The sequence below is a fragment of the Pantoea sp. X-Soil-OKNW-556 genome, assembly GCF_059730695.1.
Genome location: NZ_AP035994.1, coordinates 114133 through 229475, shown reverse-complemented (window position 1 = coordinate 229475; position 115343 = coordinate 114133). Strand labels below are relative to the sequence as shown.

Here is a 115343-nt window from a genome sequence, read left to right as displayed (position 1 = left end):
GGGGCGGTCAGGCGTGTCCAGCTCAGATCTTCACGCGCTGTCTTCAGCGCGGCCTCACTGCTCTCACGGCGGGAGACGGCGGTTTGCCAGTCTGAGCGGGCGGTATCAAGCTGGACACGGGCAATGGCACCGGAGGGCATCAACGCGGTCATGCGTTTCAGGTTAAGCGTTGCCAGACGCTCAGCGGCAACAGCGCTGTTAAAGTCGGCGCGAGCACTGTCGAGCTGGTTCTGCGTGGTATCACCCTCCAGCGTACCCAGTAGTTGCCCGCTGGTCACACTTGTCCCCACATCCACCACTCGTGTCAACAGACGGCCATCAAGACGGAATCCCAGCATCACTTCATCGTGCGGGCGGATTTCACCGGTCTGACAGAAGATGCTGGTGCGTGATGGCGGTGGTGCTGTGATGGTTCGAACCGGTCGTGGCGGTGCTGCCGCTTGCGTGTCAGGCTTGCCGCCACAAGCGGTAAGCAGCAGAGCGACTGGCAGCGCCAGTATGCAATATCCCAGCAGGGTCAGCCGGTAGGGAGTAAAGAGATGGCGTAATACCTGCCGCGCGCAGTCGGGCAGGTCAGAAAAGTTTTCCGTCATGGCAGTGTTCCTGAACAAGGTTACGGCCATTCAACCGCAACAGTGTCAGGATTTACCCCCGCGTTCTGTCAGGAACCTGTCAAGACGGAAAATTTAGGCGCGGATATTTCCAACCGGTAGCGTGATGGTGATCATCAGCCCCTGGTCTTTGCCCGGAGAGGCGTGAATGCTGCCACCGTGCGCTGAGCAGATACCGCGGGCAATGGATAATCCCAGTCCGCTGCCACCGGAATGGCGCGCCCGTGATGATTCTGCACGGGTGAAGCGCTCAAACATCACCGGCAGAAAATCAGCGGGCACGCCGGGACCGCGATCGCAGAAAACCAGTTCACATCCGGCTGGGGTTTGCCGGGCCAGGGCGGTTAACTCGCCCCCCTCTGCTGCATAGCGCAGGGCATTTTCCATCACAATGGTCACCACCTGTCCGAGACGGACCGGGTCAGCTTCGCAGCAGCAGGAAGCGTCAGAGGTGATACTGAACTGCATGCCCGCCTCCTGGGCCTGGGGTGCCAGCCATGCTGCTCGCTCGCGCAGCAATACGGTGAGATCCGTTACCGATTTATTCAGGCTGAGCTGACCGGCATCAGCCAGCGACAGCAGGTGCAGTTCATCTGTCAGTCGATTGAGGAGTTGCAGCTGTTTCATTACCATCGCCAACTGCCGGGGTTCAGGGGTGAACACGCCATCCATCATGCCCTGCAGACGACCGATGGCCGCCGTCAGTGGCGAACGCAATTCATGCGCCATCGCCACATGGGATGCCCGTAGTTCACGATCGTAGCGCGCCAGTTGCTGCATCATGGTATTAAAGTCCTGGGTAAAGCGGCCCATCTCCAGCGGGGCATTATCTACCTGCGCAGCCTGCGCACTGAAATTCCCCTCTGACACCGCGCTGGCGGCAGCCGCCAGGTGACTGAACTGCGCCGCAAGTGGCCGCGCGGAGCGTAACCCCAGCACCACAATAAATGGGATGATGACCACCACCAGGATAGCCACCGTCAGCCAGTCGGCTGAGGCGATAGAGGGGTCGGAGTAGCTGATACCCCACCATGCATCGACAATCTGATGAAAGCGAACGGGATCGGAGGCCGGATGCGCGCGCAGCAGCGCAAATTCGTCGCGCAGGGCCTGCGGCATCTGGTGCTGTATCCACAGGCTTTCAACGGCAAAACGCAGCCACATGCACAGCGCGATGACCACCACGGAACCGACCGCCAGCGCCAGAATCCGTACGCAAATCCAGCGCCACAGCGTCTGCTGCTGTAGCGTCTTCATGGCTGACGGAACCGATAGCCGATACCGCGCACGTTAACCAGCACGTCAGAAATACCGGCAGCTTCCAGCTTTTTGCGCAGGTTATAGACGTGGGTATCGACGGCCCGCTCCAGGGCATCACTTTCTGGCAGACAGCGTTCAAGCAGGGTCTGGCGTGAGAAGGGGCGCACGGGTGCTCCCATTAATGTGGTCAGCAGACTGAACTCGGTGGGCGTCAGTTCGAGGGTGGCGAGACCGCCCTCGTCATGACGGACACTGGCCGTCATCATGGCGGTGTCCACCTCCAGACCCTGCCAGCGCAGTGACTGCACTTCAGGTTCTCGCGTGACACGGCGCAGCACGGCCTGTACGCGTGCCACCACTTCACCGGGATTATAGGGTTTGACCACATAATCATCGGCACCGTAACGCAGGGCACCGATCTTATCCGGCATATCACCCATCGCCGTCACCATGATAATCGGCGTGTTATCTTTGCGCCGTATCGCTGCCAGTACCTCAGTACCATTCATTCCTGGCAGCATCACATCCAGCAGAATAAGGTCCGGGCGCAGACGTTGACTCATCTCCAGGCCAGCCGGACCGCTGTCTGCCACAAAGACGTCATAGTTTTCCCGCCGTAAATACGCGTCCAGCACATCGGCAGCGTCCGCATCATCTTCGATAATCAGTATTCGTTTTCCGGACATTCAGACACCTTGACCGTTTCTTCATAAATCCCTGACAGTTTACTGATACTGCCTCCGTATATTCACCTGGCATACACGGCCACCGCGACAACGGCACGTTAATGATACAGGTGCGGAGCAGTCTCAATGATATCCAGAAAACTAAAGTTGTATATGGTCTGTTTTACCCTCACAGCTGCCGCTTCGGGGGCCAGTGCGTCACCGTCGAGCCTGACGGTGGGGGTGGTGGGCCAGAGCCTTCCCCGCTATAGCGGATCTGACCAACGCCGCTGGCAGGTGGTGCCGTTGGTGCAGGTGCGGGATGGCGCATTGTTCTTCGATTCACAGAAAGGTCTGGGCTATGACTTGCAAAGTGACAGCGGGTTTTACCTGGAACATACGCTGGGCTATAACCTTGGACGGTCAGAGCAGAATTCGAACTGGCGCGATGGCAGCGACAAACTGAAAGGTATGGGAAATATTAACGCGTCGGTCAACACGGCCATCGCGGTTGGCTGGACAATAACCCCCTGGCTGACGTTGGAGAGCAAAGCGACCCTGCCGCTGAGCGACAGTCAGGGAGCGAATTACCAGACCTCCGCCACGCTGATCCCGCTTCAGACCAACACGGATACGGTGGCACTGAGTACGGCGGCATTGTTCGGCGACAGTCGCTATATGAATACCTTCTATGGTGTCAGCGCCAGGCAAAGCCGCCGCACAGGCTACACGCAATATCATGCGCCCGGTGGTTTTTATGGTACTGACATCAGCCTGACATGGAGTCACCAGTTCACCTCAAGTTGGGGCGCGCTGGTGAGTGCCGACTACATCTGGTTGGATAAGCACACAGAAGATAGCCCGATTGTGTTCCGGCATAATGAAGCGTCGGCACTTCTCGGGGTGCTCTACACTTTTTGAGCATCTTACCTTCAAGGGACAGGGCAGTTTTTCGGATGCGGCTAACAGAGCGATTTCCGCATAAATATACGACTCGTCCCCTCGGGTAAACAGTCGATTCGGCCGAACTCTTCCCAGCCATGCTTTTTATAAAAATCCGGTGCCTGGAAATTGATGGTGTAGAGAAAACCAGCAACGCAGCCCCTTTTCCGTCCCTCGTTTTCAAATCGCTGTAGAAGCTCAGTGCCGAGTCCTTTTTTACGTAACGATGATGGCAGATAGAACAGGTCGATAAACAACAACCCCAGAGAGGTACGTCCCTGCATGCCGCCCAGCACTTCCCCGTTGGTGGGGTTTTTGATCACCACAGCCAGCGGTTTGCGATCGCTAATACCGGTCATCAGGTCGTTAAATGCATTTAGCCCGGTTTCGATAGGCAGTAGCTGCTCATCCGTCATATTGTCAGAAACTTCCATAACCAGGTTTTCTACGACATTGTTCATGCGATGCATCCCTTATGCGGCGGTACGACGATGGTCAGTATTCTACCCTGACCTGGATTCTGGCAGGAGATGTGTCCGGCTGAATCTTTCAACCCGTTGATTATTCATTAGGATTGAGCGCGCTATCCTGTGATCCCATTTTTTATCAAATTTTCAGTGGACTAAATTTACATGCGTAAGCTTTCGATGCTGGTTGTCACGTTGGGCCTATTGTTGTCCGTCACTTCCCAGGCGCGGGCAGAAGGCTGCCTGAAAGGCGCTGCTGCCGGGGCAGCGGTAGGGCACCTTAAGCATCACGCCATTATCGGCGCTGCGGTTGGCTGTGTGGTGGGCCATCATTTGGCGAGTAAGAAGCAGGCAAACGCGGCAGAAAAACATTGATTTATCAGTCAGAGGGGCCAAAAGCCCCCCTCTGACTGAAGGCGAAACCCCTCAGATTTGCTGCTGATTAAGGTCCTGTGCCAGCTCGTGAGAAAGCGTCCAGTGTTCTTCAATGGACACGCGTGAACGTTTACGCTGCGTCACTGGCAATGTCGGTTCGGTCCACAAGAAAGGGAAAAAACTATACACCTCGTTTCCACTGAGTGAGGAGATCTCCTCCCGCCACCCATGCCACCGTACCGTCTGATAAAACGTATCCAGATCGCCGTTGAATGCCCACGCCAGAAAGCCAGAATAACCAACGCCCAGGCTTTCCCATATGAGGGAATCAGGTGCAAAGTAGTATATCCCCCCCTGATCGTCGCCCAACCCGCCGCCATTGAGGGCGAAAAAACCACCCGATACATCATCAGCGATTAACAGGGCCTGTAAAGCATGGCGTTGGGAGAGTATCCGTGTCCAGACAGCAGGGTTACGGGGTAATTCTGGATGACCAGACCCCAGGATACGCAACCAGCCCCCATCAATTAACATGCCACCGGTTTCGTAAACGACAGCGCCCAGCGGTGAACGTGTTGTTACCTGGAGATCAATTAAAGCCTGCGCGGCGAGGTTGTTATCCTTAACCAGAACATCGACATGGTTGGTGGCATTAGTTAGCCATTGTTGTACGCTGTCCCAGCCTGGTTCCTGGCGATTAATTAATTCATCCAGTCCTTTCATAAATACTCCCGTAACGTTTTTAATCCCTGCTTACTCTGTTTCTACCACGATTCTACGGTACGAGGTGAGCGAAGGTGTTCCGCTATCGGTCACGGCCAGAATTACGTGCTCCGTACCCGGATTACGGATTGTTATCTCCGCCTGATTCCCGCTCTCTTTCGTTACCTGCAAAACTGGTGGAGCACTCAGATAGTCTTCACCACGCACACCCAGTACTTGTTTGATGTCGATCTGCTGGGAAATGGCCGAGGTCGCTTCAGGATAGGCGAACCATTGGTAGCTGAGTTTATCGCCGTCAGGATCTTGCGTTCCTTTGGCATCCAGGCGCAGGGTTTCGCCCACTTTGGCCTTGATAAACAGCGGTTGCTGGCCTGATGAACCATTTACCACCACCTGCGGATTATGGTTACTGTGCTGGAAGTCCTTGATGGTCCAGTCCATGCGTGCCGCAAAATCGTGCTGGAAGGCTGCACGCCAGCGCCAGATGGTGGCCTGATTGGAGGTGTATTGTTGACCATCGGCCCCGGTCACCGTATCCGCGCCATTCGGGTTGCCGGGGAAAAAGTCACCGCCACTGGTCCAGATCGGATGCGGTTCGTTTTGCGGCGTACGCACGATGTAACGCCCACCCCAGCCGCCCCAGCCAGGGTTCATTTCGCTGGCAAGTCCGTTACGGATCAATCCGAGAAATGCGGGGGTATCCCCTTCCATGATAAAGGCGTATTGCAGATAACCTTTGCCCATCGGTCCTTTGCTGCGGATGTTCTTGTCCAGCCAGGATTGCGACACGGTGGTGAAATCTGCGCCTGGGGCATTGCGGTAATAACGGTCGCCGCTAATTCCGGTCCAGGTCGCGCGCGCATAATCCTCACCTTTTTGACTGGAAGGATCAACGATGTAAGTGATCTGCGGGTAATGGACGCGAATCCAGTGCCCGGCATCATCCTGATCCGAGATGGAATAGACGATCAGGTTTTTCGTCAGCGCCGTTACCTTATCTGCCGGATGGCTGGCTGACAGGTCGGTCAATGCCTGTGCCAGCGTGTTAGCGCCGCCCCACAGATTGATATACAGCGGGCGTTTACTGTCCGTCGAGCGTTCAATGGCTTTGACCAGCAATGCCGAACCCGCAGTCGACTTCCCGGCACCGACATCGGCCATGCCGTAAGCGGCTTGTCCGGCGGCGATCAAGGCTTTCAGCGTAGCCGCACTCGGGTAATCCGGTTTATGTTTCAGCAGGTTAGGTTGCACCTCGGCATAATGTCCCACCACCAGTTCCATCATCTCCGGGCTGACTTTACTGCGTTGCCAGGTCGAAGTAGTGGCGACCAAACCTTCAATATTCATTTCATTGCTGTACAGCAGAAAACGCGTGAGTGACATCTGATCATCGGGTTCGTTACCGATATCGGATAATACAAATACCCGTGGCTTCGCCTGGAATGGCACCGTTTTTGCGGCAATATCCTGAACCGTTTCTGCCGCAAGGGCGCTGAGCGGGGCGATTAACGCCGCTGTTAGGGGGAGTAAAGACAGGGTGGGGTACTTATTATGAGGTTTCATCGTTTTCCTGTTGGTTGGCCAGTAAAGATTGAACCAACTTAGTTAACCAAGGAAACAAAGTAAAAAAATCGCTGCCAAAATGTCGTTCAGATCACAAAAAAATCAATCAATCAGCGGGGTTATGGCATCTGAACTCAACCGGACCAGGCCTTTCATGCTGTAAAAGCGCTGCGTTTTGATGTAGCGAAGTTGCAGGGTGTTGATATGCGGGCTGGGGTGGCTGGTCAGGCGCGCGACAATATGCGGGATAAAGTCGGCAGGCACGTCATCAAAGAACTCACCGGTCAGAATAACCTGCTTAATGTTGTGTACCGGGGCCGTGCAGTGAATGGCAAAAAGCAGCGCGTCGATGCTGGCAGCAATCTGCTGGTCATCCGGATCGCCGTCGAGGGCAAAGGCTTTTTCCAGCCCACCCGGATAAGGAAGATGCACAATCTCAGGATAGAAACCGTTAGCGCCAAACACCGGTTTACCGTCGATATAGTAGCCAAAGCCGAGGCTACTAAATCCGGGCATCAACGCAATCCACGATCCGGTAAGCCTCTCGGTTTTTGCCAGCATATAGCTGGAGCACCAGGCAATATTTACCACCGCGACACTCAACGCCGTCGCCAGCATCAGTTGCGCTTTAAGTGGGATATCACGTTCAACAAACGCCGGGCACCATTTGACCACACCGGTATCCTGCTCAATGCCGCCCTGGAGGGCAATCCCGATATGCTTCAGACGCGCAGCATCAATCCCAGCGGTTTGGCATAAGCGTGTCGCCAGATCCTGAACGTGGCTGATAAACCGCGCCAGCGTGACCGGCGCGTCAAACGTGATACCTGCTGCGGCCAGACTCAGTTCCCCGGTGTGGTAATCATTGATTGTCGCTTCCACCGTCAGCTCCCGCACCATAATATTGAGGCTGAAGTATTGACGTTTGCGCACTGCCAGCAGTGTTCTGGGCCGTCCACCGCCCGAACTCAATTGTTCCGTCTGCTCAATGACCCCTTCTGCCAGCAAGGCATTGGTGAGTTTGGTGATGTAGGGACGTGTGACTTCAAGCTGCTCTGCCAGCGAAATACGCGATTCGGGAGCGCTGTGCAACATGTTCAGCAGTTCATGCCTGAAGTTCATAAGTTCCTCTACAAATCCAGCGAGGTCGCCGCATCCGTTAACAACGCTGCGAAAACGTTAACGATATCGCAATTCAGCGCTAAAACATTACTTTTTCGCTGGATTCGTTACCTGATACATTTGCCACAGACACGTCGGGGGGCGGCCTGTTACGCTTCGGTTGCCTACCTTCAGCTTGTTGACTAAGGTGATTACTAGCATCGCTACCCAGCTGGATGCCGTTCACCAACAAGGCATCAGGGGGGCTGATGTGTATGCCAACGCGAGGCAAAAACATGCAAGACGCCACCCCAACTCCCGCCACAGACCCTGATTTTCAAAACGATGTTGTCCGAAACCTGATTTGCCGCCAGGCGCGCTATCCGGATATCGCCACGCCGCAGGACTGGTATATGGCGCTGGCTTTCACCGTCAAAGATCGCATGCTGGAAAGCTGGGCAGCGTCGACCAAAACCTATGCGGAACATCATGTGAAGGTTGCCTGTTATTTGTCGGCAGAGTTTCTCATCGGGCCACAGCTTGGCTGTAACCTGTTGAGTCTCGGCCTTGAAGATGAGGCACGAGCAGCGATGCGTGCGCTCGGACAAGATCTTGATGCGTTGCTGGCGCTGGAGGAAGAGCCGGGGTTGGGTAACGGCGGTTTGGGTCGGCTGGCGGCGTGTTATCTTGATTCGCTGGCGACGCTGGAGATTCCGGCCATCGGCTACGGTATTCGCTACGAGTTTGGCATTTTCGATCAGGATATCGTCGATGGCTGGCAGGTTGAGCGTACTGACAAATGGCTGAAAATGGGCACGCCGTGGGAAATTGTTCGGCCGGACGTTAGCTTTTACGTTTGCTTTGGCGGGTACACGCAAATGCAAACCGATGCCCAGGATCGGTTGCGTGTGCAATGGATACCGGCCCGTCAGGTAAAAGGCGTGGCATACGATGTGCCGATCCAGGGATATCGCGTCAATACCTGCAATCTGTTGCGGCTATGGAAGAGTGAAGCGGTCGAATCTTTTGATTTTGAGGACTTCAACGCCGGTGATTATTATCAGGCGGTGGAGGAGAAAGTCGTTTCGGAAACCCTGTCAAAAGTACTTTATCCCAATGACGAACCGGATGTGGGTAAACGGCTACGCCTTGCCCAGCAATACTTTTTTGTTTCCTGCTCGTTGCAGGACATGCTGCGGCTGATAGATATCAGCCATACACCCGTTGCTCATTTTGCTGAGCGTTTAGCTGTGCAGTTGAACGATACGCATCCCTCAATCGCCGTGGCTGAACTGATGCGCCTGCTGGTGGATGAACGCCAGATGGCATGGGATGACGCCTGGTCAATCACCCTGAATACCTTCGCCTATACCAATCACACCTTACTGCCCGAGGCGCTGGAGACCTGGGGCTTGCCGTTAATGCAAAATCTGCTGCCCCGGCTGCTGGAAATCATCTATGAAATCAACCGACGCTTTCTGGAAGAGGTGCGTAACGCTTTTCCTGGTGATGAGGCGCGTGTCGCACGGATGTCATTGATCGATGAACAGGGCGAGAAAAAAGTGCGGATGGCCCATCTGGCCTCGGTGGGCAGCCATGCTGTTAACGGCGTGGCTGCGCTGCATTCTGAACTGCTCCGGCAAACGGTGCTACGTGATTTTGCCGACATGTATCCGAAGCGATTTCTTAATGTCACCAATGGGGTGACGCCACGGCGTTTTCTGATGCTGAGTAATCCCGGTCTGGCGAGTTTGCTTGATGAAACCCTGGGTGCTGGCTGGCGCAGTGACCTGACTCGGCTTGAAGCGCTGAGTGACTATGCTGATGACGTCGCCTTTCAGCAGGACTGGCGCGCCATTCGCCTCAACAACAAGGCGGCGCTGGCTGGACGTATCAGCCAATTAGTCGGCGTCAGGATTGCGCCTGAGATGATGTTCGATATTCAGGTGAAACGTATTCATGAATACAAGCGCCAACACCTTAATGCGCTGTATATGATCTGTCTGTATCGTCGTTTAGTTCGCCATCCTGACCAGCAAGCAGCTCCGCGCTGTTTTATCTTCGGCGGGAAAGCGGCACCAGGTTATTGGATGGCAAAATTGATGATTCGCCTGATTACCGGTATTGCCGAAGTCGTCAATCGTGACCCGGTGATAGGAGGACGGATGAAGGTGGTGTTTTATCCGGACTTTAATGTTAAGAACGGCCATTTAATCTATCCGGCAGCAGATCTGTCCGAGCAGATTTCAACCGCAGGCAAAGAAGCCTCAGGAACCGGCAACATGAAGTTCATGATGAATGGCGCGTTGACTATCGGCACGCTGGATGGTGCTAATGTGGAAATTCGGCAGCAGGTGGGTGGGGATAATTTTTTCGTTTTTGGTATGACCGCACAACAGGTGGAGGCGCTGAAACGCACCGGGTATCGTCCTGGGGATTATGTCCAGGTCAATGATGAGCTGCGTGATGCGATCGATCAGATCGCCGCAGGGCGATTCTCACGCGGGGACAAAGCGTTGTTCGCCCCTCTGCTCGATAATTTGCTTAATTATGACCCATTTTTGGTACTGGCTGACTATGCCGACTATGCAGCCTGTCAGGAGCGTGTCAGTGAGGCATGGCAGGATCAGCGCCAATGGACGCAAATGTCAATACTCAACTGTGCCCGTTCCGGTATCTTTTCTTCAGACCGCGCCATCGGCGAATATTGTCAGCATATCTGGCAAACGCAAAAACCGGCACCCCGTTTGTAACACCAGGCAAGATAAATCGCCGGGCAGGCCGTGCTAATTCTCAGACTTTACTCCTTTTTTCAATCGTACACGTATTGTATACTTTCCAGTAAATGTCTTAATGGTGAGTAGCAAGTGACCTCAGTAAAACAAGCCTCAGCAGAGAAGTTAGGTGAACTGGCCTATCAGACACTGCGCCGTATGATCCTGGAGAAAACCCTGCGTAGTGGTGGGGCGGTGGTTGAAGGACGACTGGTTGAAGAACTCAATATTTCCCGTACGCCATTGCGTGAAGCGTTGTTGCGGCTCGAAGGTGAGGGATTGCTGGTCAGGTCGAGCGCCCGTTCGTATTCCGTGCGCTTTATCAGCGCCCAGGAATATTTTCAGATCATGAAAGTGCGTGAGCTGCTGGAAACCGAAGCCATTGCGTTGTCCATCAACAAGATAGAACCTGATGTGATTAATCAGCTTGCCGACCAGGTGCAGTCTCTCGCGGCAGGTCAGCCTGAACAAGCCTACTGGGATGTTGACGATACCGTGCACACGCTGTTCGCGCAGCACTCGGGTAATGCGGTGCTGGCGCGGATGATTGAACAGGCGCGCACCCAGAGTCGAATGTTCGAGTTGATCACGCCGTTCAACCGCATCGAAGAAGATCGTGAAGAACATCTGGCGATTCTCAATGCGTGGAAAAGTGGCGATGCCGCGGCGGCCAGCCAGGCGGTGAGAACGCATATCAGAAACCTGTCAGCCTTTGTGTTGAAACGGATCACCGAAGGCAATTAATCGCCGCAAGGGTATGCGTCAACCGCATACCCTTCAGCCACTCACTTAATGACGCCGGGACAGCAGGGGCATCCCTCAACATGCAACGGGTTGCGCACCTCCGCGCCCGGTTTGCTGCGCAGCAACACCGGTTGAAAACTGACCTTCCGTTCGGCGTTTTTCTGGCAGATCGGGCAGGGCGCGGGTTCATCGCGCGCCGCCACAGAACGGCGCAACTCAAATGCGCCGCAGTCTGAACAGAGATAATCATAGTAAGGCATTGCGCTCTCCTACCATTTACCCACTTCACCACGCGGGATAAAGCGTCCCTGGCCGGTTTTGCCTACCCATTGGTCATCACTCACCAGCAGCTCGCCGCGCAGCAGCACTTTCTTCACTTTGCCCTGCACCTGATGCCCTTCAAACAGCGTGAAATCCACATCGCTGTGTTGTGTTGCAGCGCTGATGGTGTGTTTTTCGTTGGGATCAAAGATGACGATATCGGCATCGCTACCCACCGCGATGGTGCCCTTTTGCGGGAACAGACCGAACAGCTTGGCCGGGGCGGTGGACATCAGCTCGACAAAGCGGTTAAGCGAAATACGGCCACTGCGCACGCCGCCGTCATACACCACCGTCATACGGGTTTCGACGCCGGGCACGCCGTTAGGAATTTTGGAGAAATCGTTGGCACCCAGCGGTTTCTGATTAATTTTTCCTAAATGGCCTTCCTTCATGCAGTACGGGCAATGGTCGGTAGAAATCAGTTGCAGGTCATCGGTTTTCAGCGCCGTCCACAGCGCGTTTTGCGCTTCTTTCGAACGCAGCGGCGGGCTCATCACGAAGCGTGCGCCATCAAAGCTGTCGGATTCGTCGCTGTCAGCGTAAGACGACTCATCAAAGAACAGATAATGCGGGCAGGTTTCGGCGAATACCGGGATGCCGAGGTCGCGCGCTTCCACCACATGTTTCAACGCTTCTTTTGCCGAAAGATGGACAAAGTAGACCGGCGCCTCCGCCAGTTCCGCCAGCTTAATACCGCGATGGGTCGCTTCCCCTTCCAGCAGTGCGGGGCGTGTCAGGGCATGATGGCGTGGCGAGGTGTGGCCCTGTGCCAGCGCTTCCTGAATCAGCAATTCGACGATGGTGCCGTTTTCTGCGTGCAGTGCCACCATGCCGCCATGCTGGCCGACCATGCGCATCGCCTGGAAAATGGCCGCATCATCGGACATCACCGTGCCGGGATACGCCATAAACATCTTGAAGCTGGAAACGCCTTCATGACGGATGGCGTAGCGCATATCCTCCAGTACCTGCTTATCCACCTCGGTAATGATGACGTGAAAGCCATAATCGATGCTGGCGACATTATCCGCTTTGGATTGCGCGCGCTCGATGGCCTGCAACGGGCTGGTGCCGTGATTCTGCAAGGCAAAATCGATAATGGTGGTGGTGCCACCATAGGCTGCCGAACGGGTGCCCGATTTAAAGTTATCGGCGGTCACCGACGGGCCAAAGGTGTTTTCCATATGGGTATGGCAATCAACCCCACCGGGGAACAGCAGCATGCCACTGGCTTCAATCACCTGGCAGTTAGCGCCAGGTTGCAGATTCAGTCCGATACTGACGATTTTTTCATTCTCGATCAGAATGTCGGCGTGATAATCGTCCACCGCCGTGATAATCCGCCCACCGCGAATCAGGGTACTGGTCATGTTAGTCTCCGCTTGTACTTAGGGGGTAGCCGTAAAGGATTGTGCAAAGGTCAGCGCTGTCGCTAACCGCTGGCGCTGCGCGTCATCGACGGCAGGCACTGGCGGGCGCGGCATGGCGTGAGGAAGATGCCCGGCAAGATGCAGACAGGCTTTTAAGCGCGCATTGGCATGGGTGCCCGGCCAGGTGCCGTAGATCTCCTTCGCCAGTGGATAAATAAATTGATGCAGGCGCTGCGCTTCAGCGAGGTTTTGCTGCTGCATCGCGTCGTACAGCGCCACCACCAATTCGGGCACCACCGCCGCCAGACTCACCAGGCTGCCATCGGTGCCAAGGGCAAAGCAGGTCAGCAGATGCTCGTCACCGGAGGCCATCACCGCCACATGCGGTGCAACTTCACGGACCAATCGCAGGTTCGCCTCATAGGTGGCGGTTTCCCAGCTCCCTTCCTTCACCGCGACCACGTTGGGCAGGCAGACCAGTTGCTGAAGCAACGCCGGGGGATACGCCATACCACCGCTGTTCACGCCGGACTGATACAACATCATCGGTAACGCGGCGTTGGCATTGGCGATACGGTGGTGATTCAGCACCGTTTTCTCGTCGGTGGAGAGCGTCCAGGAGTAGGGTGGGAACAGCAGAATGGCATCAGCACCGGCGGCTTTCGCATCGTCAGCCTGCGCCTGTGCATCAAAACTGTCCTCGGCGTTAAGACCGGCTACCAGCAGCGTTTCCGGCGGGCACACCTGGCGCGCCAGGGTTACCACGCGACGTTTTTCCTCACGCGAGAGCGCGAAGTTCTCACCGGCATGGCCGTTGATGAGCAACCCGCGAATCCCTGGCACCTGCGAAACCTGGCGCAAATGCGCAATCAGGCTCGCTTCGTCGATGTATCTGCCACTTTCGTCCATCGGACAAACAGTCGCCGCATACACACCCTGGTAATGGTGTAACTCTTTCATTTTATTATTGGCCTCTGGATAAGGATGCGACTGCCTGGTCATCAGTGGGCAGCAGTCGTGATGGATCAAAAAGCGGCATTTCGGGTTGCTGGCCCAGGATCTGCTGCGCCAGCAGCTTGCCCATATACGGCCCGCTGGTATAACCGGAGTGGACGCAGCCAATCACGAAGAGATCCGGGTGTTGTGCCAGTGGCCCAATCATCGGCATCGCGTCGGCGGTTTCCGACTCCAGACCCAGCCAGATGCGTGCAACACGGGCAGACGCCAGTGCCGGAACGGCATGCTGACCCAGCCGCAGGTTGCCGATCAGGTTTTCGGGGATGGTTTCCCGACCGCCCAGCTCACGCGACCCGATGCCCTGCCAGCCGCCGCCGATCACCACGGTGCCGTTGGCAAACTGCTTCATGGATAACAAACCATTGGCGATGCTGAGTACGGAACGCATCACGGTTGGCATTCTTTCGGTGACGATCAACTGGTTAATCAATGTCTTAACCGGGATATGGATGCCGATCATCGCCAGCATCGGCTCCAGCCAGACACCGCCCGCCAGCACCAGACGGCTGGCCTCGATGGACTGGCTACGGTCCTCGGTTGAGACGCGATAACCGGCGTTTTGCCGCTCGATATGGCCGACGGAAAATTGTTCGATGATGGTTACACCGGCTTCACGCAGCGCGGCATAGAAGGCACGGCCTGTCAGGTAGGCGCTGGCAAAGCCATCGATCTCACAGAATGCCGCCGCTTTGATGGAGCCGTTGATGCCCGGATCAACCTTCATCGCCGCCTGCGGTGAAATCACCGAAATATCGGCACCATACTCACGCCGGGCTGCCGCGCGCTCTTCCAGCATCATTACTTCGACATCGGTAAAAGCGAGAGACAAACCGGGTGCATGGGTTGCCAGCACCCCCTGGCCGAGCCAGGTTTCCGGCCGCATCCACATCTCCCACGCTTTCATGGCGTAGGGCACCAGCGCGGCGCGGGTCATATGCAGCGTGAGTGTCCCGGCATTGACGCCGGAGGCACTGCGACAGAGGGCATTGCGTTCCACCACCACCACACGCATCCCGGCTTTCGCCAGAAACAGCGCGGTGGAGCAGCCCATCACGCCGCCGCCAACGATGCACACATCAAAGCGTGTTGAAGTCACAGTGGGGCCGCCTTAGGAATCGGGATATCCGCATAGTCGTAGTCGCCGGTCATATCGCTGATGGTGAGCGGGCGCAGCGGAGTGCGGGGTGAGAAAATCCCCACAGTTTCGCGCGACACCCCCAGTTTGGTTGCCAGCAGTTCGGCGGCGATATCGCCGCAGGTGCGTCCCTGGCAGGGACCCATACCGCAGCGCGTCCAGGCCTTCAGTTGGTTAACATCATGCGCGCCGGCTTCGCAGGCTTGTTCGATCTCGGCGCGCGTGACGTCTTCGCAACGACACACAACGGTGTGCGGCGGGATACTGTCAACATGGCCTTCACGCAGCGCCATCATCGCGGCCATCTTCTGCCCGAAGCGGGCGGCGTGCTGCCAGGCTTTGCTGAGGTTTTCAGCTTCCGGTTCTGGCACGGTTTTGCCCTGAATGATGGCGACACAAGCCAGTCCGACGCGTTTGCCTTGTTCCATTGCCGCAGCGGCACCACGAATACCGGCACCGTCACCGGCAACAAACAACCGTTCACGGCTGGTCTGGCCGTTTTCATCGGTTTCGGCAATCCAGCCGCCGGCCTCGCGGGAGTATTGATGTCTGGCATGGAGCAGACGCGTGATGTCGGAGGAGGGGGTCAGACCGTGGCCGACGGCAACACAATCCACCAGAATTTTTTTCGTTTTACCGGCGACAGGTCGTGCTGCTGCGTCACAGGGTGCGATTTCAGCCAGCAACTGGTCGCCCTGCGTACTGACCTTCACCAGCGTATGACGTGAATACAGCGGGGTTCTGGCGCGCAGAATCGGCAGACCATACGTCAGGCTTTGCTTGAAAATCGCCGGACGACTGAGCAGCGCCGAAGCGGTGCCAAGCCATTCGCCGCGTGAAGCAATGTCAACAATCGCCTTCACGTCACCGCCTGCTTTCAGGGTATTTCCCGCCACCGCCACCAACAGGGGGCCACATCCCGCCACCAGGGTGGTTTTCCCCGGCAGGGTACGCTGCGATTTCAGCAAAATAGTGGCGGCAGCCAGCCCGATCACACCCGGTAAAGTCCAGCCTTCAAACGGGACCACGCGCTCGGTGGTGCCGGTTGCCACCAGCAGCACCGTGGTGGTGCAGGCGATTGAACCGTCCGGCCCAAGGGCATCGACACGATAGTCGCCGGTCACCGCCCACACGACATGCCCCAAAAAGAGGCGCACCTTGCTCCGCGATAAGGCATCGCGCAAGGTTTCTCCGGCCCTGAATTCAGCGCCATCCATTTTTGCATCGGGCATGATCGGCGCGCGATACACCTGTCCACCGGCCGCCGCGTTTTCGTCGAACAACGCAACCCGCAGTCCTTTCGCTGAAGCCATCAGTGCCGCTGAAACCCCTGCCGGACCGGCACCCAGGACGATCAGATCATAATGATTCATAAGGATCGCTATCCGAAACAGAGTGAACAACCAGATCGGCCCTGGCCTCAGTTTTGCAAGCTAATACCCGCTTACCCTCCACCATGACCAGGCACTCCTGACACGAACCCATCAGGCAAAACATGCCGCGGGGCTGATGTTGATGGGGACTGAAGCGTAACGTTTTGACGCCGCTGGAAAAAAGTGCGGCGGCAATGCTTTGGCCCGGTAATGCCATATATCCCTGATTGTCAAAAACGAAACGGACGTTTTTCCCTGAAGTGTGCTGCATAACGTCTCCCTTTTTGGTCGACAACTGCTCATTGAGACTTGACAAGATGGAAGGCATGGTATCGTATACCAATCGTATATGTAAAGCATACGAAGTTTATATCGTTGGTCATTTGCCAACACCAGGGTAAGCAATCAGACGACACCGGGAGTTAAATAATGAGTAAAATTAGTATGTTAGGAAAGCTGGTTATCGCAGGCTGTATCGCCAGTTCGCTGTTGGGTGCCGCAACGGCCAACGCCAGATCGCTGGATGAGATCATGAAATCGAAAACGCTGATCGTCGGTGTGAACCCGAATCTTCCACCGCTCGGGGTGTATGACGATAAAAATCAGATCTCTGGTTTTGATGCGACAGTGGCGAAGAAAATTGCCGATTCTATGGGCGTGAAACTGGAGCTGGTGGCGGTGGGTTCGAATGACCGCGTGCCGTTTATCATGTCGGACAAAATTGATGCGGTGATGGGCGGAATGACCCGTAACGACGATCGCATGAAGGTGGTGGATTTCACCGATCCGGTTAACACCGAAGTGCTGGGCATCCTCACCACTGATAAAAAACCGTACAAAAAATGGCAGGACCTGAATGACCCGTCAGTAAAACTGGTGCAGGTGCGCGGCACCACGCCAATCAAATATATTCAGGACAACATTCCCAAAGCTCAGCTGTTGATCCTCGATAACTACCCGGATGCGGTGCGCGCCATTGCGCAGGGCCGCGCTGATGCGCTGATCGACGTGCTCGATTTCATGCTGGATTACACCAAAAAATATCCTACCAAGTGGCATGTGGTGGATGACCCGATCGAAGTGGATTACGACTGTATCGCCGTCAGCAAAGGCAACACCGCGCTGCGTGAGAAGTTAAATACCGAGATCGCCGCGCTGCATAAATCAGGCTTTATCGGCAGCAGCTGGAAGAAATGGTTTGGTCACGCCATGTTGCATGACCCAACTGCCTCGCCGACGAAATACTGAGTTTCGTTCTGATTTAATCGGGCGCCCGCAGTTTGGGGCGCTCTTTAGCGATTGAGCGTTGTTCTGATGAACCTGAATTTTTTCCCCATTCTTGATCAACTGCCTTACCTGTTAGGCGGCGCCTGGATCAGCCTGCAACTGGCGGTGCTGGCGTTCGCCTTCGGTATGGTGATTGCGATGATCTGTACCAGCATCCTGCGCTATGGCCCTAAACTGGCCGGTAAGTTTATTAACGCCTATGTGGTTTTTGCCACCAACACGCCGCAACTGGTGCAGATCTACTTTCTGTTTTTTGCTCTGCCGGAAGTGGGTATTTTGCTGTCGCCGTTCACCGCAGTGCTGATCGGTGCCACCTTCAATGCCGGGGCTTATTTATGTGAAATCCAGCGAGCGGGCTTTGATTCGGTCCGTCGCATGGAAATTGAAGCGGCAGAAGTGCTCGGCTTCTCCCGTGTGCAGATTATCCGTTACGTCATCCTGCCGCATGTCATCAAGGTGATGTTCCGACCGCTCTCCAACCAGTTCATTGTGATGACGCTGGGGACGTCAATGGCCTCGATGTTTGGTGTCGAAGAACTTACTGGCCGTACCTATAACCTCAGCTCACAAACCTATTTGTCAGTGGAATCTTTCTCCGTCGCTGCCGTGATTTATATCGTGATCACCATTGTCGCCACCTTTGCCCTGGCGATTATGGGGCGGTTTCTTTTCCGTGCCAGAACAGGGGTATTTTGATGAGCTACTTCGACTGGTCGGAAATTACCGGGTTGTTCTCGTACTACAATCTGTTGTTGTTATTGCAGGGGTTAGGCATCACGCTGGCACTGTCGGCGTTTGGCTGCCTGATTGGTTTTCTGGCGGGCTTTGTACTGGCGGTGACCATCAATACCAAAGCGGCGATCCTGTCACCGCTGCGTGGCGTGGTCCATGTGTATTTCTTTATTTTCCGGCGCATCCCGTTCCTGGTGACGTTATTTCTGGTGTTTTTTATCAGCCAGTATTCCGGCCTGCGCTTCTCCACCTTTACCGTGGCGCTGATCAGCGTGTGTATTATCGCTGCCGCCTATCTTGGCGAGATCATCCGCAGTGGGCTGGAATCGGTACACCATAACCAGTGGGAAGCGGCGGTGACGCTGAACTTTTCCTATTTGCAGACGCTGCGCTACGTGATCATTCCGCAGTCCCTGACGGTGGTGATTCCGCCAACCTTTAGCTTCTTCGTTATGTATATCAAAGACACGACGCTGGCTTCGCAGATTGGCGTGATGGAACTGACCTCCGCCAGCAAAATCCTGTCGGATAAAGGCTACTCGGCCACGCTGGTCTATGCCGTCGTCCTTATGCTGTATTTCATTGTGTCTTATCCGTTATCGCGTCTCGGTAAGCGTCTGGAGAGAAAAATTGCCACAGCTCGACATCATTAATTTAAAAGCCGCCTATAACGACCAACCGGTACTGGAGAACGTCACTTTATCGGTGGAGAAAGGCGATATCGTCAGCCTGATCGGGCCGTCCGGCTCCGGCAAAAGTACCCTGTTGCGAGTGCTGATGGGTTTACTGCTGCCGAAAGAGGGACAGGTTCTGCTGGAAAATAACGCGGTGGATTACGCCAATAAAGGCGAGTTGCGCCAGCTGCGTGAATCTATCGCCATCGTATTTCAGCAGTACAACCTGTTCCAGAATATGACGGTACTGGAAAACGTGATGATTACGCCCACCAAAATTAAAGGCTGGCCAAAGCAGCAGGTGGAGCAGGACGCGCGCCGTTTACTGGAACGGGTCGGGTTGTCACATCGTATCAATGCGTATCCGGACCAACTCTCCGGCGGTCAACAACAGCGCGTTGCCATTGCCCGCGCGCTGGCGCTGAAGCCCACCATCCTGTTGCTGGATGAGGTGACGGCGGCGCTCGACCCCGAGATGGTGAACGAAGTGCTGGATACCATTCGCGAACTGGCCTCAGAAGGGATCACGATGTTTATCGTTTCCCATGAGATGAGTTTTGTTCGTGAGGTGTCATCAAAGGTGGTGTTTATGGCCGATGGTCAGGTGGTGGAAACCGGCTCGCCACAGCAGGTGTTCGACGCGCCCACTCACGAACGCACGCGGCAGTTTGTCAGCAAAATTTTACGTCACTAAGGAAGATGTTTTGAACAAGCCTGTTTTTAGCCAGCTCAATCCCCCGCAACGCCTGTTAATGGGGCCTGGCCCGATCAATGCCGACCCACGCGTGTTGCGCGCCATGTCAGCACCCCTTATCGGACAATACGATCCAGCAATGACGGCGTATATGAACGAAGTGATGATGCTGTACCGCTCGGTATTCCGCACCAGCAACGACTGGACGTTGCTGGTGGATGGCACATCGCGTGCCGGCATTGAAGCGATTCTGGTTTCAGCCATCCGGCCTGGGGATAAAGTGCTGGTGCCGGTGTTTGGTCGTTTTGGTCATTTATTATGTGAAATCGCCCGTCGTTGCCAGGCGGAAGTTCACACCATCGAAACCCCGTGGGGCACGGTGTTTACCCCCGATCAAATCGAAGAGGCGATCAAACGGGTGCGGCCGACCATGCTGTTAACCGTACACGGTGATACCTCCACCACCATGCGTCAGCCGCTGGAAGAGTTAGGCGCAATTTGTCGGCGATATGGTGTGCTGTTTTATACCGATGCCACCGCGACTCTCGGTGGCAATCCGCTCGAAACCGATGCATGGGGTTTGGATGCGGTTTCAGCCGGAATGCAAAAGTGTCTGGGCGGTTCAGCCGGTACCTCGCCCATTACCCTGAGTGAACAGATGGCAGACTCGATCACCCGTCGACGTCATGTGGAAGAGGGGATCCGCGATAACCGTCATCAGGACGGTGACGAACCCATTATCTCGTCCAACTATTTTGATTTGGCGATGATCATGGATTACTGGGGCAGCGAACGCCTGAACCACCACACTGAGGCGACCTCGGCGCTGTATGGTGCCCGTGAGTGCGCACGATTGATTGTGCAGGAAGGTGTGGACGCCGGTATCGCCAGACACCAACTGCATGGCGCTGCATTGCGTGCCGGGGTTGAAGCGATGGGGCTGGAGGTGTTCGGCGACCCACGGCATAAGATGAATAACGTGCTGGGCATTAACATTCCTGACGGGCTGCATGATCAGCAAATCCGTGAATGCATGCTTAACGATTTTGGTATCGAAATCGGCACCTCTTTTGGCCCGTTAAAAGGCAAGATGTGGCGTATCGGCACTATGGGCTACAACGCGCGCAAAGACTGCGTGTTGCAAACCCTGGCGGCGCTGGAAGCCACGCTTAATCGTTATGGTTTTAAAACGGTGCAAGGGGCAGGGATGGAAGCCGCGTGGAATAGCTACGCTAACTGATCATAGCGGCGCACTTTATTGCGCATCTTTTTCAGCGCGATAAATCGCGCCGCTACAGATGCGGTGCGTTCTGGCGTTCAGCAAAATTCGTAAGCATAGCTGGCGGGTATCGTCTATCTTTACCCGTTGTTACTTAAGCTGTTTACTGATGAGGTCTCTATGCCGGGTTCTGCTTTACCATCCTCACTGAGCATCTTATGAGAAAAGTGCTCAACGCTTTTCTTCCGTTATATGTCACGACATTGCTGATGTTGCTCGGTTCTGGTTTGCTCACGACCTATGTGTCATTGCGCCTGGCGCATGAGCAAGTGAACGGCACGCTGATTGGCGCTATCACCGCGGCTAACTATGTCGGGCTGGTGATTGGCGGCAAAGTCGGACACAACCTGATTGCCCGCGTCGGGCACATCCGCAGCTATGTCGCCTGCGCCGGAATCGTGACCGCCTCCGTGCTGGGTCACGGGTTGACGGACATGATCCCGATATGGGTATTTTTACGCCTGATCATCGGTTTGTGCATGATGTGCCAATATATGGTGCTGGAGAGTTGGCTGAACGATCAGGCGGAATCCTCCCAGCGCGGCACGATTTTTGGTTTGTACATGGTGGCGACCTATCTGGGTCTGAGTGGCGGCCAGGTGATCCTCGCGATGCAGGATGGCTTTGGCATCAGCACCTTGTTGATTGTCGCGCTGTGCTTTGCGCTCTGTCTGGTGCCGATTGCCCTGACCACGCGAACCAATGCGCGTGCGATGTCTCCAGCCCCGATGGAGTTGGGTTATTTTCTCCGCACCATCCCGCGTTTACTGGCCACCACGCTGGTGAGCGGGATGGCGCTCGGTGCGTTTTATGGCTTAGCGCCGGTCTATGCCAGCCGTCAGGGTTTCAGCACCGAACAAACCGGTTTGTTTATGAGTGTCAGCATTTTCGCCGGGCTGGTGACTCAGTTCCCGCTCAGTTGGTTATCGGATCGCTTTGACCGCCAGCGGCTGCTGTTTTTTGTCGCGTTGTTGTATGGCCTGGGCGCGCTGACATTGGGTTTGCCCTGGACTCTCTCGTTCCAGATGTTGTTGGTGATCGCGTTTTTCGTCAGCATGATGCAGTTTGGACTTTATCCGCTTCAGGTGGCACTGGCGAATGATCAGGTGATGCCGGAAAGGCGCGTCTCCCTGAGCGCCTGTCTTTTGATGGCGTTCGGCATCGGGGCCAGCATTGGTCCGCTGGTGGTGGGGGCGCTGATGCAACCCTTCGGCAGCCATGTGCTGTACCTGGCGTTTACCTTGTGCGCATTGCTGATCGCCCTGATGAATCGCCCGGTCAAAGCCCTGCCATTGCCCACCACCGAAGTCCCTTTGCCGCATGTGGTGATGCCGGATAGTCTGGCGACTTCTCCGATTGGTGCCGCGCTGAACCCGACGCTGGAGGAAGACGCGATTCAGGCGACGATGGTGAATGAGGAACCGTTTGAGGCGGAAACCGCAGAGCGAAACGGATAATCCCGCCAGCAGGGCGCTTGCCCTGCTTGATAGGGTTATTAAATATGGAAGGCAACCCGTTTGCCGGTGGGTAATTCCACATCCAGGCTGAGTTTTCCGCCCATGGCTTCGATATAGCGTTTTAAGGTGGCGATTTTGAGATCATTGCCACGTTGTTCCAACTGCGTTACCGCTGGCTGGCTTATTCCCATCGCTTCAGCAACACTTTTTTGAGAGAGCTGTAACTCGTCACGTATCATCTGGAGTCCCGTCTCCAGGATCAATTCATCAGCCATTTCTTTGATTCGCGCCTGGCTATCCGGAGAGCGGGCGGCCAACACTTCATCTAACGTTCTCATTGGTTATCCTCCATTCTTGCCAGATGGACCGAAAATTCATCATCCGCGATACGGACCATTCGTTCATAAAATTTTTTGTCATTACTTTTATCACTTGCACACAGCAAAATGGCTCTTCTTACCGGGTCAAACGCAAAGAATGCACGTACGGGACGTCCTGAATATTGAACCCTCAGTTCCTTCATATTCTTATGCATGGAGCCATTTACTGTGTCTGCATATGGACGTGAGAGTGAAGGTCCATATGTTTGCAGATTGACCAAGTCTGCGAGGATCTTTTCCTGTAATCCATTTTCCTGATCATGAAGCCAGTCATCAAAACGTTGGCTAAAAAGTATAGTCCACATACCAATTCCCTATAAGCTGTGGCTTATAGTTAAAACTATATAAGCTAAAGATTATTATTTCAATAGACATTGAATGGTAAGTGAGGGGGCTGTTTCTTGGGAGCAATAGATGTGGGGGATTCGGGGACAAATCATAAGAACAGCGCGATAAGTCGCGCTGTTAGCGGCCAGGGAGATGGAATTACCCTGCCAGTACCTTTAACGCATGAGCAAAGAAATCTCTCCGGCCAAAATTTCCTGATTTCAGGGCCAGCGCCAGCGGTGCTTCCGGTTGTGCGAACAGCGCCGGAACGCCGGGGTCAATCTCCTCGCCAACCTGCAACGATCCCAGATTTAGCGCGCTCACCACCGCGCCGGAGGTTTCTCCGCCGCCGACCACCAGACGTTTAATACCCGCTTCGTACACCAGTTTGCGCGCCGCATCGCCAAACAGTTTATCGAGGTGGCGGGAGATATTATGCTGACCAAACTGTTGCTGTGCCTGCTGCACGCTGTCGGGATCGCCGGAAGAGTACACCAGCGGACATTCCTGCTGGTGTGCCAGGATAAATTTCACCACATCATTGGCACTGACGCGTTCATTCATCACATCGGTGATATCCAGCGCCAGCACCGCGTGGTGTTTTTGATGCTCCTCGATCTGCCCGCGTGTGGCACCGGAACAACTGCCGACCAGAATGGCGGTCGCGCCGCTGACGGCCGGGTTGTTACTCCGATGGCCCAGTGCCTGCCCGGCCTTGATAAAGTTATGTGGCAATGCCCGGGCAATGCCGGAGCCGCCGCTGATGAATTTAAGCCCCGCCGCAGCGATACCAATAATTGTCAGGTCATGATCGCTCAGGGCATCCACCACCACCAACTGTGCGGAGTCATTATCCTGGGTTTCCAGTCGCTCACGCAGCCCCTCGCTGCCTTCCACCACCTGTTGCCAGCGAATATGGCTGACAGGGGTATGGGACTGGCGTGCCAACAGGCGGCGAATATCGGCATCCTTCATTGGCGTTAAGGGATGGTGCTCCATACCGGATTCATTTAGCGGTCGATCGTGAACAAACAGATTACCCTGATACAGGGTGCGACCCATCGCCGGGAACGCCGGGCAGACAATCACGCGCTTTGCCTGCAAACGTGCTGTTAGCGCATCGAGCACTGGCCCGATATTCCCCTCATCGGTGGAATCAAAGGTCGAGCAATATTTAAACACAATCTGGCTACACCCCTGCGCCAGCAGCCATTCGCAGGCCGCCAACGACTGCGCGACCGCTTCTGACGCAGGCAGCGAGCGGGATTTCAGGGCAATCACACCGGCTTCGACTTCCGCATGCGCAGGTTGTTGTGGCACGCCGAGATATTGCGTGGTACGCAAGCCACCTTCGCCGGGTAAGCCTTGTGACAGCGTCACCGCGATATCACTGGCTCCTGTAAAATCATCTGCGATAACGCCAATCAACATGATGATGCTCCTGTGGCTGCCTTCATTTTCTGCACCGCCGCATGCGGGGCCGTCAGCACCGGGATATCGACACGCGCACGCACCGCATCTGCGGCGCGAGAGGTGGAAAAGTGCGCCAGCATGATCACATCACAATGACTGAGTTGTGGCGCATATTCGGCGACCAGCCGGTTGTGGGTGTCGACATCCCCTTTACGTAACCGATCGATGGCGTCCGGCACCAGGACGGTTTCCAGCCGGGCACCAGATCCGATTTGCGCCGCATACTGATCGAATTCGGCGCACATGGTCACCAGTGACGGGCCGAAGGTCGCTAACATGCCGATGGTTTGGCCCTGCTGCAATGCGGCTTCGAACATCGCTTCGTTGGGTTTTAACACCGGCACCGGCACGGCGGCTGCCAGTTCATCAATCGCCGGACCGAATGCGGAGCAGGTGACCAGAATACCCCGGGCATCCATGCTGTAGCCGTAACGACCAAAAGCCACAAAGCGATCCGTCAATCGACGCGACAGTTGCTCCTCTTTGGCGCGGTCAATGGTCAGCCCGTCATCCAGCAGATTGACTACCTCAGCCTCGGGCCATAAGTCGTTAAAAGCTTCCTGAATCGGGGTCATCGCCACCGGGGTAGCGTGCAATAAAACAATGCGTTGGTTCATGGTTATCTCCGTCAGCAGCGACGATCAAAGTGGACTACAGCACACCATACTTAATCCGGGTTGAAAATGTAAGGGCTTACATTTCTGTTCATATGGTGACGGCGATCACACAAAAAAACTGCGCGTCTGTCAGGATATAAACAGGATAGCCTCGTAATAACCCCTGATTTGAAACCGCTTACTTTCCATAAAATTGAGAACGCACTATGACAACTCGTGGAGACACCACCGCTATTAACATCGCCGTGACGCCAGAAGTGCAGGTTCGTCCCGCTAATACCGTACCGCGCCATTTTCGCGATCTGCTGGCGCTGGACGACTTCGAACGTCATGCACGCAAGCGCTTACCAAATATGATTTTTCAGTACGTAAAAGGCGGAGTGGAGACCGGCAGAGGCATCGCCGCAGCCTATGAGGCTTATCAGCAGTATGTGTTTGTGCCGCGCATGTTTCGCGACGTGTCCGGGCGTGATCAGCACGTCAGCCTGCTGGGGCATAACTGGTCCCATCCTTTTGGTGTCGCCCCGCTGGGTGGCGCGTCTTTTGTCAGCTACCGTGCCGACCTGATGCTGGCAAAAGCGGCCAGAGCGATGAACGTGCCGATGATACTCAGCGCATCGTCACTGATTCCACTGGAGGAGGTGATTGCTGCTAATCCCGATGCCTGGTTTCAGGCCTACCTGGCGGGCGATCAACCGCGTATTGACCGTCTGGTCGAGCGTGTTGAACGCGCCGGGTATAAAACGCTGGTGGTCACCGGTGATACGCCGATGCTTGGCAATCGCGAACACAACACCCGCAGCGGCTTCAGCATGCCAATCAAAATCACGCCGAAAGTGATGTGGCAAAGCGCCCTGAGTCCGCGCTGGCTGCTCGGCACCGTAGCACAAACCTTCCTGCGCCACGGTGCCCCGCATTTTGAAAACACCGATGCGGAACGCGGACCGCCGATGATGTCGAACAAAGTGCGTAACACCAACGCGCGTGACAAGTTGAGCTGGAAACACGTTGAGGCCATCCGTAAGAAGTGGAAAGGCAACCTGGTGATCAAAGGGCTGATGTCACCGGAGGACGCCTTTATCGCCCGTGATTTAGGCGCGGATGCGGTCATCCTCTCCAACCACGGTGGACGCCAGCTTGATCACACCGTGCCGCCGTTGCATACCTTGCCTGAAATCGCCGCGGCGAAAGGGAATATGAAGGTGATAATCGATAGCGGCATTCGTCGTGGTACCGATGTGATGAAAGCGATGGCATTGGGTGCCGACTTTGTGTTTCTTGGCCGTCCGTTTCTGTACGGTTCGGTGATTGGCGCCCAGGCAGGCATCGAGCATGCCATGCATATCCTGCGTGATGAGATTGATCGCGATATGGCGCTGATTGGTGTCACCAAACCCGACCAACTGGATGCCGCGTTGTTGCGCCGTGCTCCGCTGTTTGCCCGCGAGGGATAATAATGACGTTACCTATTTATAGCGCGCTCGCCCTGAGCGCACCGTTCAACACGCTGATTGATGTTTGGCAGTCGGCACACCCGGATACGCCGCTGGCAATATGCTGGCATCCCAGTACCGTTATCGAGCAACAGCTGAACCAGGGGGCGGAAGCGGATGTGGTGATCGCCACGGTGGACACCGTCGATCGCCTGATTGACAAAGGGATTGCCGATGGCAGCAGCCGCATTGAAGTGGTTGACTCTCCGATTGGTGTGGCGGTGCTGGCCGGTGCCGTAGCGCCGGATATCAGCAACCTTGACCGACTGATTGCCAGCCTGCTGGCGGCGCGTTCTGTGGCCTGGTCGGAAGCGGGGGCCAGCGGCGTCTGGTTCTCGCGGTTGTTAAAGCAACTCAATATCGATGAGCCGCTACGTGCGCGCGGTACGGTGATCCCGGCCGGGTTTACCGCTGAGCAACTGGTTAACGGCAACGCAGATCTCGCGGTGCAACAAATCAGCGAACTGCTGATGGTGGAAGGGATTGACGTGGTGGGTCCGCTGCCGCCGGAAGCACAGCAACCGATCTCGCTGTCGGCGGCGGTGCTGACGTGTGCGCAACAGCCAGAACGGGCCAGTGCCTTTCTGGCCTGGCTGAAAACGTCTGCGGTGACAGACATCTTCAACCAGTTTGGTATGCAACGCCGCGATTAGCGTTCCTGACGGGGCACAGAACCGCTGCTGCCCCGAACAATCAATTCAGTCTTAATCAGCGTGTGTTGCGGGGCAGGCAGGTTATTGAGCGTATTCAACAGATAATGCGCGGCATGTTCACCAATTGAAGCCAGATCTACGCGCATGGTGGTCAGTGGATGTTCCAGGTGCTCGGCATACTCATAGTCATTGAAACCGACGATGGAGATGTCGCCGGGAATGCGCAGATAACGCTCGCTGGCGGCGCGCATGGCACCGAATGCCAGCAAATCGTTACCACAAATGATGGCAGTGGGCGGCTCCGGCCCGTCCAGCAGGCGGAACACCGCTTTGCGTGCGTCGTTCATGGTGAAAGCGTTATCGACAAGATGGCTATCCGCCAATGTCAGCCCCTGTTGTTGTAGCGCCCGTCGTGTCCCCTTCAGGCGATCCGAAACACGATCGTTTGACGGCGGCGTACCGACAATCACCGCAAATCGCTGATGCCCCAGTTCCAGCAAATGTCTGGCAATGGTTTCTGCTGCACCTTCGCTGTCATAGCCGACGCAGGGCTTCTCGCTGTCATGGGAGAAGGTCTGGATACAGGCAATTTCTTGCTGACTGATGCGCTCCCACAGGCGTGGATGGTGGGTGTTGCCCACCAGCATCAGACCGTCGATGCCGTATTCAATCAGCTTGTTCACCTCTTTCAACTCGGTGTCCGGGTCGAAATTGGAGTTCGCCAGCAACAACGTATAACCCGCATCATGGATTAACTGCTGAAACGCCGCCAGCGCGCGGGAGAAGGTTTCCGTCGCTAATGTTGGCACCACGGCACCAATGGTCATGCTGCGTCGCGAGGCGAGGGTGCGCGCTGCGCGGTTAATCACATAGCCGAGCTCTTCACAGGCTTTTTCCACCGCGGCGCGGCGCGCCGCTTTAACGGTAGTGCTGCCGTTCAACACGCGAGAAACAGTGGCCGTTGACACGCCAGAAAGGCGGGCAACATCTTCCAGTGATACGCGGCCGGATCCATTTTGTTTTTCACTCATCAAGTCACTCCTGCTGAAAGAGTGAGCTTGTCCACAAAATTCGCAGACAACTCACCATCAATTTTGAAAGCGCTTACTTTTGGCTTGACTGTATTTTGTAATCGCTTACTTTTTACATCATGTTATCAGGTCGGGGATGCCTGCTCACGTTTTTTTAACAGTTTCATGATGTCTGTCCCCGATTTTTAACGACACCGGCGGCGGCTGCACGCGTGATGCGGCTAAACCTCCTGTAACCCATAAATAAATCATAAAGGAATTCACCATGCGCAGATATCCACGAATTCGCTGGCTGATGATCGTGTTCTGCTTTTTCGCCATCGCTATCAATTACATCGATCGTATTAACCTGGCGATCGCTGCTCCGCATATCAAAGCCGACCTGGGCATCGACGACACCAGCATGGGGCTGATCCTCGGCGCTTTCTTCTGGACTTACGCCCTGATGCAGATCCCGGCCGGTCGCCTGATTGACCGCCTGGGGGCGCGTGCCGGACTGGCGCTGGCCGTGGGTTGGTGGTCGCTGTTTACCGTATTCACCGCGTTTGGCAAAGGCTTTGCCTCGATTTTTGCCGCTCGCCTGGCATTAGGCATCGGTGAAGCGGGGGGAAACCCGGGTTGTGTCAAAGTGGTGTACAGCTGGTTTGCCAAAAAGCAACGCGCCACCGCCAGTGGCATCTTTGATGCTGGCCCGCGCGCCGGCAGCGCGATCGCGCTGCCACTGGTGGCGTGGTTAATCAGTACCTGGGACTGGGAAACCTCTTTCGTGGTGACCGGGGCGTTAGGTTTGGTTTGGGTGGCTATCTGGTTGCTGTTTTATCGCGAGCCGGAAGAGATGAAAGGGCTGGATGAAACTGAACGGCAGAATTTGCTGGAAGATCGCGCCGTGCCTGCGACGCAGAACAACGGCAAGATCGAGATGTGGTCGCTGTTCCGCCATCGCAATGTGTGGGGCATGATGATTGGCTTCTTCTGCATGAACTTCGCCACCTATTTCTTTGTCACCTGGTTCCCGACCTATCTGACTATGGCGCATGGCTTCTCGCTGAAAGAGCTGGGTACCTTGGGGGCCATTCCGGCGCTGATGGGGATCCCCGGCAGCTTACTGGGCGGGGTGGTATCTGATGCGCTGTACCGTAAGGGGTTTAGTCTGACGGCGGCGCGCAAAACCTGCCTGATCACCGGGATGTTGCTTTCCAGTGTGATCGCATTCGCTGCATTTACCGACAGCATCACCGTGATCCTGACGCTGTTCTCCATTACCTATGCGGGCCTGGCCTTTACCGCCGCCAACATCTGGACGTTGCCAGCAGACGTGGCACCCGCCAGCAACTATGTCGCTACCCTCGGCGGTATTCAGAACTTCGCCGGTAATCTCGCCGGGATTGTCACCGCCTCGTTTACCGGCGTGATGCTTACCCTGAGCCACGGCTCGTTTGTTGTGCCGTTACTGGTGGCCGGCGGTATCTGCGTACTGGGCGCGCTGACCTTTATGTTTGTGCTTGGCAAACTGGAACCCCTTCCCATCAACACCCAAAGTGAATCGCCTGTCGTTGCCACGGCGAGCGAGTGAGGAGAAAAAACTATGCAAAATGAACAGTCGTTACGCGAAGAGATATGCCGGGTAGGGGAAGATCTGTTTACCCGCGGCTACACCACCGGCACCGCAGGCAATATCAGCGCTCGCCTGGAAGATGGCTGGTTGATCACGCCGACGGATGCCTGTTTAGGCCATCTGGAGCCGGCGCGTATCGCCAAAGTTAACCGCGACGGCGAGTGGGTTTCCGGTGATAAGCCCTCGAAAACGTTGCTGCTGCATCGCCAGATTTATGACCGCAATCCCGATGCGCACGGCGTAGTACATACCCATTCAACCCATTTGGTGCAACTGACGCTGGCGGGGGTCTGGCAGCGCGACAGCATTCTGCCGCCGTTGACGCCGTACCAGGTGATGAAAGTTGGCCGTATCCCGCTGATCGACTATCGCCGTCCAGGCCACGCCGAGGTGGCTGAGCAGGTTGCCGGTTTGGCTAACGAGGTGCGCGGCGTGATGCTGGAACGTCTGGGGCCGGTGATATGGGGCACATCGGTCTCAACGGCCAGCTTCGCATTGGAGGAGTTGGAGGAAACCGCGCGTTTATGGCTGAACTGCACAACGAAGCCAACGGCCTTACCGGAACAGGCGGTGCTGGAACTGTGCGAGCATTTCAACACCCGTTGGTAACTCAATCTCTGAACCCTACAATAAGTGACGATAAAAAATGAAAAAGAGAATCATGGCCGCAGGAATGATGTTATTTGCTTCCACTGTGATGGCACAGGAAAAGGCGTATGTGTATGTTTCGAATGGCGACAGCGGGACAGTGACCGCCTATACGCTGGATAAAGCACAGCGTCAACTTAAGCCGCTTGGGGAATATCCCACCGGTTTGAAAAGCATGCCAATGGCCGTTTCCAGCGATAAAAAAACGCTTTACGTGTCGGTACGCAGCCAGCCTTATCACGTCTCGGCCTGGCATATTCAGGCGGATGGCACCCTGAGTCACTTTGCGGATACACCATTGCCGGAAGCGATGGCGTATCTGGCGCTGGATAAGAGCGGCCGTTTTCTGCTCTCCTCTTCCTATGGTGGTGATCTGTTCAGCGTCAATCGCATCGCCAGCGACGGCAAAGTGGAAAGCGCACCGGTACAGGTGGTGCATACCGGTAAGCGTGCGCATTCGATTCAAACCGATCCCAGCAACCAGTTCCTGTTTGTTCCGTTACTCGGTGCTGATCAATTGTTGCAATACCGCTTCGACAGCCACAGCGGCAAGGTGACGCCCAATACCCCGTCGTTTGTGAATATTCAGCGTGAAGCGGCTACCGGTCCTCGCCATTTTGTCTTCGCGCCGCAACGCGATGAGCAGGGCGCGCAAAACATGTATTTGCTGACTGAGATGGCCGGCAATATCTCGCGTCTGACGCTAAATCAGGACGGTACCATGACCGAACATGAAGCGACGCCATCACTCGATCCGGCCATTGCCCGCAATATGCAACGTGGTGAGGCGCGTCCACTGACCGGTGATGATGATTTACCGAAGTCAGCCAAGCCGCGTTTGTGGCAGGCGGACATTCATATCACCCCGAACGGTCGTTTTCTCTATTCCACCGAACGCACCAGCAGCAATATCACGGCTTTTCGTGTTTCTCCGGTTGATGGGCGACTGACGTTAATTAACAGCACCAAAACCGAAACCCAACCACGCGGTTTTGCTATTGATAATTCGGGTCGTTATTTGATCGAGTCAGGGCAAAAATCAACCCAGGTGGCGTTGTATTCAATTGACCAAAATACCGGCAAGCTTTCATTAATTGAACGCGTGCCAACCGGGAAAGGTGCAAATTGGGTCACCATTGTTGAGTAAATATCAATCACCATCATCATGTTACATTATTCATTCAGCCTGAATTTGAATGATATTTATGCGTTAAATAAAGGAGTTGTCATGCCTAAAATTCGTCATGCGTTGCTGAACGCCTTATTATCCTCTGCGATTGTGGCTGGTAGTGTGCAAGCCAGTGCGGCGGAAAAAGTGGTGGCAACGGATCTGGAACCGCTGCATCACGTTATTCTGGAAAATAAGTATGTCACAGTGATGCGGGTGCTAATCCAGCCCGGACATTCCACGCTGTATCACGAACAACATCTGGATTACGTTAATACTCATATTGAAGGCAGCCCGGTGAAAATCGAATATCCGGACAAACCAGCCAACAACACCGAAATGAAAACCGGCAATGTGAAGTTCGGGGAACATCAGGGGAAATCTGATACCGATAAAGTCACCAACACCGGCAATAACGTTAATCATCAGGTGGCGTTTGAAATCAATATTCCGGGACCGCAACATTTTGGCGGCGCCACCCGCCCGTCAAACGAGGCCTTCCAGCAGGTGCTGGATAAGAAAACCGTAAAAGGCTGGAAAGTGACCCTTAAACCGGGTGAAAGCACCGGCGAATATACCCAGCATGGGCCGGGAGTGCGGGTGTTCTTCACAGAAGGGCGGGTGTTGTTAGCCGACCCTACCCATGTAAACCGGGTAAAAGAAGTGTGGGTTCATCCCGGCGATGCGTTTTTGACCGAACCTGGCAAAGTTGATATCACGGCGGCCAGTGGTGAAAATATTGTTTTCAATGATTACGAACTGTTATAGCACCGTTTGTATTTTGTATAGATTTACAATCTGTTAACCTTGCGCATCTGTGGCATTGCTACAGATGTGCATTTCTTATTTTAATAACACTAATAATTATTTACCGGAAGCAATTACCATGAAGGCAAGAAAGGTGAGACAGAGTTGTCTGCCTTTCGCGTTGAGCATTCTGATGTCTGCGACATTTTCAGCCCATGCTGAAAATGCGACAGACTCTGCATCGCTTATTGCGAAAGGCAAGTATCTGGCTATTGCAGCAGACTGTGGGGCCTGCCATACCGCACCTGATCACGGTGCAGCAATGTCGGGGGGGTATATTATCTCTTCGCCACTCGGAAATATCGTTTCCAGCAATATCACCCCATCGAAAACAGCGGGAATTGGCGATTATACCGAACAGGATTTTGCCAGAGCCGTCAGAGAGGGGATTAATAAACAGGGGCAGCATCTTTATCCGGCGATGCCCTACACCTCGTATGCGAAAATTACCGATAGCGATATTCACGCCTTGTACGCGTATTTTATGCACGGCGTGAAAGCTGACGATAATGTACCGGCACCAACAAATTTGCCATTCCCGTTTAATATCCGTTCAAGTATGTTCTTCTGGAATATGTTATTCGCGGATGCCAAACCTTTTACGCCTGCTGCCGATAAATCCGCTGAAATTAATCGCGGTGATTACCTGGTGAATGCGCTGGCGCACTGCGATACCTGCCATACGCCACGTAATGCGTTGATGGGACAAAATAACGATCAGGCCTTAAGTGGCGGCAGTCTCGGTAGCTGGTATGCGCCGAATATCACGCCGGATAAACAAGCCGGTATTGGTAACTGGAGCGATGCAGAGATCGCGCAGTACCTGAAAACCGGTCATGTGGCGGGCAAAGCTCAGGCCGCAGGCCCGATGGCCGAAGCGGTTGAACACAGCCTGCAATATCTGTCTGATGAGGATATCCAGGCGATGGTGGCTTATCTGCGTCAGGTTCCGGCGGTGAGTCAGCCGGTCAGTCAGGCGCGCGATAATATCGGCCAACCGGCAACCAGTGAAGCACTGCAACGCGCCGTGAAAGATCCGGATGCGGGCTGGAAAGTCTACAGCAGCACCTGCGCCAATTGCCATCAGGCGGATGGTTCCGGCAACACTATCTATCCCTCGCTGTTCCATAACACCACCACCGGTGCCGCTCAGGCTGACAATTTGATCGCCACTATCGTTTATGGGGTTCATCGTCAGGTCGACGGCAAAGATATTGATATGCCAGGTTTCGGCCCGGATGCGCTGTTTACCGATCGTCTGACCGATCAGCAAATCGCGGATGTCAGCAACTACGTGTTGAAAAACTTTGGCAACGCCGAGCTGAACGTGACGGCCGATCAGGTGAAAACCGTGCGTGAAGGTGGTGAACGACCATTGATTGCGCGTCTGGCCCAGCCCGCAGTCTGGGGCGGTGCAGTCATCGTGGTGATTATTCTGCTGGTGCTGTTAGTTTCACTTTCGCGCAGGGGGAAAAAACATGGCGCATAACAACTCTACCGCCATCTCCCGTCGCCGACTGCTGCAAGGGATGGGCATCCTGTCTCTCGGCGCGATGTGCAATTCACTGTTTCCGGCGCGAGCGCTGGCGGCAGATCAGTTGGCTGATTCGGGGTTTCTTCAGGTGTCGCAATTTCTCGTCAGCCGTCCGTGCGGTCCGTTGCTGGGGCAACGCTATTACGACGCACTGACGCGTCATGATGCGCAGTTCAGTCAGAAGCTCAGTAGCCTGAAGACATTGTTGCAACAGCGTAATTTTTCTCATGTTGATGAATTCCTGGCGGCCTTCACCGCGGACAACAGCGACTGGCAAACCGCCAAAACCCTCATTTCTGCCTGGTACACCGGCGTAGTGGGTAGCGGCAGCGATCTGGAGTTGATCGCCTATGCCGATGCCATGATGTACCTGCCCACCAAAGATATCCTCGTGGTGCCGACCTACGGCGGCGGGCCGTTCTATTGGGCAGTGACACAAAAAGGTCAGGTGGCAACAACAGGAGAACACGCATGAGTGCACAAAAAGTCGATGCTGATGTGATCATCATCGGGTCAGGAGTGATGGGTGGCCTGATCGCGACCCAAATGGCGAAGGCCGGTAAATCGGTGATCATCCTTGAGGCAGGACCGCGGGTGTCACGTCAGGAGATCGTCGAGCGCTTCCGTAACTCACCGTTCAAAATGTCACTGACTAACATTAAATTACAGGGCGTGGGTTCACCCTATCCGAACCCGCCGCATATCCCCTCGACCTACGGTGATTATTTGCAACAGGTGGGGCCGGTGAAGTATCCGACGAAATACCTGCGCGTGGTCGGCGGCACTACCTGGCACTTCGGTTCTGCGCTTTGGCGCATGATCCCGAATGATTTCAAGCTCAACAGCCTGTATGGCCGGGGCCGTGACTGGCCGTTTGGTTACGATGAGCTGGAGCCGTGGTATGGCAAAGCGGAGCATGAGCTGGGCGTTTCCGGCGTGGATGGTCAGGATGAGAGTGGACAGGGCGGAAAAGCCTGGCCGCCACGCTCCACCCCGTTCCCAATGCCAGGTCTGCCGACCAGTTACCTGTTTGACCGCCTCAGCGACCTGCTCGGTAAAGGGGGCTACAACCCGGTGCTGGAGCCGAACGGTCGTGCGACCAAACCGTGGGGCAAACGCCCGATGTGCGCCGGTAACAACAACTGCAATCCGGTGTGCCCGATTGCTGCCAAGTACGATGGCTCGATGCATATCGATGAAGCCGAGCGTCTCGGCGCAAAGCTGCTGGATAACGCGGTGGTGTACCGCATTGAAGCGGCGGATGACGGTAAGATCACCGGCGTCTGGTATAAGAAGCCGGATGGCTCCGAACATCATCTGACGGCGAACTACTTTGTGTTGGCGGCTTACGGTATTGAATCGCCAAAACTGCTGTTGATGTCGACGTCAGAGAAGTACCCCAACGGCATTGCTAACTCTTCTGACCAGGTCGGGCGCAATTTGATGGGACACACCGGCATCAGCATGAATGTGATGATGTCGGAAGATGTGTGGCCGGGTCAGGGCCCAACCGAACTGCTGGTCTATCTGAACAATCGTGATGGCGCGTTCCGCAAGGATTTCCCCAGCTACAAGATCAAGGTGCGTAATACGGTGCCGACCGCCGATTATGCCGCGTCGCTGATCGCAAAAGGGGTGTTGGGTTCAAAACTTGACGCGGAGATTCGACGTCAGTCGGCACGTTCACTTAACTTCGCCATCGATTTTGAGACCCTGCCGCTGCCGGAAAACCGCGTGACGCCGAGCAAAACCAAAAAGGATGCGATTGGGATTCCGCTGCCGGAAATTTATTACAGCGTGACCGATTATTGGCATGCCGGTAAGGATGAGGGTATTAAGGATTTCCACAAGTTTGCCGAGCTGCTCAACGCGGAAATTTTGTCGATTGATACCAAGTATCAGGACAGGCAGCACATCATGGGCACCACCATTATGGGCGATGATCCGAAGAATTCGGTGGTGGACAGCAACTGCCGTACCCACGATCACCCCAATATGTGGATTGCGGGCACCAGCGTGATGCCTTCGGCATCCTGCATGAACCCGACACTGACTGGCGCAGCGCTGAGCTTACGCCTGGCGGACCATATGCTGAAGTCGATGCAGGTGAGTTGATATAGCTTAAGACTGAGCACCTGCCTGGCCAGGAGGTGCTCAACAATTCTTAACGAATTTATGGGTTTTATATAAGCCATTAAATCGGTTAATGAATCATAGGGGAATCAAAATACTTTTCTGTGTAATGCTCCAACCTTCCTCAATTAATCCGCCGGTGCCTCTGCAATCCTCACCAGATGGACGATCAGCCACAGCAGCTCATCATCGGTCATCTCAACCTCCAGCATTTTCTTCACATAATCATTAATCACCAGCGCACAGCGGTGCATACGCGGGTGCTGGCGGATGATTTGTGGCAGCAATGCATTGCCCTGGCTGTGGTTGAGCTGCCCGGCGAACATCCGCTGGATAAAGAACTGCATATGGATCAAAAAGCGTGAGTAATTCAGCGAAGAGGTGTCGATAGTGATCCAGGCGTGGTACTGAATGATATTGAAGATATCTTTCAGCATGCGCATCGCCAGCAATGTCTGGCTGGTGTCGCTGTGCTCCGACTGACCATTTACCAGATGAAAAGCGATGTTGCCCGCCTCTTCGGGGGGCAATTCAAGCTGGAACTGACTGTTGAGTCGCGCGACCACCTGCTGTGCGAGGTTAAATTCGGCTGGCCAGAAACGTTGTACCTCAAACAATACGCGGTTTTGCAGCATGATCCCTTTGCGGCTGCGCTCCACTGCGAACATCAGGTGGTCGGTTAGGGTAAAAAAGATTTGCGGACGCAGCGGATGGCTCAGTTCCTGCTGCGCCATCTGCATCACCAGCGCGGTCATCTGGAAAATCTCTTCCGGCATGGCGGCGAAGGCGTTCAGATACTCCGCGCCGGGCAGATTTTCCTGCACCATAAACAACTTTTCGACCTTCTCGCGCGGGATCAGGTCACCAACATGGCTGTTAAAACCAATGCCTTTACCCATCACGATGGCTTCTTTACCTTCGCCATCCTCGATCAGCACCAGGCTGTTGTTCAGGACTTTAATGACCTTCATCTGCTAACGGGTGTCCTGTAATTGGTGTCCGTTACTGGCGATCACCTGCTGGTACCAGTAAAAACTGCGTTTGGGTATGCGCCGTAGATCGTTCAGCGTCTGCTCGTGGCGATTAACATAAATGAAACCATAGCGTTTCGCATAGCCCTGATGGGTACTAACCACATCAATCGCTGACCACGGGAAATAACCGATGACCTCAACGCCGTCGGCCAGCGCCAGTTGAATTTGCTCAATATGCTGACGCAGAAAATCGATGCGGTAGCCATCATCGACGGTGCCGTCGGCAGCCAGGGTGTCAGGCGCACCGATGCCGTTTTCGGTGATCATCACCGGCAGGCCATAGCGTTCGCAGACCTTGCGCAGCGTTAAACGTAATCCAACCGGATCAATCACCCAGCCATACGGGGTTTTGGCGGTATAAGGATTCTCCTCTGGCCGGTACACGCCGGGTTCACCTAACATAATCTGCTGATCGCCGGCGCGCGGCGCAACATCGGAGGCATCACCGCGGCTGGCGGCGATGGTGGCGGTGGAGTAGTAATTGATGGCGACAAAATCCGGGCGTGCCGCCGCCAGTTGCGCGGTATCCTGCGGCAGCATCTGTGGCGCAAGGCCACGATCCTGCAAATAACGCAGAGCGAGGGCGTTATAGCGGCCATGTACCGCGACATCGAGAAAGCTCCAGCAACGCAGCGTTTCCCAGTTGTGCGCGGCGATGGCGTCCTCCGGGCGACAGGTGGCGGCGTACATTGAGGTGGTGTTGATCGCCGGGCCGATTTTCGCCTCGGGCAGTCGTTGATGACAGCGCTGCATCACCTGTGCCTGCGCCACCAACATATGATGGCTTTGCTGATAGAGTGATTTTTTATCCGGTAACTCGCGCCCCGGCGGTGTGCCAATGGCGCCGGGATGCAGAATCATGGTGTTCTGCTCATTAATCGTCAGCCAGAAACGCACCTTGTTGCCTAACGCAAGGAACAGCACATCGGCATAGCGCACAAAGGCGTCGATGGTGTGACGATTCAGCCAGCCGCCTTTCTGCTCGAGCGCCCAGGGCAGGTCGAAATGGTACAGCGTGACGATCGGTTCAATGCCGTGCGCGCACAGGGTATCCACCAGGCGACGATAAAAATTCAGGCCCGCCTGATTAACGTTACCATCGCCGTCGGGGATCACCCGCGACCAGGCAATGGAGAAGCGGTAGGCTTTCAGGCCAAGCTGGGCGAACAACGCCACATCGCTTTCCATACGTTGATAATGGTCGCTGGCGACGGTGAAATCCGCTTTGCCCGCCGGATGGGTCAGCATATCCACCACCGACGGGCCTTTGCCGTCACTGTCCCAACTGCCTTCCACCTGATAAGCCGAGGTAGAGGCACCCCACAGAAAACCGTCAGGAAACGCGGCTTGTGTCTGATAAATCATGCGGCCTGCTCCCTGAGACTGAGTTCCATAATCGGCTGGCCGAAATCGACCGGTGCGGCAGGGGCCGTGGTGACGGCATATTCATCGCTGTTAATGATCACCACCGGCGTGATCAGGTCATAACCGGCGGCTGCAATCGCTGCCAGATCGAAACGCACCAGCTCATCCCCCGCCTGAACTTCATCGCCCACCTGTAAGGACGAACTGAAATGCTGACCGCCCAGCGCCACGGTATCCAGACCGATATGCACCAACACTTCCATACCATCGTGGCTCATCAGGCCTACGGCATGGCAGGAGGGCAGGAAGGTCATCACTTTGCCGCTCACCGGAGCGCGCAACACACCTTCCTCGGGACGGATCGCCACGCCCTGGCCCAGCAGGCCGTGGGAGAACACATCATCTTTGACTTCAGCTAATGGCACCATCTCGCCGCGCAACGGGCTGATGATGGTGCCGGGCTTCAGGTTTACCGGTGCCGGTGCGGCTTTGAGGGGCTGAGTGTCGCCATCAGGGATATCGTCAAAACCCAGTATCCAGGTGAGGGCGAAGGTGACCACGATCGCAATCACACAGGTGATCAAGGCATGAACGATGTTCATCGGGTTAGCCCCAATAAAGGCAGGCAGGGCGGCCAGTCCGGGGGAGACGAACGCATAACGGACCAGGCCACTTAACCCGGCATAGATACCGGCACAGCCGCCACCAATCATCGCCGCGATCAGCGGTCGTTTTAACTTAAGGGTCACGCCATACAGCGAAGGTTCGGTAATGCCCAGCAACGCGGTGAAGCCAGCGGAAGACGCGAGCTGACGCAGGTTTTTGTTGCGGGTTTTCAGCGCTACGCAAAGGGTCGCTGCGCCTTGCGCGATGTTAGAAGCCAGCATGCCGGGGCCGTTAATCATTTCAAAACCGTTCTTGCTCAGTTGACCGGTGGCGATTGGCGTCATCGCCCAGGCGGTGCCGGTAATCACCAGGAACGGTTGCAAGCCACCCATCAGCATCGGGATCAGCCAACTGGCATGACGGTCAATAATCACTGCGCCGGAGGCAACGACATCATTCAGCCAGATGCCCAGCGGGCCGACCACCACCAGCGCCAGCGGTGCGGTGACCAGCAGGATAATCATCGGTTTGACGAAAAACTTGATGATTGACGGTGAGACACGTTCAGCAAAACGTTCGATGTACGACATCAACCAGACGGTAAGGATGATGGGCAGTACCGAACCGGCATAATCCGCCAGCTGGAACGGCAAACCGAGGAAATCCACCGGCTTGCCGCTGGCGAGCATTTTACCCAGATCCGGATGCAGCAGCGCGCCGGCAATGGTCATCGCCAGAATCGCGTTACATTCGAATTTCAATGCCGCGCCATAGGCAAGCAGCACCGGCAGGAAGAAAAACGCTGCGTCGGAGATGATATTCAGCAACTGCCACGTTGGGCTGCTCTCGTTCATCACGCCGGTGAGTTTGCAGATCGCCAGCAGCGCTTTAATCATCCCGGCCCCGGTAATCGCCGGGATCACCGGGGTGAAGGTGGTGGAGATCACGCTGATGATTTGAGAAACGATACCGCCACGCTCTTGTTTGGCCTGGGGCGTGGTCGTGGGTTTGTTGCCGCTGGTGGCTTTTTCCAGTACGCGGAATACCCGTTGTACATCGTTACCCACCACAATCTGGAACTGTCCACCGCGTTCCACCACGCTGATCACGCCGGGTAATTTTTCAATCTGCTCGCTGTTGACCGCAGCACGATCGTTGAACTCCATCCGCAGTCGGGTGGCGCAGTGTGTCAGGGTACGGATGTTATCGCCCCCGTTGACCAGACGCAGGATTTCATCAGCTAACTCGTTATGACTCATCATTTTCCCTTTTCGTTAAGGCAAAAAAAAAGACCAAAACAAAAATGCACTCCAGAAAAGACTGGAGCTGGCATTTTTATTTTGGTCTTGCCTGCCGAAGCAGTAGCACGCCGCAATAAAACGTATGTGGATGTTGCGGCGGGAGTATTCAGCACGCTCTGCAACATTGGCAATTACTAATAATAAAAATTGTGAAGCTGCGCAATTATTTCTCAGCGCATCAGACAGGAGATCACCGAGAAATCATCTTCATCTATATGAAAATATGATAATTCAGACGGGGCAGCGCACGTCTGCGGCTAAAAACGCCTACCACAGACGGTGTGGGTAATAGGAAAATCGTTCGGATTCAGGTTGCCGCCTTCACCAGCGCCTGAGTCTTATCCAGCAGCCAGGGGCGCAAATAACCTACCGTATTCGACAGCAACAACACATCCTGATGCAGCCGGATATGCAGCACCTGTTCAACATAGCGCCGCCGTGCCTGCATCCGCTGCCAGACTTGCGGGTAGCTCGCCGCAATCTCTTGTTGCAGCTGTGCATCTGCCAGCGCCACCGTATCTTCGATGCTGCATCCTGCGTAACCCGGCACTGAAGGGATGATATCGATCTGCAATAACATGCCACTGCTTAACACCGCACTGGACCCTGCACTGACGGGTGAGCACAGCCACTCTTCATCGGCCACCAGATGCCCAGGATTCAGATGCCAGTGCCAGCGCTCCTTCGGCAACACATTTTCTACCGTCTGATACAGTTCACCGCCGGTGATGCCGCATTTGAGATGCTCCAGCCAACTGACCACCGTGTGGTAGTAGGGCACCGCCACGCGTGTGAGGTAATCCGCCACTTGCGCAGGGAGATCGTCAGCGCAGGTCACCACATACGCGGCTCTGCTGCTCAGCCCGCCTTTGTAACCGACCGTCAGGGAAAAGCGGTCGCCCAGCGCGATCAATTTGTCGCGGGGATAAAGAGTGGCATGGCTGAAACGGTCACCGGTGGCGGCGATACTGATGACATTGTTCGGTTGTCCTGCGGCGGCCAGCCGTTGTCCAATGGCTTTTTCACTCAGGCCGATTTCCACCGCATCCAGCGCGTTGAGCAGGCTGCCCGATGCCAGATTGGCACCGTATTCATAGAAGGCGACTTCAGCCGCGCGGTTACGGATACGCACCCCGTCGTGCGGGGAGATAAACAACCCGGTCGCGTTGCTGATACGTTGTTTGCCACCGGAAGCCTGAAATACTGCATCGGCGACAAATGCCGGGACATCAAACAGCGCGAGATCGGCGAACAATTTCCAGCCGACGATCCCGGTGCGGCTCATGGTGCCGATACCACAGCTTGCCAGCAGCTTGTGTAGCGGTTGGTCGCCATCCATCGGTTGATTTGGCAGGGAGAAAATCGGGGCGTGCAGGCAGGTGCCGGGGTTGCGGGCAAACGGCACCAGCTTGAGGTTCTCATTGCCCATGATGTAGCTGAGAGAGCCGCCCGCACTGACCACCAGCAGGGCTTCCTCAAAACGTGGGATAAAACCGGCGAGATACTCAAAGTTTCCGCCATGTTCTTTATCCGCGTAAATGACCAGGTAATCCAGTTGTTGTGCGTTCATGCGCTGAAGGAGTGCAGCGAGACGTTGCTGCATCACGGCATCCGGGATGATTACGGAGCGCGCATCCGTAAACGTCGGCGGTGCCGGTATGCGGGTGAGCCTGTATTCATACTGCTGCGTCATTATCCGTCTCCTCACTCCGGTGGTGTCAGCGCGGAATGATTAAGTTTCCGCGTAACGTACAGGAACCCAACATATCTTGCGTCTTTCTCGTCAGCCAACCAACAATTCTGGCTGCCATCGCATCCAGTGAATACTCAATGGCCGGAATGGTGGGAATGCCCGGTAAATGGACTGAACCGGCCAGGCTGAACACCATAATGTCGCCCGGCACCGATTTATTAAAGGCCTGTAGCTGGGTAATAACCTGTTGTGCTTCCTGGTCGTTGGCCGTCAACAACGCAGTAAAATTCAGGGTACTGGCATTGTTGAGCAGCACCTGAAGCGCGACCGATGATGAGGGCGTATCCATAAACACCAGATTACGATTATAGGGCAGGAGGTTATTTTCCAGTGCGAGCTTATAACCACTCAGTACCTGCTCGCCTGCGTTACCGGCCTCGGGATAGATCAAAGCAATCTGGCGCTTACCCTGGCTGATCAGATAGTTACAGGCGGTCTCAGCGGCAAAACCGTGGTCAAACTGGATGCTGTTGGGCCAGTCAGTTTCGGCACAATCGACCAGAATCACATTGTCATCCTGGATATCGAGCGGGAAGCGCGCGCCAATGATCAGCACGTCATCGCACAGGCCACAGCTCAGTTCATCGAGCGCATGTAACACATCGGCTTTGTTGTTGGCGAAGCGTAACAGGAGATGTTTCTGGTGCTGGCTGAGTTGTTTTTCCAGCGCATACAGGTAGCCGGTAGTTTGGTTGATGTTTTCCTGGGCGCAGATGACGCCAATACAACCGGTAGACTGACTGAAGAGTGACTGAGCAATAACGTTAGGTCGATACTTGAGTTCGTCAACCGCTTTGAGCACTGCCTGACGGCTGGCTTCCTTCACTCCGCGCGAACCACTCAACACCCGAGAAACTGTGGCTTTTGACACCCCAGCTAAGCGCGATACATCGTTGATCGTAGACATCTTTCTCCCCGGAAACCCTGAGCAAACTTTAGCCAGCAGAAGTATAACGACTTCCCTTATTCTTGGAAACCGGTTTTCCATTTTTGCGCAAAATCACCATCCCGTAGCGGCACGATTTATCGCGCGGTTTTTTAACTATGCCAAAATGACGCGCGATAAATCGCGCCGTTATGGGTTGAAATAATGATGTTTTGTGATGCGAATCTAATAAAAAAAGCGCCGATTCATCAGAAATTGATGCGGGTCACACTTCGTTCAACCTTTCATGGAAACCGGTTTCCGTATGATATCCAATCGTAACCACATTGAGGCATAGCTTTAAGGATGGATGACGATGATCAGGATTATGTTGTGTTGTTCGGCGGGGATGTCCACCAGCATGCTGGTACGCAAAATGAAAGAAGTGGCGCAGGAACGCGGTCTGGCCGTTGAAATTGATGCGTATGGCGTGACCGAATTTGACGAGCAGTTTGCGCGTTATCAGGTGGTGCTGCTGGGACCTCAGGTGAAATACATGCTGAAAACGCTGGCCGACAAAGCGGCAAGCGCCGGGATCCCTGTCCAGCCAATCGAGATGATGGACTACGGTATGCAGCGCGGCGACAAAGTGCTGGATTTCGCGCTTTCGCTTATTGAGGCGGCTCACGAATAAAGGTGATGGTATGAGTTCGTTATATCAGTCGATGATTGGCGTTATCGAAAAAGCGATCACGCCGCTGGCCGGACGTCTCGGGCAACAGAAATACATCATAGCGATCCGCGACGGCTTTACTGCCGCGCTGCCGTTTATGATTATCGGTTCTTTCATGCTGGTATTTATCTTCCCGCCATTCTCGGCCACCACCACCAACGGCTTTGCCCGTGCCTGGCTGGATTTTTCCGCGACTTACCGTGAGCAACTGATGTTGCCGTTTTACCTCAGCATGGGGGTCATGACCTTTTTTATCTCGGTGGGGATTGGCGCAAGCCTCGGGCGGCAGTTCTCGCTCGATCCGGTCATGTCGGGGTTGCTGGCCTTTATGGCGTTTCTGCTGGTGGCCGCACCTTACTCCAACGGTACTATCTCCACAGCCTATTTATCCGGGCAGGGGATATTTACCGCGTTGATCACCGCGATTTATTCGACGCGGGTTTACGCCTGGCTGAAGCACAACAACATCACCATCCGCTTACCCAAAGAAGTCCCAACCGGTGTGGCTCGTTCTTTTGAAATCCTGATCCCGGTGGTGGTGATCATTGGCACGCTGCACCCGCTCAATCTGTTTATCCAGGCGCAGACCGGGATGATTATTCCCGAAGCGATTATGCATCTGCTTGAGCCGCTGGTGTCGGCGTCTGACTCGCTGCCAGCGATCTTGTTGTCGGTGCTGCTTTGTCAGTTGTTCTGGTTTGCCGGTATTCACGGAGCCTTGATCGTCACCGGGATTATGAACCCATTCTGGATGGCTAACCTCTCCGCTAACCAGGCGGCGCTGGCGGCGGGCACCGCGTTGCCGCACATCTACCTTCAGGGATTCTGGGATCATTACCTGTTGATCGGGGGTGTGGGTTCCACCTTACCGCTGGCTTTCCTGCTGTTGCGCAGCCGCACCACCCATCTGCGCACCATTGGCAAAATGGGTATCGTGCCGAGCTTCTTCAACATCAATGAACCGATAATGTTCGGCGCGCCGATCATTATGAATCCGATGATGTTTATCCCCTTTGTCTGCGTACCGATGGTTAATGCCATCCTCGCCTGGACCGCCACCAGGATGGGCTGGCTGGCCCAGGTGGTGTCGCTCACGCCCTGGACCACACCGGCACCAATTGGTGCATCCTGGGCTGCCAACTGGGCGATCAGTCCGGTGGTGATGTGCCTGATTTGCATGGTGATGTCAGCCCTGATGTACCTGCCTTTCCTGCGTGCGTATGAGCGTTCCCTGATGAAATCTGAAGAACAAAAAGCCCAGGAACAGGCGGCGACAACTCAATCCGGAGAGAAACGTAATGAAGTATCAGTTTCCTGAGAATTTTTGGTGGGGCAGTGCCAGTTCGGCCCTGCAAACAGAAGGTGCCAGCGATAGCGGCGGAAAAAGCGCCACTACCTGGGACCACTGGTTTGCACAACAACCGTGGCGTTTTCATCAGCAGGTCGGGCCACAGCACACTTCGACCTTTTACCAGCACTGGCAGCAGGATATTGCCTTACTTAAGCAACTTAATCACAACAGTTTTCGTACCTCCATCAGTTGGTCGCGGCTGATACCGGATGGCACGGGTGAGGTAAATGCGGAAGCGGTGGCGTTTTACAACTGCGTGATTGATGAGTTACTGGCGCAGGGCATCACGCCGTTCCTGACGTTGTTTCATTTCGATATGCCGCTGGCGATGCAGGAGAAAGGCGGTTGGGAGAGCCGTGACGTGGTGACAGCGTTTGGTCGCTATGCGCAGGTCTGTTTTGACCTGTTCGGCGATCGGGTGCTGCACTGGTTCACCTTTAACGAGCCGATCGTGCCGGTGGAAGGTGGCTATCTTTATGATTTCCACTATCCCAATGTGGTCGATTTTCGCCGGGCCGCTACGGTGGCGTATCACACCGTACTGGCCCACGCTGCGGCGGTGAGTGCGTATCGCGCCGGGGACTATCGCGGCGAGATCGGCGTGATTCTTAACCTGACACCGTCGTACCCCCGTTCTCAACACCCTGCCGACCTTACCGCCGCGCATCATGCGGATCTGCTGTTTAATCGCAGCTTTCTCGATCCGGTGCTGCTGGGGGAGTATCCGCCAGATCTGGTGGCGTTGCTGAAGCAGTACGATCAATTACCGGCGTGCCTGCCGGGGGACAGCGCCCTGATCGCGGCAGGAAAAATCGACCTGTTGGGTATCAATTACTATCAACCTCGGCGGGTTAAATGCCGCGAAAATGCGGTCAACCCGGCGGCCCCCTTTATGCCGGAGTGGTTCTTTGACCATTATGAAATGCCGGGACGCACCATGAATCCGTATCGTGGCTGGGAAATCTACCCGCCGGGCATCTATGACATTCTCACCAATCTGCGAGTGAATTACGGCAACCCACGCTGTTTTATTTCCGAGAATGGCATGGGGGTGGAAAACGAGCAGCGTTTTGCGCAAGACGGGCAGATTAACGACCAATACCGTATCGATTTTATCTCCGATCACCTGAAGTGGCTGCACAAAGGCATTGCCGAGGGCAGCCACTGCCTTGGTTACCACATGTGGACCTTTATTGATAACTGGTCCTGGTGTAACGGCTACAAAAACCGCTACGGTTTTGTACAGCTCGATCTCGCCAGCCAGACGCGCAGCGTGAAAAAAAGCGGTGAATGGTTTGCTGCCACGGCGGCAAATAACGGCTTTGACGGAGAGCAATGATGATCGATTTAGAAGAGGCGGTGATGGAGATTATCGTTAACGCCGGTCAGGCACGCAGCCTGTGCTTTGAGGCGTTGCAGGCTGCCAGGGCGGGAGATATTGCCCTGGCACAACAGCTGTTGCAGCAGTCCGATACCTTCACCCGCCAGGCACATAAAATGCAAACCCGCCTGATTGAGCAGGATGCGGGAGAAGGTCGCCAGCCCATGACCTTGATTATGGTCCATGCGCAGGACCATTTAATGACATCGTTGCTGGCGCGGGAGTTATCGGCGGAGATCGTCCATCTGTATCAGCGTTAAACCTGCCTTGCCCAGGCGGCGGCCTGACGGAAGTGTTCATCGGAAGGACGGACACCGGTATACAGGCTGAATTGCTCAACCGCCTGAATGGCAAAAACCTCCGCACCGCTGATCACCTTTTTGTTCTGCTCACGGGCAGAACGGATCAGCGGTGTGTGTTCCGGCAGCGCCACAACATCAAACACCACCTGAGCGGCCGTAATCGCCGTGGATGAGAACGCCAGCGTCTCCGCCTCCGGACCACCCGCCATTCCCAGTGGCGTGGCATTGATCAACACGTCAGCCGTCACTCCTTCCATCGTATGGCGGTGCTGATAGCCGTGCGCTGCCGCCAGGGCTTTGCCGCTCTCGTCATCTCTGGCGATGATGTAGCCGTGGTGAAATCCGTGATTTTTTAACGCACAGGCGACGGCGCTGGCCATGCCGCCGCTGCCTTGCAGGGCAAAGGTCAGTTGCGGCGCAACGTCGTATTTCTGTAGCAATTTTTCGATGGCGATATAGTCGGTGTTGTAGCCGGTCAGATAGCCGTCGTTATTGACGATGGTATTCACGGAGTGAATCACGGCGGCGGAGGGGGCCAGCTCGTCAATCAGCGGAATGCACGCCTGCTTAAACGGCATCGATACCCCACATCCCCGAATCCCCAACGCTCTGATACCCGCGATGGCCGCCGCCAGGTCCTGAGTGGTGAACGCTTTATATAAATAATCCAGTTCCAGCGCCTCGTAGAGGTAATTGTGGAAGCGGGTACCGAAGTTGGTTGGTCGCGCCGCCAGTGACATACATATGCGGGTGTCTTTGTTGATCATTCTGCTCATGGGGGTTCCCGTCGGTTTGATTGCCTGCGGGAAAATAGTGCGTTAAAAAGAGGAAATGAAAAATTGATGTCTTTTGCGCTATAGAGTTCATCTTTTATGAGTAGCCAACGTCTTGAGCAGCATTATCAAAAGTTGTTAACCCTGTTTCCGCAGCGCGAGGCACTTACCACGCTGCAAACCCTCGCTGATGCGCTGTTTTGCAGCAAACGACATATGCGCACCCTGATTATCCAGATGCAATCTGCCGGGTGGCTGGCCTGGCATGCCCGCCCCGGTCGCGGGCATCTGGCAAAACTGGAGCTACGCTATTCACAACAGCAACTGATGCTGGCAAAGGCTGAACGCCTGCTGGATCTGAACGATATGCGTGGTGTCCTGACATTATTGGGTGATGAGAAACACCATCTGGCCTCCCTGCTGCGCGGTCGCCTGGGCCACAGCGTGCAGGATGAACGCCAGTCGCTGCGTGTGCCTTATTATCGACCTCTGCAAAATCTCTATCCCGGAACGGCGTTGCGGCGTACGGAAATTCACCTGATCCGGCAGATATTTAGCGGGCTGACACGTATTGATGAGCACTCCGGGCAGGTTGAGCAGGATATCGCGCACCGTTGGCGCAGGCTTGATGCGCTGCACTGGCGATTCTACCTGCGTCCCGGAGTGCTGTTTCACGATGGCACGTCATTAACCAGCCACGATGTGGTGGCTTCTCTGACCCGCAGCGCGCAATCCCCACTTTTTTCTCATCTTAAAAGCGTGCTGGCGCAGGGTGAGCTGAGCGTCATGATTGAACTGAGCCACCCGGATGAGTTGTTGCCACAATTGTTGGCGGATGCCGCCGCATTGATTCTGCCCGCCGACCATCACCAGCGGCCTGATTTTGCCTCGCACCCTGTCGGTTCCGGGCCTTATCAGGTCACGGAAAATAACGAATGGCACCTGCGCCTGACCGCGTTTGATCGCTACTTTGGCTTTTGCAGCCTGTTGGACGAAATTGATATCATTACCTGCCTGGAACCCGTCCCTTCCGACCGACCTTCGGCGTTGCTGAGTTCCGGGATGAGCGATATCGAGTACGTCGCCGCGCTGGGTGCGCACTTTACCGCGTCAGCGGAAGAGCCGGTACTGGAGCGCGGCGGCTACTTTTTGCTGTGCGACAGCCGTTCGCCCCTGTGGCATAACCCTGCACACCGACGCTGGATTCGGGCGCAATTGGCACCGCAAGCCATCAGGCAACAGATGCCGGAAACGGTCCGGGCGCTGTGGCTACCCGCAGAGAGCTTGCTTTCCGACTGGTCGCATCAGATTGCAAAAGGAGGAATGCGCACTCCCGACCTTCAACGCCTGCGTCTGGCGTACCACCATCAACACTGGGAATTTCCCGTGTTAATTCGGGCATGTCAGCAGATTCTGGCAGCCAGTGGTGTTGACGTTGAGGCGATTGAAATGCCCTATGAAGCCTGGGCGGCAGGCGCCGGTGATGCGGATTTATGGTTAGGTACGGTGAATTTTACCTTGCCGGAGGCCTGGAATGTCGGTGCCTGGCTGACCGGTATGCCATTATTAAAAACCTCCATTTCTGGTGGCGATGAGCATTTATTTTCCCACTGGCAGCAGCAGTGGCGTGCGGGTGTACTCCCTGCCAGGCAACTGACGGAGATCATTATCAGGGAAGGGTGGTTGCAGCCATTGTTTCACCACTGGATGCGTTTGCAGGGGCCAGAGCAGGCACAGGGGATGCATTTTAATAATCTGGGCTGGTTCGACTTTACTTCAACCTGGATAGAACCGGAATAACGCTGCCCTGAGAGGCTATCTCAGTTGGCTGTCTTTACTGCCGCGACGGTTGTACCCGCTGTGGCTGGCCTCATGTTTGTCTCGCTCGCTCTGGCATTTGATACAGTAGCGAACCCCAGGTAATGCCAGCCGTCGAGCCTCGGGAATCGGCTCACCACATTCGTCGCAATAGTGGGCGCTTTCACCCTGGCCCAGATGACTCCGTGCCCGGGCAACGGCATCATCAACAGTGGCGTCAATCTGATCCTGAACGGCGCCATCACCAGACCAGCCGCTAGCCATATTCTCTCTCCTCAGTCTGAGTTAACCTTATAAGGTTAGAGTGAATCACCACTATTTGAGAAATCGAACGTTGCTCTTTTTAAGGTGATGCTGATGATCAAACCCAAAATCAGTAACAGGCTGGATGAAGATATTTGTGTGCATATCTTTATGGCGTCGGCGGCGATGGTCGGCGTTTGTATTACGGTTATCGGTATTTTTCAGGTTGTGACCACCCTGAGACGTGAAGATACGCTTGGCGATGATCTGCTCGCCATCAATGCCATTCTTTATCTGGCGACCACCATCATGTCTTACTGGGCGCTACGCACCCGCAACCAGCGGCGCAATCACCGGCTGGAAAAAATGGTCGATATTCTTTTCCTCGTCGCGCTGACCTTCACCACGGTAGTGGCTGGGGTGATCACCTGGGCAATGACGTTTACCTGACGTGACGGTGTGACATCACTCATCAGGCCAATGCCAGGCGGGTACGTCGAGAATATCCTGTCCTTTAATCTGCGTTTGCCCCAACTCCTTTTCCAGCTCAATCAGGTGACATTCTGAGTCTTGCATCAGCGCATTAACCAGACGGCTGGCGTGAGAGATTACCCAAATTTGCGTATGTTGCGAGGCCTGAAAAATTAAGCGCGCCAGTGCAGGCAGCAGATCCGGATGCAGGCTGGTTTCAGGTTCGTTCAGCACCATCAATTCGGGTGGGCGTGGCGTCAGCAAGGCGGCAACCCAAAGAATAAACCGCAGCGTACCGTCGGAGAGTTCGGCGGCCGAAAGAGGACGTAGCAGACCATGTTGGTAGAAAGCGATCGCACCTCGTCCCTCGCCTGGCTGTATGACCTCCAGCCGACTGCCAGGAAAAGCATCGTTAATTGCACGGGCTAGCGCCTGGCGATCGCCGGTTTCAATAATGGTTTGAATTGCTGATGCCAGGTCTCTGCCGTCATGGTGCAGAACCGGGGTGCGCGTTAACAGTTGCACCTGGCGTGCAGGGGCGTCTTTATCGGTACGGAAATGATCGTAGAAACGCCAGTTGCGTATCATTTCACGCACCTGGAAAACCTCAGGCGCAGTGGTGGGATCGGCCAGTTGGTCGAACATGCTGCCGTAGACCGGTACTTTCTGTGTGGCGACCTGCCATTGTCTGTCTGCGCGGACTTTAAGCAGATTACCTTTTCGCTCGACTAATGAGGAAGCCGGGCGGTAGTACAGACCATTAAAAATAACCTCTCGCTTGATCTCCGGGTCATGAGCAAAGGCTGATGAACTCGGGGTCGGCAAGCCCAGGCTAATCGCATAACCATAATGGTCACTGGCAAAGCCCAGCTTAAGGCGCACCTCATGATGGCGTGGCCCACCTTCGATTGGCACATCACCACGTTTCATACTGCGCGACAGCGTTTCCGGACCTGCCCAGTAGGTTGAGGTCAGCCCGCCTTCTTCTGCCAGCGCATTGATCACCCCCTCTTTGGCTGTCTCGGCAAGCAGGCGCAGCGCCTTGTAGAGGTTTGATTTACCGCTGCCATTCTCGCCGGTAATCACATTCAAGCGTTCCAGCGGCAAGGTCAGATCGCGGATGGATCGATAATTGGCGATGGAAAAGCAGGTTAACATAGGCTGGTCCCTCCCTTGATTGCCTCAGTAAACAACGTCCACTGCCGATTCACAACCTTAACGGCTGGCAACAGGGAAAAACACGAGATCTTTCCCATGCACTGGAAAATATAATTTATTGATAGTTATTAAATTAATTCGTATATTTCAATATGAAATTCCCGCATGGCGATAGATGCATGAGATTGCAACGCCTCACAGATTTGATAATGTGAATGTTTCTCCACAAAAATGGATGATCACATTGAAGACTCAGCATGAGTGAGAAAAACAAAAACTGGGTGAAGGCCGAAGATGTGGCCCGTCTGGCGGGTGTTTCACGTTCTGCGGTGTCACGTACCTTTACTCCCGGGGCATCCGTTGCGGAAAAAACGCGCGCCAAAGTATTACAGGCCGCTGAACAGTTGGGCTATCAGGTCAACATTATCGCTCGCACGATGAATACCGGGAGCAGCAATTTCATCGGTATTATTACCTCCGGTTTTGACAACCCTTTCCGCAGTAAGCTGCTTTCGCCGCTGGTGCATCAGTTGGCGTTGCAGGGGTTTATGCCGTTGCTGATGAACGCCGACGATCCCGAACAGCTTGCGCCTTCGCTGAAACAACTGCTGAGTTACCATGTGGCGGGGGTGATTATTACTTCAGGTGCGCCGCCACTCTCCCTGGCGGAGGAGTATCTGGCGCGCAAAATCCCGGTCACCCTGATTAACCGTGATGCCAATCTGCAAGGTTGCGATCGTGTTGCCAGCGATAATGCGCAGGGAATGCAGCTGATGGTGGATTACTGTCGGCAACGAGGCTGGCAGGATGTGGGGTTTATTGGAGAAGATGCGTCGAATTTCAGTACGCGCGAGCGTTATCAGGCGCTGGTGTTAGCTGCCCCTGATTTTAACATCACCCCACAATTTATCGCGGGTGGTGGTTATGCGGCAGGGCGTGCCGCTGCCATCACCCTGAGTCGCTGCCATGTGCTGATTTGTGCCACAGATATGCTGGCGCTGGGCGCAATTGACGGTCTTCGTTCCCTTAATGATGGGACGGTACTCCCCGCTGTCATCGGGTTCGATGATATACCCCAGGCTGAATGGGATCCCTATCATCTTACGACAATTCAACAGGATACCGACGCACTGGCACACCATGCGGTCGATCTTCTTATCACACGGATTGCACAGTTTGATCTCCCTTCACGGCAGCGTGCCGTACCAGTGAAATTAATTATCCGTAACAGCGCTTAATGGAAAATTAATTTTATGCGGCATCGGTCACAGTATAATCTGTCGACTGCCGCCACACTCTCTCTGCCCTTCGGGGCTAATTTTTTATCGCATAATGCACGCGTGTGCATTTTAGGGAGAGATTATGTTAACCAGTGAAAATGATTCGCTTTTGGCGCGCTATCGCTTCGCCTGTAGTCTTGCTGAGTCAGGTGGAAAACTGGCGTATGAGTTCTATCAACAGCGTGACAGTCTGCAAACCCTGCACAAAGGGAGCGACTTGCAGGATGTGGTCAGCCGCGCCGATTGTGAGGTGGAGTCCTTCGTAAAATCGCGGATAGCGGAGGCATTTCCGAACGATGGTTTCCTCGGCGAAGAGAGCGGCACGGCCGATGAGGGGAAATCGGTGCTGTGGGTAGTGGACCCTATCGATGGCACCAGCTGTTTTCTCAACGGCCTGCATACCTGGTGTCTCTCGCTGGCTATCGTTATTGACGGCGAACCGGTGATCGGCGTGGTGTATGACCCCAATCACCACGAGCTGTTCCATGCCTGCAAAGGGCAGGGCGCGTGGCTGAACGATCAGCAAATCTCGCCGCATCCGGCGACCACCGTCGCGGGTGGGGTGATGGGTGTTGGCACGTCGCATCGCGTTTCTACCGAAGATTTCCTGCCGTTTCTTGACCAACTTCTGCAACATGGCGGCATGTTCGTGCGCAATGGCTCTGGAGCGTTAATGAGCGCCTGGGCTGCGGCGGGTCGTCTGATTGGTTATTACGAGCCGCATATGAACCCCTGGGATGGATTACCAGGGATCGTGTTGATGCGGGAGGCGGGAGGTATCACCAACGATTATCTGGCGGCGGAGGGGATCGCGCGCGGAAATGTTGTTCTTTTGGCAAGTGAAAAGATTTACCCACAATTAAAACAATGGGTTAAACAACCCTTACTTTAACCTGCACGGGTAGGGCATCTGATTATGTACTCTACACAACAGGGAACACGCTCTCAGGGATGAAACACATCAATCAGCACCGCCTCCGCCCAACGGAGATACGATGATGTCTGGATTACTCAGCTTTTTCCGGGCCAGCCCGGCGAAAGACGGCATAACTTTTAATGAAAACCGTTTTCGTGTGGTGCGCTGGCAGACCTTTCTGGCGATGACACTGGCTTACGTCACCTTTTATGTGTGCCGTCTTTCCTTTACCGTTGCCAAAAGTGCGCTGGTGGATTTAGGGATTTCACCGTCAGAATTGGGCATGATTGGTTCTGCACTCTTCTTTAGTTATGCCATCGGTAAGTTTGTGAACGGGTTTCTCGCGGATCATGCCAACGTGGTGCGCTTTATGAGCCTGGGATTATTGCTCAGTGCGGGCATGAACTTGATGATGGGCATGACCACCAATGCCATGATGCTGGCGATTTTCTGGGGCATCAATGGCTGGGCACAGTCAATGGGGGTCGGGCCATGTGCCGTGTCGCTGGCACGTTGGTACGGGACGAAGGAGCGCGGCACCTTCTATTCCATCTGGTCAACGGCGCACAATATCGGCGAAGCCATGACCTACATGGTGATTGCTGCGGTTATTGCCGGTTACGGCTGGCATATGGGGTATCTCTCCACCGCGGCGCTGGGTGCCGCTGGCGTGGTGATCATGCTGTTGTTTATGCGTGACTCGCCGCAGAGCAGTGGCTTTCCCTCAATCAATACCATCAGCGATGAACCGCTTGAAGAAGAAGAAGCCAGAAGTTCGGTGCTGCGTAATCAACTGATGGCGCTGCGCAACCCGGCGCTCTGGACGCTGGCGCTGGCTTCGGCATTTATGTATATCGATCGCTACGGTGTGAATTCCTGGGGCATCTTTTTCCTGCAACAAGGCAAGGGGTACACCACCGTCGAAGCCTCCGCCATTATTGGTGTAAATGCCATTGCCGGCATCGTTGGCACCATTCTCGCTGGCGTGTTATCAGACCGTTTCTTTGCCCGCAATCGCAGCATTATGGCGGGTTTTATTAGTCTGATTAACACCGCCGGATTTGCCTTGATGCTGTGGTCCCCACACAGCTACTACACCGATATTCTGTCGATGGTGATCTTCGGTGCCACCATTGGCGCGCTGACCTGTTTTCTGGGCGGTTTGCTCGCTGTGGATATCTCCTCGCGCAAAGCAGCAGGCGCTGCGCTGGGCACCATTGGTATTGTCAGCTACGCTGGCGCGGGTTTTGGTGAGTTCCTGACCGGCTTTATCATCGATAAAACCTCGGTGATGGAAAACGGCAAAAAACTTTACGATTTTCACACGTTGTCCCTGTTTTGGGTGGCAGCCGGTCTTGTTTCCGCGTTGTTGTGTTTTGTCACTGCTGTGATGGTGGCGAGACGCAACGCCAGCGAACACCGCACCCTGTTTTCATCTTAATTACCTCAATAAAGGAAGAGATTATGATGCCACGCAGACATCAGGCCGCTGCACGCCTGTTCATCGCCGGAGCACTGTGGTTATGCGCAACGCAAACCCACGCAGCAGCACATTATCAACTGGAGAAAGTGGTGGAACTCAGCCGCCACGGCATCCGGCCACCCACGCCGGATAACCGCAAGGACATCGAGGCCGCCACGCATCGTCACTGGACAACCTGGGTCACCCGTGACGGTGAACTGACCGGACATGGTTATGCGGCGGTGGTAAACAAAGGACGCTGGGAAGGTGAACACTATCGCCAGCTCGGTTTACTGACCGCCGGTTGCCCGCAGCCACAGGATATCTATGTCAGAGCCAGTCCGTTACAACGTACCCAGGCGACAGCCCTGGCGTTGGTTGATGGGGCATTTCCCGGTTGTGGTGTTGCCATTCACCGCGTGAAGGAGGAGAACGATCCGTTGTTCCAGACCGAAGCGTTTCCGGCGACGAACACCGAACCGGCAACACAGTTGGCAGCGGTACAGGCCAAAGCGGGGGATCTGGCGGCACGACAACAGGCATTGCAGCCTGCGGTGAGCGCACTGAAGACCGCGGTATGCGCTCCCGGAACGGACTGCTCTTTTTTTGATAAACCCTGGCAAATTAAACAAAGCAAAAGTGGCAAAACCTATGTTGAGGGTCTGAGCGTGCTGGCTAATATGGTGGAAACCTTGCGGCTTGGCTGGAATGAAAATTTGCCGCTCAGTCAGCTCGCCTGGGGAAAAATCACAACGGCTGCACAGATAACCGAGATCTTGCCCTTGCTGACCGCCAATTATGATCTCAGTAATGACGTGCTTTATACCGCGCAGAAACGGGGTTCCATATTGCTGAACGCCATGTTGCAGGGGGTGGATCATACCCCGGCGTCGATGCCGGATACGCGTTGGTTACTGCTGGTTGCACATGATACCAATATCGCGATGGTGCGCACGCTGATGGGCTTCAGCTGGACGCTGCCGGGCTATACGCGTGGCAATATTCCGCCGGGAAGCAGTCTGGTCTTTGAGCGCTGGCGTGACACGCAAAGTGGTGAGCGGTTTATCCATGTCTTCTTTCAGGGACAAAGTCTGGACGACCTGCGTCATTTACAGTCAGTCGACCAGGCTCATCCGTTGCTGCGTGAAGAGTGGCGTCAGGCCGACTGCCGTATCACTGACGTCGGTACGTTGTGCCCGATGAAGTCGGCAATCAAGACATTGAGTAAACATCTCGACCCGAGCGCAATCACACCAGTGAGTTACCCGTAAATCCTTGATGAGTGGCAGCAGACTGAGAGGTCTGCTGCTATGTTAACGCAGCGATTTTGCTATTTCCGTGCGTCAATTTATGTAAATATGTTATTTTTTGTGTCAACACGGGGTTGCTCACAAAATAAAAAATAGTGTGAAGCAGTTAAAATCAAATTGGTTATTTTCACAGAGAATCAGCTCCTGATGGCGTTAAATCCGGGCAGATGAACGATGCTTAATTCAGTGTTTAACACCAGGCTTAGAGGGAATAAAAGGTGAATAACCACAAATAAGGTCTGCCCCTATGCCTGAAAAACATCTGTTAATTAAGAATGCCATTGTTATTGATCCCGCCAGAGGAACGGAATGCCGTCAGGATATCCATATCCTGAATGATGTCATTGCCCCGGAGGATACGCCTGTCAGCGGCACGACTGAGATTATCGACGCTGCCGGTTGCTATGCGTTTCCCGGGTTAATTGATTATCACGCCCATGTATTTTATGGCGGCACCCACAGTAGCGTACCTCCCGATCTTGCCACCCTGCCGTTTGGTGTCACTACCGTGGTTGATGCCGGTTCTGCCGGGAGCGCCAATGTCGAAAGCTTTCTGCGCGACCAGATCCCCCGTAGCCTGGTGCGTATTAAAGCTTATGTCGCAGCGTACCCGGCAGGCCAGCTCTGGCAAGAAGAGAATCACGATCCGGCGTATTTCGACCTCCCCCGATTACAGCAACTTTTCCGCCAGTATCCTGATGTTCTGCTCGGTCTGAAATTGAAAGAAGAACGCGGCATTGTCGGTGAACTGGGTTCCCGTCCGATGATACGTGCCGTTGAGATGGCTGAGACGCTAAATTGTCGTGTCGCCGTGCACATGACTGACCCGGTGCAAACCACCGAACAACTGCTGGAGATATTCCGTGCTGGGGATGTGTTCGCCCATTGCTACCACGGCAAAGGGGACACACTGCTTGATGAACAGGGGCGCGTTAAGCCTGCGGCGCGCCAGGCACGCCAGCGCGGGGTGATCTTTGATTGTGCTCATGGCCGCAATAACTTTTCCCAGCGGGTGGCTCAGCGTGCCGTGGAGGATGATTTTCTGCCGGATATCATCAGTAGCGATCTGTCATCAATGACGTTACACCGTGCACCGGTGTATGGCTTGCCTTGGGTGATGTCGAAGTTTCTTGCGCTGGGTTTGTCGCTGCACCAGGTGGTTGCCTGCTGTACCGCCCGGCCTGCGGCCTTACTGGGAATGCAACATCAGATAGGCACCCTGGCGCCGGGCAGTTATGCCGATGTGGCGCTTTTTCGGCTTGAAAATCGTTCGATTACCTTTACCGATGTCCATCAGCATACCCTGACAGGTAGCCAGTTGCTGATGCCTCAACTCACCCTGAAAGCAGGCGTTCCCTTGTGGCGCGCTGCTGACTTTTACTGAGGTCATCTCTATGCAATCTCCATGGTTACGTATTGGCGGTACGCTGATGTTGGGTATGTTTATCTCTTACATCGACCGCACTAATCTCTCCGTTACGCTGAAGGACGTGGCTCAGGATCTCGGTTTTAGCGGAGCTGGGTTTGCCACCACCTCAAGCCTGGTACTGACGGCTTTTCTCATCGGTTATATCGTTGCGAATATCTCCGGCGGTATCTTCACCACCCGATTTGACCCTAAAACCATTGCGATCGGTATGATGGCACTTTGGTCTTTGGCTACCCTCACCACCGGCCTGGTCAGCAGCGTGGCCTTTCTGGTCGCCTGTCGCTTCGTGCTGGGGGTGGCGGAAGGGATTTACTGGCCGCAGCAATCCCGCTTTGTGCGGCTGTGGTTCTCCCCGGCAGAACTGACCCGCGCCAACAGCCTTATCCATTATTACGGCCAGTTTTTAGCGCTCGGACTGGGATTTATCATCCTGACACCGCTACACAATATGATGGGCTGGCGTAATCTCTTTTTCCTCTGTGGCGGCATTGGATTACTTGTGATGGTGCCGCTCTATGCCCGCGTGCTGTTGAATACGCGTGATGCGCCGTTGCAGCAGGCGCAGGTGGCCCCGCGCAAAGTGCGTCTGACCCGTGAGGATTTTGGTGGCATGTCGTTTGTGTTGCTGATCATCACTTATCTTACGCAGGGGATGTTGTTCTGGGGGATTACGCTCTGGATTCCAATGGTGGTGACATCCCTCGGCTTCACCGGATGGAGCCAGGCATTTGCCAGCGCGCTGCCCTACCTGCTGGCCGTATTGCTGGCTATCCCTATGTCATGGCTGAGTGACAAAACCGGTAAGCGGATTTTAATCGCCGCATTGGGTCTGCTGATCCCTGGCGCGATGTTGCTGCTGTTGCCGTGGGTGGAGAGCGCCGTGGTGAAAATGACGTTGATCACCCTGGCAATGGGCTATTACGCCAGTAGTTTTACGCCGAATATCTGGTCGATCATCCAGTCAAGTGTGCGTCCTCATGCGGTGGGGGCTGCATCGGGCATCGTCAATGGCATTGGTGCCGGTGGTGGCGGGACGCTGGCGGGTTTCATGGTCGCGATTCTGTATGCGCGTACGGGAAGTTATATGTCAGGCTTCACCTTGCTGGGTGCTCTGGTCATCATTGGTGGAATTTCTTTACTGAGCTTTGGCTGGTGGCGGCAGCGGCACCCCGTGAGTCTGGCGCAGGTGGCGCCGTTTTAACGGTGACATGCTGGCGGGCTTAAGGTCCGCCAGTGCTTGTCCCATTATTGTTCAATGACCAGGTATCTCTTGTTTAAAAAGTAAGGTGGGACATAATTATCCCACCCCTTACAATAGCAATATTGCAGCAGACTCGAGGTATTCAGTGCTCCCGCCTTCTGACAACAACGTATTATCCTGTTCCTTAACGTGAATGCGCTAATACCGAGCATGTCTGACATGATGTTCTGTTTGACACTGCAAAATAATAGTAAAATCACTTCCCATTCCCGGTCGGTGAAAAAATCAGAAGGTTTAGTGAATACCAGTGATCTTCGACTGGAATGCGTGATGAACGTTGAAAAATAAACGTTAGCCAACTCAATGTAAGTACAGATGATGCCGACTGAGCCATCTTTGAACTGCCAGGGGCGTTTTTCAACCCTGAATGCTTTGCGTTCATCCTTTCCACCATAACTCACGATTTTCACCACAACACTCATCCTGCCGGTGCGGGCGATTTTTTGATCATCGAGTATGATGCTGTGGTAAACGCTATCAATATCTTTAATCAGATCCCGGTCTGTACACCCGTTTATTTTATCAGAAGGGATGTTGAAGTAATTGCAGGCTCGGTCATTGGCATAAACGTATCGGGATGAGTGATCTTTTACCGCCCATCCCAGCAATGAATTTTTGAAGTAAAATTCCATTTTTTCTCAACCAGTTATGACGATGTGGCCTTTTTTGAGGAAAAACTGAGGAATATAGTTATCAAATCTACTGGTTCTGCAAAAATCAACTAATGCCGCCGATGAGTTTACACCGGTTTTTCTGAAGGAGCTTCTCAGCCTCCCGTTCACGGCATCTACAGAAATGCCAAGAACATTACTTATCTCCTTAAGGCTGAGATTACAAAGTAATAAATACATTACTTCCCATTCCTTTTCTGTAAAAATATCAGATGGAGTTTGAAAAGTAGCGTGTTGATTCAGCTTGCCATTTAATAATGATGTGGGTGTAAGGATATTAACGTGTCTTACGCTTATTATTGTCCCTATGCATGTGCCGCTTTCGTCATAAAGTGGTTCCTGAATATTATAAACCGGCTGCATTATCTTTTCACGACCCTGAATATGCGTCGTGATGGCTCTTAAAATAGTTCCTGTGCTTTCTACAAACCTTTCCTGCTGCTCAAATATATCGGCAAATTCAGCGACTGGTACCGGAACGTCGTGGATCTTACGGCCTTCGTAATCATAAGAGGTGGCGATAGTTTGCCAGATCTTGAATGCTTTATTTACATAGACAAATTTTGAGGTACGGTCTTTGATCGCCCACCCTACCACGGTGTCATTTTCAAACATCTGAATTAAATTATGGGGTATTGATAATGATTTCATCGATTTTGTCTCTCCGTTGACATAGAACTACATAAAAATAACCCTACATAAATCCAACCCTACCTGAAGTCAACCTTTCACATCTGTACCGAAACGGCATACTTTTAAGCTGAAAAAGCAGCATCAGGGAAATACTAGTAAAAAAACAAAAAAAAGGAAGTGAATTCGCCCATCTCTGTTTTGGAAATGGGCTTTTTTCTGAGGAAATAAATATGCGGGTTGTCAGGAGAAGGTTGACTGGAATCAGACCCGGCGCCATCCGTGGCACGGTAGGGCTTAAAGCGCTTTTTTCAGTTCAATACGTTTAACCGGACCAACGATGACCACAAAGCTGAAAATGGCGATGAGCGCATGGATCGCAACGAATACCAGTGCCCATTCAAAATGTCCTGTGGCTTTTACGATATAGCCAATGACAACCGGAGAAATGATGCCTGCGAAATTACCACACAAATTAAACAACCCACCGGCGACACCTGCCATCTCTTTCGGGGCGGTATCTGACATCACTGCCCATCCCAGTGCGCCAATGCCTTTGCCAAGAAAAGCCAGTGACATGAATAAGACAACCAGGTAAATCGAGTCGACATAGTTACAGAACACCATCACCATGGAGAGCAGCATGCCGAGGACAATGGGCGTTTTACGTGCGATAGACAGTGATTTTGTGATGCGTAAAATACGGTCCGAGATCACACCGCCCATCAATCCGCCCAGAAATCCGCAAATTGCCGGGATGGCCGCAATAAATCCAACCGTTTTGATATCCAGACCCTTATCCATTGCCAGATAAAGTGGAAACCAGGTAATGAAAAAGAACGTCAAAACGTTGATGCAATATTGACCAAGATAAATCCCTAATAACATGCGATTAGTGACCAATTGCTTGAAGGCGCTGATATTGAATGCGGAAGCTGTCTTTGACTTGCCCTGATCCATATCCACCAGGGCGCCGCCTTCACGGATATACTCAATCTCTTCGTCATTCACGCGGGGATGGTTCAACGGATTATGGATGACTCTGGCCGCAGAGAAAGTAATGATGATACCCAACAGGCCCATAAAGATAAAAATAGATTGCCAGCCATAATTCAGTGTCAGCCAACCCATTATGGGTGCAAAAATCGCCGTCGCGAAATATTGCGCCGAATTAAAAACTGCGGCGGCGGTAGCCCTTTCTTTAGAGGGAAACCAGGCGGCGACAAAACGACTGTTTCCCGGCATGACCGGCGCCTCACACAGGCCAACCAGAAACAGGAGAACGGTGAAACAGATGATGGCAGTGGAACCGTGGAAAACTTCCACAAAACCCTGCAATAAAGTAAACACTGACCACAAACACAGGCCGCAGAGATAGATTTTTTTTGAACCGAAACGATCCAGTAACCAGCCGCCGGGAATCTGTGCCATACAGTATGCCCAGGCGAATGCTGAGAATACCCATCCCATCTGGCCAGGGTTAATTCCCAGAGAGGTGGTCATATCTTTACCGGCAATTGCCAGCGTGGAGCGATCGCCAACACTCACGGCGGTTATGATAAAAAGAATAATAACAACATGCCACCTGACATTGGTTTTCCTGGCATGAACAACATCGCCGACTTCATTGACTTGAGCCATCTGGCACCACCTTAAACTTGATAGAATTTTAAAAATGTAAATAATGAATTGTTCAAGTCAGGGATGCCTGGAATAAATTAATTATTTACACTGGAAGAATGCAGGTCGCTTTGCACATATCAATCCTGATTTAACGTTGTTATTTATTTCTCCACCAGAAAACGATAAGGTTTACCCTGACGCAAGGCAATGTGCATTTGCATAATAAAGTTATTATTTTTTTCAGGTATTTACGGCATTTTAAAATTTGTTTGAAGTCGATCACATATTTTATAAATATTAACTGTCTGTCGGGATTTCAATTCGCCACCAGATGTGGCGAATTTAACCGTTATTATCGATATTCAGAAACAATTAATTCATATTTTGGTCGGTTGCACACCCCATCTTATATTTCCAGCCAGTCCATCATACCTTGTGCCGCATGACGACCTTCGGCCATCGCCGTCACCACCAGGTCTGCACCGCGCACCGCATCACCGCCAGCGAAAATTTGCGGATTGCTGGTCTGGTAACGGTAGGTGCTGTTAACGTTGGCAGCAATGCGGCCACGGGCATCCAGTTGAACATTCTGACTCACCAGCCAGGGCAGGGCGTGAGGATTAAAACCAAACGCCATAATCACGATATCGGCAGGCATGACAAACTCGCTTCCCTCAATCGGCACTGGCCGACGGCGGCCCGTCGCATCTTGCTCACCCGGTTGTGTGCGCAGCAGACGGATACCGCAAACCTTGCCACTGTCGTCCAGTTCCAGTTGCACCGGCTGTACGTTGAATTCAAACGCTGCCCCCTCATCATGTGCGTTTTTCACCTCCTTCCTGGAGCCAGGCATATTGGCCTCATCGCGACGATACGCACAGGTCACTTTATTCGCCCCGTGGCGTAGCGCCGTGCGCACGCAGTCCATCGCGGTATCTCCCCCTCCCAACACCACGACGTTCAGACCGGCGGTGTTGATAAATGGTTGTCCGGCAGCGGGTGGCAGCCCCATCAATTGTCTGGTATTGGCGATCAGGAAGGGGAGTGCATCGCAGACACCGGGGGCGTCTTCGTTAGGCAGGTTTGCCTTCATCGAGTTATAGGTTCCGACGCCAATAAATACGGCGTCATAGTCACTGAGCAATGTCTCCAGCGCTATATCTTTGCCAATCTCACAGTTCAACTCAAAGCGGATGCCCATAGCGCTGAAGATCTCACGCCGACGCGCCAGTAACGCTTTATCCAGTTTAAAAGAAGGAATACCAAAGGTCAGTAAACCGCCGATCTCCGGGTGGCGGTCATAAACTGTCGCGCTTACGCCGTTGCGCACCAACACATCCGCGCAGGCCAGCCCGGCTGGACCCGCGCCAATAATGGCGACGCGTTTATTCACCTGTTGCACCGTGCTTAAATCGGGCCGCCACCCCTGCGCCAGTGCCTGATCAGAGATAAATCGCTCAATATTGCCAATGGTAACTGAGCCATATTCGTCGTGAAGCGTACAGGCACCTTCACACAGGCGGTCCTGCGGGCACACGCGACCGGTGATTTCGGGCAAACAGTTGGTTTGATGTGAAAGTGCCACGGCGGCGGCGATATTGCCTGCTTTCACTTGTGCTATCCATTGTGGAATGTGGTTATGCAGGGGGCAGTTCCACTCGCAAATGCTATGCTCGCCACAAGCGAGGCAGCGCTGTGCCTCACGTTGTGCCTGCTCTGCATGAAATGGCAGGTAGATTTCATCAAAGCTTTGTTGGCGCATTACCAACGGGAGTTTGTCTGCTTCTCCCCGTGGTGGCGATGCTTTCATTTGCCGTACTTTGGCATGGTCAGATACAGGTGGCAGCACGGCGACCTGGTGCCAGGGTTGCGCCTCCTGACTGGCGGCACGCAGGCGGCGTGATTGCACCAGTTTGGTCAGGGTAACGTTATTCACCTGTTGCAAAGCATGCGTAGGACAATTTTGCGCACAGGCCGGCCCATCCCGGCGTTCAAGGCAGAGATCGCATTTGTGCGCGGTGGCTTTGCCAGTGGAAGTGATTAACACCTGAAGGGTGCCAAAAGGGCAGGCGATGACACAGGATTTACAGCCGATACACAGCTGCTGATTAACCTGCACGGAATCATTGACGCGGCTGATTGCGCCATTTGGACAGCTACGGGCACAGGGTGCATCTTCACAATGATGACAGGTGACAGCGTTACGCTGTTGTTGATGTTTAATCACCGTAATACGAGGAGTGAACTGCTCGGGGGTTAACGCATGTTGCTCATCATTATGAGCCATGACACAGGCGACTTCGCAGGCTCGGCATCCGATGCATTGCTGGCTGTTTGCCATCATAAAACGGTTCATGACAACCTTCCTGATACCCATTTAAATTTTATGGTTATTAAGGTTATCCGCAACACCCGCCACTGACAATGTTCATTTGCCCATATTGGTCTTTCGGTAGCAGGATATTAACGCTGCGCTCTTAGTTACAACAACCTAGTTATTTCCGTTAAAATACGGCTTCGGTCAGCAGGAAACTTTTCCAGATTGCGAGACTGAGGGCACCTTTCGCCAGTGTCACAAACCAGTATTTTTTTGTATTCTCTTTTGTCTGTTGTAACTAATATCATCGAGAAACCGCAAAACATTGGTATTTCCTGTGTAGCTGTTTGCTATGACCACTTTCCATATTTCGGTGCCGACCGAAGCATCGCTTTCTGTCGGGCATAAACTGACGCCATCTTAATGATGGAGTGTTGAAATGATTGCGGTTCTTTTTGAAGCAGAAGCCTTACCCGCTGCCCAGGCGCGCTATTTGCAACTCGCCTCCGGGTTGAAACCCTTGCTGGCAGATGCGCCAGGGTTTATCGCCCTGGAAAGGTTTCAGAGTCTGAATAATCCCGAAAAGATACTTTCCCTGTCATGGTGGGAGGATGAGACGTCGGTGGCCCGCTGGAAAGACAATCTGATGCATCAGTCTGCCCAGGAAGAGGGTAAAAGTTCGATTTTTGCGTTTTACAGAATTCGCGTTGTCCACGTATTACGGGATTACTCGTCAGATCAGGAGTCGCTACACCATGTATGATATTCACGTTGTTCTTAAGCATACCCCCGGCTCACTGGCTGCTTTTGGTAAACTGTTGGGTAAAAATGGTGTTGGCCTGGAAGGGGGGGGGGATGTTTGCAACCGCCGAAGAAGAGCATGCTCATTTTTTGGTTGAAGACGGTGAAAAAGCGCTTCAGGTACTGGCTGACGCAGGCTTTGACGTCAGGAACATTTGTCGTCCATTGATCAGAAAATTACGTCAGGAACGTCCCGGAGAATTGGGGGCAATTGCCGATGCAATTGCCCGTAGCGGTGTGAATATATTGGTACAGTACAGCGATCACAGTAACCGGCTTATTCTTGTCACTGACAATCATGAACGGGCCGCCGAAGCGACGCGAGAATGGGAAACACCTCCTGCATGAACCTGTTGAATATCGCATCCGATGACTTGCCGGAGAGTTCGCTGGAACAATCCATGTCAGCCGTTGCCGCCGCCATAGCTGACCCGTCGAGGGTCAGTATGCTCTGCGCATTAATGGATGGGCGCGCCTGGACCGCGACCGAACTCAGTGCGGTGGCGGGCATTGCGCCATCCACCACCAGTGGTCATCTCTCGCGGCTGCTCAGTAACGGGCTAATCCTCTGCCTGACACAAGGGCGACATCGCTATTATCGCCTTGCCGGACGCGAAATTGCCGGGCTATTGGAAACGCTGATGGGTGTGACGATAAACCCCGGCACGTCAGCGGTATCACGAACACCGCGGCATCTCCGCCATGCCAGAACCTGCTATGACCACCTCGCAGGTGAAATCGCTGTGAAGATTTACGACTTTATGCAGCAGGAAGGCTGGTTGGAACCCGGAGGTGCAGCACTGACACCTGCGGGCAAAACCCATTTTTTGCATCTGGGCGCGGTGCTGAATCCTTTATCCCGGCGTAAAGCTTGCTGTGCCTGCCTCGACTGGAGCGAAAGACGCTTTCATCTGGGAGGGGATGCCGGTGCGGCACTGCTGACGCTGTTCCGGCAAAAAGCATGGATAGCCATCACGCCCGGATATCGGGAGGTGACCTTCACCGCCAGGGGCAAAATTGCGTTACAGCGGCAGTTTGGGGTAATGAATCCGTGAATGTTTTATACGTTGTTCAGGCGTTTTGCGTCGGGGAACATCAGACCAAAACAGGTGATACCATCCCGGCTTTCAACCCAGCAGCGTCCCTGGTGCAACTGCATGATTGAGTTGACGATTGACAGTCCCAGCCCGCTGGAATGCGCCGAGTTGTTACGGGAAGGGTCAGCCCGATAAAAACGATCAAAGATCCGCTCCTGGTGTAAGGGGGCGATCGTCTCACCGTGGTTAATCACCTGGATACTCATCCCATCAGACAGAGCTTCAGCAATCAGATCAATTTTGCTTCCTGCGCGAGCGAAACGCACGGCGTTTGACAGCAGGTTTGCCAGCGCTCTACGCAACAGCATGGCATCGGCAAATACCTTACCGCCGCCGTGCGTCCGGAGGGTCACATCCCGGTCGGCGGCCAGATCTTCGAAATAGGCGCAAATCCGCGCCATCTCTGCACTGATATCGATATCGCTACACTGGATGACCTGGTCAGGTTGTTCCGCCTGCGCCAGAAACAGCATGTTGTCGATCATCCGTGACATGCGCTGTAACTCCTCAAAGTTCGACCCCAGCAGTCGCTGATAATAAGCGTTATCCCGAGTAGCACTCAGCCCGACTTCCGTCTGCCCCAGCAGAGTAGTAATGGGCGTTCGCAAGTCATGTGCCATATCGGCACTCACCTGCTTCAATTGCTGAAATCCCCGTTCCATACGTTCCAGCATGGCATTCGTCTGGTCAATTAACGTATCCAGTTCAGTCGGGACATCGTTCTTATTCAGCCGGAAGGAGAGGGTCCTGGTGCCAATCTGCGCCGTACGATCTGCTAACCTGCGCAGCGGCGAAACCCCACGACGGGCAAAAATAACCGCGAGCACCACGGATATCACCGCCATCAACGATGCGAAAAATAAAATATTATTACGATACTCGGCAAGAATATGGGTTCTGTCGCTTAACACCCGTGCTGTCAGAATCTCCAGTGGTGGCAAATTATTCGTCGAGGGGCTGATGGCGGCCATGTAAATCATCGGTGTCCCATCTGCACTGTCTGCATGATGCACCGCCTCCAGTGAGAGTTTTTGACCGGCGGCAACAGGGGTAGCGACAGGAATTGCGCGCTGCATTGGATTCACTTCCAACAACGTTGCACCGTCAACATAGCGGATTACCAGTAGCGACTCGGTGTTGCCCAGCATATTGGCAAACAGATGCGGTTTTTCGCGGATCAACTGGCGCGCGTCGAGATTTTTCAACAAGGTGCTGATTTGGTCAATGCGGGACACCAGCGCCGCGTCATCGCGCAGGGAGAGCTGATGTCGGAGTGCATAGTAAAGCGCACTGCCCATCACCGCCGATGCCACGAAAGAAAAAGCGGCCAACAACAGCGACAGGCGAAACGTGAGCGAGGCGCGCTTCATGCCTCGACCTCGCAACGGTAGCCAACACCATGCACGGTATGGATCAACCGTACCGGGAAAGGATCGTCAACTTTTTGTCGTAATCTGCGGATGGCGACATCCACCACATTGGTATCGCTGTCAAAGTTCATATCCCAGACGCGGGAAGCGAGGAATGTGCGCGAGAGCACCTGACCGGGGTGTTGCAATAAACACAGCAGCAGCTTGAACTCTTTATTGGTCAGCGTGATACGCTTACCTGCACGCTCACAGCGAAATTTCGCCACATCCAACATCAAATCCCCCAGCGACAGGACTTCTTCCGCTTCCGCTATCGGTTGACCTCGCCGTAAAATGATGCGAATCCTCGCCAGCAGTTCAGCAAAAGAGAATGGCTTAACCAGATATTCGTCGGCCCCCAGTCCTAACCCACGCAGACGATCTTCCAGCGTACCGCGTGCGCTGAGAAACAGCACCGGCGTTTGATTGTGGGCGCGCAGACGCTCCATTACCGTCCAGCCGGACATCTCCGGCAGCATGACATCCAGCAGAATCAGGTCATAAACTTCTTCCCGCGCCAGGTGAAGACCATCAATACCGTTCGCCGCCCAGTCAGCGGTGTAACCCGCTTCATTGAGGCCATTCACCAGGTAAGCTGCCGTTTTTGCTTCGTCTTCGATAATGAGGATTTTCAAACGATGGCAATCCCGTAACAAGGAGAGAAGAGGGTACGAGGCGCACCCCATTCGCGTCATTATAACTTAGTAACCTGGGACGTGAGCGGCTTTCATAATCAGGTTGGCCACCGCGACAGGCTGTGAAATCAACGATACATGGCTGGACTTGAGTTCGATAGTTTGTGCGTGCATACGCTTCGCCATAAAGCGTTCTAAATCCGGGTTGATGGTGCGGTCTTCGGTTGATACCGCATACCAGGTTGGTTTGTCATGCCAGGCCGCCATCGTGGTTTTTGCCTGGGTGATGGCTTTACCGATCGGCTGCTGTACTGCGTAGTATGACAGGGCTTCTTTTGTCGGCAGGTCCCCGGCAAAATCATGAATGAAAGCTGATTCGGTTAACATACCATAACCGCCATTATTCCACTTCAGGCCCGCCGAGGCCGGTGCCGCCGGGTATTTTTTGGTCAGCGCCGGGTAATCTTCACCGGCTTCAGGGGCGCGGGCGGCAATATAAACCAGGCCTTTGACTTCCGGCTCATCACCCGCCTGGCTGATCACCATGCCGCCGTAAGAATGCGCCACCAGAATAACCGGGCCGTTCTGCTGTGCCAGCGCGCGTTTGACGGCGGCAACATCATTATCCAGCGAGGTTGTCGGATTTTGCACCGCCGTAACGTGCAAACCTTTCGCCTGCAATAGGGGGATCACTTTGCCCCAACTGGAACCATCGGCAAACAGGCCGTGGACCAGAACGATGTTCTTCACTTCCTGTGGTGCCGTGGTGCTATCCGCGTGAGCAGTGGCGCTACAAGCCGCCATGACCAGCGATGCGATGGCGGAGAGATGACGTAATTTCATGATTTATCCTCAAATTCAACAAAGGTGTTCATGCGCCAATCTATCCGCCTGGGACCAACAACGTGCTGACAAGAAGATGACAAAAAAATGACAAACCAGCCGTCATCACCGTCCCGATGGTTTTATCCGCGCCAGTGCATCCTGTAACCGAACCTGGCTTTCGCTATCGTGTGAGGTGCTTTCATCCCAACGCGTATGTGATGCCTTTAACTGCTGGCGCGCCTGCATGGGAGCCTTAATGCGCTCCAGTGCAGCGATCGTGTCCAGATAACCCTGCTCGCTCCACGACTGGATATTCTCTGCGCTAAAGCCCAGCAGGTCTTTCGCGCCACCCAGCGCCCCTTGATTACGGCGTAACGTGGTTCGCGGCCTGATTTCGAGGATCGTGGTGTCAGGAAATGAGTGGCGATCCCATAATGAACTGTCACTCAGATGGGTAACGATTATGCAGTTACAACCGGCTGCAACCAGCGGCGTGACCGGGGTGTTGCCCTGTACGGTGCTCCACCCGCCCATCCCGCCATCACTGTAACGCTTGCCGTTAATCTCGCGTGGTTTGAACAACAACGGCAGAGCAGCCGAAGCCAACAGCGCCTCCTTTTGCAGCGCTGTTGGCAGCGCCTGCACGAGTTGAAATTCTGAGGCATTAGTTTCACTTACCCCAACCTCAGCCAGTAAACAGCGCAGGATATCGGCAATACCCCCGTCCGTTGGATACAGAGAAACATGCAACGGAATGCCGCTCGCTAACTCGTCGGGTGCCAGAAACCGGTTCATCAAGTCCATCAGCGGCTGATCCGACAATAAGGATTCATCCTGCTGGAGAGTGCTCAGCCTGGAGACGCCCAGTTGTGCCATCAAATTGCTGACCAACCAACCCATTTTGCCTAACACCGGAGTCAGCCCCATCGACAGACCAAACTGGGTGATAAAGCGCAGATAGATCGATTTATTCAGTTGCAGAACGTTGTTGCCGCCTAAGTGTTGCCATATCTCCCGCAGGCGCGCGGCACCGGCATCCAGCGAAGGCGACGAGGCGAGAATCGCGCCATTCAGCGCACCAATACTGGCACCGGCAATCACATCCACCTGGGTACCGGATTCAGCAAGGGCGTTGACTACGCCGACCTGATACGCACCAATGGCACCACCGCCAGAGAGGGCAAGTCCTACCTTAAGTGTCTGATTCATGCGTGCTCCTTGCTAAAGACTTCATCGACCAGGGTAGCGGCAATACGTTCTGCTGAACAAATGCGTGGGATGCGCAGCGGCAATGCGGCTCCGGGTTGCGTCACTGCCCGGCACATCGGCTGACGCACATCGGTACTCCAGTCAGCCAGCCAACTGAGGGTTTCCGGCCAGTCAGGGGTTTGCAGCGTATCCTGCTGCCAGCTCAACCAGTTACGGATGTCATGGCGTGCGTGGCCATTACGGCCATAATCCTGCGCCATCTGCGTCAGCACACGATTTTTTAGCGTTTCGATCAATTGCTGACTTTGTTGCACCTCACCGTCGCGAATCACCTCGCCGAATGCCCCCCAACGCAACTCCTCCAGCGCCACGTAGCAACGACTGGCGATGGGAATGGCGGCATAACGGCCTGCGCTCCACTGAGAAAGGACGCGATCAAGATGCAACTGACCGCGCTGAACGCTGTCGATACGCTTCAGCTGTTCATCGTTGTTTGCCATCCACAGATGGACTTTGTCGGACAGTTCGAGCAGTAACTCGCGCGTATCCGCAGAATAATGGGCGATGTTGGCCGTGTCCTGCATCAGGGCATTAACCCGATCGTTCACCTGCGACACGGCGAAATTGGTTTTAGCCTGAGAAAGCGTCAATTCGGTCAACCAGGTGAGCGAAGCCTGCAATCCGTCATGCACAGCGGCATTGATCGCCTGCTGGCGTGCCGCAGACTGACCACTTATCCCCTCTTTAAGCCGCTGGAAAAAGGGACGGTTTTGCTGATGGCGCAGATGATCATCAACCACATCAAGACCGTTGGCGAAATCCACGATAAACTTTTCCGGAATACTCTCCAGTACCTGGCATGCCTGCATCTCGGGAAAACATTGTTTAAATAGCGACATCAGAAAACCATCCCCAGTTCGTCTTTTAACGCTTTCGCGTCACGCATTAACTCCGGCGTCAGTTGTTGCAGCTCCTGCAAGCAGCGGGTCAGTTGCAGCCGTTGTTGCTGATCAGCACGTTGATCCTCAGTGCTTTGGATCAGCGTATTGCGTAGTTGCTCCACCTTGCTTCTGAATTGCTCAAAGAACTGGTTGATTTCGTTGATGATCGGATTGATGATTTGCGCCTCGATGTGGCTTTCCAACTCCGCAAAATACTGATCGGTATGCGTGGTGATCTCTTCCCTTATTTTTCTGACATCCACCTCGGCTTGCACCACATCAACGCTGAATTCCTCCCAGCCCCAGTCACTGGAATCAAACCAGCCACACACGGTACCCCATACCCCATCAGCACGACGACGACGGGATTCACGGATTTTTTTGGCTTCCAGCAGATGAGCGATGCGCGTTTGCACCGCCAGATTGGCTTGTAAATGGGCAACCTCGGGGAACGCGATCGTCATCGAGAAACCCTCCTCGCCAAGGCGCGTATTGATTTGCTGCGCGATGCCTGCCACGGCAGACATGGCGTTACCCTGGAAACTCTGCTCAATGCCGGAAACAATGGCGTTCAGCCGGGTTTTTACCTCTTCTTCAATCGGGGTGAGTAACGTCTTCATCGCGTTTTCGACGTTGGTAATAAAATCTTCAGCTTGTTTGCGGCTACTGAATTTAACCATCGGCTGGCGGGGATCAAAGTCTCTGCCATCTGCATGACCCTGCGCAAAAAAGTGCATAAACGATTCGGTTGGCGAGGCAGTACGTTGCTGTCGGGGATCGCGTTCGTCCCGTAACTTACCTTCACGAAAGTAACAGGCAATCTCATCCGCCAGTTGCTGCTGCACGTCATCGAGCAACTCAACCGTTTGTTGTTCAATACGATGTTGGGAGGCCGTCACCTCCTCAGCGATAACTTGCTGGTGCGAAGTGATTGCCGCGCTGTCGGTGAGCAACGCATCAATTTGCTGCTGCAACGCTTCCACGTCAGCGTTGAGTCCCTGATGACGAACCGCGAGATAAGCGCTGACCTCTTGCGCATTTTGCACCAGCCTGGCCACCGCAGAATCGACGGCCAGCGCGGCAGCTTTGTTATGTGCTGCCTGAACCACTTCGGTAATCAATTGTTCCAACAAAGATTCCTGCCAGATGTCTTCAGCAAGGCTCAACGTTTGCGCCCGGTCAGCGAGTTTTTCCTTCCAGCGACGTCCGTAAGCCAGTTGGGCAAAATCGGCCACCCACTCTTCACTGGCCGAGAGTGAGCCGCCACGGTTGAGCGTACTTCTGGCACGGTTTGCCAGGTAAGCATGACGCGCCGACCCCGGATAAACCCGTTCAGCGCTCACCACATGATCATCAAACATCAACGGCACCCGGCGTTTCACCGTTGCTTCATCATCGCTGTGGCGGTCTTGCTGATCAAACTTATTCACCAACACAAAAAGACGTCCCGCCGCGGTGGCGGTGAACGCATTCAACTCGTTGCGTACTTCCTGGTCGGCCAGCGAATTTAATTGTGTGTAATCCAGCACCGCCAGCACCGCTGAAGCCTTTTGCAACTGCTCGCGCATCATCGCCTGGATATGCGGTTGACCCGCCTCATTAGGGCCTGGGGTATCCAGCAGGGTGAGGGTGCCCTGGCTGTCATCCATACCTGTTAAATGGCTAAATTCCACCTCAATCAGCGGTAATTCGTGGAATTCATTAAACGCGTCAAAAGGAAAAGTCACGTTCAGCTCACCGGACAAACGCACCAGATCATTCAGATGGTTCAGGAAGGAAAAGATGGCCTCTTCCCCGTGATAATTGTCCTGTAGCCAGTGCTGATCGCGGATAACATTGAGCAGCCTGCTCTTCTCGTCATCTTTCATCAGGCCGAATAGGCCTTTTCTCGCTTTATCACCAGCGGTTTTTTCCTTTAACTCAGCCAGCAGCGACCGCAGCACCTCAGTGTTACGCACGGTTAAATCCGGGGTAATCTTACCTGGCACATGACGGATCAGGGTCGGTACGGACGTCATTGGCGTATTACGGTTAGGCAGAATTTCTTTGCCAACAATCGCGTTAATGGTGGTGGATTTACCGGCTTTCATGGTGCCGACAATCGCCAACACCATCTCTCTTTGGGCGATTTTTTGTTGTTCCCCGGCCAGTTCTTCTCTCTTCTTCGCCGCTTGCTGGCGATCAAATAACTGTTCCTGGTCACCCGGTTTTGTCTCTGGCAGCATTTGAGGTTCATCGGTCATCTTGTGCAACAGATCAATATTCAGTTGCAACAAGCGACTGGCTTCATCACAAAGCAGAGCGATGGTGGTTTCGTGCATATCTATCCCTTGTAAACGTTAACTTTGCGCAGCGGGGAAAAATTTGGTGCGGCATCGAGCATTGACTGCATAACCTCCCGGCCAGTGGCATCCCCCTGTAGTGCACTGACGGGAAAAGGATTGCCATGCAGTTGGGCGCGTAAATTGTCCCAACGCTGGCGTAAAACCTGCCAGTGGTGTTCGTCGTAGGTGCCTTTGAAAATAACCGGGGAGAAATTAATCGTCGGCAACGCAGCCCCGCGTTTACCTGCGGCCAGTGCCTCGTCCAACAGTTTGTGCCACAGGCTATTTAAACGATCGACCCGGCCAATTTGTTGTTCTGCCACACCGGGATTCCACTCCAGATGCAGCATAATCACCGTGCGGCAGGCCAAATGGAGGTTCAGTCCCTCCCTGGCGACCCGCGACTGAGCCACCAGCACACCAGGTCGACTGTGCTGGCGGTTAAAGGCCAGGTTGAGGAGATTACGGGTCGCCGTTGAGGTTTTGCCGTCCATCAGTCGGGCAAAGCCACTTTCGCGTCGGCTGAACTCCTCCTGAAGAATCTCCAGCACCCGTTGCCAGCGTTGTTCCGCCAGTTGGCTCTCATCTTCATCCTCGTCAACCGGCTCGATATGGTCACGGTTGCGTGCCGCGTTCACCAACTCGCCAAAGGCTTCAGCAAGATGTGAAGGTGAACGCCGCTCCTCTGCGGAACCGGTTAGTGCGTAGAGCGCATTGGCAACGTTGGTCAAATCGTTGGTTTGCCGCTCAAGCGCCACCGATTGCTCAAATACCGTGAATACCGCTTGCAGGCTCAGGTCGTTGCCAGCAGCAATGCCTTGTTTCAACAGGGAAAGGAGATGACTGCGCAACGAACGTCGCTGCTGTTCGAGTTTTTTGTACTGTTTACCCAGTTGGTCGTCGATTTCACGCTTGTTTGCTTCGCCGTGATACAACTGACGCCAGGCATGTTGGATGGCAAGCCATTCATCGGCATGCACTTTTTCCTGTGGCCAGTATTCTTTACCCGCCGCCAGCGTGCGTAACATGGCACGCGCATTCAGTAACTTCGTTAAGGCAGACATCGGCTGGGTAAAACGACCAAACACCAGCACCTTTTCCCCACTGTCCCAGACCGCTTCGACGGCTTTTACGGTCGCCAGAATCGCAGGGTGGTTAAACAATGAACCGCCTGCATCCGCCTGCATGGCGGCACTCAGCCGCTGCTGCCACCACGCCGCGCGTTGCTGGCGTTTGTCGTCCAGCACAACGGCGGGTTCCTTCTCATCTTCGTCTTCCTGAGGATGATTAAGCAGAGAGGAGATGCCATGACCGTTGCCGAAGGTCAGCCGTACCCGTTTGGCGCTGCTGTTTTCATGTAATCGACTGACAAAGGAGAGCGCTTCTGCGGCACAGACGGCCTGTTTCCAGTTCATCGGCAGGGTGAAGGTATCCACCACGATTTCCTGTTCACGCCGGTAAGCCTGTCCGGCATGTTGATGGAATTTTTGCACCAGCTCGTCTTCACGCTTGTCACGCCGCAGCAGATAAGGGGCAAGCACCTGCTCGAAAGCGGCAGCGGCCTGACGATAGCGTTGCTGTACCCGACTGTCGGCATAGTCATGGCGAATCTCTGCCACCGCGGATTGATACTCACCAATCACTGGCAGCAGGGGTGTCGCGTTAACCTCAATGCGGCTCAGCATCTGCTGCCATTGATGGCTGTCCAGCTCAATCGGCGTGGCACTGATCGCCAGACGGCGGGCGTCGTGAGCCGGTTGAATCACCTCTTCCAACAAACGGTTGAGGCTGCTGTCTGATCCCCGACTTTTGTGAGCTTCATCGACAATGATTAACTCAAAGGTCCCCAGCCCCAATCCGACACTGGTCGCAAGCTGGCGACGTTGTGGCGAACCGACCGCATAGTTTTGCTCGGAATATCGGGGCTGATTACCCACCTCTTTGACCAGCTGATTGATTCGCTTGCGGGCGGGATGTGCTGCGGGCAGGCGGCGGATCGCCTGGCAAATCAGTCGCGCCGCCTGGCTGAGTTCAGGGGTGGATAACTGGGGACAATCGGTTTTGTCCCGCCAGCGGTGAACCACCGCCGGAAGCCATCCCCAGCGCCATTCAAGGCTGTTCCTGCCCAGACGCCAGTTGGCCATCGCATGAGAGATCATCAGGCAGGGTTCTTCAAACCAGGGGCGTGAGGCCGCCTCCGCGTGCCAGGCCGCTTTGTATTGCCGCAGGCTTAACAAAGGCGCACCCGGCGTAATGCCCGAGACCTGCAACTCAGCACGCCAGTTGGCCGCCAACCCACCGGGGATCAGTATCGCCACCCGGCCTCCCGCAGCCATAACGCATTGGGCCAGCGTGGTGGCAATGCGAGTTTTGCCCATACCCACTTCATCGGCCAGAATCACGCCGTGCTGCTCAATTCTTGCGGCTATCGCCAACAACGTCGCTTTCTGCCCGGCATTTAACGCGACGTCGTTCTTCACCACCGCGCGCAGTGATTGCGCCACCACCGGCCAACCGGCGAAACTGTTATTCATTGGCTGTCTCCGCAAAAGCGTGCAGATCACTGACACCCCAGGCCGTTTCGATACGTCGCAACATCTGCAAATAATCCTGACCCGGCAGGCTGTCGTCATCTTCGGCAAACGCCGGGCGGAAAGGCGCGGCTTTTAACGCACTCAACGGGTTAATGCCCAAATCGGTGAAACGGGCCAAATCGGCGTTGCCGCTGGCCTGGAGCAACGTTTGCTCAAGGCTACGGCACCAGTAAAGCCATTGATCTTCACTCAGACGGGTCTGACACTCGGCAATCCCTTCGATCAGGGACATCACCTGGCGGATCGGTTGTGAAGTCAGTGACATGTCCTCGGGGTGACTTTGCAGCATGTCGGGGAGCAGGCCAGCTTGCTCACCTTCCGGGTCAACAACATCAAGGTCAGGTGGTTGGGGGAAATGGGATAACTGCCAAAGCACCTCATCGAGGTTCAGTTGGCGCAGCGGCGTGGCGGCAATACGACCCAGTTCATCCATAACCGGGATATCCGCCCCGAAGCTAACCCCCTCTGACTGCCAACGGATGCTCACGCTGCGTGGCATTTCACCCTGCCAGACAAACCCCTGCGTCACTTCAGGGCAGGGCACGCCCGCCATATCCAGCACGGTGATCGTTATCGGCGAAGCAGAGGGTGGGGAAAGCAGCCCCTGATTCCCCGCGCCAGGTTGCCATAGCAACCCACTGATGGGCGGTGCATAGTGAGGAGGGCGTTCAGTCATCTCCTCACCAGCCTGCAAGGGAATTGACAGATCGTCACAGTCGCCGTCGGATTGAATGGGCAGCAACCAGCTCAGGGTGTTCTCTGCTGGCTGTTTCCCGGCGGAGGTCTTCGCCAGGCGGTCAGGGCAAAAGAACACCCCCGCCTCCAGATTACCCACGGCGGGTTTCATGCGTTGCATAAACCCCGGTCCGGTGAGGTTGCCGGATCCCAGATATAACCAACCGCGTGTCAGCATGTCGCTCACGCTGCGATGATTGGCACTGAAAATGAATTTGGCATGCAGCGTGCGCTCAACCTGGCGGAGTTGGGCGGGCGGCCTGATGGTCATGCCCTGTGCTTGCAAGGCTTCGACACGCTGGGCGACGGCCTGGCAGGCGTGCGGATTAACGTACAGATCAATCTGCGCGCTATGGGTTAATGCCGCCGTTTCCTGTAACAGTTGCACAATTTTTTCTGGCACCAGCGGCGCCGAGCCGTTACCGCCTTCATAGAAGCCAGACCCCATCGCCAGATAATTACGCTTTCCCTGTCGTTCCGCATCGGAAAGCCAGCGCTTGAGTTGGCTAAACAGCGATGTCCTGCGGTTATCCACCAACCGTGGGGTGCCCCTGGCGTATTTGCGGCATTGGCTGAGCCAGGACTCCACTTCCCGCCGTGCAAGGCTGCTGAGGGTAGGTTGATCATTGATGGTCAGAGAAAGCAGTGAGGTATCACACCAACCGGCAATCTCATCAAAGAGCATCTGTGCAGCCCGGAAATCGGCACAGCTTTGCCGCCATGCCTCTCCCGGCTGATGTAAGGCTTCCGCGGAAAGGTCGAGGCACCAGACCAGATCGAGACTCTCCTCCAGGGATTGCCGGGTCCAGTTGCCAGTGCTGACCAACAGCCGCAAGCGCCAGCCATGTTGTTCATCATGGGGTTTGAACCCGAGGAGCGCGACTTTGGCATGGAGAAGATTAAGTGGCGGTGCGGCAGACATCTGACAATGCATCACGCCGGGCACCGTCAGCGGCGAAATAAACCGATTGCCCGCATCCAGAAACAGCGCCAGCTTGCTATGTCCATGATGCGCACGCGCTGCCTTATTCAGACCGGTGAAGCGATCCAGCGCCGACTCCAGAAAATCCTCGCTGGCTGAATAGCCGCACAACCAGCCGAAATGCCCAGTGTAGCCGCGAGGCGCATCAAAGTAGTCGACCAGTGACGGGGGCAGTTTTGCATAACCGGTCATGCGACTTTCCCCTTATCGAGCCAGGCCGACAGCTCACCATGCAGGTCCAGATTGAGTAAAAAAAGATTGTGCATCCGCCTGGAGAGATGTTCGGGCCAGAAGTCCTGCGCAGATGGCGGTTCCACCGCGTCCTCGTCCTGGTTCGTGTCAGCAGCGCTATTTCCCCGAAAGGCGTTACCGGGTTCAATCTGTTCAGCGTTGAGTTTCAGGATATGGCCATCGCGCTCCACCAGTGCGCGCAACACAGCTGCGGGTGGCTGGTCACATTCATGGCAGAACTGCCTGGCTGCCGCGTCAGGATGCTGCAACAGCAAAAATGCCTGCGCGCGCTGGCGCAAATGCTGTATCGCATCCAGCAGAGGCGGCGAAAGAGGGGAGCGTAAATCGTGACACACACCGGAGTGGTGTTGCGCCATCTCGACTTCGAGACGCTCCAGCAGTTCCAGCGCGGCAGCGCGGGTGGCAAAAAAATACGCGCCGGCTTGCAAATCATGCCAGTGTTCAACGGTAATCTCTGCCGGACGCTTTTCCCAACGGATGCGCGCGGGGCGTGACTGGCGCAGCCGATCCATCCAGGCCAGAGCAGCACTGCGCCGCTGGCTATCCGTTTCGCTCCCCGCGTGTTGCAGTTGGCTTCGAATCAGCTGACAGGCATCCGATGACAGCGCTTCGTACGAAGGCTGCACCGCCCTGGTGGCTATCGAGTCTGGCGCGGCGATCCAGCGGGTGAACAACGCCTGTTGCCCTTTATCCAGCCTGAGCAGTTGTTCGCCTGTGGCGGTGCAGTCGAACGCGTTAAAGCTGCGTTGTGGAGTGACAAAACCCAGCGCGGGTAACGCCTCAACCGTCCCCATCCGCATTGGAATGGTGACATAAAATGTCCGTTTCCGGGCAGCGTTAAACGTCAGGTCTTTGGCATGCAGTTTGCGAATCTTGTTAAAACCGCGCAGACGCGCATCTCTCTGCTTTCCCTCAACATATCCCTTCCAGCAGCTTAGCGCCTCAATCGCGTTCGCCGCTTCAATATTGCTGGTGCCGTTATTTAACTGGCGCGCAATCCACACACCCTGTAAGGCCATAACGATTTGCCGGGCAAACCACACCCCGCCGAGGCCCGGTACGGCAAGCTGATTGAAACGTGCGGCTATCTCGTTCAGTTGCAGCGTGCGGGTTCTGCGGATGGAGGGGACAGTGGCAGGCGCACACAAGCCCCAGGTCATGCTGTTCATCGTATGGCATCGCCTTCTGTCACGGGTTGGCGTTGTACATGACTTACCGCATCACCAAATGCCGCCAGAAACCATTGCAACATGGCGCTATCAACCACGGTGGCGGAAATCTCCAGCCGGTCGGGCGGGATTTCGCGATGGGTCTGGTCGATCGACAGCGGGGACTCAAGCAGATGCAGCCCGGCCGCCCGGTCAATTTCAAAAGTCAGGTAGATCTGATGGCCCTCACCAAAACCAAAACGGCCATCATCATCATATTTTTTCAGGTTGAACCCGGCCGGCCGCTCAAAGCTGAAGGTGCTGACGCTGGCCGCCAGAATGCGGTTTAGTGCCAGGCTGCGTTCATTGTCGTAACCGTCAAAACGGCACACCAGATACAAACGCGGCCCTTGCTGCGCCAGACCCAGCGGCATGACCTTGTTTTCACTCTCGCGACCTGCTGCGTTACGGTAGGTCAGTTTTAGCCAGCGATTGAGATACAGCGCCTCGCTCACGGCTTCAAACACCCCCTCCGCGATGGGGGGTGGCAACAGTGGCTGACTGGTTGCCACGACGCGGACCTTATCTGGCCACTCCGCTTCGAGACGACTTTGTCCACTGGCATGCAGATTGCGTTGCGCCTGGGTAAAAAAACCGGTCATGGATTTGATCAACCGGGTCGGCAGAATGGGTTTGAGGTGCGCTTCCGCCATCGCCAACAGCAGCGATTCCTGCGGGTTTAACACCGGCAGCGACACGCCGCGAGAATTCTCTAACCAGCGATAACCATAGGGGCGATTGCGTAAGTCGCATTCAATATCAAAATGGTTACACAGCATCTCCAGATGGCGCTGGATGGTGCGCAGATCGCGCTCAATGCCTGCATGACTTAACTGTTCATGCAGTTCGCGGGCGGTAATTTTTCGGCCGCGCGGAATGCGTCGCAATAACTCGATGGCCAGCAATGTGGTTTCTATTGTCTCGGGTCTTTTAGCCACGTTTGATTCCCTGTGTTATTTATCCGGCGCGGTTTAATGCAAAAAACCAATAGCCGGCTTATCGCGTTTTTTGAGCCAGCATTCCGTTTTCAGCGCGGTAACAAAATCACTCGCGGAGCTAAAGGGGGTGATGCTGTGTTGACGCGCCACCGCGCAAAAGTCTCCCGGGGTCAATTCGTATAATTTGGTTAAAGCAGTGACCGCCGCAGAAGACGCTTCCCCCAGCTGTAACTTGTCACAGTAAAGATTCAACAGGGCCACGGACTGGTAATCGCAGAGATAATTAAACCGGACCTTGAGATCAAAACGGCGCAAGGCTGCGGCGTCCAGCACCTCAAAACGGTTGGTGGTAGTGATTAAAATCCCGTCAAAGTGCGCGATCTGACTGAGCATTTCGTTCACGCAACTCACCTCCCAACGATGCTGACAGCCATCCCTGGTCGCGAGAAAACTGTCGATCTCATCAATCAGCAGCACAGCCTTATCGCGTCTGGCCTGTTCAAAAATCGCCGCAATATTCTGTTCGCTCTCACCAACATAGCGACCAAAAAAATCCGACGGTGTTTTCGCCATCAACGGTAATGCCAACTGAGTGGCTAACCACTGCGCCCAGGCTGTTTTACCGGTTCCCGGCGGGCCATACAGACAAAAGCGCGCCGAATCATGCGGCGAAAGGTTGGTCGTTACCGCGCCAAGTGAGATATCACTGTTAATAAACGCGATATCATAAACGGCAGGTTTGCTGGCTTTACTTGTTGGTCTTATCGGCGCATGCCCCTGAGCCTTTAGGGTGTTATTGATTAAATAGATTAAAGATTCATTGGCCTTTTCGTCCGGCAATGTGGCGCTAAGGGTGGTCATGACTGTTCCGGCGCGCTCCACTACCGCAGGTGTCAGCCACGGCGTGCTGGCCAACTGAGAAATTTCGCCAGGGGTGAGTAGGGTGCCGCAGGTTTCCTGAAGCAGGGTTTCCCGTTGTTGCAGGGGGGGAGAGGTCAACTCAACCACGATATCAAAGCGGCGAATAAACGCCGGGTCCATGACGCTGATATCGTTGGACACCCATAACGTCGGGACGGCGTTCTCTTCCAGCAAACGATTAATCCACGCCTTTGGTACCGGTTGTGACAGCCCACTGAAGGTTCCCGCGCTTTCCATAAACACATCTTCCGCCTCATCGAGCAAGACAAGGGCTTTCTCGCCACGAAAGAAACGTTGCGCTCCCCGACAGGCGTGCAAGCGGCGGCTACCCTGAATCGGGCGCAGGGCCGCATTTTCGCTGGCCACTTCATAAATCGTACTGTCCAGTTCATCTGCCAGCAGGCGACAAAGCTGGCTTTTCCCGGTGCCGGGTTGACCGTGGATCAGAATATTGACCCCCACCCGACCTGATTGCAGCGCAACATCCAGCCACTGGCGCACCACGTTAACCGCAGGCAGATGGGCGTAATCATTGAAGCTGAGCTGTGCAGGCTCACAGCGTGTAATGATGCCCTGCAATAATCTGGCAGGCTCGGTCTCACCGGCATACAAGCGTTCACACAGCGTGGGTGAAAAGGGTTCGAGCTTATTACGCAGCGAGTGCGAGCCGCTGGTTTCCAGGCTGATCAAGCCGGTTTGCATCAATAAACTGTCGGCACCAAGCGCAGCACGCATCTCGCTTTCCGGGAAATCGAGCAAAGTCGCCAGGATTCGGTACACATTGACCGAGGTCACCAACCCTAGCCAGTCCGCAGTTTCATCCAGCAAGCGTTCCTGATGGAGTTGTAATGTGAATGCCAGAATGGCGCTTTCAGCCGCATTCAGTTCAATGCGGCTGGCTAAGGTGGCTACCGCCTGTTGAAAGACCGAAAAGGGGGATGAGTCGAATTGTTGTTCCCGTTCAGCATGACGCAGACGGAGTTCCCGCAAAATCGATTGCTGTAACTGCGGCGTAAATTCGTGATCCTGATAGTGGGTGAGATGGAAAAATTCCGCTAACGCCGGATGGCTGAAGCCATGCTGGGTGATAAATTGCTTATGGGTACCCAGGCGGAATAACAGACGATAGATCCACAGCTCGAGAGTGTGTTGGTTTTCCGGGGTCGGTTGCTGTTCAATCATTTTGGCGTTTAGCATGGTTCTCTCCTTTAAAACGCCAATTGTCCTCCCCGATATGACAACTTGTGTCGCAGGCGATTTTTAACCGCTGCTTACCGCACCTCATTCACATACATAAAATGCTCGGTACTGAAACGATGATGCGCCAGGATCACCGGGATCGCGCTTTGGTCGAAAGAGACTTCATCAATCACCATCACTGCATGCGGCAACGCCACTTCTAACCACGCGGCGTCCTGTTGGTCTGCCAGCGTGGCGGTAATCTGTTCCCTTACGGCAGCAACGCGCAGGTCGTAGCGCTCAAACAAAAAGCGATAAAGCAGGGGAGGTAATTGTTCGGCGGAAGGAAAATCAGGCAGGCGCGCGGCAGGTAACACCAGGGTTTCGTGCATGGCGGCGATGCCTTTTACCCGGCGCAAGCGTTTTAACCGGATGACTTCATCACCCACCCCAATCTGGAGCTTTTCCGCTTCGGTTTCACTGGCGCCACTGCGCTGATAATCAAGCAACTGCGTCTCGGAGCGCAGCAGGCCACCCGCTTTGTCATGCAGACGAAAGTACTGGAAAAAGTGGCTGAGGTTATGCAGGGGCGCCCAGCCGGTCACCACCGTGCCGGTTTTGCGGCGACGCATCAGCATCCCTTCCGTGGTCAACGCTGCCAGCGCTTTACGCACCGTACCAACCGACACGCCAAAATTTGCTGCCAGGCTGTTTTCACTGGGCAAGATGGTCCCCGCCGGTAGCTCACCTTGCAGGATGGATTCACTGATATGGCGCTTCACCACTTCATAAAGCGGCGCGCCTTCTCCCTCGTTTAACCGGGCGAAAGGTTGCGCATCGCCTGCGTCATAGTTTTTTTGCATGTTTATGATTACCGATTGACCTGAATCGTTGAATTGCATTATCTATAAACTATATAGAAATGCAAAAGACGATATACCTATGACAGATAATTCCCGCTTTAACAACGCGTTAGAGAAGATAACTCAAGATGGGGATCAGATCACCGATGACATGCGACAGATGTTGGCGGTGGATACCTGCTTTCCACCCGGCAACGGTTACGCGCAGTTTGCCGATCTGATGACGCAGTTGTTAGCGCCCATGAAATTCAGCTTCCAGCGCGTGTCTGTGCCGCAACATTTGTGGCAAGCGCCTGATGGCAGTGCGCATGGCGAAAGGGTCAATCTGTTGGCATCGCTCGACGCGGGTGCAGCTGAAAACTGTAATCTCTACTTTCATACCGATACCGTGCCTGCTGGTGATGGCTGGCGCTTCTCACCGCTGGCGCTTACGGAGGCGGAAGGCAAGCTGTTTGGCCGCGGCGCGGCGGATATGAAAGGGACGATTGTGGCGGCGATGGCGGCGATTCGTGCCGCTCAGGCCTGCGATCTGCCTTTGCGTTTCAACCCGGTGTTTTTACTCTGTACCGATGAAGAGGGTGGGCTCTATCCCGGCATTCGGTATCTTGCTGAGCAGCAGCACTTCGCAGGCCATTTACTTAGCTTTAACGGCGGGGCGGTGCCACGTATCTGGTCAGGTTGTTTCGGTAGTATCGATCTCAAAGTGATTATTACCGGACGCTCGGCACACTCGGGCGATCCGGTTAACGGTATTAATGCCATTGAGAGCGCGCTGCCACTGATGAATGCCTTGTATCAGCTGAAAGCCGAAGTTGAACAACGCACCTCTGCGATGCCTGCACCACCGCATTATCACGGTAAACCACTCACCTCACGCCTGACACTGGCGGCCGCCCACGGCGGTAGCAAAGGTTCCACCCTTCCCGAACGTTTTGAGCTGCTGATTAATCGCCGCTACGCCCCCGAAGAAACCTTTGACGCAGTCTGGCAGGAGTTGACCCTCTGCGTGCATAACGCCATGCAGGACAGCGCCGCCCTTGATGTCACCCTGCAAATGATTGGGCACCTGGCTCCGGTGAGCGATCCCGTTGGACCCCATTGGCCACGCTGGCAGGCAGCACTGAGTCAGGGGTTTGGCTTTAACGCTGAAGAATTTAAACCCTGGGGATCCTCGACCAGCTCCGATATGGGGTGGGTACAGCAAGCCGGTATTCAGGAGATTTTACTGGGCGGCCTGGCCCGTCCCGACAACCGCATTCATGCCGCCGATGAGTACACAACGATGGCAGATGTCATGGCGCTTTCGCAGTCGATTCTGGCGTATCTCGCCGATGATTTTCAGCAACCCCAGGGTAGTTAACAAACTAACGAGGAAGAGAAGATGTGTGCAATGAAAGGGTTAAACCGCAGACAGTTTATCGCCAGCTCAACCGCTCTGACCGGCGCGGCGATGATACCCTGGTCGTTCTCAGCCCATGCCGCGCAGGTCGCCAGCGCCACACCGGGCGGTACCCCGCGTAAGGGTGGTGTATTGCGCATCAGCGTTGATCAGGCAGTCAGCGTGCTGAATCCCCACCAGGTACGCGTTAACCCGGAATATCTTGTGGCGGAGCTGCTGTATAGCGGTCTGACGCGTTTGACCCAGGAGATGAAAGCCGAAGCGGATTTGGCGCAATCCTGGCAAGCCAGCGTCGACCTGAAACAATGGACCTTTACCTTGCGTCCGAATCTGAAATTCAGCGATGGTTCAGCCTTGACCTCCGCCGACGTGGTCGCCAGTCTGCAAGCGTTGCTCGACCCGAAAAATGCCTCGCCAGCCCTGCATAACATCGGGCCGATTAAAGCGGTCAGCGCTAAAGACAGCAACACGGTGCTGATTGAAACGGATGCACCCTATGCCGACTTGCCGGTGATGCTCGCCTATCCCGATGCGAAAATTATTCCAGCCAGCATAGCCCAAGGGCAGTTTGACAAACTCAGCAAAGCGTCGCTGGGTGCCGGTCCCTTCCAGTTGGTGTCCTACGATCCTGAACGCAAAATTGTGGTGGCGCGTAACCCACATTATTACGACCCGGCACGTCCGTATCTGGATGGCGTGGAGGTGGTGGTCTATCCCGACGGTATTGCCGAAAGCTCAGCGTTAATCTCCGGTGACACCGATCTGATGCTGAGTGCGCAGTCGAGTGAATTTGCTCGTCTTGCTAAATCATCCGGTGTGCTGCCGCTACGGGTGGCCTCCGGTCAGTTCCTCAATGTCAACATGGGTTGCGATCAGAAACCGTTCAATGATGAACGCGTACGTCAGGCGCTGGCGCTGTGCGTCGATCGCCAGGCATCCGTGGATTTCGTGGCGGATGGTCTGGGTTCGCCAGGTAACGATACACCGATTAACGCCGCCTATCCTTACTTCGCCAACCTGGCGAAAAAGGCCGTGGATTACAGCAAAGCCAAGGCCCTGCTGGCGGAAGCAGGTTATCCGAACGGCCTCGATTTAACCCTGATTGCCTCGGACAAACCGGCCACCCGTACCCAGTTGGGTATCGCGCTGCGCGAAATGGCAAAACAGGGAGGGTTCCGCATCGAGGTTCAGACCATGGCGCACAGCACCTATCTCGACCAGGTGTGGAAGAAAGGCAACTTTTACGTCGGCTTTTACAACATGCAGCCCACCCCGGATGCAGTGTTCTCGCTGCTCTACACCTCAACTGCATCGTGGAATGAAACTCGCTGGAACAACGCGGAGTTTGATGCTGCGGTCAGTGCCGCCCGAGAAACCAACGACGAAGCCCAACGCACCTCGCTGTATGGCAAAGCGCAACAACTGATGCATGACGGGGTGCCATCGCTGATCCCGACCTTCTTCGACCTGCTGGCAGCCAGCCGCGATTATGTTGGTGGTTATCATCTGCATCCGCGCGGAGCGGTGTTCCGTCTCGACCATACGTGGTTGACCGACAAAGCCCCCAAGCGCGCAGTGTAAGGAGCGACCGTGACAGCGAGTTATTTGCTTAAACGCCTTCTGCTGATGATTTACACCTTACTTGTGGTGTCACTGTTGGTATTTGGTATCACCCAACTGCTGCCAGCGGATGCGGCTGTCACCTTATTGGGACAAAACGCGACGCCGGAAGCGTTAGCCGCTGTGCGTGAACGTCTGGGGCTGGATGCCCCCGCATGGCTGCAATACTGGCACTGGTTGACGCAGGCGTTGCAGGGCAATTTTGGTGTGTCGATGCGTAATGGCCTGGCGGTTGGCCCGACGTTGCTGACAGCGTTATCACGTTCGCTGTTGCTGGCGATGTGTGCACTGTTGTTGATGTTGGTGATCGCCATTCCCCTCGGGATCTGGGCAGCGGTGCGGCGTGGCAAAACCGCCGATGTGCTGGTCAGCGTGATCTCCTACATTGGCATCTCTTTTCCTGAATTTGTCACCGCCACCCTGGTGCTGCTGCTGTTTGCCGATGTCTGGCAGATTTTGCCCGCCACTGGTTATGTACCGCTGAGTGAGAACTTCGTCAGCGGTGTTCAGCACCTGATTCTGCCGTCGATCACCGTTGCGCTGATTCTGGTGGCGCATGTTTCACGCATGGTGCGCTCGGAAATGGTGGATGTATTGCACACGGATTACATCCGCGCCGCCTGGCTGAAGGGGTTAACGCGTCGCCGCATTCTGTGGCGGCATGCGCTGCGCAATGGTCTGCTCCCGACTATCACCATCGTGGCATTAGACGTTGGTTATCTGCTGGGCGGCATTGTGGTGGTGGAGGAGATCTTTGCCATTCCAGGTATTGGCCGCGAGCTGATTGTTGCGGTGCAGGCGCGCGATCTGCCGACCATTCAGGCGGGTGTAATGATCCTCGCCGCAACCTATTCGGTGGTGAACTTTCTGGCCGATTTAGCCTACGTGATTCTGGATAAACGGATTTCCTATGCCTGAGATTTTGAAACGTTTAGTGAGTTCGCCACAGGGTGCCGCCGGATTACTGATTTTATTGCTGGCGTTGTTGATGGTGGTAGGGGGAGCCCATGTAGCGCCTTTTGATCCTGAGGCGATCTCCATTCTGACACGTTATAAGCCCCCCAGTGCCGAACACTGGTTTGGCACCGATCAGATGGGGCGCGACATCTTCAGCCGGGTCATGGTCGGTGCACGCTCCACCATCTTGTTATCGCTGCTGGCAACCGCTTTAGCGATGATCATCGGTTCGGTGCTCGGTACTGCCAGTGCCTATCTGGGCGGCAAGATCGATGAATTTATGATGCGCACCATGGATGCGGTGATGGCGATCCCCAGCCTGCTGTTCGCGCTGTTAATTGTCAGCACACTGGGACAAAGCAGCATGAATGCGGTGCTGGCGATCACCATCGCGTTCGTGCCTGGCATGGTACGGATCGCGCGCAGCGTGGCGCTGGCAGCACGTCAACAGGATTACATCAACGCCGCAATCGCGCGCGGGGAAGCAGGGCACTACATCATCCTGCGGGAGATGCTGCCGAATATTCTCGCGCCGATCATTGTGGAGGCCACCATCCGCGTAGCCTTCGCCATCATGCTGTTTGCCACGCTGAGTTTCCTCGGTCTGGGTGCACAACCCCCTGAACCGGAGTGGGGACTGATGGTTTCAGAAGCACGGGCTTATTTCTTCAATGCACCGTGGATGATGATGATCCCCGGACTGGCCATCGCGCTGGTCGCTATCGGGTTTAATTTACTCGGCGATGGTTTGCGTGACGTACTTAACCCAAGGAGCCACTGATGCGTGACAACCTTGCACCGGTGCTGTCGGTAGAAAATTACAGCCTCGATTACGCGTTACAGAATGGTCAGACACTGCCGGTATTGCGCGATATCAACCTGCAAGTGATGCCGGGCGAAGTATTGGGACTGGTGGGCGAGTCTGGTTCCGGTAAAACCACGCTTGGCTGGGCAATTATGCGCTGGCTGGCCAGCAATGCACGGGAAAAACAAGGTGATATCCGTCTGCATGGCAGCAGCCTGCTCGCTATGCCCGCACCTGAACTGATGGCATTGCGCGGCAAAAAGCTCGGTATGATTTTTCAGGATCCCAGCGCCTCGCTTAACCCGACGCTGACGCTGGGCGAACAGGTGACTGAAGTGCTGCGTCGTCATCGTGGCTTATCAGCGCGTGAGGCGCAGGAGTTGGGTGAAGCGCTGCTGCATGATGTGGAGCTGAAACATCCGGCACGCATGATGCGCCGCTATCCGCACCAGGTCTCCGGTGGTGAAAAGCAACGGATCCTGATCGCAACCGCGTTTGCCTGTCAGCCGGATTGCATGATTTTTGATGAGCCAACGACGGCACTGGATGTGATCAGCTCCGCGCAAATTCTTGACCTGTATGAACGTCTGCGCGAAGAGACTGGCGTGGCATCGCTCTACATCTCCCACGATCTGGCCCTGGTGTCGAAAGTCGCCGACCGGGTCTGCGTGCTGGAAAAGGGGCGCATCGTGGAACAGGCTGAGACGCGTAGCTTGTTTAACGCGCCGTGCAATAGCTACACCCGCAAACTGATCGCTGCGGTGCCTAATCCGCAGCAGCGGCTGGTGCAGGATGGCGCAGGAACGCAACCCCTCCTCAGTCTTGAGAAGATAACCATTGATTATGGTCAGCAGGGCTTGATTGATCGCCTGCTGAAACGTGAAGCCAATACCACCCGCGCGGCCAATGCCGTCTCACTGACCGTGCACCAGGGCGAAATCCTCGGTGTGGTGGGGGAGTCAGGCTCCGGGAAATCATCGTTGGGTAAAGCCATAACCGGGCTGGTGCCGTTTGAGGGTGCGATCGACTTTTGCGGCTACAGCGTACAGGGTCGGGCGCAGATGGATAAAGAGTATCGCCGCCGTGTGCAGATGATCTTCCAGCATCCTGACGCCTCCCTCAATCCACGGATGACCATCGGCGAGATTATTGCCCGCCCGTTACGCCTGTACGGTTTGCCACCCGGAGAAACCGAGGCGCAGGCGGTGGCGCGTTTGCTTGAGGAGGTGCGCCTGCCGGCTGAATTTGCCAGCCGCTATCCTCACGCATTGTCGGGCGGCCAGAAACAGCGCGTTGCCATCGCGCGTGCGTTTGCGAATCCCCCTGACATGGTGATTTGTGATGAGATAACCGCCGCGCTGGATGTCTCTGTGCAGGCCACCATTATCGAGCTGTTGCTGGAGTTACGTCGCCGCTACGGCACCGCTTATCTGTTTATCACCCACGACCTCAACCTGATCCGTCAAATCGCCCATCGCGTGGCGGTGATGTATCGCGGTGACGTGGTGGAGGTGCTACCCGGCGAGAATATGGCCGCGCTGGCACAACACAATTATACCCGTGCATTGCTTGATGCAGTGCACGTTCCCGACCTATCCCAGTCCGTTGCTTAACGAGAAGCGCATGAATCCTGAACAGTTAATTCACCACATTGATCGCGAGTTTTGTCTCTCTTTTCTGGCAAAAATGGTGCAACACAAAAGTTACAGCGCCACCGACGGCGAGCGCGAGTTAGCAAAATATATGGCCGGGCAGATGAAAGAGTTGGGCCTGACCACCGAATTGCAAAACGTCCCAGGCGACAGGCTGAATGCCATCGGTCGCCTGGCGGGCAGCGGCGGAGGTAACAGTCTGCTGTTTAACGGGCATCTTGATACTAACCCGGTCACCGAAGGCTGGACCGTCGATCCCTGGGAAGGAAAAATTGACGACCAGTTTATTTACGGTATCGGCGTGTCCAACATGAAAGCAGGGGACGCAGCCTATTTCTGCGCACTAAAAACGCTGATTGATGCCGGTGTAAAGTTGAAAGGCGATGTTATCCTCACTTATGTGGTTGGCGAATTGCAGGGCGGTATCGGCACGCTGGCAGCGATTGAGCAGGGGGTTCGCGCTGACTATTTCATTAATGCGGAACCAACCGATTTGCAGGCGCTGACCATGCACGCCGGTTCGCTGATGTTCACCATTGAACTGACCGGTGATACGCGTCATCTGTCAAAACGCGAAGAAGCGGTAGACGCCATCAGCGCGGCGGTCGAGTTGATCCCGCAGATCAACAACATGACCTTTAGCGGCGCGAAAACCGCTGAGCATCGTAAAATTAACCGGGGGCACATCGGCGTGGTACACGGTGCGCTGGGGCGTGAACTGGAAGAGTGGCGCCCGCCGCAGGTGTCTGATTTTGTGCGCTTAAAAGGTTCTGCACGCTTCGCCCCAGGGCAAACCGTGGAAGGCGTTCTGGCCGATTTACAGGCATTATTGGATACGCTGTGTCAACGCTATCCCGGCCTTCAGGCCGTGTTGTTCGATGACGGTATCCGCGATAAACCCACGATGTTGCCCTTTGAAGTCTCCCCGGAATCGCCGATAGTCAAAGCGGTGAATCAAGCATGGAAAACCGTGCGCGGTACCGAACAACCCACCGGTGTGATCACGCCACCTGCCTTCTATGGTACTGATGCTGCGCATTTTTATCAGCATGCGGGTATGGAAGGTATCGTCTGCGGTCCTGGCGGAAAATACAACACCATGCCGGATGAGCGAGTAGAAATCAGCGAATTCCTCGATATGGTACGCATTTATCTCCTCGCCATTCTGGCGATCTGCCAGCCGGTTGAGGGTGCATAATGATTGCTGAAGCGCTGAGTCGTCTGCGTGCCGCCATGCAGCAGGCAGAGGTTGATATTATGGTGGTCGACCACGGCGAGTTGCTGGCCTGGCTGACCGGTTATACCGTCTCTGAAACCTTATATCGCGCTTGCCTGGTTCCCCTTAATGGGGAACCCTGGATGGTGTTACGTCAGTTAGATGAAGTACCTTGCCGTACGCAGTCGCCGCAACTGGTGGTGGAGACATATCGTGACGATGAAGACCCCTGGTTTGCTGTGGCGCACAGCCTCGTGCGGCGCGGTTATCAACGAGCACGCATTGGCGCTGACTTTTACTCCTATGGCATGACGGTACACAGTTGGCAGCAGCTAGCTCGTCACCTGCCTGATGTGCAGTGGTGCGATCTCTCCGCCATCAGCGATCGGCTGCGCAGTGTCAAATTCCCCGCTGAGTTGACGGCCTTGCGCCAGGCGGCGGCGATTGCCGATGCCACGCTCAACCGCATTGGTAATGAAGTACAGGGTGGCTGGCGGGTACGTGATGTTGCAGCGCTGGCGGCCGGGCAGTTTCTGCGTCTCGGAGCCGATACCGGTGAAACCGGTCCTATCGTCATTGCCAGTGGTGACAACGGATTTCTGCATGCCAGTGGCCATGAACAACGCTTGCAGCGCCAGGATGTCCTGCACGTTGAACTCATCCCCAAGGTCAGGCACTACAGCGCCCGCCTGATGCGTCCGTTTATCGTCGGTGATATCTCGTCACACCGCGCTGAGCTCGCCGAGCAATTGATCGCGATCCAGGATCAACAACTCCGTGCGATGAAACCTGGTGTCAGTGCAGGCGAAATCGATGCCATCGTGCGGGATACGATACTCAGCCGCGGATTGCGCACGGATTATCCCAACGTCACCGGATATGCACTGGGACTGTATACGCGTACGCCGCGGCCCAGTGACTTTTCCACCTGTTTCCATGCCAGTGCGACATGGGTACTGGAAGCAGACATGGTGTTCCATATGTATATCTCGGCCCAGAGCCTGGCGTTCAGTGAAACGGTGCGCGTCACTCCGGAGGGTGCTGAACGGCTGACAATGTTGCCGCGTCAACTATTAGCGTTGCCGGAGTAACACGTTAACCGCCGGCATACAAGCGTTCACACAGCGTGGGTGAAAAGGGTTCGAGCTTATTACGCAGCGAGTGCGAGCCGCTGGTTTCCAGGCTGATCAGGCCGGTTTGCATTAATAAACTGTCGGCACCAAGCGCAGCACGCATCTCGCTTTCCGGGAAATCGAGCAAAGTCGCCAGGATTCGGTACACATTGACCGAGGTCACCAGCCCAAGCCAGTCCGCAGTTTCATCCAACAAGCGTTCCTGATGGAGTTGTAATGTGAATGCCAGAATGACGCTTTCAGCCGCATTCAGTTCAATGCGGCTGGCTAAGGTGGCTACCGCCTGTTGAAAGACCGAAAAGGGGGATGAGTCGAATTGTTGTTCCCGTTCGGCATGACGCAGACGGAGTTCCCGCAAAATCGATTGCTGTAACTGCGGCGTAAATTCGTGATCCTGATAGTGGGTGAGATGGAAAAATTCCGCTAACGCCGGATGGCTGAAGCCATGCTGGGTGATAAATTGCTTGTGGGTACCGTTAAAGAAAACGAAAAGATTATGCAGGATCATATCCATTTGACGGCATTAGGAATAATCTCACTGCTCGTTTCCCTTCGAAGTTGAATTTATGCTTTATATAAATGCGGTTGGCGGGTGTAAGTACCTGATAAAAAAAGAATCAGTAATGTATGTTAAAGGCGATGGCGACAAAACCTACATCTACATCAATCACATGAAAGATCCCATTGTGAGTTCAGTCTCTTTTGATGCTCTCGCCTCGCAGATCACCGAGAAGGGAAATGTGGTGGAAGCGATACCTCATCGCGAAAAAATGGCTGGCAAATACGAAGAACCCATACAACTTGTGCAGAATCATCGCAGTTGACTGACCTGCAAGCAGCAAGTAACGCGTTGATATCAGAGGGATATATGGTCAGGTCAGCTTTGCCTCTATATCTCGGATCGCGAAATGTATCTTATGTTAAATAAGATATCCGATTGACCACAAACCTACACCCCACCCGTAGCGGCGCGATTTATCGCGCGGGTTTTACGTCACCATCGCTGGATGATGCGCGATAAATCGCGCCGCTACGCCAATTACCGTTTTAACAATGCGGATTATTTACTGAGAAACACCCGCGCACTCGCCAGCCTGCCGTGACTGACGGTAAAGACATCTTCGCCGCGTACCCGATACGGGTTGTCTTTGGGGCCATAGCCCCAGGTAACCCGGGCTATGCCGTGGTTCCACTCCACCGGTGCCGGAGTAAAGATAAAGCCGGGATGTTGCGACTGCACCTTATTAATGGCGGCATTGACGCGTTCCACGCCCGCAGACAAACCATCGTAATCGGCGACAAAAAAATCCGCTGTGTAGACGTCGGCGAATCCTTTGGATCGCTCAACGGCATCGGGATTGTTCCATATCGCGAAATGGCGATCGATAAGCTGTTGCAGGCCCGCAGGTGCAGCCTGAGTGGTGTTCATGTTCATGGTGCTGTTCTCCGCGAATGAGGCCGTTGTGGTTGCCAGCAGTGCAGCCAGCAACAGACCTTTGGTGATTGACGTTTTCATGTTTTCCCCGGTCAGACGGCCTTTTTCACTTTGCCCACCAGCTCAATTTGCGATCCCCACGGCGTCAAAAAATAGAACCATTGGGTGCCGTCGGCATTGGTAACCGGTTCGTTCAGGGTTGTCAGGCCCGCTTTTTTGATCGCGTCATAACTGGACTGGACATCTTGGGTGCGTAACGCGATATGGGTTGCTGCGTCATCATCCTGATGTGGGCGGTGGTGATCGATTTGCTTACCGCTGTACTGGAAGAGCTCCACCCCTGTGCCATCTGGCAGGCGCATCATGACAAAGCGCTTCAGCTCGCTGGATTTACGCCAGTTAAACGCCATTTTCCACGCATCCGGAATCGCACCGGGAGTGATGTCGGATTCCAGCTTCGCACCAAAGGTGGTCTGGAAAAACGTAATCGCCGTAGCCAGATCCGGCACGTTGATGCCCGCATGGTCAACGCCGGAAATGCTCACTGTCGGCGCGGCTGAGGCAGACAGACTGACAGCCCCCAGTAATAATGTGGAAGCGAACAACGTGGAAGCGATGCGATGAGTTTTCATTTGAATTTCCCTGTTATCAGATAGTTGTCGTGAGCGGCAGCATGGGTTGCCGCGATGGAAGAAGCTTATCGACCTGAGATGATTTTCAAAATAGAATGATTTGAAACTCATCATTGCAGAATTGAAATGACCAGATTTCCTGATTTTGAAGGACTCGCGATGTTTGCAAAGGTGGCCGAGGAAGGTTCCTTCGCCGCCGCCGCCCGTGTGATGGGGGTGTCTGTGCCCACGGTGTCGCGCGCCGTGGCGCGACTTGAAGAACGTCTGGGGGGCAGACTATTCAACCGCACCTCGCGGCAGTTGGCCCTGACCGAATTTGGACAAAGCATGGCCGCCAGGGCGTCGGAAATGTATCGCCAGGCTGAAGAAGTCGAAAGTGAGGCCCATGAACTGTCAGTGCAACCTCGCGGTCAGGTGCGACTGGCAGTGCCGATGTCATTCGGATTACGTTGGGTTGCACCGCTGCTGCCTGAACTGATTCGTCAATTTCCCGAACTCAGCGTGGACCTTCATCTGTCCGATGCGTCAGTCGATCTGATTGCCGAAGGTTTTGACGCCGCATTGCGCATTGCGGCGCTGCCGGATTCCTCCCTGGTGGCACGCAAATTTTGTGCGGTAACGCAGTATCTGGTGGCCTCTCCGGCCTATCTTGCTGAGCACGGTGCGCCACAACATCCCCGCGAACTGTCTGGCCGAGCCTGTTTCAGCTATGCCTGGCGGGCGCGCAGCCAGGTCTGGCGCTTTACCCATACATCTGGCACCCAGGAAGATATTGTGCCGAATGGCCCGTTGCGGGTGACAAATTCAGATGCTCTGCTTCCTCCCCTGTTGGCCGGTTTGGGTATTGCTGAATTGCCGGAGTTTATCGCGGCCGAATATCTGAGAGAGGGTCGTCTGGTTCATCTGCTTGATCAGTGGTCGATGACACAGGGAGGACTGTACTTTGTGACACCCACCGCGCGCAGTCGCCCGTTAAAGGTCAGGGTACTGTCTGACTTTTTTGCCCGGCACCTCAGCGAACCCGCATGGCGCTGGCCCGTCTGAGCATCGTTAAGCCGTCCTGATCGGTTATCCATCATTGCAATTTTGAAATGATGGATTTCATTCTTTGCTATTTTGCGAGTTCCTGAGTTTGTTTATTGTTGCTGCACGCCAACGATACGGTCTGGCACCGACAATGACAGGAGCTTTCATCATGAAAACCGCCGTGCAATTACTTCAGAACTACCTCGACAATATTCAGGATCCCCATGCTGCCGCCGCGCTTTTTGCCGCAGATGGCGTGCTGGAATTACCTTACCTCCAGACGCTGGGGCTACCACATCGGGTCCAGGGGCCACAGGAAATTGCGGCGTTTATCGCCGGATTGTTGAAAAAGGTGCCTGATTTTCGCTTCCGCAATATCCAGTTTTTTATCGATACCCCGACGCAGGCATTCGGTGAATACAGCGTCGAAGCGGCAATAACCGGCACTGATCGTTTGTATAAACAAACCTATGCCGGACGCCTGGTGGCAGAAGAGGGAAAAATAAAGTTACTGCGTGAATCACTGGATACGCTCGCCGCCTGGCGCGCGTTTAACGGCGATCAGCCTGCCTGAATGCGTTGTTAAGGTAATGACATCAATCATCAGCGAATTTCTGGAGAGTAAAATGAGTGTAAATACCCCCGATGCATGTATCTCGTCTGCGGGCGATCATGACAAAACGCAAGCTACCGAAATCATTGTCAGCGCTTACTATCGCGTGCACCCGGATGATCGCCAAACGTTTATCGATGCGGTGAAGCCTGAAATGCAGGCGGCACAACAACTGCCCGGTTGCGTTTTCTATGCATTTTCGCAAGACCTGGTAAACCCGGATGCCTTCCATCTGTCCGAGGGCTGGGCCGATATTGAAGCCTATGAGCGACATGAACATTCAGCAACGTTTTTACAGGCGCTGGCAACGGTGGTTAAAAACGTGCGTATTCTGCATCGCGAAGGCATCCGTTATGACGTGGCGAAACAGCACATTGATGATCCTCGGGGAAAGGTTTCATCGTGACACGTAAGATCCGTTTTCGCGGTTAAGTCTCCGAAGCGTCGGTCAGTAGACCCCTCTACTGACCGAATGGTTTTTGCACTGATTGATTTGCCAGATTCTCACTGAGACACCGATAATCTCTCTCGATCCTCTAACCTAATATAATTACACTTATATTAGGTCAGGAAAGCCTGTATTATCAGTTTCCTCTTCCGTCCGGCAGCTGGCATACGGTTGTGGGGGACTCGGCAGCAGAAAACCCGTATAAAAATCAGGCGCTCGTACGTGAAATCTGACGTATAACTCCCCTGCGCTTTTGCCAGATTTCACGTAGCACGATCTTACCGGTAACGGATGGAAACTGAACAAAAATGACCGAAATCACCGTCGCAAATCCGTTGCTACAACCCTTCAGCACCAACGACGATATTTCAGCCAGGCTGGCTGCTTTCGTTCGCGATCGTGAGGCTTTTTCCTCTAACACCTGGCGGCAACTGCTTAGCGTCATGCGGATCTGTTGGCGCTGGGCTGAAGAAAACCGCCGCTCTTTTTTGCCCATGACACCGGAAGACTTGCGGGATTATTTGCTGCACCTGCAATCCGCTGGTCGCGCGTCTTCCACCATTGCCACCCATGCAGCGCTGATCTCAATGTTACACCGTAACGCGGGGCTGGTGCCGCCGAACGTTTCTCCCGATGTGTTTCGTGTGGTTAAGAAAATCAATCGCGCGGCCGTGATCGCGGGTGAGCGCACCGGGCAGGCCGTGCCCTTCTGCCGACAGGACCTGAAAAAACTCGATGCAGCCTGGCAGGGCTCCCCTCGGCTACAACAGTTGCGTGACCTTGCCTTTATGCATATTGCCTACAGCACGCTGCTTCGTCTCAGCGAATTATCCCGCCTGCGGGTACGCGATATTTCACGCGCGGCTGATGGCCGCATTATTCTCGACGTGGCCTGGACTAAAACCATCGTTCAGTCCGGTGGCATCGTGAAGGCGTTGAGTAGGCAGTCAAGCCAGCGCCTGACGGAATGGCTTATCGCTGCCGGACTGAGCGGTGAACCGGATGCTATGATTTTTTGTCCGGTTCACCGCGCCAATTGCGTGACGAAACCGAGATTGGCACCGATGAGTACCCCCTGCCTCGAGGAAATCTTTCTTCGCGCACGGAATGCAGTCGGTGTAGTGGCTCGCAGCAGAACCAATAAAGGTCGGTATGCCGGATGGAGCGGCCACAGCGCCCGCGTGGGTGCTGCTCAGGACATGGCAAGAAAAGGATTTTCGGTAGCGCAGATTATGCAGGAAGGCACCTGGACCCGAACGGAAACCGTCATGCGTTATATACGCATGGTTGAAGCCCACAAAGGGGCGATGATCGGGTTGATGGAAGATGATGAATAAACTCTCCACTATGAGTTCTGTGCAGGATTGGTGGAGAGTGGGAGGGCTTTTCGATGATATGTTTAAATAAACCATTATTTTAAACATATGCGCAGGAATCCCACCACTACTACAACCCGCCAGCTCGTCTCACTGAGATTAATGAAAAAAACTCATAATCCCTATCCCGTTACCTGACATTATCTCACCGCACAAACCCGTTAACATGCTCGCATCTTCTTATATCCAGACGGGTCACCATGCTTAATTTACAGGCACGAACGCAGGCAGCGACGGTTAATAAAGCCAGCCTGGCATTCGTTCTTATTCTCAGCGCATTAATGGCTGTCACCTCTTTATCAACCGATATCTACCTTCCCGCGATGCCCGTCATGGCAAAGGATCTGCGGGGAAATGCCGAGCTAACTATCACCGGATTTTTGATCGGCTTTAGCATTGCTCAGTTGATTTGGGGGCCGATCAGCGATCGCTACGGGCGACGCCTGCCGTTGTTCATCGGTATGGTTTTGTTTGTGATCGGCTCAGTGGGTTGTGCATTATCAACCGATATCGGTCAAATCGTCTTCTGGCGTGGTTTTCAGGCTTTAGGTGCCTGTACCGGTCCAATGCTGGCGCGTGCGATGATCCGCGATCTGTTTAGCCGTACGCGTGCCGCGCAAATGCTTTCCACCCTGATGATCATCATGGCGATAGCGCCAATCGCCGGACCGCTGCTGGGCGGCCAAATGATTAAGGTGACATCATGGCATGCCATTTTTTGGCTGCTCGCCCTTATCGGGGCGTTCATGCTGTTTTCGTTGTTGTGGCTACCGGAAACCTTAGCGGAAGAAAAACGATCAGCGACGTCCGTATCCAGCGCCTTTGGCAATTACTACGCCTTACTGACTAACGCCAGATATATGCGTTTTACGCTTTGTCTGACGTTCTACTACATCGCTGCTTATGCCTTTATCACCGGCTCCCCATTTGTTTACATCACTTTCTTTGGTGTTGACCCACAACATTACGGGTGGCTGTTTGCCGTCAATATCGTTGGATTAATGGCGGTCAGCATGGTGAATCGCCGCCTGGTGCACCGCTTTCCACTGGAAGCATTGTTAAAAGTTGCCGTCTCCGTCGCGGCCCTTGCGGCCATAGTCCTTGCTGTCGCAAGCGGGTTGGGTATCGGCGGAATGGGCATCATCATCGCGACCGTGTTTGTGTTCTTCTCGATGAATGGCATCATCGCCGCAACGTCAACGGCCTGCGCGCTGGATGCCGTACCCAATGCGGCAGGCTCGGCATCTGCGCTGATGGGTTCATTGCAGTACGGCAGCGGGATCATCTCTTCGCTGTTACTGGCATTGTTTAGCGATGGCACCCCCTGGACCATGGGCTGGATCATCGCCGTGTTTACGCTCGCCAGCGCCTTAATAATTCTGACGGTTCAGGCGCAAAAAGAACGCCTGTGACTGTGCCGCGCCTGGCGTTATTGATGAATTATTCTCATAACCTCTATTCACCAGGCGCAATTATCTTTAGTGCCCACCAGGTTAATCTGCCCGTAGCAGCGCGATTTATCGCGCTTCTAATCTGCGCGATAAATCGCGCTGCTACGGGCATCAGGAAAGCGGTTTAAATATTCTTATCGAAGAAGGTATCTAACTTGCTCATCGCCTGGTCAACGTAGCGTGGTACCCAGTAAGTTTCGATATGCGTTGCACCATCAATCAGAAACAGTTCTTTATTTTGCGTTCCGGTGGCCATTTTGAAGGCACTTTCGGTCATGTAACGCGAATCCGCTTTCGTACCGACCATCATTAACAGCGGCTGATTGATGAGATCCATATTGCTTTGCGCATCAAAACTCATCAAATCCACCAGGCTGCTGGTGGTATAGCGAAACGTTGAGTTCGGGTGAGCATGGGTTTTCCAGTAATACTCGTAACCCTGACGGTAGAGATCAAACGGCAGTTTCGCGATCTGTTCATCGGTCAGGTTGGCATCGCCGGAATAACTGACTTCCCCCGTTGCGGCTTCTTGCGCGCGTGCATCGCTGGCTTGCTTCAGGCGTGTCTGGATGGTGGCAATCTGCGAGTCCTGATACCCATTACGGCGCACACGACCAGAGTCAAACATGCTCAGGGTTGCCAACGCCTTAAACCGCTTATCAGTCTGCGCGGCTTTTAAGGAATAACCACCGCCACCACAAATGCCCAGCAAGCCAATGCGCGTGTTTTCCACCCCAGGGTACTGGCTGATGTAGTCAGCCATACCGTGAATATCCTCAATGCGGTTAGCCGGTTTATCAACGCTACGGGGCATCCCCCCACTGGCTCCCTGATAAGCCGCATCGGCGGTGATGGTGATGTATCCGTGCTCGGCCAGGCGTTGAGCATATAACCCGGCGACCTGCTCTTTGACGCCGCCATTCGGGTGAGCCACCACCACCGCCGGATATTTTTTTGCAGGGTCGTAATCGGCCGGTGTGTAGACATTCGCGGCGATCTGAATGCCATGAAGATCATATTTCACCGGATGAATATTGACCTTTCCCTCGACGTTCTCGGTGATCGCGCCGTCATAGACGAGGGTGAACGGATTCTTCTTGTAATCAGCCGCATGCACCGCGGTGACGCTGGCCATTGCGGTAATCAGCATTGCATTTAAAAGCGTAAATTTCATGGTATCTCCCGTTTTATCTGGCTCGCGATAGCAAATATGCGCGGCCAGATTAGGCAGACAGGACTGTCAGCAGGGTGACGGGGAAATAACATTTTTGTCAGGAAAATCATGCTTGCTGACAGCGCTGTCAGAAAATCGTCAGCGTGATGATGGCAAGTCAGCAGCAGAATGGCCCCCATTATGTTCAAGAGGAAGAAGCGTGATGCGCTTGTTGTTAGTCGAAGATGAAGAAAAAACCTCAACCTATCTTCGTCGTGCTTTGGGCGAGTCAGGGTTCACGGTAGACGTTTCGGCCAATGGCGCTGAAGGGCTGCATTATGCGCTGGAGTTTGACTACGACGCGATAATCCTCGATGTGATGCTGCCCGGAATGGATGGCTACCGGGTACTGGAAGGTGTGCGCGCCAGTAAACAGACGCCGGTGTTGATGTTATCTGCCCGCGGTTCGGTTGATGAGCGCGTGAAAGGACTGCGGCTTGGCGCGGATGATTATCTCCCTAAGCCCTTCTCACTTATTGAGTTAGTCGCCCGCATTCAGGCGCTGGTTCGTCGCCGTTCAACCGATGGCACCGATATCACCCAACTGCAAATTCATGATTTGCAGTTAGATTTGCTGTCCAGACGGGTATTTCGCGCGGGTATCCGGCTGGAACTGACGGCGAAAGAGTTTGCTTTGCTGAGTCTGCTGGCCCGCCATCAGGGGGAGATTTTGTCGAAGATGATGATCGCCGAACAGGTATGGGACATGAATTTTGACAGCGACGCTAACGTGGTTGAGGTGGCGATTAAACGCTTGCGCGCCAAAGTCGATACGCCGTTTGCGCTCAGGTTACTGCATACCGTGCGCGGTATGGGCTATGTGCTTGAAGTCAGGCATGGAGAGCAGCATGTTTAAACGTTCTCTTTCGCTCCATCTTGCGCTGATGTTTGCGTTATCCGCCCTGATGATTGTCGCTGTGATCGGCATTTTGTTGCGCGGCTCGTTGCATGAGTCGTTGCAAAAACAGATGCATAACGAGCTGTTATTTCGGGAGTCTTTAATGAGCCCGTGGATCACCGCGCGAACCTCCGCGCATGACTGGTCTGGGCTGGCGAATAAATTCACCGTATTAACCAATTCTGAAGGGGAGCGCGTACGCTACTGGATAGTCAGCGCAGACCCGCGCTTTAATGTCGGTGGCGCGCCACCGGTGGGGGTGCAGTGGTCATCTTTGCAGGAAGGTTTTAACAAGATGCCCGGCGCCTCGGAAGGGGTCTGCTCGCTTTTTCTGTTGGTCAAAACCCTCCCTGCCAATGGTGAACGACCGACGTTGCGCTACATCGTTGCCATCGACTCTACGCCCTACATGGGCACGCTGGATGCGTTCACCCGCACGTTGTTGATTATCGACGTGGTGGGCGTAGTGATCGTCGCGTTACTGGGTTATGGCGTCTCAAGAATTGGTCTGCGTCCGGTGGGAACGTTAAGCAGACAGGCGCAACGGCTCGCGCCGGGCGATCATGGTCAACGGCTGGATACCACCGCCTTACCCGGAGAGTTGCAGCAACTGGCGTCTTCATTCAACGGCGTGTTGGCGCGTCAGGAGGTTGCCTGGCGGCAGCTCGAAAATTTTAACGCGGATGTCGCCCATGAACTTCGCACTCCGCTCACCAACCTGATTGGTCAAACGCAACTGGGGCTTTCACGTCGACGTTCACATGATGAGCTGGAAGAGTTACTTGGCTCAAACCTTGAAGAACTTGAGCGCATGGCCTCGATCGTCAATGACATGCTGTTTCTGTCCCATGCTCACGCCGGTGAACATGCTGCGCAGCTCACGCAGGTGTCCCTGCGCGCAGAAACGCTGAAAACAGCCGAATACGTTGAACCCTCATTCGCGGAAAAACACCTTTCTCTGGATGTACAGGGTGATGTCACGGTCGAGATTGACCGGCGTTTATTTCATCGTTCGCTGGCCAATTTACTGGAAAATAGCGCCAGACATGCCCCAGCCAACAGTCAGGTGATTGTCCGGTTAAGCCAGAAAAATAATCAGGCCAGGGTTGCAGTTTCCAATCCGGGTGCCCCCATCGCACCCGATCAGTTGCCTCGCCTTTTTGAACGTTTTTATCGGGCCGACGCCTCCCGCACCCGCAGCGATACCCATCACGGACTGGGGCTGTCGATCGTTCGCGCCGTGGCGATTATGCATCGGGGGGAGGTCTTTGCACGCAGTGAAGAAGGCATGAATACCTTTGGGTTGACCTTTGCCATGCAAACGGATCCCCAGCCACTTGCCAGATGCCCAACTGACAAAATTGTCAGGGAAGCGTCAGTCTGACGACATTTTACCCTCGTTAATATCATGGCTGACTCTCCCCTTCATCAATGAAAAGGACGCGCAGCATGACCGGAAAAAAACGTTACCTCGGGCTGTTACTGCCCTTCTTCACTCTTGCATTCGCGGCTGAGGCGCAAATCATCGCCCCTGCCGGAAGTCAAAACGCCCTGTATGGGCCAGCGGAGAACTTTACCGGACGCGTCCGGGTTGATCCGTTATTTCAACCTGATCACGGCATCGAGGTTTCGGGGGCGTATGTCACCTTTGAACCAGGCGCACGTTCCGCCTGGCATACGCATCCGGCAGGTCAACGGTTGATTGTCACTGCCGGTGTGGGTCTGACGCAGCAGGAGGGCCAGCCGATACAGATCATTCGCCCTGGCGATGTCGTCTTCTGCCCGCCTGGCGTCAAACACTGGCATGGCGCAGCCCCGGGCAGTGCCATGACACATCTGGCGATAACCGGGAGGGTAAATGGAACCAACGTTAACTGGATGGAGAAAGTGACGGATGAACAATACCACGCCCATTAAGGTCTTGATTGCGGCGCTCCTGCTGATGCTGGGTTGCAGTCTCACGGTCCATGCTGCACCAGCGACAACCGGCACGGATGAAAAATCACCCACGTTGTCGGCACGCCAGCAGGCCATCCCATTGATTGCTGCGTATATGGCAACCAGCCAGATGGAAAAACTCGATACCGCGCTAAATCAGGGGCTGGACGCCGGGCTGACGGTCAACGAAATCAAAGAAGTCCTGGTTCAGCTATATGCCTACACCGGTTTTCCGCGCAGTTTAAATGCGTTAAATGCCCTGATGAAGGTGGTTGAGACGCGACAACAACGCGGGGTCCACGATATGGCAGGTAATGAGCCAGCCAGCGCCATTCCTGTCGGGGATGAACTGCGCCGCGTTGGTACCGCCAATCAGACCAAAATTTCCGGTGCACCTGTCCAGGGACCGTTATTTGATTTCGCGCCGGTGATTAATCAGTACCTGCAAACTCATCTGTTCGGGGACATTTTTGCCCGTGACAACCTCGACTGGCAAAGCCGCGAACTGGCAACGGTGGGCGCATTAGCTGCCACGCCAGGCGTTGAGGCGCAATTGTTATCCCATATGCGCGCCAGCCAGCGCGTCGGTCTGACGGCAGGACAACTACGCCAGTTGGTTCAGCTTCTGCGTGAGCACGGCGAAACCGACGCAGCGATCCGAGCGGGGAACGCACTGCAACAAGCGCTGGCGAAAGCGTGAACCACCAAAGGCAGGGCTCATGTATTAATGAGCTCTGCTAATTAACCCTAGCTGATTGCACCCTCTAATCGAATAAATCTCGCTGCGTTATGCTTGGCACACAAGCACATCTGAAGGACAACCTGATGCAAACAGTAAAACTGAACAACGGTATCGACATGCCCCTGTTGGGCTTTGGTGTATTCCAGATGACGGATGCCGCCGAGTGCGAAAGAGCGGTGATTGACGCTATCGAAACCGGTTATCGCCTGATTGATACGGCGGCTTCCTACCAGAATGAAACCCAGGTCGGGAATGCGCTGAAGCAAAGCGGCATCGCCCGCAATGAACTCTTTGTCACCACCAAACTGTGGTTGCAGGACACCCATTACGCCGGTGCTAAGGCACAGTTCGAGCGCTCACTGAATCGACTGCAACTGGATTATGTTGACCTGTATCTGATTCACCAGCCTTACGGTGACGTCCACGGTGCCTGGCGCGCTATGGAAGAACTGCAACAGGCAGGGAAAATCCGGGCGATTGGTGTGAGCAACTTCCACCCGGATCGACTGGCTGATCTTATCGCCTTTAATAAGGTGGTGCCGGCTGTCAACCAGGTTGAAGTCAACCCCTTTACCCAGCAGCTACAGGCAGCGCCGTGGATGCAAAGCCGTGGGATTCAGCCTGAAGCCTGGGCACCTTTTGCCGAAGGGAGAAACGGTTTGTTCCAGCATCCCGTATTAACGGCGATCGGTAACCAGTATGGCAAAAGCGTGGGTCAGGTGGTCCTGCGTTGGATCTTCCAGCGCGGCATCGTTTCGCTGGCAAAATCAGTGCGAAAAGACCGCATGGCAGAAAATATTAATATCCTCGATTTCGAACTCAGCGCGGAAGACATGCAGCAAATTACCGCGCTCGATACCGCAACCAGCGCATTTTTCTCACATCGCGACCCCGCGATGGTGGAATGGCTGACTGGCCGCAAACTCGACGTTTAAATTCATCCGTAGCGGCGCGATTTATCGCGCATTTCCGATGATGGACAATCGCACCGCTACGATTTTTTGCAAAGATGATTGCCTTGAAGAGGAACAGATTGATGCAAAAACGTTATCTCGGTAAATCCGGACTCGAAGTATCGGCGCTTGGACTGGGTTGCATGGGACTGAGCCACGGCTACGGCCCGGCTACGGATACCCGTCAGGCGGTCGAACTTATTCGTGCTGCGGTAGAACGTGGCGTCACGTTTTTCGATACCGCCGAAGTGTATGGCCCGTATCTGAACGAAGAGGTGGTGGGCGAAGCCTTAAAACCGCTGCGCGACCGTGTGGTCATCGCCACCAAATTTGGCTTTACCTTCGGTGATGACAACAAGCAGCAGATTTTAAACAGCCGCCCTGAACACATTCGTACCGCCGTTGAGGGATCATTACGCCGCCTCAACACCGACGTGATTGATCTGCTATATCAACATCGCGTCGATCCAGATGTACCGATTGAAGATGTCGCGGGCACGGTGAAAGATCTGATTGCCGAAGGTAAGGTCAAACACTTCGGCTTGTCCGAAGCCGGTGTGCAGACCATTCGTCGCGCGCATGCGGTACAACCGGTTGCCGCTTTGCAGAGCGAATACTCGATGTGGTGGCGCGAGCCTGAACAGGAAATCTTGCCTTTACTGGAGGAGCTGGGCATTGGTTTTGTGCCATTCAGCCCGTTAGGTAAAGGTTTCCTGACCGGTGCCATCAAGGCTGGGGCAACTTTCGGTGCGGATGACTTCCGCAGCAAAGTGCCACGTTTTGCAGCCGAAGCTCTCGCAGCCAATGAAAAGCTGGTTGCATTGTTGGCGGAGCTTGCCGCCGCAAAAGGCGTCAGTTCTGCTCAGATCGCCCTGGCCTGGTTGCTGGCACAAAAACCGTGGATTGTACCGATTCCCGGCACGACCAAACTGCACCGACTGGAGGAGAATCTGGCGGCCGCAGACCTTATCCTTGCGTCGGATGAGTTGGGTAAAATCACGCAGGCGCTCGAAACAGTGAAAATCGTCGGTGAACGTTATCCGGCCTCATTACAGTCCCGGGTAGGTCGCTAAGGCTGAAGCTGGCCTGCTTTTCAGCGCAGGCCAGTTATTCCGAGTAACGAAGTGCATCAATCAGTAGCGCGAAGGCTGGCGGGTGCTGTTTGCGGCTGGGATAGTAAAGATAGTATCCGGCGAAAGAGGGACACCACTCCTGCAACACCTGAACCAGTTCGCCTGATTTGATAAAGTCCTGCACCATATTCTCTGGCACACAGGCGATACCGAATCCCGACAATACCGCATCGATTCTTTCCGCTAACAGATTAAACGTCAGTTGCCCTTCCACTCTGACACGCAACGGTTTGCCTTCCCGCTCGAATTCCCAATGATACAGCCCACCCGCAGTCGGCAAACGCATATTGATACAGCGATGATTTTGCAGTTCATGTGGCGTGTGGGGGGCCGGGTTAGCGGCAAAATAGGTCGGTGATCCAACCACCGCCATCCGCATATCCGGCCCAATCCTGACGGCGATCATGTCCTTATCAACGCTTTCGCCAAGGCGGATGCCGGCATCAAAACGCCCTTCCACGATATCGACAAAACCGTTATCCACCACCAGCTCGACATTGATTTCCGGGTATTCCCGGAGGAAGGATTTCAACCTGGGCCACACCAGGCTGCGTGCGGCGTGCTCCCCGGCTGATAAGCGGATATTACCTGAGGCAGTGCCCCCCAGTTGAATAAGCGACGCCAGTTCCTGCTCAAGATCGGCGAGACGAGGCTCAAGGCAGGCAATTATTCTTTCGCCAACCTCGGTTGGCGCAACGCTGCGCGTGGTACGGGTCAACAGACGGATGTTCAGGCGCTCCTCCAGCGCTTTCATCGCATGGCTCAGAGCTGACTGCGAAACACCCAATTTTGCGGCTGCCTTGGTAAAACTTCGCTCTCTTGCCACCACGAGGAAAATCTGCAATTCATTGAAGTTTTCTTTAAGCATCGGTTATTTCCTTATTCATCTCCGCCCCGACAAACCATATTTATGAGGGGTGTTCATAGACACAATCATTTTAACCCCGTTACTGATAACAATGATGGTTGATATTCTATCTGTAGTGAAAATATATCTGAAGCCACAGAAGGTTTATCATGAAAATACTTGTTGCCGGGGCGACCGGAAGTATTGGTCTTCATGTTATGAAGACGGCAATAGAAATGGGTCACCAACCCAGAGCACTGATCAGGAATCAGCGCAAAGTAAAACTTCTCCCACATGGCACTGACATATTCTACGGCGATGTGTCTCAGCCCGAAACATTAACTGACGTGGCGGAGAATATTGATGCCGTTATCTTTACGCTGGGTTCTGATGGGCAGGGACGTATCGGCGCCAGGGCAATTGATTATGGCGGAGTGCGTAATGTCCTGCAAAGGTTTCGCGGCACGCAGGCACGTATCGTGTTAATGACTACCATTGGTGTCACCGAACGGCTGGGTAGCTGGAATCAGCAGACAGAGGTCCATGACTGGAAAAGGCGTGCCGAGCGGTTGGTCCGGGCAAGTGGCCATCCTTATACCATCGTCAGACCGGGCTGGTTTGATTATAACCATAATGATCAACATCACATCGTCATGCTCCAGGGCGACCGCCGCCATGCCGGTACGCCAGAAGATGGCGTAATATCCCGCGCACAAATCGCCCGTGTTTTGGTTAGCGCCCTGACCAGCGACGCCGCAATAAATAAAACGTTTGAACTGGTGGCAGAACACGGGGAAGAACAAAATAACCTTACGCCTTTATTTGCCACCTTGCTGGCTGATGACCCACGAAAAAACGAAGGGATTTTAGATTTACATAATATGCCGCTTGAGGAAGAACCTGGATACATTATTGACGAATTAAATTTATTTTTAAAACCAGCCGCATCAATCTGATCCTTTTTATATCGCTGCCGGGCGCTGCGCTTTCTATTCAGGCACCTGATGCCTGAATGCTGTTGTCCTTCAGCAACCGTTAATCCCCCTCACTCGTGCAAATAACCTTGCTTAAGGCATGGTGTTTTTCCTGTTCATACCTTATCCAGACGTCAGAGCTGCGTAGCTTTCCCTCACTTCCTGCCAGCAGAAAAGGTTGTTAAACGCAGCCGTATCTGTTGATTTCATGAAATAATCAGGTCCAGTCAAAGCTTTACTCAGGCAAATACACAGAACCACAGCGAGGCCGATAAGCATTACGAAAATCAGCAGGTAAAAAAGTCACATTTTTCACGCAATTTACGACAATTTAACAACAGGAAGAGATAAATGCGTATTGCCATACTGGCCCTGGAAGGCAGCGTGCTTTCGGCCATCGCAGGCCTGGCAGACTTGTTCTGGGTAACCAATAAAGCGATAGCCGCCTCCCCAGCTCATGCCATCAAGTTTCCCGAAAAAACCTTTGAGACGCTGATTGTCAGCGCCGATGGTGCACCGGTCTGGGATACCGAAGGCCGGCTTATTCATATTGACAGCTCCTTTCAGGGGGCGGGCCAACCCGATGTCGTAATTGCGCCCGGCATGCTGCTGGGGCCGGATCTGCAACCATTGAACTTAGCGGACATTAACCTGGCCGCCACCTGGTTCAGAAAAATGTATGACAATGGCGCGCTGGTGGCCGCTTCAGGTACCGGTGGGGTTGTTCTCGGGGAGGCAGGTTTGCTCAAAGGGAGGTCATACGCCACCACATGGTGGGTCAGTCATATGTTGCAGGAACGTTATCCTGACGCCATCCCGGCACGAGGTAAAATGCTGGAGGAGGATCGCGGAGTGCTTACCACCGGCGGGTGTTTTTCATGGATTTCACTGGCCCTAAATATTATCGAAAAAGCGGCAGGTACAGAGGTGGCAAATCTCACTTCAGAGATGTCACTTACCGATAACCATTTTTTGCGTCAGCATCTCAGCGCATCGCCAGGTTCCATTCACTCCGGGACACCATTTTTAGTGCGCGCCGAGGAGATTATTCGCATGCAAAATCCCTCCATCAATGCGGCACAGCTCGCCTCTGCGCTGAACACCACGGAGCGAACCCTCCAGCGCAAATTTAAAGCACTGTCGCAGGAAACACCGAAAGAATTTATTACCCGGGTCCGCATTGAAACGGCCTGTACCATGCTCATTAGCACCCGTGTCAGCATTCGTCAGATTGCCAGAGATTGTGGTTACTCGGAAGAAACCGCTTTCCGTAAAGCCTTTAATCAAATTATGGAGATGTCACCGGCGCAATACCGTCAATGGATGGCCGCTCGCGCATCAGACCACCGCAGTTGATATAGAAAAAAACACTGTCAGGGAAATTCTTGTCAGTCAAAAAAAGTGAAAGGTGTAAATAAATTAAGTCATTTTATTTGAAATAAAAGTTCTATCGTCCCTGCCGATGGTTCGGAAGTGACAGATTATTTTTATTAACATTTTACCAGGTAGAAAATGATGAATATCACACAAAGGCTCACGCTGGCTTTCGTTCTACTCTCTGCTTCACTTGTTATTATCGGCATAACTTCTCTCCGACTATTGGCCGGTTTTCAGGATCGTTTTGAATATGTGCAGGTCAATGCGATTCCTTCGATTAAAGATCTGGGCGAGTTAATAGATCGCAGCAACCGGCTTTCAGTTGCGCTATACCGACACCAGAGTCAGACCGATAACAGCAAAATGCCAGCCGTTGAACAAGAAATTTCGCAGCGCCTGTCGGGTATCAAAACCCTCGCTGATTATTACTTAAAAAACGATACCTCCAGCGATCAAGACAGACAAATGGCGGAAAACGCATTAACCATGTTGAAGGTGATTGAATCGCGCCTGCCTGAATTTCTTACCGCATCACGAGCGCATCAGGATGATGTTACGTTGAACCTGCTTAATAACGACAACCAAAATGGCATAGCCGGAGCTATCTATTCGCTTAAGGAAAATTATCGCAAGCAGCTGGCACTGAATATCTCGCTGGGAAATAACTTACGAACCATCAATCATGACACTTATCAGCGTACGCTGTGGGGCATGACTCTGGGGGTAGCCGCGGCTCTGATTATTCTCGGCACCCTGGCTGCCATGACAATTCTGCGTATTCGTCACAGCCTGCGACGCATTGGCGATATTATGAACCATGCGGGTGAAAACCTGGACCTGAGCGTCACCGCAGACGACAGCAAAAAAGATGAAGTCGGTATTATGGCCCGTTCATTCAACCAACTTCTGACGCGTGTGGGAACTGCACTCTCCTCGGTCAGTACGGCGTCCCATTCTGTCAGCTCCGCTTCGGCCCAAATTGCCGCGGGGAATGAAGATCTGTCATCGAGAACAGAACAGCAGGCTGCCTCATTGGAACAGACGGCATCCAGCATGGCCGAACTGAGTGAAACCGTGCGACAGACGGCGGATAATACCCGCCAGGCCAGCCGTCTTGCCAGCAATGCGACAGCGCTTTCGGACGCCAGTGAAGCATCGCTGGCCAGCATGCTGGATACTATGGCGGAGATCAGAAGCAGTTCGAAGAAAATTACGGAAATCGTGACGCTGATTGAGGGCATTGCCTTTCAGACCAACATTCTGGCGCTTAACGCCGCGGTAGAAGCCGCACGGGCTGGAGAACACGGCAAAGGCTTTGCGGTTGTCGCAGGTGAAGTGCGCAGTCTTTCACAGCGTTCCACCCAGGCGGCCAGGGAAATCAAGCAGCTTATCGACAGCTCCTATAATCTGGTGGAATCCGGTGCCGTTCAGGCAGAAACCGTGGAAGAAAACATGGCCGGTTTGAAGACCGCGTTCAGGCAGGTTAACGATCTGGTCAGTGAAATCGCCGCGGCGGCCGAAGAGCAGAATACCGGTATTACGCAGGTGCATCAGGCTATCAGTCAGATGGATGACGTCACCCAGCAGAATGCTGCGTTGGTAGAGGAAGCCTCCGCCGCCTCCGCCTCACTTCAGGAGCAGGCGCAGACGCTGTCCGGGCTGGTCAGCCAGTTCGTCCTGTCCGGCGCAGCGCTGCCGATAGCGAAGCTTGCAGATACCGTCAGGCCACAACCGGTGTTAAAGGCGTTAGCCCCACTGCCCGCCTCCCTGAATAAAGGGAATGATACAAACTGGCAGAGTTTCTGACGGGTGATGGCGTGACAGAGGGAAGATCCCAATGGGTATCAATGGTTTTGTAAAGCACGGCCAGCGCCACCACGAACTGGTGACAGAATTTGAGCAAGTTAATGCCCTTCTTCATCAACTGATGGATGGCATGTATTCGTCGTTGGACGTTTATCTGAATAACTGTAACCACCTGCGTGAGCAGGTTAACCGGGCGCTGTCATTGCTGAAAAATCGCGAATTTACAGAGTATCTTATCCAGAATGATGTGGCGCTTTATTACAATTTGCAGAGCGTGATGCTGGCGGTACAACTGCTGAAGAACCTGCTGGATAACCTCACCGGGACCATGAAGCGTTCGCTGCTGGAAACGTCTTAAGGTTGTGCACGTCCCGAACCGCTGCGGTTCGGGACACGCGATTAACTTTCAAGCCGGTAGAACGGAACGCGTCGGGTGGTGCCGGTGAGATTATCGAATACCTCGATTTCGGCAGTGGCGATTCTCATCCCCGTTTTTCTTAAGCGTTGCACATCTGCGGCAATGCGCTGAATTCCAAACCAAAACAGCCCATCCAGCGCCGTAACCTGCAATGCCGATTCAAGCGCCAGTTTAAGCCGCTCACGCGGAGCTTTGACCTCTTTGGCGATTTGCTGATAAGGGGCGGCACTCCCGCCAGTTGCATCGACGCGGCGGATGCGGGTTGAGAGGCGATACTGGAACTCGTCTGGTATGCTATTCAAATCGGTGTTCAGGCTGTAAACGCAACCAAAACGCTTGCCGTTAAAGAGCACGTTTTTCTGTTGAAGCTGAAATTCATCCCGCAACCCGGCAATCAGTTGAGGTGCGCGCGTCAGCAGCAGTCTGAAGGGAAGTTCAAAGCTGGTGACATAGTCGACATTCAGCAATGCGATGCGCAGACGTTCTTCTGCACCAGCTGGTAACTGACGGCACTCCTCCAGCACTTCCCCCCACTGCGCGGTCAGTCGGGTTGGCTCAGCAATTTCGGTAAAACTGTACTTTTCAATCTGATACTCAATTTTCCCGGTCACCCTGAATTCCCTTCTTATTCTGTTGCACAACCTGCTGTTTAGATTATCAACGTACGAATATAACCGATTAGCCATCCCGACATAATCAAAGAAACAAGGAAAAAAAGTAATCGATTACTTTTAACCTAAGAAACGTTATGATTTCGTAGTGAACACCACTCACTGCAACAAAACCGGGAAAGTAAGATTGTGCCTTATAAAAAGCAAATCATTGAAGACCTGACACGCTGGATTGATATGAACCTGCACAGAGTGCACAGCATTGATGATGTTGCCACGCGTTCGGGTTATTCCAGATGGCATATCCAGCATATGTTTAAACAAGTCAACCAAATGACGATCTTAGGCTATGTTCGGCAGAAACGTCTGGAACGGGCGGCACAAGAACTGGCTGAAAGCCAGGATAGCATTACAACTATTGCCCTACGCCACGGTTTTGGGTCGCAGCAGACGTTCAGCCGGGCCTTTATGAAATGGCAGAACATGCAGCCATCACGCTTTCGTTCTTGTGCCAGGCTGGGACAGCGTAACCCCGATGTCGAAAAACAACACGCCCAGCCAGGATAAGTAAGATGCAGCGCGTCGGAAACCATAACCGACAACAGCAGGGCGACAATGACCTGAACGGTAAACACCTGCTTCACCAGTGCAACACGAAAACCAACCCTTTTTTTGTCAGACTGTTGACCAGAGTCTGCAAAGGTATCTTAAGCAGCCTGAGTCTCCCTTACTTATGTTGCTCGATACGATTCCTGCCGTTGCGTTTAGCTTCATACAACGCAACATCTGCCCGATTGAGTAACTGATTATAGTCAGGGTGTCCATCATGAACGGTATAACCAATACTGACTGTGATGGGGAGGTTTTTACCGGAAACCGCTTCAAAAGGTGTGCTACTGACGATGCGGCGAATACGTTCCAGTAGCATATACGCCTCGGACTGCCCCGCTTCCACCAGCACAATCAGGAACTCTTCTCCGCCATAGCGGAAAACATAATCGCTGGCGCGAATATTATCGCTGAGTAAATTGGCAACATGCGTTAATGCGCGATCGCCAACCGAATGTCCCCATTCATCGTTGACCTTTTTGAAAAAATCCACATCGATGATTGCCACGCTTAATGGCAAATGGTTTTCCATCGCCAGGCTGACTTCATGTTTCAGAACAATCGGCAAATAACGTTTGTTAAGCAAATTCGTCAGAGCGTCTTTACCGTCCTGCATATGCGACACGTCGTTAAACAGCATCTCCATATAGGTGCTAATTTTCTGACAACAGGCATGAATGATACGTAACAGATCTTGCAATTTTTCTACGGGTATATCCGTGGTGATATCCAGGCTAGCCATCTTTTGATCAATGGTTGTCATCAGCAGGCGTATCTGCTGAATTTGTTCTGTTTCACCAAATTGACGAACGCATTTATGGCGGAACCATAAGCCAAAGTTAGAGTCGGAGATTTTTATCAACGCTTCTGACTGGTGTACGCCACTGACCAGTCCATAGATCACTGAGTTTTCCCAACTGGAAAGTGCTGACTGCTGTTTACCTTGTTCCTGCCAGGCGTTATTCATCAATACATGCATGCGATACGCCTCTTCATTTCGCGTTGCCCGATAATGCGACATCGCATAGGCGTGACTCATCATCTCGATAGCGATATCAATGGCCATCGCGGCATAGTGCATCACCTGTAAACCCAGCTCGGTTTCAATATTGTGCTGGGTGATGTAGTCGTAAATACCATATTTAAGTTGCCGGGCACCGCGCTGGACAAATTCCACCGGAATACCAATGCGCGCATGCACGCCCCCAACGTGATATTGTTGTTGCGCCAGCGTTTCAAACTGGCTTTCGTCCTGAGTCAGGATCGCTTTTACCCATTTAGACAGAGAGCGACTAAGTTGTTCTTCTACCAACTCATAGGACAAATGCCTGGCAATTGCTGGATCTTTAAACAAACTTTCATAAAATCGATGCGCTAAATTGTCTGATTGTTCTTCTGCAATATTTCGCAGAATGACTATTACATTTTGTGGAAGTTCTGCACGTAAAGGCTGCCATTCTTTAAGAATGACAGAGATATATTGTTTAATTTCTTCCTGCATTTTTTAATTAACCAAATGTTAGCTGGATAGTCTGGTGAAAATAAAAGCGGCTATCGTAGCATACCTGATTCGGTGGCCCTGGGCTTTTAACACTTCCAAAACAAAAATAAGAGTTTTGCAGCATTAAATGCAATTCGCCCATCCGCCAATATATTTCCTTTGCTAGCCATACATCACTTGTCTGGCGTCAACACCACACTCAGAAAGTTATCACGCAGTGGATCCCGGATTCGAGGATTCCAGGCAATCCCGGTTTTCCAGCGGGTCTGTTCACCACTCAACGTCAACAATACCACCCCAGATGGCTGGATATGCCTGACGCTGGCAGGCAGCAATGCCACGCCCTCTCCGGCAGCGACCAGCGCCAGCAGCGTCTGAATATCATCTGCCGCAGCAAGGGTTTGTGCAGCCAGTTGCTGCGCACGCAAAAAAGCGGCTCCCTGCGCCACCAGCCCTTCTCCCCGGTTTGGACTGAGTTGCAATAACTGATTGCTTTCGATCACCTGGCGAAAGTCACCCATCGCGGCGAAACGCTCTGGTGCGGCAAGCACCAATGCCTCTTCCTCCAGCACCGCCGCTTGCAGATGCTCCGGTGCGGGCAACCGGACAAATCCACACTGCAACTGGCCATCCGTAAGCAATTGAAACTGCATGACAGAAGGCAGGTCATTCAGCAAAATTTTGACGGATGGATAACGGGCGCGAAAAGCCGCCACGCTCAACGGGGCGAGTTGAAAAGAAGAGATACCAAACCCCAGTTTCAACTCTCCCGCGTGACCGTTTTGCAAACCTGCGACGTCAGAACGGAAAATTTCGTGACGTTGTAACAGGTCGCGGGCGCCAGGCAACAGTTGCTGCCCGCTGACCGTGAGTTTTGCCCCGTGACGCCCGCGTTGAAATAGCGTCATCCCGATCAAATGCTCCAGGGTCTGAATCTGTTTCGTCAGGGCCGGTTGCGTGATGCACAGGGCTTCTGCCGCCTGATGGTAGCGCCCCTGCTCGGCTAAGGTGACGAATGCGCGCAGCAGTTTGATATCCATTCCAGTTCGTTATCAAAAGTGGATAATTGGTGATTATACCCGGTGCTTTCCCTCTGATGAAATCTCAACACTTTTGAATGAGGAGAAAAACGATGGACGAGTTAATCC

The 115343-nt window shown here is 54.1% G+C and carries 108 protein-coding genes and 1 pseudogene (2 of these 109 only partly in view); 59 read left to right on the top strand and 50 right to left on the bottom strand.

What is annotated here, in order from left to right; genetic code table 11:
- From AC6I8T_RS27535 to AC6I8T_RS27525, 3 genes are all read right to left on the bottom strand, one after another.
- A protein-coding gene (locus AC6I8T_RS27535; RefSeq protein ID WP_208727308.1) for an efflux RND transporter periplasmic adaptor subunit crosses the window boundary here: on the bottom strand, positions 1–593 show its 5' portion. It extends 559 nt beyond the left edge of the window; only the first 593 of its 1152 coding nucleotides appear in the window; it begins with the start codon at positions 591–593; its stop codon lies beyond the left edge, outside the window.
- A 93-nt stretch (positions 594–686) separates the two neighbouring features.
- A complete protein-coding gene (locus tag AC6I8T_RS27530; protein WP_497834920.1) occupies positions 687–1868 on the bottom strand; it encodes a sensor histidine kinase in 1182 nt (393 codons plus the stop codon).
- On the bottom strand, positions 1865–2557 hold the full coding sequence (locus AC6I8T_RS27525) for a response regulator (RefSeq protein WP_208727310.1): 693 nt from the start codon (positions 2555–2557) through the stop codon (positions 1865–1867). The genes AC6I8T_RS27530 and AC6I8T_RS27525 overlap by 4 nt, the downstream gene beginning before the upstream one ends.
- 126 nt (positions 2558–2683) lie before the next feature.
- Here AC6I8T_RS27525 and AC6I8T_RS27520 point away from each other — a divergent pair, with 126 nt between their 5' ends.
- Complete coding sequence (locus tag AC6I8T_RS27520) at positions 2684–3457, top strand: MipA/OmpV family protein (RefSeq protein ID WP_497834919.1); 774 nt, start codon at positions 2684–2686, stop codon at positions 3455–3457.
- Between the two features lie 41 nt (positions 3458–3498).
- On the opposite strand, the gene AC6I8T_RS27515 is transcribed toward AC6I8T_RS27520, so the two are convergent.
- The gene (locus tag AC6I8T_RS27515) at positions 3499–3939 is read right to left on the bottom strand and encodes a GNAT family N-acetyltransferase (protein WP_208727312.1); all 441 of its coding nucleotides are present in this window, start codon (positions 3937–3939) and stop codon (positions 3499–3501) included.
- A 171-nt stretch (positions 3940–4110) separates the two neighbouring features.
- Here AC6I8T_RS27515 and AC6I8T_RS27510 point away from each other — a divergent pair, with 171 nt between their 5' ends.
- On the top strand, positions 4111–4320 hold the full coding sequence (locus AC6I8T_RS27510; protein WP_208727313.1) for a YMGG-like glycine zipper-containing protein: 210 nt from the start codon (positions 4111–4113) through the stop codon (positions 4318–4320).
- A 51-nt stretch (positions 4321–4371) separates the two neighbouring features.
- Here the strand turns inward: AC6I8T_RS27510 and AC6I8T_RS27505 are convergent, their stop codons facing one another.
- From AC6I8T_RS27505 to AC6I8T_RS27495, 3 genes are all read right to left on the bottom strand, one after another.
- Positions 4372–5043 (bottom strand): DUF2625 domain-containing protein, encoded by a 672-nt coding sequence (locus AC6I8T_RS27505; protein WP_208727314.1) that lies wholly within the window; start codon positions 5041–5043, stop codon positions 4372–4374.
- Positions 5044–5073: 30 nt separating this feature from the next.
- On the bottom strand, positions 5074–6606 hold the full coding sequence (locus AC6I8T_RS27500) for a DUF1593 domain-containing protein (protein ID WP_497834918.1): 1533 nt from the start codon (positions 6604–6606) through the stop codon (positions 5074–5076).
- Positions 6607–6708: 102 nt separating this feature from the next.
- On the bottom strand, positions 6709–7728 hold the full coding sequence (locus AC6I8T_RS27495) for an ROK family protein (protein ID WP_208727316.1): 1020 nt from the start codon (positions 7726–7728) through the stop codon (positions 6709–6711).
- A gap of 275 nt (positions 7729–8003) precedes the next feature.
- Between AC6I8T_RS27495 and AC6I8T_RS27490 the strand changes: the two genes are divergently transcribed.
- Positions 8004–10460 carry a glycogen/starch/alpha-glucan phosphorylase gene (locus AC6I8T_RS27490; protein ID WP_208727317.1) on the top strand — a complete coding sequence of 819 codons (2457 nt, stop codon included), beginning with the start codon at positions 8004–8006 and terminating at the stop codon, positions 10458–10460.
- Positions 10461–10574: 114 nt separating this feature from the next.
- Complete coding sequence (locus AC6I8T_RS27485) at positions 10575–11225, top strand: GntR family transcriptional regulator (RefSeq protein WP_208727318.1); 651 nt, start codon at positions 10575–10577, stop codon at positions 11223–11225.
- A 41-nt stretch (positions 11226–11266) separates the two neighbouring features.
- Here AC6I8T_RS27485 and AC6I8T_RS27480 read toward each other — a convergent pair whose 3' ends face one another.
- Genes AC6I8T_RS27480 through AC6I8T_RS27455 form a run of 6 tightly spaced genes read right to left on the bottom strand, consistent with a single transcriptional unit; the run spans position 11267 to position 16715 of the window.
- Positions 11267–11485, bottom strand: coding sequence for an FmdB family zinc ribbon protein (locus tag AC6I8T_RS27480; RefSeq protein ID WP_021185576.1), 219 nt, complete (start codon positions 11483–11485; stop codon positions 11267–11269).
- A gap of 9 nt (positions 11486–11494) precedes the next feature.
- The gene (gene hydA / locus AC6I8T_RS27475; protein WP_013512802.1) at positions 11495–12919 is read right to left on the bottom strand and encodes a dihydropyrimidinase; all 1425 of its coding nucleotides are present in this window, start codon (positions 12917–12919) and stop codon (positions 11495–11497) included.
- A gap of 18 nt (positions 12920–12937) precedes the next feature.
- Positions 12938–13879, bottom strand: a complete 942-nt coding sequence (locus tag AC6I8T_RS27470; protein WP_036627360.1) for a dihydrodipicolinate synthase family protein — start codon at positions 13877–13879, stop codon at positions 12938–12940.
- A gap of 4 nt (positions 13880–13883) precedes the next feature.
- Complete coding sequence (locus AC6I8T_RS27465; RefSeq protein WP_497834917.1) at positions 13884–15032, bottom strand: NAD(P)/FAD-dependent oxidoreductase; 1149 nt, start codon at positions 15030–15032, stop codon at positions 13884–13886.
- On the bottom strand, positions 15029–16444 hold the full coding sequence (locus tag AC6I8T_RS27460) for an FAD-dependent oxidoreductase (RefSeq protein WP_497834916.1): 1416 nt from the start codon (positions 16442–16444) through the stop codon (positions 15029–15031). Before AC6I8T_RS27460 ends, AC6I8T_RS27465 begins: the two co-directional genes overlap by 4 nt.
- Positions 16431–16715: a (2Fe-2S)-binding protein gene (locus AC6I8T_RS27455; protein WP_497834915.1), complete on the bottom strand. Its 285-nt coding sequence runs from the start codon at positions 16713–16715 to the stop codon at positions 16431–16433. The genes AC6I8T_RS27460 and AC6I8T_RS27455 overlap by 14 nt, the downstream gene beginning before the upstream one ends.
- Positions 16716–16873: 158 nt before the next feature.
- On the opposite strand from AC6I8T_RS27455, the gene AC6I8T_RS27450 reads away from it, so the two are divergent.
- The 6 genes from AC6I8T_RS27450 to AC6I8T_RS27425 all read left to right on the top strand — a co-directional run bounded on the left by AC6I8T_RS27450 (position 16874) and on the right by AC6I8T_RS27425 (position 22567).
- Complete coding sequence (locus AC6I8T_RS27450; RefSeq protein WP_208727321.1) at positions 16874–17692, top strand: transporter substrate-binding domain-containing protein; 819 nt, start codon at positions 16874–16876, stop codon at positions 17690–17692.
- Positions 17693–17758: 66 nt separating this feature from the next.
- Positions 17759–18427, top strand: a complete 669-nt coding sequence (locus AC6I8T_RS27445; RefSeq protein ID WP_021185569.1) for an amino acid ABC transporter permease — start codon at positions 17759–17761, stop codon at positions 18425–18427.
- The gene (locus AC6I8T_RS27440; RefSeq protein ID WP_021185568.1) at positions 18427–19116 is read left to right on the top strand and encodes an amino acid ABC transporter permease; all 690 of its coding nucleotides are present in this window, start codon (positions 18427–18429) and stop codon (positions 19114–19116) included. The genes AC6I8T_RS27445 and AC6I8T_RS27440 overlap by 1 nt, the downstream gene beginning before the upstream one ends.
- On the top strand, positions 19094–19831 hold the full coding sequence (locus AC6I8T_RS27435; RefSeq protein ID WP_013512794.1) for an amino acid ABC transporter ATP-binding protein: 738 nt from the start codon (positions 19094–19096) through the stop codon (positions 19829–19831). Before AC6I8T_RS27440 ends, AC6I8T_RS27435 begins: the two co-directional genes overlap by 23 nt.
- Positions 19832–19889: 58 nt before the next feature.
- Positions 19890–21071, top strand: coding sequence for a pyridoxal-phosphate-dependent aminotransferase family protein (locus AC6I8T_RS27430; protein WP_497834938.1), 1182 nt, complete (start codon positions 19890–19892; stop codon positions 21069–21071).
- 197 nt (positions 21072–21268) lie between these two features.
- Positions 21269–22567, top strand: a complete 1299-nt coding sequence (locus AC6I8T_RS27425; protein ID WP_208727323.1) for an MFS transporter — start codon at positions 21269–21271, stop codon at positions 22565–22567.
- 38 nt (positions 22568–22605) lie between these two features.
- Here the strand turns inward: AC6I8T_RS27425 and AC6I8T_RS27420 are convergent, their stop codons facing one another.
- From AC6I8T_RS27420 to AC6I8T_RS27405, 4 genes are all read right to left on the bottom strand, one after another.
- Positions 22606–22905, bottom strand: coding sequence for a helix-turn-helix domain-containing protein (locus tag AC6I8T_RS27420; RefSeq protein WP_208727324.1), 300 nt, complete (start codon positions 22903–22905; stop codon positions 22606–22608).
- A complete protein-coding gene (locus AC6I8T_RS27415; RefSeq protein WP_497834914.1) occupies positions 22902–23252 on the bottom strand; it encodes a type II toxin-antitoxin system RelE/ParE family toxin in 351 nt (116 codons plus the stop codon). The genes AC6I8T_RS27420 and AC6I8T_RS27415 overlap by 4 nt, the downstream gene beginning before the upstream one ends.
- Positions 23253–23433: 181 nt before the next feature.
- Entirely contained in the window at positions 23434–24705 is a 1272-nt protein-coding gene (gene otnK, locus AC6I8T_RS27410) for a 3-oxo-tetronate kinase (RefSeq protein ID WP_497834913.1), read from the bottom strand.
- Complete coding sequence (locus AC6I8T_RS27405; RefSeq protein WP_021185564.1) at positions 24699–25364, bottom strand: aspartate/glutamate racemase family protein; 666 nt, start codon at positions 25362–25364, stop codon at positions 24699–24701. Before AC6I8T_RS27405 ends, otnK begins: the two co-directional genes overlap by 7 nt.
- Before the next feature lie 206 nt (positions 25365–25570).
- Between AC6I8T_RS27405 and AC6I8T_RS27400 the strand changes: the two genes are divergently transcribed.
- Positions 25571–26818 carry an alpha-hydroxy acid oxidase gene (locus tag AC6I8T_RS27400; protein ID WP_208727327.1) on the top strand — a complete coding sequence of 416 codons (1248 nt, stop codon included), beginning with the start codon at positions 25571–25573 and terminating at the stop codon, positions 26816–26818.
- 2 nt (positions 26819–26820) lie between these two features.
- Entirely contained in the window at positions 26821–27510 is a 690-nt protein-coding gene (locus tag AC6I8T_RS27395) for a molybdate ABC transporter substrate-binding protein (RefSeq protein ID WP_208727328.1), read from the top strand.
- Here AC6I8T_RS27395 and AC6I8T_RS27390 read toward each other — a convergent pair.
- Positions 27507–28541, bottom strand: a complete 1035-nt coding sequence (locus AC6I8T_RS27390) for a LacI family DNA-binding transcriptional regulator (RefSeq protein ID WP_021185561.1) — start codon at positions 28539–28541, stop codon at positions 27507–27509. The genes AC6I8T_RS27395 and AC6I8T_RS27390 overlap by 4 nt on opposite strands.
- A gap of 265 nt (positions 28542–28806) precedes the next feature.
- On the opposite strand from AC6I8T_RS27390, the gene AC6I8T_RS27385 reads away from it, so the two are divergent.
- The 7 genes from AC6I8T_RS27385 (at position 28807) to AC6I8T_RS27355 (ending at position 36428) form a co-directional block, all read left to right on the top strand.
- Positions 28807–30114 carry an MFS transporter gene (locus AC6I8T_RS27385; protein WP_021185559.1) on the top strand — a complete coding sequence of 436 codons (1308 nt, stop codon included), beginning with the start codon at positions 28807–28809 and terminating at the stop codon, positions 30112–30114.
- 12 nt (positions 30115–30126) lie between these two features.
- The gene (gene otnC, locus AC6I8T_RS27380) at positions 30127–30765 is read left to right on the top strand and encodes a 3-oxo-tetronate 4-phosphate decarboxylase (protein WP_021185558.1); all 639 of its coding nucleotides are present in this window, start codon (positions 30127–30129) and stop codon (positions 30763–30765) included.
- A 37-nt stretch (positions 30766–30802) separates the two neighbouring features.
- Entirely contained in the window at positions 30803–31951 is a 1149-nt protein-coding gene (locus AC6I8T_RS27375) for a lactonase family protein (RefSeq protein WP_208727329.1), read from the top strand.
- A gap of 81 nt (positions 31952–32032) precedes the next feature.
- Complete coding sequence (locus AC6I8T_RS27370; RefSeq protein WP_021185556.1) at positions 32033–32740, top strand: hypothetical protein; 708 nt, start codon at positions 32033–32035, stop codon at positions 32738–32740.
- Positions 32741–32858: 118 nt separating this feature from the next.
- Complete coding sequence (locus AC6I8T_RS27365) at positions 32859–34268, top strand: c-type cytochrome (RefSeq protein WP_497834912.1); 1410 nt, start codon at positions 32859–32861, stop codon at positions 34266–34268.
- A complete protein-coding gene (locus AC6I8T_RS27360; RefSeq protein WP_208727331.1) occupies positions 34258–34788 on the top strand; it encodes a sugar dehydrogenase complex small subunit in 531 nt (176 codons plus the stop codon). The genes AC6I8T_RS27365 and AC6I8T_RS27360 overlap by 11 nt, the downstream gene beginning before the upstream one ends.
- Positions 34785–36428 (top strand): GMC family oxidoreductase, encoded by a 1644-nt coding sequence (locus AC6I8T_RS27355; RefSeq protein WP_021185553.1) that lies wholly within the window; start codon positions 34785–34787, stop codon positions 36426–36428. The genes AC6I8T_RS27360 and AC6I8T_RS27355 overlap by 4 nt, the downstream gene beginning before the upstream one ends.
- A 146-nt stretch (positions 36429–36574) precedes the next feature.
- Here the strand turns inward: AC6I8T_RS27355 and AC6I8T_RS27350 are convergent, their stop codons facing one another.
- The 5 genes from AC6I8T_RS27350 to AC6I8T_RS27330 all read right to left on the bottom strand — a co-directional run bounded on the left by AC6I8T_RS27350 (position 36575) and on the right by AC6I8T_RS27330 (position 43412).
- Positions 36575–37417, bottom strand: coding sequence for a PRD domain-containing protein (locus AC6I8T_RS27350; RefSeq protein ID WP_208727332.1), 843 nt, complete (start codon positions 37415–37417; stop codon positions 36575–36577).
- Between the two features lie 3 nt (positions 37418–37420).
- The gene (locus AC6I8T_RS27345) at positions 37421–38845 is read right to left on the bottom strand and encodes a glycoside hydrolase family 1 protein (RefSeq protein ID WP_497834911.1); all 1425 of its coding nucleotides are present in this window, start codon (positions 38843–38845) and stop codon (positions 37421–37423) included.
- Complete coding sequence (locus tag AC6I8T_RS27340; protein ID WP_208727353.1) at positions 38842–40710, bottom strand: beta-glucoside-specific PTS transporter subunit IIABC; 1869 nt, start codon at positions 40708–40710, stop codon at positions 38842–38844. Before AC6I8T_RS27340 ends, AC6I8T_RS27345 begins: the two co-directional genes overlap by 4 nt.
- A gap of 349 nt (positions 40711–41059) precedes the next feature.
- The gene (locus AC6I8T_RS27335; RefSeq protein WP_497834910.1) at positions 41060–42445 is read right to left on the bottom strand and encodes a M24 family metallopeptidase; all 1386 of its coding nucleotides are present in this window, start codon (positions 42443–42445) and stop codon (positions 41060–41062) included.
- A gap of 25 nt (positions 42446–42470) precedes the next feature.
- A complete protein-coding gene (locus AC6I8T_RS27330) occupies positions 42471–43412 on the bottom strand; it encodes a LacI family DNA-binding transcriptional regulator (RefSeq protein ID WP_208727335.1) in 942 nt (313 codons plus the stop codon).
- A gap of 334 nt (positions 43413–43746) precedes the next feature.
- On the opposite strand from AC6I8T_RS27330, the gene AC6I8T_RS27325 reads away from it, so the two are divergent.
- The 4 genes from AC6I8T_RS27325 to AC6I8T_RS27310 are packed head-to-tail and all read left to right on the top strand — an operon-like array spanning position 43747 to position 47095.
- Positions 43747–44064 (top strand): PTS sugar transporter subunit IIB, encoded by a 318-nt coding sequence (locus tag AC6I8T_RS27325; RefSeq protein WP_021185547.1) that lies wholly within the window; start codon positions 43747–43749, stop codon positions 44062–44064.
- Positions 44065–44074: 10 nt separating this feature from the next.
- On the top strand, positions 44075–45421 hold the full coding sequence (locus AC6I8T_RS27320; RefSeq protein ID WP_021185546.1) for a PTS sugar transporter subunit IIC: 1347 nt from the start codon (positions 44075–44077) through the stop codon (positions 45419–45421).
- A complete protein-coding gene (locus AC6I8T_RS27315) occupies positions 45402–46793 on the top strand; it encodes a glycoside hydrolase family 1 protein (RefSeq protein ID WP_208727336.1) in 1392 nt (463 codons plus the stop codon). The genes AC6I8T_RS27320 and AC6I8T_RS27315 overlap by 20 nt, the downstream gene beginning before the upstream one ends.
- Positions 46793–47095 carry a PTS lactose/cellobiose transporter subunit IIA gene (locus tag AC6I8T_RS27310; protein WP_036627274.1) on the top strand — a complete coding sequence of 101 codons (303 nt, stop codon included), beginning with the start codon at positions 46793–46795 and terminating at the stop codon, positions 47093–47095. Before AC6I8T_RS27315 ends, AC6I8T_RS27310 begins: the two co-directional genes overlap by 1 nt.
- On the opposite strand, the gene AC6I8T_RS27305 is transcribed toward AC6I8T_RS27310, so the two are convergent.
- Positions 47092–47913 carry a shikimate 5-dehydrogenase gene (locus tag AC6I8T_RS27305; protein WP_497834909.1) on the bottom strand — a complete coding sequence of 274 codons (822 nt, stop codon included), beginning with the start codon at positions 47911–47913 and terminating at the stop codon, positions 47092–47094. The two genes, AC6I8T_RS27310 and AC6I8T_RS27305, sit on opposite strands and share 4 nt — an antisense overlap.
- A 96-nt stretch (positions 47914–48009) precedes the next feature.
- Between AC6I8T_RS27305 and sgrR the strand changes: the two genes are divergently transcribed.
- A complete protein-coding gene (gene sgrR, locus AC6I8T_RS27300) occupies positions 48010–49710 on the top strand; it encodes an HTH-type transcriptional regulator SgrR (RefSeq protein ID WP_497834908.1) in 1701 nt (566 codons plus the stop codon).
- Between the two features lie 15 nt (positions 49711–49725).
- On the opposite strand, the gene AC6I8T_RS27295 is transcribed toward sgrR, so the two are convergent.
- Positions 49726–49992 (bottom strand): DksA/TraR family C4-type zinc finger protein, encoded by a 267-nt coding sequence (locus AC6I8T_RS27295; protein ID WP_036627261.1) that lies wholly within the window; start codon positions 49990–49992, stop codon positions 49726–49728.
- A gap of 93 nt (positions 49993–50085) precedes the next feature.
- Between AC6I8T_RS27295 and AC6I8T_RS27290 the strand changes: the two genes are divergently transcribed.
- On the top strand, positions 50086–50421 hold the full coding sequence (locus AC6I8T_RS27290) for a hypothetical protein (protein ID WP_021185540.1): 336 nt from the start codon (positions 50086–50088) through the stop codon (positions 50419–50421).
- A gap of 15 nt (positions 50422–50436) precedes the next feature.
- On the opposite strand, the gene AC6I8T_RS27285 is transcribed toward AC6I8T_RS27290, so the two are convergent.
- Positions 50437–51600, bottom strand: coding sequence for an AAA family ATPase (locus AC6I8T_RS27285; protein WP_497834907.1), 1164 nt, complete (start codon positions 51598–51600; stop codon positions 50437–50439).
- 257 nt (positions 51601–51857) lie between these two features.
- Between AC6I8T_RS27285 and AC6I8T_RS27280 the strand changes: the two genes are divergently transcribed.
- The 6 genes from AC6I8T_RS27280 (at position 51858) to AC6I8T_RS27255 (ending at position 59198) form a co-directional block, all read left to right on the top strand.
- A complete protein-coding gene (locus tag AC6I8T_RS27280; RefSeq protein ID WP_497834906.1) occupies positions 51858–52838 on the top strand; it encodes a LacI family DNA-binding transcriptional regulator in 981 nt (326 codons plus the stop codon).
- Between the two features lie 124 nt (positions 52839–52962).
- On the top strand, positions 52963–53772 hold the full coding sequence (locus AC6I8T_RS27275) for an inositol monophosphatase family protein (protein ID WP_497831203.1): 810 nt from the start codon (positions 52963–52965) through the stop codon (positions 53770–53772).
- A gap of 106 nt (positions 53773–53878) precedes the next feature.
- Positions 53879–55237, top strand: a complete 1359-nt coding sequence (locus AC6I8T_RS27270) for an MFS transporter (protein WP_208727354.1) — start codon at positions 53879–53881, stop codon at positions 55235–55237.
- 23 nt (positions 55238–55260) lie between these two features.
- A complete protein-coding gene (locus AC6I8T_RS27265) occupies positions 55261–56529 on the top strand; it encodes a histidine-type phosphatase (protein WP_208727342.1) in 1269 nt (422 codons plus the stop codon).
- A gap of 286 nt (positions 56530–56815) precedes the next feature.
- Complete coding sequence (locus AC6I8T_RS27260) at positions 56816–57952, top strand: metallo-dependent hydrolase (protein ID WP_208727343.1); 1137 nt, start codon at positions 56816–56818, stop codon at positions 57950–57952.
- Between the two features lie 10 nt (positions 57953–57962).
- Complete coding sequence (locus tag AC6I8T_RS27255; RefSeq protein ID WP_208727344.1) at positions 57963–59198, top strand: MFS transporter; 1236 nt, start codon at positions 57963–57965, stop codon at positions 59196–59198.
- 44 nt (positions 59199–59242) lie between these two features.
- Here AC6I8T_RS27255 and AC6I8T_RS27250 read toward each other — a convergent pair whose 3' ends face one another.
- The 4 genes from AC6I8T_RS27250 to aegA form a co-directional block, all read right to left on the bottom strand.
- Positions 59243–59890 (bottom strand): PAS domain-containing protein, encoded by a 648-nt coding sequence (locus tag AC6I8T_RS27250; protein WP_036627251.1) that lies wholly within the window; start codon positions 59888–59890, stop codon positions 59243–59245.
- Between the two features lie 6 nt (positions 59891–59896).
- Positions 59897–60580 (bottom strand): helix-turn-helix transcriptional regulator, encoded by a 684-nt coding sequence (locus AC6I8T_RS27245; protein ID WP_208727345.1) that lies wholly within the window; start codon positions 60578–60580, stop codon positions 59897–59899.
- Positions 60581–60856: 276 nt separating this feature from the next.
- Positions 60857–62200 carry an MFS transporter gene (locus AC6I8T_RS27240; RefSeq protein ID WP_021185531.1) on the bottom strand — a complete coding sequence of 448 codons (1344 nt, stop codon included), beginning with the start codon at positions 62198–62200 and terminating at the stop codon, positions 60857–60859.
- Positions 62201–62588: 388 nt separating this feature from the next.
- Entirely contained in the window at positions 62589–64538 is a 1950-nt protein-coding gene (gene aegA, locus AC6I8T_RS27235) for a formate-dependent uric acid utilization protein AegA (RefSeq protein ID WP_497834905.1), read from the bottom strand.
- 400 nt (positions 64539–64938) lie between these two features.
- Here aegA and AC6I8T_RS27230 point away from each other — a divergent pair, with 400 nt between their 5' ends.
- The 3 genes and pseudogenes from AC6I8T_RS27230 (at position 64939) to AC6I8T_RS27220 (ending at position 66355) form a co-directional block, all read left to right on the top strand.
- Complete coding sequence (locus AC6I8T_RS27230; protein ID WP_208727347.1) at positions 64939–65262, top strand: antibiotic biosynthesis monooxygenase family protein; 324 nt, start codon at positions 64939–64941, stop codon at positions 65260–65262.
- Positions 65255–65648 (top strand): annotated as a pseudogene (locus tag AC6I8T_RS27225) (amino acid-binding protein). Before AC6I8T_RS27230 ends, AC6I8T_RS27225 begins: the two are co-directional and overlap by 8 nt.
- A complete protein-coding gene (locus tag AC6I8T_RS27220) occupies positions 65645–66355 on the top strand; it encodes an ArsR/SmtB family transcription factor (protein ID WP_208727348.1) in 711 nt (236 codons plus the stop codon). The pseudogene AC6I8T_RS27225 and the gene AC6I8T_RS27220 overlap by 4 nt, the downstream one beginning before the upstream one ends.
- Before the next feature lie 5 nt (positions 66356–66360).
- Here the strand turns inward: AC6I8T_RS27220 and AC6I8T_RS27215 are convergent, their stop codons facing one another.
- The 12 genes from AC6I8T_RS27215 to AC6I8T_RS27160 form a co-directional block, all read right to left on the bottom strand.
- Positions 66361–67767 (bottom strand): heavy metal sensor histidine kinase, encoded by a 1407-nt coding sequence (locus tag AC6I8T_RS27215; protein ID WP_497834904.1) that lies wholly within the window; start codon positions 67765–67767, stop codon positions 66361–66363.
- Complete coding sequence (locus AC6I8T_RS27210; RefSeq protein WP_208727112.1) at positions 67764–68441, bottom strand: heavy metal response regulator transcription factor; 678 nt, start codon at positions 68439–68441, stop codon at positions 67764–67766. The genes AC6I8T_RS27215 and AC6I8T_RS27210 overlap by 4 nt, the downstream gene beginning before the upstream one ends.
- A 66-nt stretch (positions 68442–68507) precedes the next feature.
- Positions 68508–69284: an alpha/beta fold hydrolase gene (locus AC6I8T_RS27205; RefSeq protein ID WP_208727114.1), complete on the bottom strand. Its 777-nt coding sequence runs from the start codon at positions 69282–69284 to the stop codon at positions 68508–68510.
- A 105-nt stretch (positions 69285–69389) separates the two neighbouring features.
- A complete protein-coding gene (locus AC6I8T_RS27200) occupies positions 69390–70475 on the bottom strand; it encodes a patatin-like phospholipase family protein (RefSeq protein ID WP_497834903.1) in 1086 nt (361 codons plus the stop codon).
- A complete protein-coding gene (locus tag AC6I8T_RS27195; RefSeq protein WP_036627241.1) occupies positions 70472–71377 on the bottom strand; it encodes a diguanylate cyclase regulator RdcB family protein in 906 nt (301 codons plus the stop codon). Before AC6I8T_RS27195 ends, AC6I8T_RS27200 begins: the two co-directional genes overlap by 4 nt.
- Positions 71374–73737 (bottom strand): dynamin family protein, encoded by a 2364-nt coding sequence (locus tag AC6I8T_RS27190; RefSeq protein ID WP_497834902.1) that lies wholly within the window; start codon positions 73735–73737, stop codon positions 71374–71376. Before AC6I8T_RS27190 ends, AC6I8T_RS27195 begins: the two co-directional genes overlap by 4 nt.
- A gap of 2 nt (positions 73738–73739) precedes the next feature.
- On the bottom strand, positions 73740–76274 hold the full coding sequence (locus tag AC6I8T_RS27185; protein WP_497834901.1) for a helicase-related protein: 2535 nt from the start codon (positions 76272–76274) through the stop codon (positions 73740–73742).
- Positions 76267–78243, bottom strand: a complete 1977-nt coding sequence (locus AC6I8T_RS27180; protein ID WP_497834900.1) for a hypothetical protein — start codon at positions 78241–78243, stop codon at positions 76267–76269. Before AC6I8T_RS27180 ends, AC6I8T_RS27185 begins: the two co-directional genes overlap by 8 nt.
- The gene (locus AC6I8T_RS27175) at positions 78240–79472 is read right to left on the bottom strand and encodes a hypothetical protein (protein WP_208727121.1); all 1233 of its coding nucleotides are present in this window, start codon (positions 79470–79472) and stop codon (positions 78240–78242) included. The genes AC6I8T_RS27180 and AC6I8T_RS27175 overlap by 4 nt, the downstream gene beginning before the upstream one ends.
- Positions 79469–80449 carry a helix-turn-helix transcriptional regulator gene (locus AC6I8T_RS27170; RefSeq protein ID WP_208727123.1) on the bottom strand — a complete coding sequence of 327 codons (981 nt, stop codon included), beginning with the start codon at positions 80447–80449 and terminating at the stop codon, positions 79469–79471. The genes AC6I8T_RS27175 and AC6I8T_RS27170 overlap by 4 nt, the downstream gene beginning before the upstream one ends.
- A 33-nt stretch (positions 80450–80482) precedes the next feature.
- On the bottom strand, positions 80483–82567 hold the full coding sequence (locus tag AC6I8T_RS27165) for an AAA family ATPase (protein ID WP_497834899.1): 2085 nt from the start codon (positions 82565–82567) through the stop codon (positions 80483–80485).
- A 74-nt stretch (positions 82568–82641) separates the two neighbouring features.
- Entirely contained in the window at positions 82642–83412 is a 771-nt protein-coding gene (locus AC6I8T_RS27160) for a GntR family transcriptional regulator (protein ID WP_021185517.1), read from the bottom strand.
- Between the two features lie 79 nt (positions 83413–83491).
- On the opposite strand from AC6I8T_RS27160, the gene AC6I8T_RS27155 reads away from it, so the two are divergent.
- Genes AC6I8T_RS27155 through AC6I8T_RS27125 form a run of 7 tightly spaced genes read left to right on the top strand, consistent with a single transcriptional unit; the run spans position 83492 to position 92152 of the window.
- Positions 83492–84772 (top strand): M20 family metallopeptidase, encoded by a 1281-nt coding sequence (locus tag AC6I8T_RS27155; RefSeq protein ID WP_497834898.1) that lies wholly within the window; start codon positions 83492–83494, stop codon positions 84770–84772.
- Positions 84773–84793: 21 nt separating this feature from the next.
- The gene (locus AC6I8T_RS27150) at positions 84794–86392 is read left to right on the top strand and encodes an ABC transporter substrate-binding protein (protein ID WP_021185515.1); all 1599 of its coding nucleotides are present in this window, start codon (positions 84794–84796) and stop codon (positions 86390–86392) included.
- A gap of 9 nt (positions 86393–86401) precedes the next feature.
- A complete protein-coding gene (locus tag AC6I8T_RS27145) occupies positions 86402–87349 on the top strand; it encodes an ABC transporter permease (RefSeq protein ID WP_497834897.1) in 948 nt (315 codons plus the stop codon).
- On the top strand, positions 87342–88169 hold the full coding sequence (locus tag AC6I8T_RS27140; protein ID WP_497834896.1) for an ABC transporter permease: 828 nt from the start codon (positions 87342–87344) through the stop codon (positions 88167–88169). The genes AC6I8T_RS27145 and AC6I8T_RS27140 overlap by 8 nt, the downstream gene beginning before the upstream one ends.
- Positions 88169–89806 carry a nickel ABC transporter ATP-binding protein NikE gene (nikE, locus tag AC6I8T_RS27135; protein ID WP_021185512.1) on the top strand — a complete coding sequence of 546 codons (1638 nt, stop codon included), beginning with the start codon at positions 88169–88171 and terminating at the stop codon, positions 89804–89806. Before AC6I8T_RS27140 ends, nikE begins: the two co-directional genes overlap by 1 nt.
- A gap of 10 nt (positions 89807–89816) precedes the next feature.
- Positions 89817–91043 (top strand): M20 family metallopeptidase, encoded by a 1227-nt coding sequence (locus tag AC6I8T_RS27130; protein WP_497833120.1) that lies wholly within the window; start codon positions 89817–89819, stop codon positions 91041–91043.
- Positions 91043–92152, top strand: a complete 1110-nt coding sequence (locus AC6I8T_RS27125; RefSeq protein ID WP_497834895.1) for a M24 family metallopeptidase — start codon at positions 91043–91045, stop codon at positions 92150–92152. The genes AC6I8T_RS27130 and AC6I8T_RS27125 overlap by 1 nt, the downstream gene beginning before the upstream one ends.
- A 4-nt stretch (positions 92153–92156) precedes the next feature.
- Here AC6I8T_RS27125 and AC6I8T_RS27120 read toward each other — a convergent pair whose 3' ends face one another.
- A complete protein-coding gene (locus tag AC6I8T_RS27120; RefSeq protein ID WP_497834894.1) occupies positions 92157–92708 on the bottom strand; it encodes a hypothetical protein in 552 nt (183 codons plus the stop codon).
- 109 nt (positions 92709–92817) lie between these two features.
- Between AC6I8T_RS27120 and AC6I8T_RS27115 the strand changes: the two genes are divergently transcribed.
- Positions 92818–93018: a hypothetical protein gene (locus AC6I8T_RS27115; RefSeq protein WP_208727134.1), complete on the top strand. Its 201-nt coding sequence runs from the start codon at positions 92818–92820 to the stop codon at positions 93016–93018.
- A gap of 236 nt (positions 93019–93254) precedes the next feature.
- Here the strand turns inward: AC6I8T_RS27115 and AC6I8T_RS27110 are convergent, their stop codons facing one another.
- A complete protein-coding gene (locus AC6I8T_RS27110) occupies positions 93255–93710 on the bottom strand; it encodes a nuclear transport factor 2-like protein (protein WP_208727136.1) in 456 nt (151 codons plus the stop codon).
- Positions 93711–93721: 11 nt separating this feature from the next.
- Positions 93722–94261 (bottom strand): VOC family protein, encoded by a 540-nt coding sequence (locus AC6I8T_RS27105; RefSeq protein WP_208727138.1) that lies wholly within the window; start codon positions 94259–94261, stop codon positions 93722–93724.
- Between the two features lie 126 nt (positions 94262–94387).
- Between AC6I8T_RS27105 and AC6I8T_RS27100 the strand changes: the two genes are divergently transcribed.
- From AC6I8T_RS27100 to AC6I8T_RS27080, 5 genes are all read left to right on the top strand, one after another.
- Entirely contained in the window at positions 94388–95305 is a 918-nt protein-coding gene (locus AC6I8T_RS27100; protein WP_208727140.1) for a LysR family transcriptional regulator, read from the top strand.
- A 151-nt stretch (positions 95306–95456) separates the two neighbouring features.
- Positions 95457–95861 carry a nuclear transport factor 2 family protein gene (locus tag AC6I8T_RS27095; RefSeq protein ID WP_021185504.1) on the top strand — a complete coding sequence of 135 codons (405 nt, stop codon included), beginning with the start codon at positions 95457–95459 and terminating at the stop codon, positions 95859–95861.
- Between the two features lie 52 nt (positions 95862–95913).
- Positions 95914–96306, top strand: a complete 393-nt coding sequence (locus AC6I8T_RS27090; protein ID WP_208727142.1) for a putative quinol monooxygenase — start codon at positions 95914–95916, stop codon at positions 96304–96306.
- A 350-nt stretch (positions 96307–96656) separates the two neighbouring features.
- Positions 96657–97685 carry a tyrosine-type recombinase/integrase gene (locus AC6I8T_RS27085; protein ID WP_208727143.1) on the top strand — a complete coding sequence of 343 codons (1029 nt, stop codon included), beginning with the start codon at positions 96657–96659 and terminating at the stop codon, positions 97683–97685.
- Between the two features lie 239 nt (positions 97686–97924).
- The gene (locus AC6I8T_RS27080; RefSeq protein WP_497834893.1) at positions 97925–99136 is read left to right on the top strand and encodes a multidrug effflux MFS transporter; all 1212 of its coding nucleotides are present in this window, start codon (positions 97925–97927) and stop codon (positions 99134–99136) included.
- Between the two features lie 163 nt (positions 99137–99299).
- Here AC6I8T_RS27080 and AC6I8T_RS27075 read toward each other — a convergent pair whose 3' ends face one another.
- The gene (locus AC6I8T_RS27075; protein WP_497834892.1) at positions 99300–100349 is read right to left on the bottom strand and encodes an alpha/beta hydrolase; all 1050 of its coding nucleotides are present in this window, start codon (positions 100347–100349) and stop codon (positions 99300–99302) included.
- Positions 100350–100551: 202 nt separating this feature from the next.
- Between AC6I8T_RS27075 and AC6I8T_RS27070 the strand changes: the two genes are divergently transcribed.
- The 6 genes from AC6I8T_RS27070 (at position 100552) to AC6I8T_RS27045 (ending at position 105992) form a co-directional block, all read left to right on the top strand.
- Entirely contained in the window at positions 100552–101244 is a 693-nt protein-coding gene (locus AC6I8T_RS27070; RefSeq protein ID WP_021185498.1) for a heavy metal response regulator transcription factor, read from the top strand.
- Positions 101237–102670 (top strand): heavy metal sensor histidine kinase, encoded by a 1434-nt coding sequence (locus AC6I8T_RS27065; protein WP_497834891.1) that lies wholly within the window; start codon positions 101237–101239, stop codon positions 102668–102670. The genes AC6I8T_RS27070 and AC6I8T_RS27065 overlap by 8 nt, the downstream gene beginning before the upstream one ends.
- 65 nt (positions 102671–102735) lie before the next feature.
- On the top strand, positions 102736–103203 hold the full coding sequence (locus AC6I8T_RS27060) for a (R)-mandelonitrile lyase (protein WP_208727144.1): 468 nt from the start codon (positions 102736–102738) through the stop codon (positions 103201–103203).
- The gene (locus AC6I8T_RS27055; protein WP_497834890.1) at positions 103181–103924 is read left to right on the top strand and encodes a carboxymuconolactone decarboxylase family protein; all 744 of its coding nucleotides are present in this window, start codon (positions 103181–103183) and stop codon (positions 103922–103924) included. The genes AC6I8T_RS27060 and AC6I8T_RS27055 overlap by 23 nt, the downstream gene beginning before the upstream one ends.
- A gap of 125 nt (positions 103925–104049) precedes the next feature.
- On the top strand, positions 104050–104901 hold the full coding sequence (locus AC6I8T_RS27050; protein ID WP_208727147.1) for an aldo/keto reductase: 852 nt from the start codon (positions 104050–104052) through the stop codon (positions 104899–104901).
- Positions 104902–105002: 101 nt separating this feature from the next.
- Positions 105003–105992, top strand: a complete 990-nt coding sequence (locus tag AC6I8T_RS27045; RefSeq protein WP_497834889.1) for an aldo/keto reductase — start codon at positions 105003–105005, stop codon at positions 105990–105992.
- 34 nt (positions 105993–106026) lie between these two features.
- Here AC6I8T_RS27045 and AC6I8T_RS27040 read toward each other — a convergent pair whose 3' ends face one another.
- The gene (locus AC6I8T_RS27040) at positions 106027–106920 is read right to left on the bottom strand and encodes a LysR family transcriptional regulator (protein WP_208727151.1); all 894 of its coding nucleotides are present in this window, start codon (positions 106918–106920) and stop codon (positions 106027–106029) included.
- Between the two features lie 149 nt (positions 106921–107069).
- Here AC6I8T_RS27040 and AC6I8T_RS27035 point away from each other — a divergent pair, with 149 nt between their 5' ends.
- The 4 genes from AC6I8T_RS27035 to AC6I8T_RS27020 all read left to right on the top strand — a co-directional run bounded on the left by AC6I8T_RS27035 (position 107070) and on the right by AC6I8T_RS27020 (position 111414).
- A complete protein-coding gene (locus AC6I8T_RS27035) occupies positions 107070–107855 on the top strand; it encodes an SDR family oxidoreductase (protein ID WP_208727153.1) in 786 nt (261 codons plus the stop codon).
- Positions 107856–108224: 369 nt separating this feature from the next.
- On the top strand, positions 108225–109229 hold the full coding sequence (locus tag AC6I8T_RS27030) for a GlxA family transcriptional regulator (RefSeq protein WP_497834888.1): 1005 nt from the start codon (positions 108225–108227) through the stop codon (positions 109227–109229).
- Positions 109230–109388: 159 nt separating this feature from the next.
- A complete protein-coding gene (locus tag AC6I8T_RS27025; protein ID WP_497834937.1) occupies positions 109389–111056 on the top strand; it encodes a methyl-accepting chemotaxis protein in 1668 nt (555 codons plus the stop codon).
- Positions 111057–111087: 31 nt separating this feature from the next.
- Positions 111088–111414, top strand: a complete 327-nt coding sequence (locus AC6I8T_RS27020) for a hypothetical protein (protein WP_021185488.1) — start codon at positions 111088–111090, stop codon at positions 111412–111414.
- 41 nt (positions 111415–111455) lie between these two features.
- Here AC6I8T_RS27020 and AC6I8T_RS27015 read toward each other — a convergent pair whose 3' ends face one another.
- Positions 111456–112085: an ECs1377 family protein gene (locus AC6I8T_RS27015; RefSeq protein WP_021185487.1), complete on the bottom strand. Its 630-nt coding sequence runs from the start codon at positions 112083–112085 to the stop codon at positions 111456–111458.
- Between the two features lie 189 nt (positions 112086–112274).
- Between AC6I8T_RS27015 and AC6I8T_RS27010 the strand changes: the two genes are divergently transcribed.
- A complete protein-coding gene (locus AC6I8T_RS27010) occupies positions 112275–112652 on the top strand; it encodes a helix-turn-helix domain-containing protein (protein WP_497834887.1) in 378 nt (125 codons plus the stop codon).
- Positions 112653–112812: 160 nt separating this feature from the next.
- Here the strand turns inward: AC6I8T_RS27010 and AC6I8T_RS27005 are convergent, their stop codons facing one another.
- On the bottom strand, positions 112813–114195 hold the full coding sequence (locus AC6I8T_RS27005) for a diguanylate cyclase (RefSeq protein WP_497834886.1): 1383 nt from the start codon (positions 114193–114195) through the stop codon (positions 112813–112815).
- A 173-nt stretch (positions 114196–114368) separates the two neighbouring features.
- Positions 114369–115235 carry a LysR family transcriptional regulator gene (locus AC6I8T_RS27000; RefSeq protein ID WP_208727159.1) on the bottom strand — a complete coding sequence of 289 codons (867 nt, stop codon included), beginning with the start codon at positions 115233–115235 and terminating at the stop codon, positions 114369–114371.
- A 92-nt stretch (positions 115236–115327) separates the two neighbouring features.
- On the opposite strand from AC6I8T_RS27000, the gene AC6I8T_RS26995 reads away from it, so the two are divergent.
- Positions 115328–115343 carry the start of a nitrilase family protein gene (locus tag AC6I8T_RS26995; protein ID WP_208727161.1) on the top strand. The gene runs 971 nt beyond the window's last position, so the window shows 16 of its 987 coding nt (coding positions 1–16); it begins with the start codon at positions 115328–115330; its stop codon lies beyond the right edge, outside the window.

Bases quoted from the DNA above. Each gene is read 5' to 3' on its own strand.
- AC6I8T_RS27030 (WP_497834888.1), top strand. From the start codon at position 108,225: ATGCGTATTGCCATACTGGCCCTGGAAGGCAGCGTGCTTTCGGCCATC.
- AC6I8T_RS27490 (WP_208727317.1), top strand. From the start codon at position 8,004: ATGCAAGACGCCACCCCAACTCCCGCCACAGACCCTGATTTTCAAAAC.
- AC6I8T_RS27160 (WP_021185517.1), bottom strand. From the start codon at position 83,412: ATGCAAAAAAACTATGACGCAGGCGATGCGCAACCTTTCGCCCGGTTA.
- nikE (WP_021185512.1), top strand. From the start codon at position 88,169: ATGCGTGACAACCTTGCACCGGTGCTGTCGGTAGAAAATTACAGCCTC.
- AC6I8T_RS27365 (WP_497834912.1), top strand. From the start codon at position 32,859: ATGAAGGCAAGAAAGGTGAGACAGAGTTGTCTGCCTTTCGCGTTGAGC.
- AC6I8T_RS27070 (WP_021185498.1), top strand. From the start codon at position 100,552: ATGCGCTTGTTGTTAGTCGAAGATGAAGAAAAAACCTCAACCTATCTT.
- AC6I8T_RS27470 (WP_036627360.1), bottom strand. From the start codon at position 13,879: ATGAAAGAGTTACACCATTACCAGGGTGTGTATGCGGCGACTGTTTGT.
- AC6I8T_RS27330 (WP_208727335.1), bottom strand. From the start codon at position 43,412: ATGTCTACGATCAACGATGTATCGCGCTTAGCTGGGGTGTCAAAAGCC.
- AC6I8T_RS27425 (WP_208727323.1), top strand. From the start codon at position 21,269: ATGAGAAAAGTGCTCAACGCTTTTCTTCCGTTATATGTCACGACATTG.
- AC6I8T_RS27000 (WP_208727159.1), bottom strand. From the start codon at position 115,235: ATGGATATCAAACTGCTGCGCGCATTCGTCACCTTAGCCGAGCAGGGG.
- AC6I8T_RS27310 (WP_036627274.1), top strand. From the start codon at position 46,793: ATGATCGATTTAGAAGAGGCGGTGATGGAGATTATCGTTAACGCCGGT.
- AC6I8T_RS27230 (WP_208727347.1), top strand. From the start codon at position 64,939: ATGATTGCGGTTCTTTTTGAAGCAGAAGCCTTACCCGCTGCCCAGGCG.
- AC6I8T_RS27290 (WP_021185540.1), top strand. From the start codon at position 50,086: ATGATCAAACCCAAAATCAGTAACAGGCTGGATGAAGATATTTGTGTG.
- AC6I8T_RS27510 (WP_208727313.1), top strand. From the start codon at position 4,111: ATGCGTAAGCTTTCGATGCTGGTTGTCACGTTGGGCCTATTGTTGTCC.
- AC6I8T_RS27155 (WP_497834898.1), top strand. From the start codon at position 83,492: ATGACAGATAATTCCCGCTTTAACAACGCGTTAGAGAAGATAACTCAA.
- AC6I8T_RS27505 (WP_208727314.1), bottom strand. From the start codon at position 5,043: ATGAAAGGACTGGATGAATTAATTAATCGCCAGGAACCAGGCTGGGAC.
- AC6I8T_RS27495 (WP_208727316.1), bottom strand. From the start codon at position 7,728: ATGAACTTCAGGCATGAACTGCTGAACATGTTGCACAGCGCTCCCGAA.
- AC6I8T_RS27085 (WP_208727143.1), top strand. From the start codon at position 96,657: ATGACCGAAATCACCGTCGCAAATCCGTTGCTACAACCCTTCAGCACC.
- AC6I8T_RS27220 (WP_208727348.1), top strand. From the start codon at position 65,645: ATGAACCTGTTGAATATCGCATCCGATGACTTGCCGGAGAGTTCGCTG.
- otnK (WP_497834913.1), bottom strand. From the start codon at position 24,705: ATGTTGATTGGCGTTATCGCAGATGATTTTACAGGAGCCAGTGATATC.
- AC6I8T_RS27040 (WP_208727151.1), bottom strand. From the start codon at position 106,920: ATGCTTAAAGAAAACTTCAATGAATTGCAGATTTTCCTCGTGGTGGCA.
- AC6I8T_RS27130 (WP_497833120.1), top strand. From the start codon at position 89,817: ATGAATCCTGAACAGTTAATTCACCACATTGATCGCGAGTTTTGTCTC.
- AC6I8T_RS27110 (WP_208727136.1), bottom strand. From the start codon at position 93,710: ATGAAAACGTCAATCACCAAAGGTCTGTTGCTGGCTGCACTGCTGGCA.
- AC6I8T_RS27360 (WP_208727331.1), top strand. From the start codon at position 34,258: ATGGCGCATAACAACTCTACCGCCATCTCCCGTCGCCGACTGCTGCAA.
- AC6I8T_RS27520 (WP_497834919.1), top strand. From the start codon at position 2,684: ATGATATCCAGAAAACTAAAGTTGTATATGGTCTGTTTTACCCTCACA.
- AC6I8T_RS27440 (WP_021185568.1), top strand. From the start codon at position 18,427: ATGAGCTACTTCGACTGGTCGGAAATTACCGGGTTGTTCTCGTACTAC.
- otnC (WP_021185558.1), top strand. From the start codon at position 30,127: ATGCAAAATGAACAGTCGTTACGCGAAGAGATATGCCGGGTAGGGGAA.
- hydA (WP_013512802.1), bottom strand. From the start codon at position 12,919: ATGACCAGTACCCTGATTCGCGGTGGGCGGATTATCACGGCGGTGGAC.
- AC6I8T_RS27500 (WP_497834918.1), bottom strand. From the start codon at position 6,606: ATGAAACCTCATAATAAGTACCCCACCCTGTCTTTACTCCCCCTAACA.
- AC6I8T_RS27250 (WP_036627251.1), bottom strand. From the start codon at position 59,890: ATGGAATTTTACTTCAAAAATTCATTGCTGGGATGGGCGGTAAAAGAT.
- AC6I8T_RS27370 (WP_021185556.1), top strand. From the start codon at position 32,033: ATGCCTAAAATTCGTCATGCGTTGCTGAACGCCTTATTATCCTCTGCG.
- AC6I8T_RS27020 (WP_021185488.1), top strand. From the start codon at position 111,088: ATGGGTATCAATGGTTTTGTAAAGCACGGCCAGCGCCACCACGAACTG.
- AC6I8T_RS27280 (WP_497834906.1), top strand. From the start codon at position 51,858: ATGAGTGAGAAAAACAAAAACTGGGTGAAGGCCGAAGATGTGGCCCGT.
- AC6I8T_RS27295 (WP_036627261.1), bottom strand. From the start codon at position 49,992: ATGGCTAGCGGCTGGTCTGGTGATGGCGCCGTTCAGGATCAGATTGAC.
- AC6I8T_RS27180 (WP_497834900.1), bottom strand. From the start codon at position 78,243: ATGACCGGTTATGCAAAACTGCCCCCGTCACTGGTCGACTACTTTGAT.
- AC6I8T_RS27315 (WP_208727336.1), top strand. From the start codon at position 45,402: ATGAAGTATCAGTTTCCTGAGAATTTTTGGTGGGGCAGTGCCAGTTCG.
- AC6I8T_RS27080 (WP_497834893.1), top strand. From the start codon at position 97,925: ATGCTTAATTTACAGGCACGAACGCAGGCAGCGACGGTTAATAAAGCC.
- AC6I8T_RS27430 (WP_497834938.1), top strand. From the start codon at position 19,890: ATGGGGCCTGGCCCGATCAATGCCGACCCACGCGTGTTGCGCGCCATG.
- AC6I8T_RS27305 (WP_497834909.1), bottom strand. From the start codon at position 47,913: ATGAGCAGAATGATCAACAAAGACACCCGCATATGTATGTCACTGGCG.
- AC6I8T_RS27515 (WP_208727312.1), bottom strand. From the start codon at position 3,939: ATGAACAATGTCGTAGAAAACCTGGTTATGGAAGTTTCTGACAATATG.
- AC6I8T_RS27460 (WP_497834916.1), bottom strand. From the start codon at position 16,444: ATGAATCATTATGATCTGATCGTCCTGGGTGCCGGTCCGGCAGGGGTT.
- aegA (WP_497834905.1), bottom strand. From the start codon at position 64,538: ATGAACCGTTTTATGATGGCAAACAGCCAGCAATGCATCGGATGCCGA.
- AC6I8T_RS27385 (WP_021185559.1), top strand. From the start codon at position 28,807: ATGCGCAGATATCCACGAATTCGCTGGCTGATGATCGTGTTCTGCTTT.
- AC6I8T_RS27350 (WP_208727332.1), bottom strand. From the start codon at position 37,417: ATGAAGGTCATTAAAGTCCTGAACAACAGCCTGGTGCTGATCGAGGAT.
- AC6I8T_RS27450 (WP_208727321.1), top strand. From the start codon at position 16,874: ATGAGTAAAATTAGTATGTTAGGAAAGCTGGTTATCGCAGGCTGTATC.
- AC6I8T_RS27105 (WP_208727138.1), bottom strand. From the start codon at position 94,261: ATGAAAACTCATCGCATCGCTTCCACGTTGTTCGCTTCCACATTATTA.
- AC6I8T_RS27240 (WP_021185531.1), bottom strand. From the start codon at position 62,200: ATGGCTCAAGTCAATGAAGTCGGCGATGTTGTTCATGCCAGGAAAACC.
- AC6I8T_RS27005 (WP_497834886.1), bottom strand. From the start codon at position 114,195: ATGCAGGAAGAAATTAAACAATATATCTCTGTCATTCTTAAAGAATGG.
- AC6I8T_RS27035 (WP_208727153.1), top strand. From the start codon at position 107,070: ATGAAAATACTTGTTGCCGGGGCGACCGGAAGTATTGGTCTTCATGTT.
- AC6I8T_RS27400 (WP_208727327.1), top strand. From the start codon at position 25,571: ATGACAACTCGTGGAGACACCACCGCTATTAACATCGCCGTGACGCCA.
- AC6I8T_RS27200 (WP_497834903.1), bottom strand. From the start codon at position 70,475: ATGAATCAGACACTTAAGGTAGGACTTGCCCTCTCTGGCGGTGGTGCC.
- AC6I8T_RS27165 (WP_497834899.1), bottom strand. From the start codon at position 82,567: ATGCTAAACGCCAAAATGATTGAACAGCAACCGACCCCGGAAAACCAA.
- AC6I8T_RS27345 (WP_497834911.1), bottom strand. From the start codon at position 38,845: ATGATTTATCAGACACAAGCCGCGTTTCCTGACGGTTTTCTGTGGGGT.
- AC6I8T_RS27100 (WP_208727140.1), top strand. From the start codon at position 94,388: ATGACCAGATTTCCTGATTTTGAAGGACTCGCGATGTTTGCAAAGGTG.
- AC6I8T_RS27415 (WP_497834914.1), bottom strand. From the start codon at position 23,252: ATGTGGACTATACTTTTTAGCCAACGTTTTGATGACTGGCTTCATGAT.
- AC6I8T_RS27175 (WP_208727121.1), bottom strand. From the start codon at position 79,472: ATGAACAGCATGACCTGGGGCTTGTGTGCGCCTGCCACTGTCCCCTCC.
- AC6I8T_RS27395 (WP_208727328.1), top strand. From the start codon at position 26,821: ATGACGTTACCTATTTATAGCGCGCTCGCCCTGAGCGCACCGTTCAAC.
- AC6I8T_RS27335 (WP_497834910.1), bottom strand. From the start codon at position 42,445: ATGACGCAGCAGTATGAATACAGGCTCACCCGCATACCGGCACCGCCG.
- AC6I8T_RS27060 (WP_208727144.1), top strand. From the start codon at position 102,736: ATGACCGGAAAAAAACGTTACCTCGGGCTGTTACTGCCCTTCTTCACT.
- AC6I8T_RS27190 (WP_497834902.1), bottom strand. From the start codon at position 73,737: ATGCACGAAACCACCATCGCTCTGCTTTGTGATGAAGCCAGTCGCTTG.
- AC6I8T_RS27480 (WP_021185576.1), bottom strand. From the start codon at position 11,485: ATGCCTTACTATGATTATCTCTGTTCAGACTGCGGCGCATTTGAGTTG.
- AC6I8T_RS27325 (WP_021185547.1), top strand. From the start codon at position 43,747: ATGATCAGGATTATGTTGTGTTGTTCGGCGGGGATGTCCACCAGCATG.
- AC6I8T_RS27055 (WP_497834890.1), top strand. From the start codon at position 103,181: ATGAACAATACCACGCCCATTAAGGTCTTGATTGCGGCGCTCCTGCTG.
- AC6I8T_RS27025 (WP_497834937.1), top strand. From the start codon at position 109,389: ATGAATATCACACAAAGGCTCACGCTGGCTTTCGTTCTACTCTCTGCT.
- AC6I8T_RS27320 (WP_021185546.1), top strand. From the start codon at position 44,075: ATGAGTTCGTTATATCAGTCGATGATTGGCGTTATCGAAAAAGCGATC.
- AC6I8T_RS27255 (WP_208727344.1), top strand. From the start codon at position 57,963: ATGCAATCTCCATGGTTACGTATTGGCGGTACGCTGATGTTGGGTATG.
- AC6I8T_RS27245 (WP_208727345.1), bottom strand. From the start codon at position 60,580: ATGAAATCATTATCAATACCCCATAATTTAATTCAGATGTTTGAAAAT.
- AC6I8T_RS27065 (WP_497834891.1), top strand. From the start codon at position 101,237: ATGTTTAAACGTTCTCTTTCGCTCCATCTTGCGCTGATGTTTGCGTTA.
- AC6I8T_RS27525 (WP_208727310.1), bottom strand. From the start codon at position 2,557: ATGTCCGGAAAACGAATACTGATTATCGAAGATGATGCGGACGCTGCC.
- AC6I8T_RS27270 (WP_208727354.1), top strand. From the start codon at position 53,879: ATGTCTGGATTACTCAGCTTTTTCCGGGCCAGCCCGGCGAAAGACGGC.
- AC6I8T_RS27205 (WP_208727114.1), bottom strand. From the start codon at position 69,284: ATGAAATTACGTCATCTCTCCGCCATCGCATCGCTGGTCATGGCGGCT.
- AC6I8T_RS27095 (WP_021185504.1), top strand. From the start codon at position 95,457: ATGAAAACCGCCGTGCAATTACTTCAGAACTACCTCGACAATATTCAG.
- AC6I8T_RS27045 (WP_497834889.1), top strand. From the start codon at position 105,003: ATGCAAAAACGTTATCTCGGTAAATCCGGACTCGAAGTATCGGCGCTT.
- AC6I8T_RS27405 (WP_021185564.1), bottom strand. From the start codon at position 25,364: ATGAACCAACGCATTGTTTTATTGCACGCTACCCCGGTGGCGATGACC.
- AC6I8T_RS27530 (WP_497834920.1), bottom strand. From the start codon at position 1,868: ATGAAGACGCTACAGCAGCAGACGCTGTGGCGCTGGATTTGCGTACGG.
- sgrR (WP_497834908.1), top strand. From the start codon at position 48,010: ATGAGTAGCCAACGTCTTGAGCAGCATTATCAAAAGTTGTTAACCCTG.
- AC6I8T_RS27260 (WP_208727343.1), top strand. From the start codon at position 56,816: ATGCCTGAAAAACATCTGTTAATTAAGAATGCCATTGTTATTGATCCC.
- AC6I8T_RS27355 (WP_021185553.1), top strand. From the start codon at position 34,785: ATGAGTGCACAAAAAGTCGATGCTGATGTGATCATCATCGGGTCAGGA.
- AC6I8T_RS27185 (WP_497834901.1), bottom strand. From the start codon at position 76,274: ATGAATAACAGTTTCGCCGGTTGGCCGGTGGTGGCGCAATCACTGCGC.
- AC6I8T_RS27390 (WP_021185561.1), bottom strand. From the start codon at position 28,541: ATGAGTGAAAAACAAAATGGATCCGGCCGCGTATCACTGGAAGATGTT.
- AC6I8T_RS27340 (WP_208727353.1), bottom strand. From the start codon at position 40,710: ATGAGTCATAACGAGTTAGCTGATGAAATCCTGCGTCTGGTCAACGGG.
- AC6I8T_RS27420 (WP_208727324.1), bottom strand. From the start codon at position 22,905: ATGAGAACGTTAGATGAAGTGTTGGCCGCCCGCTCTCCGGATAGCCAG.
- AC6I8T_RS27445 (WP_021185569.1), top strand. From the start codon at position 17,759: ATGAACCTGAATTTTTTCCCCATTCTTGATCAACTGCCTTACCTGTTA.
- AC6I8T_RS27115 (WP_208727134.1), top strand. From the start codon at position 92,818: ATGTATGTTAAAGGCGATGGCGACAAAACCTACATCTACATCAATCAC.
- AC6I8T_RS27455 (WP_497834915.1), bottom strand. From the start codon at position 16,715: ATGCAGCACACTTCAGGGAAAAACGTCCGTTTCGTTTTTGACAATCAG.
- AC6I8T_RS27140 (WP_497834896.1), top strand. From the start codon at position 87,342: ATGCCTGAGATTTTGAAACGTTTAGTGAGTTCGCCACAGGGTGCCGCC.
- AC6I8T_RS27275 (WP_497831203.1), top strand. From the start codon at position 52,963: ATGTTAACCAGTGAAAATGATTCGCTTTTGGCGCGCTATCGCTTCGCC.
- AC6I8T_RS27125 (WP_497834895.1), top strand. From the start codon at position 91,043: ATGATTGCTGAAGCGCTGAGTCGTCTGCGTGCCGCCATGCAGCAGGCA.
- AC6I8T_RS27375 (WP_208727329.1), top strand. From the start codon at position 30,803: ATGAAAAAGAGAATCATGGCCGCAGGAATGATGTTATTTGCTTCCACT.
- AC6I8T_RS27215 (WP_497834904.1), bottom strand. From the start codon at position 67,767: ATGAAGCGCGCCTCGCTCACGTTTCGCCTGTCGCTGTTGTTGGCCGCT.
- AC6I8T_RS27050 (WP_208727147.1), top strand. From the start codon at position 104,050: ATGCAAACAGTAAAACTGAACAACGGTATCGACATGCCCCTGTTGGGC.
- AC6I8T_RS27090 (WP_208727142.1), top strand. From the start codon at position 95,914: ATGAGTGTAAATACCCCCGATGCATGTATCTCGTCTGCGGGCGATCAT.
- AC6I8T_RS27265 (WP_208727342.1), top strand. From the start codon at position 55,261: ATGATGCCACGCAGACATCAGGCCGCTGCACGCCTGTTCATCGCCGGA.
- AC6I8T_RS27150 (WP_021185515.1), top strand. From the start codon at position 84,794: ATGTGTGCAATGAAAGGGTTAAACCGCAGACAGTTTATCGCCAGCTCA.
- AC6I8T_RS27285 (WP_497834907.1), bottom strand. From the start codon at position 51,600: ATGTTAACCTGCTTTTCCATCGCCAATTATCGATCCATCCGCGATCTG.
- AC6I8T_RS27075 (WP_497834892.1), bottom strand. From the start codon at position 100,349: ATGAAATTTACGCTTTTAAATGCAATGCTGATTACCGCAATGGCCAGC.
- AC6I8T_RS27120 (WP_497834894.1), bottom strand. From the start codon at position 92,708: ATGGATATGATCCTGCATAATCTTTTCGTTTTCTTTAACGGTACCCAC.